Below are 110503 nucleotides of genomic sequence, written 5' to 3' on the forward strand. Positions count from 1 at the left end.
TCTCGGCGGTCTCGGGTCCGTCGTCGAGGTCGACGCGCGGGATGACCTGCGTGGCGCCGCCGTCGTCGTAGGGCCCTGCCTCTTCGGCCGAACGGCGCACGCTGCTGCCGCGCACGGCCTGCAGCAGTCTGATCGCGCCGGTGTCGTCCGGATCGGACTTCCCGCTCCAGACGACGGGCGCGCGGCGCTTGGCGGCCGCGCCCACGGCGGGGATCCGCACCGTCTCTTCGGGGAGGCCCAAGTGCCGTGAGATACGCGGGGATTGAATGCGCCCAGCGGCGGGGAGCTGCACGCGGAAGCTCGCGTGCGCGACGATGACCTGCGCCGGGTCGCTCGGCACCTTCACCATGCTCAGCGCGGGAGCTTCGTCGAAGCCTGACGAGCTTCCCCCTGTGGGTGTGCGGGGTGTTCTGGTGTCCACACTCATCTAACCGAGTGATGTGTGTTTAGGACACTGCCTTGACCACGCGGAAATGTCCGGACCGCGTCAAGAGATCCCCGTCAAGGGACCACACGGCCCGGACATCAGTACGCCCGGCAACACTTACGCGCACCGACCGGCAACGCTCACACGCGCCGGCCGGCACCACTCACGCGCGGCGCCGCGACGCCTCGTAAAGCACCACACCGGCGGCGACACCGGCGTTCAGCGACTCCGCGCCACCCGGCATCGGGATCCGCACCCGGAAGTCGCACGTCTCGCCGACGAGGCGGGACAGGCCCTTGCCCTCGCTGCCCACGACGATGACGACCGGGCCGCCGAGCGCCTCCATGTCGCCGACCTCCTGCTCGCCGTCGGCCGCGAGGCCGACGACGGTGACGCCCGCCTTCTTGTACGCCTCGAGCGTCCGCGTCAGGTTCGTGCACCGGGCGACCGGCGTACGCGCGGCCGCGCCCGCCGAGGTCTTCCAGGCACCGGCCGTCATACCGGCGGCCCGCCGCTCCGGCACGACGACGCCGTGGCCGCCGAACGCCGCCACGGAGCGGATGACCGCGCCGAGGTTGCGCGGGTCGGTCACGCCGTCGAGCGCGACGATCAGCGGGTCCTCACCGGCGTCGTACGCGGCGGCGGCGAGGTCCTCGGGGTGCGCGTACTTGTACGGCGGGACCTGGAGGACGAGGCCCTGGTGGTTGAGGCCGTTCGTCATCCGGTCCAGCTCGGGCCGCGGCGCCTCCATGAGGTGGATGCCGCCGCGCTCGGCCGCGAGCTGGAGCGCCTCGCGCACCCGCTCGTCGTTGTCGATGAACTGCTGGACGTAGAGCGTGGAGGCGGGCACGCCGTCGCGCAGCGCCTCGAAGACGGGGTTGCGGCCGACGACCATCTCGGAGGCCTGCTTGCCGCCGCGCCCCTTCTGCGCGGGGCGGCGGCCCGCGGCCTTCTTGGCCTTGGCGGCGGCGATGCGGTTCTTCACGTGCCCCTTGCGCGCCTCGGCGGGCGGCGTCGGACCCTTGCCCTCAAGGCCGCGGCGCCGATTGCCGCCGCTGCCGACCTGCGCGCCCTTCTTGCCGGACATGCGGCGGTTGTTAGCGGCCATGACCTACCTGTCTGTTGTGATGCGAGTGCGCGTACGTCCGTACGCGCGAAGGTGTACGTCTATGAAGTGTGCCGCCCAGAACGCCGGGCGGCACATCTGCGGGTGCTAACGCGGCCCGAGCGTCCAGCGCGGCCCGGCCGGGCTGTCCTCGATGACGAGGCCCGACTGGTTCAGCTGGTCGCGGATGGCGTCGGCGGTGCCCCAGTCCTTGCGGCCCCGGGCGGCCTCGCGCTGGTCGAGGACCATGCGGACGAGGGTGTCGACGACGCCGTGGAGGTCTTCGCCGCGGTCGCTCTCGCCACCGGCCCAGTGCGGGTCGAGCGGGTCGAGGCCGAGGACGCCGAGCATGGCCCGCACCTCGGCGAGGCGCTGCACGGCGGCTTCCTTGTCGTCGGCGGCCAGGGCGGAGTTGCCCTGCCGGACCGTGGTGTGCACGATGGCGAGCGCCTGCGGGACGCCCAGGTCGTCGTCCATGGCGTCGGCGAACGCGGGCGGCACCTCGGCGGCGGGCTCGACGGCCCCGCCCGCCTTCTCCACCACGCGCTGCACGAAGCCCTCGATACGGGCGAACGCGGACTCGGCCTCGCGCAGGGCCTCCTCGCTGTACTCGATCATCGAGCGGTAGTGCGGGGTGCCCAGGTAGTAGCGCAGGACGATCGGGCGCCACTGCTTGACCATCTCGCTGACGAGGACCGAGTTGCCGAGCGACTTCGACATCTTCTCGCCGCTCATGGTGACCCAGCCGTTGTGCACCCAGAAGCGCGCGAACGCGTCGCCGAAGGCCTTGGCCTGGGCGATCTCGTTCTCGTGGTGCGGGAAGATCAGGTCGATCCCGCCGCCGTGGATGTCGAACTCGCGGCCGAGGTACTTGTGGGCCATCGCCGAGCACTCCAGGTGCCAGCCGGGGCGGCCGCGGCCGAAGGGCGTCTCCCAGGCGGGCTCGCCCGGCTTGACCGCCTTCCACATGGCGAAGTCGCGGGGGTCCCGCTTGCCCGCGACGCCCTCGTCGGGCTGGCGCAGGTCGTCGATGTCCTGGTTGGACAGCTCCAGGTAGCCGGGCCAGGACCGCACGTCGAAGTAGACGCTGCCGTCGGCCTCGTAGGCGTGGCCTCGCTCGATGAGGCCGCGCATCATCTCGACCATCTCGGTGATGTGGCCGGTGGCGCGGGGCTCGTAGGTGGGCGGCAGGCAGCCCAGCGCGTCGTAACCGCTGTTGAAGGCGCGCTCGTTCTCGTACCCGATCGACCACCAGGGGCGGCCCTGCTCGGCCGACTTCTTGATGATCTTGTCGTCGATGTCGGTCACGTTCCGCACGAACGTCACGTCGTAGCCGCGGTAGGCGAACCAGCGGCGCATGATGTCGAAGTTTAGGCCGGACCTGATGTGCCCGATGTGCGGGGCCGCCTGCACCGTGGCACCGCAGAGGTAGATCGAGACACAGCCTTCGTGCAGGGGGCTGAAGTCACGGATCTGCCGGGCGCTGGTGTCGTACAGGCGAATCGTCACCACTCCAGGGTAGTGGGCGCGGGACAGTGCCCCACGCCCCCTTGGCCCACAGGGCACGGAACTGTGACGCGGGGCGCCCTCAGGCCTGCCCGCGGGCCCGCCCTCAGACCCGCCCCACGACCTTCCGCGCGGAGACCCGCACCACCACGCGCGGGGCGTCGTCCTTCGAGGCGGGGTTGAACTCGGCGTACTTCTTGCCCGTGTACTTCAGCGACAGCTCGTCGATGAGTTCCTGGCCGCCCTCGGTCGTCAGCTGTGCCGTGCCGCGGATCTCCGCGTACGTATAAGGCGCGTCGAAGGGCTGGAGCAGCACCGTCACGCGCGGATCGCGGCGCAGGTTCTTCTCCTTGCGGCGGCCGATCGTCGTGGAGAACAGCACGTCGTCGCCGTCCCGCTTCACCCAGACCGGCGACAGCTGCGGGCTGCCGTCGGGCTGGATGGTGGCGACGGTGATGAAGGACGGGGCGTCGAGGAGGGCTTTGAGCTGGTCGGACAGTGCGGCGGACATGGCTTCACTCCTTCGGGGACGATCGGCTGCGAGAGCCTCGCCGGTACGAGCCATACCCCTACCCGATATCGCCGTCAGTGCGACGTACGTACGACCAACGCGGTGGCGACCGCGGCGAGGCCGTCCCCGCGGCCGGGGAAGCCGAGGCCGTCGGTGGTGGCCCCGGAGACCGAGACCGGCGCGCCCACGGCGTCGGAGAGCACCTTCTGCGCCTCGTCGCGGCGCTTGCCGATCTTCGGGCGCGGGCCGATGACCTGCACGGCCACGTTGCCGACGGTGAAACCGGCGTCCCGCACGATGCGGGCGGCCTCGGTGAGGAGGGTCAGGCCCGAGGCGCCGGACCACTCGGGGCGGCCGGTGCCGAAGTGCGCGCCGAGGTCGCCGAGGCCGGCCGCGGAGAAGAGCGCGTTGCACGCGGCGTGCGCGACGACGTCGGCGTCGGAGTGTCCGGCGAGCCCCGGTCCCTCGTCCTCCCACTTCAGGCCCGCGCACCACAGCTCGCGGCCCTCTTCGAAGGCGTGGATGTCGGTGCCGATGCCGACGAGGGGCAGTACGGGGGCCGGCTCAGAAGCCATCGTTGGCCCTCCGGCGCGCGAGGACGGCCTCCGCGAGGAGGAGGTCGAGGGGGCGTGTCACCTTGAAGGCCTCCTCGTGGCCGGGCACGACGACGACGGGCAGACCCAGCTGCTCGACCATGCTGGCGTCGTCCGTGACGTTGTCGGTGACGCTCTCGTGGGCGCGTACGAGCGTGGCGCGGTCGAAGCCCTGCGGGGTCTGCACCGCGCGCAGCCTGGCCCGCTCGGGGGTGGCCACGACGGGCTCGGCCTCGCCGGGCGCGGCCGCGGGCTCGACCTGCTTGACGGTGTCGGTCAGCGGGAGCGCGGGCACCACGGCGGGCGCTCCTTCGCGCACGGCCGCGATGACGCCGTCGACCGTGTCGACGGGCACCAGCGGGCGGGCCGCGTCGTGCACCAGCACGATGTCGATGCCGGGCGGCAGCGCGTCCAGGCCGGCCCGCACGGACTCCTGGCGGGAGTCACCGCCGGGCACGACGAGGAAGTCGGTGCGCTCGGGCAGCGCGTGGTCGTCGAGGAGCGTCTTGACCTCGGGGGCGCCGTCGGGGGGTGCCACGACGATGACGAGGGAGACGGCGCGGGACGCCGCCATGGCGCGGACGGCGTGGATGAGTATCGGGGTGCCGTTCAGCGCGCGGAGCGCTTTGGGGGCGCCAGGGCCGAGGCGCACGCCCCGTCCTGCCGCGGGAATGACCACCGCGGTACGGGATTCGCTAGACATCGGTTCCGTTCAGGTTTGTGTGCTCGGCCGACGTGGGTATGGCCTCACCGTGTCGGGCACGACATGTCGACCGGACCCTTTCCGTGAATCCGATCGAGCCAGCTGCCCGAGCCCGGCACGCCAAACAGGGCTGAACATGCCGCAGCGCCCGGCGACTCCCCTTGAGGGTCAGCGGGCACCGCGGCATCATTGCGCCAGTGACGACGGCGTCAGGACGCGAGGACCTCGTCGAGCAGGGCCTCGGCCTTGTCCTCGTTCGTGTTCTCCGCGAGCGCCAGCTCGCTCACCAGAATCTGCCGCGCCTTGGCGAGCATGCGCTTCTCACCGGCGGACAGTCCACGCTCACGCTCCCGACGCCACAGGTCACGCACGACTTCCGCGACCTTGATGACATCGCCGGAGGCGAGCTTCTCGAGATTTGCCTTGTAGCGACGCGACCAGTTCGTGGGCTCTTCGGCGTACGGCGCGCGCAGTACCTCGAAGACCCGGTCCAGCCCGTCCTGACCGACCACATCACGCACGCCGACGAACTCCGCATTGTCCGCTGGCACACGCACCGTCAGATCGCCCTGGGCGACCTTCAGCACCAAGTAGGTCTTGTCCACGCCTTTGATCTGGCGAGTTTCGATAGCCTCGATCAGCGCGGCCCCGTGATGGGGATAGACCACGGTGTCGCCAACCTTGAACGTCATGTGACAGGTACCCCTTCCGTGGCTATCCATCCTAACACGAGAACCGCCTCTTCTGAATGGCGTTTTCGCAGGTCAGGGCATATCTCGGGGCTTGACAACAGCAACAGGAACGTGCTGCGGAGGGCTGTCGGAACGGGGTATTCGCAGGTCGGAGCGGCTCTCCGGGGAGGCGGAAACGCGGGCGTTATGCGCCCCTCAAGAGGCCCAGGAGGGGCCGAACGTCCCGGTTTGCGCGGTTCCAAGCGGTGAACTTTCGCTGCTCCGTTCGGAGGCCGGAGAGGCGTACCGCACTCCGTCGGACAGGATTCCAGAATTGATCAAGCCGCCGGATGATCAATTTCCCGGCTCCCCACGCATTCCTTACCGGAAATCCGCGAGACGTTCGGGGCGGCGCTCTTGACGGCGCTTATGTGAATGATGAACGAGGGAGCAATGAGACGGGCTCGCGGCCCCGAGGGGCGGGTCGGGTGCGGCGGTGTGGGAACGGCTCGGTAACCTAAGCGCGCTGACACACCCTTAGGGCGGCTCCACGGTCGCCTCAGGGCGGCTTCACGGCCGTCCGCCCCCTCCCGTATCGCCCACGTTCAAGGAGTAGCCGCCGCCGTGAGCCGCAGCCTTCGACGCGGCGCCATCGCCGCCACCGCCATCGCGTTCTCGCTTGCCTCGCTCGCCGCGTGCGGCGCCGGGAACAACGCTCAGACGCTGGAGGTCAAGCCGGACAACGCGGCCACCTCCGTCGGTGACATCAAGATCCAGAACGCCATGGTCATCACCCAGCCGGACCTGAAGTCCAAGGGCCCGGCCGTGGTCGCCGCGACGGTCTTCAACGCCGGCACGACCGCCCAGAGCCTGGAGTCGATCACGGTCGACGGCACCGGCAAGAAGGCCAAGATCACGCCCGCGAAGGACGACAAGACGTCCAAGCCGAACCAGCTGACCATCCCGGCCGGCGGCTCCGTCGTCATCGGCGGCAAGGACAACGCCTCGGCCGTCCTGCCCAGCAGCCGCGACGCCGTCAAGGACGGCAACGCGCAGCGGATCACCTTCGCCTTCAGCGAGACCGGGAACGTGAAGCTCAAGGCGTTCGTCGTGCCCGCCGAGGGCTACTTCAAGGAGTGGGGCCCGACCGAGGTGCCGCAGGCGCCGGGCGCCAAGCCGGGGCAGTCGGGCAAGCCGGGCCAGTCCGGTAAGCCGGGCCAGTCCGGTAAGCCCGGTCAGTCCGGTGAGCCGGGCGAGCCTTCCACGGGTGCCTCCACCGACCCGTCGGGCCACGCGTCCGGTGCCGCGAGCACGGACCCGTCGGGCTCCGCCTCGCACAGCGCGGACGCCGGTACGGGTACCGAGCACTGATCGACGTACGTATGAAGAGGGCGGGACCCCGGCCGGGGTCCCGCCCTCTTCGTCGTCAGGGGCCGCTCGCGGTTTACGGCTCGAACTTGTAGCCGAGGCCGCGGACCGTCACCAGGTAGCGCGGGGCGCCCGGGTCCGGCTCGATCTTGGCGCGCAGGCGCTTGACGTGGACGTCGAGGGTCTTGGTGTCGCCCACGTAGTCCGCGCCCCAGACGCGGTCGATGAGCTGCATCCGGGTCAGGACGCGGCCCGCGTTGCGCAGGAGCATCTCCAGGAGGTCGAACTCCTTCAGCGGCAGGTCGACCTTGGAGCCGGAGACCGTGACCACGTGGCGGTCGACGTCCATGCGGACGGGGCCCGCCTCCAGGGCCTGCGGGGTGACCTCCTCCGGCTCGCCCCGGCGGCGCAGGACCGCGCGGATGCGGGCGACCAGTTCGCGCGAGGAGAAGGGCTTGGTGACGTAGTCGTCGGCTCCTATTTCGAGGCCGACCACCTTGTCGATCTCGCTGTCCTTGGCGGTGACCATGATCACCGGGACGTTGGAGCGGCTGCGCAGCTGGCGGCAGACCTCGGTGCCGGGCAGGCCGGGCAGCATCAGGTCGAGCAGGACGAGGTCGGCGCCGTTGCGCTCGAATTCGTCGAGTCCGTCCGGGCCGGTGGCCGCGATGGCGACCTCGAAGCCCTCTTTGCGGAGCATGTAGGACAGAGCGTCGCTGAAGGATTCCTCGTCCTCGACGACGAGCACTCGGGTCACGGAAGGACCTCCGGGGCAGGAATGGGTTCGTACGTAGTGGTCGCGGCGGACGCGGGGGCGCCATCGGGGACGGCGTGCTCCGCGCTGGGTCCGCCGCCGTGACGTGATCCGCGTTCGCGGTGCGCGGCCGCCTCCGGCAGCCGCAGGGTGAAGGTGGAGCCCTGTCCCTCGGAGCTCCACACGGTGACCTCTCCGCCGTGCGAGGCGGCGACGTGCTTGACGATGGCGAGGCCGAGGCCGGTGCCGCCGGTGGCCCGGGAGCGGGCCGGGTCGACGCGGTAGAAGCGCTCGAAGATGCGCTCCTTGTCCTTGTCGGAGATGCCGATGCCCTGGTCGGTGACCGCGACCTCGATGAGGTCCCCGCCGGGTGCGGTGACCCGGCGGGCGGCTATCCCCACCCGGGTGCGGGCGGGGCTGTAGTTCACGGCGTTCTCGACGAGGTTGCCGAGGGCCGCGGCGAGCTGGCCGCGGTTGCCCCAGATCTGGAGCTCGGCGGTCCCCCCGGCGGCCAGGGTGATCTGCTTGTGGGAGGCCTGGTGGCGGCTGCGGTCGATCGCCTCCGCCACCAGTTCGTCGACGCGGACGGGCTCGGCGTCCTCCAGGGGGTCGTCGTTCTGGACGCGGGAGAGGTCGATCAGCTCCTGCACGAGGTTGGTGAGGCGGGTCGCCTCGATCTGCATGCGGCCCGCGAAGCGTTCGACCGCCTCGGGGTCGTCGGAGGCGTCCATGACGGCCTCGGAGAGGAGGCTGAGGGCGCCCACGGGGGTCTTCAGCTCGTGGGACACGTTCGCCACGAAGTCGCGGCGTACGGCCTCGATGCGGCGGGCCTCCGTGAGGTCCTCGACCAGGAGCAGCACGAGCCGGGAGCCGAGGGGGGCCACCCGGGCCGAGACCGCGAGGGCCTCGCCGCGGCCGGTGCCGCGCCGGGGGAGGTCCAGTTCGACCTGGCGTATCTCCCCGTCGCGGCGGGTGTCGCGGGCCATCTGGAGCATCGGCTCGACGGCGAGCTTGCCGCCGCGGACGAGTCCGAGCGCGTACGCCGCCGAGCTGGCCTTGACCACGCTGTCGGCCTCGTCGAGTACGACCGCGGAGGAGCGCAGCACGGAGAGGACCGTGTCCACGCCGGGTGGCAGGACGGGGTCCGTGTGCAGGGAGGTCCGGGTGGGGCGTTTCTGTTCGCGCTCGCTCCAGCGGAACGCCAGCATGGCGATGACGCCGGTGCACACCCCGGCGATCGCTGCAGCTGCGGCGACCGCCGCGTTCACGTCCATGCGTCCAGGTTATGCGCCGGGTCGGTGTCGGCCACAGCCAAACGGGTGCCGCCTCGAACACTCGTCGCTCAGAGTTCACCATGGGGACGGCACCGGTTCATTTCCCCCGGTCGGGGCGGGGCGGGCCCGTTCGGAGGTGTCGTACCGCGTCGCCCACAGTTCACCTTGATGACGGTGGCGGTTCATTCGGGGTGCCGGAAACGGACGGTTAAGGGCCGCACCGTGGGAGCGTAGGGGCCAGCCCCCTGAGACGTACCGAGAGAGGGACAGCCACATGCGGGACGCGTACCACGAGGAACTTGACTCGATCGGCGAGAGCCTGGTCGAGATGGCCCGCCTGGTCGGGTCCGCGATCGGGCGCGCCACGACGGCCATGCTCGACGCCGATCTGAAGCTGGCCGAGAGCGTGATCGCCGCCGACCAGAAGGTCGACGATCTCCAGCACGAGCTGGAGGCGCGGGCGATAGCCCTGCTCGCGCGGCAGCAGCCGGTCGCCACGGATCTGCGCATCGTCGTGACCTCGCTGCGGATGAGCGCCGACCTGGAGCGCTCGGGCGACCTCGCCCAGCACGTCGCCAAGCTGGCCCGGCTGCGCTTCCCGGACTCGGCGGTGCCGCGGGACCTGCAGGCCACGATCCTGGAGATGGGCCAGCTCGCGCAGCGCCTGATGGCGAAGGCGGCGGAGGTCATCATCACCAAGGACGTCGATCTCGCGCTCCAGCTGGAGCAGGACGACGACGAGATGGACCAGCTGCACCGCACGCTCTTCCAGCACCTGATGGACGACCGCTGGAAGCACGGCATCGAGACGGCCGTCGACGTGACGCTGCTCGGCCGCTACTACGAGCGCTTCGCGGACCACGCGGTCTCGGTCGCGAAGCGGGTCGTGTACCTGGTCACGGGCGAGCACGCGGACGAGATCCAGGCGTCGGGGCCGGGGGCGGGCTCCGCGTCGGTGGAAGGGGCCTAGGTCTTCCTCGCCGCGCGCGCGTGCCCCGCACGGGATCGATTGCCGTGCGGGGCACGTGTGTTTCTGTCGGGCGTCAGCCGCAGCCGCCGCCGCACTGGCATGAGCCGCCGGACTGACAGCCGCACGAGCAGCCGGGGCCGCAGCTGCAGTTCATCTCTATGACTACGGGCGTGGGGGACTCGGCCATGGGTCTCCTCCTCGAAGGCGTACGGAACGCACTTGCCTGCGCCCATTCCAACCCCGCCGGGCAGGGCGCATCAACGGCGCACGCGCGCTTATCTCGTTTCGGGCCCCGGTCGGCCCCGGGGGAGAGCCACCTCGTAAAACTCCCTCCGCTCCCTCCACTCCTGTCACAGACATGCCATAGCCTGCGCTGTGAACGGGGGTTCCGGGCCCGGGCACACGGCCCGGGCCTTCCATGTGGGGGGTCACATCAACGTGCGTACGCGCACCCTCTCGACCGCGACGGCGCTCGCGGTCCTCTTCAGCTCGGCGGCGCTTGTCGCCGTCGCGTCCGGTCCGGCCGCGGCCGACTCCGACAAGCTCCTGGACGTGCGGTCGGCCGGTGACGTCCTGGTCGACGGCGAACACCGGCGCGTCTACGTGTCCGACCCCAAGGGCGGCAAGATCGTCGTCACGGACTACGCGGGCACCGCCAAGGCCACCCTGGACGGGCTGCCGGACGTCGAGGGCCTCGCGCTCTCGCCCGACTCCGGCCAGGTGTACGCGGCGGTCGCGGGCCTGAACCGGATCGTCTCCGTGGAGACGGCCTCGTACTCCCAGACCGCCAGTCACGCCCTCGGCGGTGCCGAGAAGCCGCGCACGCTGGCGTGGGCGAGCGGCAAGCTCTGGTTCGGCCACGGGCGCTCCGGCGAGGGCGGCATCGGCTCGCTGGACCTCTCCGGGAGCGAGCCGGTCGTGGCGCTCGGCCAGGAGGGCGAGGCGGACTTCTACGGCGCGCCCGAGCTGGGCTCCGACCCCGATTCGGGTGTGCTCGTCGCCGGTGAGAAGGAGACCAGCAGCGACGCCCTCGCGGTGTACGACGTCTCGGGCGCGAAGCCGGAGCTGCGGGTCAACAAGTCGGTGGAGGGCAGCTTCTTCGACGACATCGCGGTCTCCCCCGACGGCACGCAGATCATCACGGCGAGCGGCGCCCCGTACTACCACCCGGTGTACTCCACGAAGGACCTGTCCCCCCTGGGCCGCTACGACTCCGGGGCCTACGGCGCGGCCGTGGACATCGCCCCCGACGGCACCGTGGCGGCGGGCACCTCCTCCTCGTACGGGCCGGACGTGCACATCTACCGGCAGGGCAAGTGGTCCAAGGTGCGGGAGTACGACTTCCCGAACACCGGGCAGACCAGCGGCGCGGACACGCTCGCCGAGGGCGGTCTTGCCTGGGCACCGGACGGCAGCCGGCTCTTCGCGGTCTCCTCGAACAGCGAGGGCGTCTTCTCGCTGCGGGTCCTGACCGACCCGGCCAAGTCGCTGCCCACGCTCACGGTCGAGGCGCCCGCGAAGGCGCCCCGGGCCAAGCCGCTCACCGTCAAGGGCAAGCTCACCGGATCCGGCCTCCCGGCCGGCACCGAGCTGACCGTGGTCCGCAAGGACGTCGAGTCCCGCGACGGCAAGGCGCTGCCCCCGGTCAAGACCAAGGCGGACGGCTCGTACTCCTTCACCGACAGCCCGCCGGCGGGCGGCAAGGTGACGTACGAGGTCGCGTACGGGGGTGACGCCACGCACGCGGCGGCCTCCGCGTCGGACACGGTGGAGGTCTCGCGCACCAAGACGACCCTGACCCTCGACAAGAACGGCAAGGTCTACGGCTACGGCGCGGACGTCTCCTTCACGGCGCACCTCGGTACGACGTACAAGAACCGCACGGTCGAGATCTGGGCGGACCCCTACGGCGCCGACAAGCCCAACAAGCTGGTCAAGAAGGGAGCCGTCGACTCGCACGGCGACCTGAGGGCCACGGTCGACATGAAGCGCGACACGAAGGTCACGGCCGTCTTCTCCGGGGACGCGCGCTCGGCCTCCGCGAAGGCGACGTCGACCGCGTACGCCAAGGTCAAGATCTCCAGCTCCGTCTCCCAGCACTACAAGACGGGCAAGATCGGCTCGACGAAGTACCACTACTTCCACAAGAACACCGATCCGGTGCTCGCCACGACGATGACGTACTACGAGGGCCGCAAGCAGCGCTTCGAACTCCAGGTCTACGGCCCGGACCGCAAGTGGCACACCACGGGCTCGGAGTACTTCAAGCTCGGCACCTCCGGCAAGTCCACGGTCCGCCTGGAGGCCCCCGGCGAGTCGGGCATCCGCGCGCGGATCCGCTCGTCGTACGTGAACGGCACGTCGGGGGACAACGTGAACTCGACGACGCACGGGGCGTGGAAGTACCTGAACTTCACGAGGTAGCGCGGCTGTTGGCGGGGCGGCGGCCTCCTGGCGTACAGGTCTCTTGGCATAGGCGGCCCGCACGTGCTGATTCGGTCGCGGATGCGCGCTTTACTGCCAAGTGAGGGGGACTGGGCGGCCGTCGCGGGGGTCTTCGGGCTACACAGGGAGGTCGGGACGTTCTCGCGCGAGGGGGTCTGGCCGATGGTGCTGACGATCAACGTGGCGGTTCTCCTGGCTGTCGTCATCATCCTTCGCCTCCGAAGACGCACCGAGGCCAGGAGCCGCAACGACGAGCAGCTGACGGTGGTCATCGTCCTCGTCTTCGGCGTACTGATCGCCCCGACGGGCTTCGGCCAGTGGATCCTGGACGTGGTCGGTGAACTGGCCCAGGGGATCTCGGACTCGGGGAGTCCGTGAGCCGGCGGCCGGAGTGCCGGCCGCCGGAACGCCGGGAAGCCCCCGGCCCGCGAGCTGGTCGCCCCCCGCCGCTAAAAACCCCCGCCCCGCGATGACTCGCGGGGCGGGGGCGTAATGGTGCGCGTTACTTCTTCTTGCCCTGGGTGTTGTCGGGGATCTTGGTGACCTGGGTTCTTGCTGGTCAGGGGTCGTGGGCTCGCGCGCTTGGTGGTCGTCGTTGGTCGTCATTGGCCACTGTCGAGCTCCCTCGGACGGCCCAGGGACGGCCCAAGTAGCTAGCCGACTCAGACCTCACTCATCCGGTATGGCTCAGGCAACGGCGACAACGGAACACCGATCACGCGGCCCAACAGGGCTCGTGCAACGGCATCGCGCTCCGAGTCCGGTTGGCCCGGTCTCATCGAAAGAAACAAGCGGTCTTGGGCGACGAAAGCAGCACCCGTGAAGCGTGGGTCGGTGATCGAAGACTGATCCAACGTGACGTCCAGCTCGGCAAGAAGCTCAGGTAGAGGGGTTTCGAGAAGGTGCTGAGGACTCAGCACCTTCTGGGCGTAGTCAGTCGTCCGCTTCGAAATCGGAGCTTCGTCGTGCCTTCTCACGGGCCCATTTCCTCGACTGGCCTTGAACGGGTCGCCGGAAGCCTCACCCAGCGACGGGCCAGAACAACATCACGCTGAACTATCCCCCCGCACCAGTGAGGGCAGAGACATCAGTGCGAGGACTACGCCGAGGTCATCAGCTTGGGAAGCTGCGATCACTTGAAGCCAGTTCGGTTGCTGACCTGGGCGAACGGCCAACTATCGGCCTCGCGGGCCACGGTTGCGTTCGCCGTGGTTCCCGCCTCATCTGGTGCGCATGTGGTGCGCACGTCTTGTGCGGGGCCCCCTTCGTCCCGAAGCAACTTGGGATGCTCCCTGCCCTTGGGTAACTAAGCATGTCACCTGCGCTAATGGTCTGCTGACGTCCACGAGCCCGGACGTTGTCAGCGGCGCGCTCTACGATTCCCGCGACGGAGTGTTGCAAGTGTCGGGTAGAGAGCATTGGGGGCGTGATGGCGCAGGGCACGGTGAAGTGGTTTAACTCGGAGAAAGGGTATGGTTTCGTTGCGGTTGATGGCGGTGCAGACCTATTTGTGCACTATAGCGTCATCGAAATGACGGGATACCGAAACCTCCAGGAGGGGCAACGAGTCGAGTTCGGAATTGAGCAAGGCGAAAAAGGGCCTCAGGCCTCTCGCGTAAAGCTTATGCAACATCCCGATGAGGATCCAGGCGAGGGAATGCCTGATAATGACGCTGACGCGCTCGGGCTTGAATTGATTGATGGGAAACTGAGGCTCGTCTCCGTCCTTCCAGACGGCCGTATCAGGATCTCTGGGACGCCCGGGCAGCTACATAGCTTCCTGCACGTTGCGTCTATGGAGTCTTCGGCGTGGAGATCGCTCGTTCAAGAGCTAGAGGACTTGATAAACTCAATGCACACGAAAGAGCGTGATCTGCAGAGCTTTTTTGAGAGGAACCCTGAATTTTTGTGCGGGGACACTTATGAGGAAGCTCGCCCTCATGTGGTGTTGAAGAGGGACAATGATGGCCCACTTATCCCCGACTTCGCCCTGAAGCCGAATAATTCCAACGCACTATGTGACTTGCTGGAGCTAAAGCTCCCGAAAACTAAGCTGCTTCGTGTGAGCAAGAATAGAGTGCGAGTGAGTTCCGCAATCATGGAAGCCTCTGCGCAACTGCGTGAGTATCAGGCATACTTCGAAGATTGCGATAAGAGGGCTGCGGTCGAGAATAGTTACGGGCTTCGATTCTTCAGACCGAGGATGATGGTCCTCATCGGGAAGCGTAGTGGTTATAGAGCGATCGACCTTCGCAACGCTGAGTCTGATCTTCCGAACCTTTCAATTGTTACTTACGATGACGTTCTTGAGCGTGCGCGGTCCCGTATCCGTAAGAATTGAGCCTATCCTGGTGTCGGGGGCTGGCCGCGACTGCAGGGGGAGTCGTGCAGCCGGTTCATAACGAAGTGAACTCCTAGGATTTCTGTTGCCTCTCGACCTTCTCAGTTTCATGAGAGGCAGTCCCCTCCGTCGGCTTCCGTCGATTCTGCCCGCCTTGAGGCCCCCACCGCCCGGGGCTGTACCATTTCTCGTTCTCAGTACTCCTTTGGGTAATCGAGAACTTCGACGCCACTTTCACGTCGAACTCCCCCACGATCTTCATCGCGCTTTCCGCAGTGCGCACATAGTCTTTCATCGTCGTCTTGTATGCAGACCCTTTGGTTAGATCTGTCTGCCCGGTGACATAGATGAAGCGTTGATCGATTACGCCCCGTTGATGGACGATTAGATTCCTGAGAGCCACGCCCTTTTTCAACTTGAGCCAATCAGTCTCTTCTTGATGCAGCTCTAGTCCGAGTCTCTTCTTGATATACTGTGCGATATCTTCGAGCCCCTTGAAGGATAGTTGCGCAACGCGCCTCTCTGCTGCCCAAGAAATAAACCCTTCAATGCTTTCGTGTTCCAACACATCCTCAAGAGTCACTTGTTCTTGAGTTCTAAGTAGCTCAGGGCGTGCAATTAGGGCGTCCGTGATGACGTCAGACACGTAACACAAGAAGTTCTCTACGCAGCGAGTCAGGCCTAGCTCGGCGCTGGCAGGCGTGATGGTTTCAACGGTTTCCCTCATGCGATCGCGGCGCTGGTGGAACTCCGGGAATAGAGCTTCGGGGCCGTCAGGGGCGATCTCTGAGAAGGCCGCGCCTAAACTTCTTAGTAAGCGCTCGTATTCTTGCAAGATCAGGCTTGCGGACGCGGCATGCTGCATGTCTCGCGCGTGCTGCTCGTAGAATCTACAAGCGGCCTCCGTTGCTTCCTTCGGGGTCCAAGTTAGAAAGTCCCGATCTTCCGTCATTTGAAACTCGCCCCTGCCTGTCCTACTTGGCGTTTAGATGCCGGTGCGGCTACTCATAGTGAGGGCTCTATCTTAAGGTGGGGCAAGCTTTTTTCGCGTGAACTTTGGCAGGAGCGCGTATGGTGAGCGGATGCGACCTAGGTCGGCGGAGCGGCTTTGGGCTGGAGCTGCTTTGGGGCGAGTGATCTTGGCCCCGTAAGCTTCCGGCGAGTCGGGCAGTCTGTGGACCTGCCCGTTAAAGCACGACGTTGGGGCCAAGATCTTAGAGGCTCGCCCCAAAGTGGCTGCGTAAAGCCGTGGAGCCGACCGCCCCAGCCACGATGTCCCGGAGGTCAGTTGGCCGCCAGCTCTTGCCGCGCGGCCTGGTGGACCGGGCCGGAGCGGGGCGGAGACAGGAGCGGCGGCCCGGGGAGCCGGGCCGCGCGCGGGGAGCGGAGCGAGCCGCCTTGAACCAGTAGAGAAAGTTGTAACTCAGTCCGATTGGTGGGGCTTGAAGTCGTGTGCACAGGCTGGAAGTTCGGCTACCTGGCGGTGGGCGAGGGGTAGGAAGACGACTGGTCGTATCGTCCAGGTGATTCGGGTGTCGGCGTGCGTCACGGAGACTCTGCACGGCTCCATGCGCAAGAGCGCTCTGCGGGTCTGGACCCGGCTCGCGTACAGCCATCCCCAGGCTTCGTCCGAAGCGTCGGCGTCCAGGGCCGGTGAGATGGTGCGGAGTGCGATCGCTACCCACCTGTCGGCCTGCGGTGCCGAGTAGGCGTCGAACGACGCTCGTAGATAGGGCCCGCCTTCGTAGCCCGTGACCGGTTCCGTCCAGCACTCGCACCAGTAGCCGCGCCGCGGCTCGCTCATCCGCATGGTTGCGCCCCTCGGCCGGCATCGGTGAAGAGCTCCGCGGTCACCGTGTGGCCCTTGTCGCTGTCGCGGACGACGACCCGGTGTGCGATCGCGCTGACCATGCCCAGCCCTCTGCCGTGTTCCGCATCCGCGTCCTTGTGCTCGACCTTCGGGGCGGTTCCGGTGCCTCCGTTGTCCGTGACCGAGAGGGCGACCATCTGCGGTGATACCTCGACGGCCAGAGAGAAGCTGCCCGACTGGCGACCGCTGGCCGTATGCAGGATTGCGTTCGCGCTCAGCTCGCTCACGATCAGTTCGGCGTCGTCCGCCAGGGGCGAGTCACGAAGGATGTCGCGCGTCCAGCGTCGGGCCCGGCTGACCTCTTCAGGGAAACCTGGGCAAGTGAGGCCCCAGACTCGGATAGTGCTCGTATACTCGTGCATACAAGTTCCTTCGTGCTGGTAGGCCGCCCTGTGCAGCGGGTTCGAGCTAGACGAGTTTGACGCCGTCGTGGGCGCGGATGGCTGGCGGGGACGTGGCGTCGAGTGCGTCCAGGACGCGGATCGCGTATGCCTCGTCGGCGAGTTCGGTGACTTCTTCGCGGGTGGCCCAGCGCAGAGCTCGGGTCTCGTCGCCGGTGGTGGGCGTGCCGTCGGCGGCCTCGCAGCGGAAGACCATGGAGACGATCAGGCCCGTCATGTTCTTGTAGATGCCGGTGAGGGTCGCGGGAAGTGCGATCTTGATGCCGGTTTCTTCGAGAACTTCGCGCTGCAAAGCCTCGGGGATGGTTTCCTCGCGTTCGAGGATGCCGCCCGGGGGTTCCCAATGGCCGTTGTCGCGGCGCTTGATCAGAAGGGCCCGGTCCTGGTCGTCGACGATGACTCCGGCGACGCTCACGGAGTGCGGACGGTCAGCGCTCACGTTCCTCGGCTCCCTCAACACCCTCTCGGATGACTAGGCTCACACCGTAGCAACGGCACTCGCCCACTTGTCTAGATATCTAAAGGAGTACGCGTGACCGCACTCCCGAGCTCGCTCGGTGCTGTCGATCCCACGAGCGACCGTGCGGTCTTCCGGCAGATCGCCGACCAGCTGCGCGAGGCCATCGACCGCGGGCGCTTCGCGGAGGGCGAGAAGCTGCCTTCCGAGGCCGAACTCGTCGAGCACTACGGGGTTTCCCGGATGACCGTGCGCAACTCCTTCTCTATGCTCCAGGGCGAGGGCCTGGTCCGCGCCGAGCACGGCAAAGGTGTTTTCGTGCGGACACGGCCGCCCGTGCGGCGACTCGCTTCCGACCGCTTCGCCCGTCGCCACCGCGAGCAGGGCAAGTCCGCGTTCCTCGTCGAGGCCGATGCCGCCGGCGGTTATCCGCAGGTGGACAGCCTGGAGGTCAAGGAGGAGAAGGCCACGCGGGACATTTCCACCCGGCTCGGCGGCTCCGTGCGGCGGGTGCTCGTCCGTCGGCGCCGGTACCTGCTCGACGGGCGGCCCGTCGAGTTCGCCACCTCCTACCTGCCGCTCGACATCGCACGCGGTACGCGGATCGCCGAACCCAACCCCGGCCCCGGCGGCATCTACGCCCGCCTCGAGGAACTCGGCCACCGCCTTGACCACTTCGACGAGGAGATCCGAGCCCGGATGCCCACCCCCACCGAGGTCAAGACGCTCCAGCTCGCCTCCGGCGTGCCGGTCATCCACCTCATCCGGACCGCGTACGACACCGAGAAGCGGGCCGTCGAAGTCTGCGACACCGTCATGGCCGCCGACGCCTACGTCCTGTCCTACCGACTTCCGGCCACCTGACCGAGTGCGAGTGATACGCCCAGGACGGCGTAGGCCCCCTGCCCGTGGTGAACCACGGGCAGGGGGCCTCTGCAGCTCGCGGTGGGGCTGCTTCCGCTTACTTCTTCTTGCCCTGGGTCTGGCGGGCCCGTTTCCCGCCCCTGGTCAGCGGGCCGCGCACCTCACCTGACCTGCCGTCGAGCCGTCGTTGTCGGTCGTTGGTGGTCGTCGTCGGTCGGCCTCGGAGGGCCCAGAGAGAGCCCAGGGAGGACCCGACGATGTCGCCTCGGGCATCACTCACGAAGAGGAGCAGCCTTCACCCGGCTTGCGGGCGCAGCTCTCCCTTCGCCCGCAGTTCCGCGTCATCACCGGCCCCTCTGTCGTCAATAGTTGCGATCCACGGCGAGGCCATGCTTGTCGTCCGTCTCTCCGTGGATCGTCACGAAGACTGCCGGCGGCTCGTCGTCGTCGCTCCGGGCCGTCTCTTCCAGAAGAGTCAGCAATTGCTCGGCCGCGTTCAGCTCGAACCACTCGCTGGCACCTGTGGCGACGGTTAACCACCCATCAGCAGTGGGCAGACCGAGAACGAAGACCTCTAGGACGAACTGTCCACCTGCGTTGTCGTCAGCTTCGCGCACGCGGGCGCTCACGATGTCCTCTCCTCGCACCCACGTGCTGGCTGCTGAGCATCGCGTGTCCAACCAGACGCGCGGCCTCTGGGCCATGAATGCGCCCTGGAGCACTGCGTATGTCACGGCCGCGAGACCCTCTCCAACTGCGTCTGTCAACTGGCCGTCGCCTGTCCGGTTCGCGGCACGCTTGGCCTGCGCTGCAGCTTTCTTCTCCCACTCCGACACGAATCGTCCCCTCCGCTGTGTGTCTGTCGGTCCTGCTCTCCCCACCACCGCGACCGACACACCTGTCGGGGGCAGCGATTCAATAGAGACCCGGTACCACGGGCGGTTTGCAAAGGCGTGCACTGCAAGCCCCAAGAAGCGCCTCTGGCCTGCCCTTTGACCCTCCTGCGGGAGCACACCCCCTTCGTGCTGGCCGCAGTTTGGCCGCCACCGGGCTCCATACTCCGCGTAGTTGACCGCTCTTGGAGCGTGACGAACCCCTGTCATGGGGGGCAGCTGACACGTATGGTCACCACATGCCGGGAGAAGATCTGCATGAGATCGGCGCCGACGGTGCCAGACGCGCGAAGGAGTGGCTGGAAGCCACCACGCGCGTCAAGGCCTCTTGGACCAACACGGACGCCAAGTGGAGCCGCCGCATGACATTCCAATGGCCGAAAGGAAAGCAGACCCAGTTCTCTCTAGATCTCGGCGGGCTGCTCTGCGGCGGTGAATTCGACAACGATATCTTCATGGCAGAATGCAAGAAATATTCGTCGCCGGGAGATCAGGGAACCCACTACCTCAGTTACCTTGCTAAATGCTATGTAATCGCGAGCAACCCGCAGTGTTTCGTTGACCACTTCATGTGGATCACATGGTGTCCATTCAATGTACAAGACTGGAACAAACTTCTTTCCAAGGAGTGGATAGAAAAAGCACTACACAAGCACAGCTCCGACGTTTTCGGCGACATTCCACCAGAGGAAGTCCAGTCACACATTGACAACGAACTTGTGGGATGGGTAGCCGACCGCCTATGGATGATCGTACTGTCTGACAAGCAAGAGCAACTCGTCATAACCCGCGAACATCGCGCACTTATTCAGAAGAATGAAGTACTGGAGGGGGTCCGGTGACCGTGACTGACTTTTCCAGTGCACTGCATGCGGCATTCGAGGCCCCGGATCCGCGTGAAGCAGTCAACCGGATCAAAAACGTCGTTGCCCATGAACTCGCGCAGACGGATACTCGCGCAACGGTCAAGAAGACTGACTTCTTTAACCATAGCTTCGCCCCAGACCTCGTACTCTCATGGCCAAATGAACGTGAACGTTTCGTTTTTCTGAAGTCTGACACACGCCCTGCGGTGCTCCGCGATGACGTCGAGACAATTCGCAAGCACGACCCGATCGTATTCGCTCTGGACCCTGTGAATGATAACCCACTGGGTATGGATGAACGGGGAGACTCGTCACGCGACGACGATACGCTTCTCGCAGATTCGCGTGGAATGGAAGTCTTGATTCAAAGCCGCTACAACGAACCGGTCGTGGGGCTCGCTTCGAGCGCGGTTCTTCAAGGAGGTCGAGGTCTCCTAACCGAGAGGGAAGCGGAGGCAATGGCTTCCAGCGTCGCGGCTGGTTTCAACGGCGCACAGAGGTTGGACTCAGGAGCGACGGCCGCCGCAGTTGCTCAGATTTCCGGTCACTTCGATAGGCGCCGGACATCAAGACTTCTTCGCTTCCTCGGTGCTGTGTGGGTGGGCTCAGGCGGAATGGCCTCCAATTTCCCTGGCGAGCAGGACATGGCAGGAGACCTCGATGGCACCGCGCTCGAATTCCTCATGGAACTACCGCCAATTGACGACTTCGAGTTTTGGCGCAGGATCGGCCGCCCTCTAACGCTCGAATCCATCTCCCGGCTGCACCTGGAAGACGATTCGGAAAACTTGCAATTTCTCGTTGGCAGTAACCTTGACGTGCTGCATGCGCGCGCCTGCCGAATCATCGAGCATCAGCAAGAGCTGGGGGAAGAAGAGAACACAGACTTCCGTTGGAAACTTGAAAGAGAGATGCTGTGCCTTCGCGGCCCTCGGTCAACTACCTATTTCGCAGGCAAGGTCGATGAGCTGAGGGTTGCAGCCCAAGAAGGGGACGGGATCTCGCTTCAAGAACTGCTGCGCCGATCAGAGGCACGCAGGATTCCGATCAGTGAACTTGAACTAGCAACTCCCACTCGCACCGTCTCTTATGCCACAGTCAATCGAGACGACGTTTCTCACGACGAAGAACTCCTAAAGCTCTCAAAAACCTTCAGCTCCACCGCATACGTACAGACAGCGGTCGCTTCGCTTTTTGGCTCTCGCCCCTTGGTTTGCGACTTCCCTAGCCGAACAGGAAAGGGAAGGACCGCAGCAAAGTTCCCGCTGGGAACATTCGCTCCGGTCGCACTGAGCCTGCTCACTTCATTGACGAGTGAAGAACGTTCGTCCCTCGACCACGTGACCCGGCACTACAGTGAAGAGCAAAGGCAGCCGGCTCTTTTCGAGGTTAATGAGATCAATGTCGCCCAATCAGCGTCTGAAATTGCGTATGGAGTCGCCGCGAGAAACGAAATCGAACCTTGATCTGACCAAGCTGCGAATGGAAGCCGTGCGGGCGCTGGCGTATGGTCCGTAAATCCATGATCTGCGGGTCGTGCGGGTCGCTGTGCAGGCCACCCGGAGACCCGTGGTCCGCCATTCACAGCGGTACCTTCCCGGACCGTACGGACGTACGTGAAGCCCTGAGTGAGGTAGTACCGCTCGGGCGACTCGTTTGTCGTCCACGCGTCCAGTCGGAGCCACCGACCACCCGCCCAGTGCGCGCGGTCACCCCCCCAATCGAGCAGCCGACCACCAAGGTTCTGCCCGGCGACTCGCGGGCGACGGTGAGCTTGTTGACGAACGTCGCCGGTTCGGTCAGTTCCTCGTCAGTCCACAGACCGTCTTCGGCGTCCGGGGTGAGCGTGATGGTGCCAGCGGTGGTGTGCCCGTCGCGAAGCATGAACACCGTGCCCACCTCGATCGTGGCCAGTAGCTTGTCTGCCGGGTACGGGCGGCTCCACTGGTCGGAGCCAAGGCCGCGTAGCTAAGCTGCGGCCTCCTCACGGAAGGCCAGCAACTTGGCTACGTCGTGCGGCTCTGCGGGGGTGATAATCACGTGTTTTCGCTCCGGGCGGCAAGGTCGCCGATCTCGCGGGCTAGAGCATCAAGGCCGTGAGCGAGTACCTCGGGCACTCCGCCCGCCGCAGGACCCGCTGCGCTGAGGTCCCACAGAGGGCCCAGGGCGTGAAAATGCCCCTGAGTCGCGCCGTATGCGCAGCTCAGGGGCATGATCGTAAAACTTACTTCTTCTTGCCCTGGTTCTTGACCGCCTCGATCGCCGCCTTCGCGGCCTCCGGGTCGAGGTAGGTGCCGCCCGGGTTCAGCGGCTTGAAGTCGGCGTCCAGTTCGTACGAGAGCGGGATGCCCGTCGGGATGTTCAGGCCCGCGATGTCCGCGTCCGAGATGCCGTCCAGGTGCTTGACCAGGGCGCGCAGGCTGTTGCCGTGGGCCGCCACCAGGACCGTCTTGCCGGTCAGGAGGTCGGGGACGATGCCGTCGAACCAGTACGGGAGCATCCGGACGACCACGTCCTTCAGGCACTCCGTCTGGGGGCGCAGCTCGGGGGGGAGCGTGGCGTAGCGCGGGTCCGCGAACTGGGAGTACTCGGCGTCGCGGTCCAGGGCGGGCGGCGGGGTGTCGTACGAGCGGCGCCACAGCATGAACTGCTCCTCGCCGAACTCGGCGAGCGTCTGGGCCTTGTCCTTGCCCTGGAGGGCGCCGTAGTGGCGCTCGTTCAGGCGCCAGCTGCGGTGCACCGGGATCCAGAGGCGGTCGGCGGACTCGAGGGCCAGCTGCGCGGTGCGGATCGCGCGCTTCTGGAGCGACGTGTGGACCACGTCGGGGAGCAGGCCGGCGTCCTTGAGCAGCTCACCGCCGCGGACCGCCTCCTTCTCGCCCTTCTCGTTGAGGTTGACGTCCACCCAGCCGGTGAACAGGTTCTTCGCGTTCCATTCGCTCTCGCCGTGGCGGAGGAGGATCAGCTTGTACGGTGCGTCGGCCATGCCTCTGAGCGTAATCGAACCCCGGCGGGCCTCGCGCGCGGGCGTGGCGGCCCCGAGAGGGGAGCGCGAGGGGCGCGTGAGAGGCGGGAGCGCGGGTGACGGTTGACGGGTCGCGTCAATCGAGTGGCGGGGGCGGATCACGGGGTCGTAATGTGTGACGGCTGCTAGAGACGCTTACATTCGGGGGGACCGCGATGTCATTCACCGCCATGAGACGTGCCGTCACCGAGAGCGTCTCAGGTCTCCCCCGCGCCTTCTGGTGGCTGTGGACGAGCACCCTGGTGAACCGGCTGGGGGCCTTCGTCGCCACCTTCATGGCGCTCTACCTGACCCTGGACCGGGGCTATTCCGCCTCGTACGCGGGGCTGGTCGCCGCCCTCCACGGGCTCGGCGGCGTCGTCTCCTCGCTGGGGGCGGGGGTGATGACCGACCGGCTCGGGCGGCGGCCCACGCTGCTGATCGCGCAGGCGTCGACGGCCGGTTCCGTGGCGCTGCTCGGCTTCATGGAGCAGCCCCTCGCGATCGCGGGCGTCGCCTTCCTGGTGGGCATGGCGAGCAACGCGTCGCGGCCCGCCGTGCAGGCGATGATGGCGGACATCGTGCGGCCGGAGGACCGCGTGAGGGCGTTCTCGCTCAACTACTGGGCCATCAACCTCGGCTTCGCCATCTCCTCGGCGGGCGCCGGGTTCATCGCCTCGTACAGCTATCGCGCCGGTTTCCTCATCGAGGCCGCCATGACGCTGGTCTGCGCGATCGTCGTCTTCGCGAAGCTTCCCGAGTCGCGGCCCGTGCGGAGTGCGCTGGAGAAGGCCGCCGAGCCCGAGGTCGGGCTCGGGACCGTCCTGCGGGACGGGCGGTTCATGGGAGTCGTGGGGCTTTCGTTCCTCGTGGCGCTGATCTTCCAGCAGGGGTCCGTGGGACTGCCGGTCGCGATGGGCGAGGCGGGGTTCACACCCGCCGACTACGGGCTCGCGATCGCCGTGAACGGCGTACTGATCGTCGTCCTCCAGATCCCCGTCACGCGCTTCATCGAACACCGGGACCCGCGGCGGCTGTTGGTGATCTCGTCGGTCGTCGCGGGGTACGGCTTCGGGCTCACCGCCTTCGCCGGGTCCGTCGGGGTCTTCGCGCTGACGGTGTGCGTGTGGACGCTCGCCGAGATCGTCAACGCGCCGACCCAGACCAGCCTGGTCGTACGCCTCTCCCCCACCCATGGCCGCGGGCGCTACCAGGGCATGTACACGATGTCCTGGTCCGTGGCCGCGCTGGTCGCGCCGCTGATGTCCGGTTTCATGATCGACCGGTTCGGGGCGGAGTGGCTGTGGGGGGCGTGTGCGGTGATCGGGACGGGGGCCGCGGTCGGGTACTGGGGGCTCATGCGGGGGCTCCCCGAGGAGAAGGAGGAGGCCGCGGCGGACGTTTCCGTGGGGGACGTCAGTGCCGCCGAGCCCGTGCGCCAGCCTCAGGCCTAGCCCGTCGCGCCCGTACCAGCTGACGCCGGGTCAGTCCTTCGGCTGGGTCAAGTGGGTGAACGCGTCGAGGTTCCGCGTCGACTCCCCCCGCGAGACCCGCCACTCGTACTCCTTGCGGATCGCCGACGCGAAGCCCAGTTCGAGGAGTGTGTTGAAGGAGTCGTCGGCGGCGGAGAGGACCGAGCCGAGGAGCCGGTCCAGCTCGGCGGCGGTGACCGCGGCGAGCGGCAGTTTGCCCGCGAGGTAGATGTCGCCGAGCGAGTCGATCGCGTAACTCACGCCGTAGAGGCGGAGGTTGCGTTCGAGGAGCCAGCGGTGCACCGCCTCGTGGTTCTCGTCGGGGTGGCGGATCACGAACGCGTTGAGGGAGAGCGAGTGCTTGCCGACCCGGAGCGAGAGCGTGGTCGAGAGCTTGCGCGTACCCGGCAGCTTCACCACGTACGCGCCGGGCTCGGGCGCCTCCCACTCCAGCTCGGCGTCGTCCAGGGTCCGCTCGATGATCGTCGTCGCGGGGTCTGCCTGCTCAGCCATGGTGCGAGCGTACGTGACGGCGAGAACTGCGGAAATCGTGCATGGCCGCGGTGTAGACGTCCGCCGTGGCGGACGCCGCCGTGTCCCAGCCGAAGGACTGCGCGTGCCGGGCCGCCGCCGCCCCCATGCGGTCCACAAGCTGTGGATGGTCGGCGAAATCGCGCAGCACGCGCGCGTAGTGGGCCGGTTCGTGGCCGGAGATCAAGAAGCCCGTCGTCTCGTCGCGTACGGCGACGGGCAGGCCGCCCACCGAGGCCGCGAGGACCGGCGTACCGGCCGCCTGTGCCTCGATGGCGACCAGACCGAAGGACTCGCTGTAGGAGGGCATCACGAGGACGGACGCCGCCCGGAACCAGTCCGCGAGCTGCTCCTGGCCCACCGGCGGCTGGAAGCGCACCACATCCGCGATCCCCAGCTTGGCGGCGAGCTTCTGGAGGCCTTCCGGCTTCGCGAGGCCGCTGCCGCTCGGGCCGCCCACGATGGGCACGACGATGTTCGAACGGAGGGCGGGCCGCTCGTCCAGGAGCACGGCGACCGCGCGGAGCAGCACGTCAGGGGCCTTCAGGGGCTGGATGCGGCCCGCGAAGAGGGGGATCAGGGCGTCCTGCGGGAGCCCCAGGCGGTGGCGGGCCGCGGCGCGCCCGTCGGCGGGGCGGAAGCGGTCGAGGTTGACGCCGGGGTGGACGACGGCGACCTTGCCGGCGTCGGCTTCGTAGTGGCGGATGAGTTCGTCGGCCTCTTCGGAGGTGTTGGCGATGAGGCGGTCGGCGGCGCGGACTATCTGCGTCTCGCCGATGACGCGGGCGGCGGGCTCCGGAGTGTCGCCCTCGGCGAGCGCGGCGTTCTTGACCTTGGCCATGGTGTGCATGGCGTGGACGAGGGGCACGCCCCAGCGCTCGGCGGCGAGCCAGCCGACGTGGCCGGAGAGCCAGTAGTGGGAGTGGACCAGGTCGTAGTAGCCGGGCCGGTGGCCAGCCCAGGCCTGCATCACGCCGTGCGTGAAGGCGCAGAGCTGGGCCGGCAGCTCTTCCTTGGCGAGGCCTTCGTAGGGCCCCGCGTCGACGTGGCGCACGAGGACGCCGGGCGCCAGCTGCACGCTCGGCGGGAGGGCGCCCGTGGTGGCCCGCGTGAAGATCTCGACCTCGATGTTGATCGCGGCGAGGCGCCTGGCCAGCTCGACGATGTAGACGTTCATGCCGCCCGCGTCGCCCGTGCCGGGCTGGTGCAGCGGCGAGGTGTGCACGCTCAGCATCGCCACGCGGCGCGGGCGCCGGTGGGTGCCGGGGATGCGGAGTCGGGAGGGTGCCGCCGGGGAGCGACGCCCGAGCCTGGACACGTACTGGCTCACGTGGCGGTCCTCCTTGCGTACGGGCATGACGACGGGGAGGGCGTACGTACCTCCAGTGGGTGAACACCGGAAGCCGTTGCTCCATTTCCGCCCCGCTCCCCCACTCTCCCTTTTTGCCAAAGTGTTACCCGGCGTCTCTCAACCGCCTCGCCCGCATACCCTCTCCCTATGGCCCCACGCACCCCTTCCCGCCCCGTGGGAACGGTGACGCGCGGGACCACGAACCCCAACCGGCTGCGCCGCATGGACCGCTGGATCGCCGCCACGCACGGCGCCGCCCTGCGCCGCTCCCCCGATCCGGTGGCCGTCGACCTCGGCTACGGCGCCTCGCCCTGGACCGCCGTAGAACTGCTGCTCCGGCTGCGTACCGTCGCTCCCCACGCGCGCGTGGTCGGCGTCGAGATCGACCCGGCGCGGGTCGCGGCGGCGAAGCCGTACGAGCGCGAGGGGCTGACCTTCCGGCACGGCGGCTTCGAGGTGCCGCTGGCGGGCAGTCCGGCCCTGATCCGCGCCGCGAACGTCCTGCGGCAGTACGACGAGGAGCAGGTCGCCGCCGTCTGGGAGCGGCTGTGCGCGCGGCTCGCCCCCGGCGGGCTGCTCGTCGAGGGCACGTGCGACGAGATCGGGCGGCGGCACGTGTGGGTCGCGCTCGGGCCCGAGGGGCCGCGCACGGTGACGTTCGCGGCGCGGCTCGGCTCCCTGGAACGCCCCTCCGACCTCGCCGAGCGGCTGCCGAAGGCGCTGATCCACCGGAACGTGCCGGGCGAGCCCGTACACGCGTTCCTACGCGACTTCGACCGGGCCTGGGCGGCCGCGGCGCCGTACGCGTCGTACGGGGCGCGGCAGCGGTGGATCAGGGCGGTACGGGACCTGGGCGCCGACTGGCCCGTCCTCGACGGGAGTTCGCGGTGGCGGCAGGGGGAAGTGACGGTGCTCTGGGAGGCGTTGGCGCCGCGGCTCGGGTGAACCCCGAGTCCATTCGGAGGACACTCGGGGTGAACCCCTACGCCACCCGAAGGCCCCACCCGGAGAGCACCCTGAGGCTCTGACCTGCGGGGAACGGACGCCGCACGCCGTTCGTCAGATGTGGCGGACGGGGGATCGGAGTTTGCTGTCGGACTCTGTCGCATTGGGCGTCGGCGTGGCACCATCCCGTGGACGACCAGATGTTACTGACGGTAAATCAGCTATGGGGGTGGCGGGGCGTGACCGGCAGGCGATACTCGACGGCGGCGACCGTGGCGCTGATCTGCGCGGCCGTGGTGATGACCGCGCCGGGAGCGGCGTACGCGAGCCCTTCTCCCCCTTCCAGCCCCGCGGCGCCGACGCCACCGTCGGATGCGTCACTTGAGAAGGTCCGCAAGGAGATCGAGAAGCTGTACCACGACGCGGGCGTGGCGACGGACGCGTACAACGCGGCCGAGGAGAAGGCCGACAAGCAGTCCGAGCAGATCGTGAAGCTGGCCAAGGACATCGCCAAGGGCGAGGCGAAGCTGAAGAAGCTCAAGGCGCGGGCGGGCGCCGCGGCCCGCGCGCAGTACCGCGGCGGCGGGCTGCCGGACGAGGCCCGGCTGATGCTCAGCGACGACCCGGGCCAGTTCCTGGACGGCGCGGGGCGCATCCGGCAGGGCGAGAAGGCCACCAAGAGCATGCTGACGGAGCTGGACAGGACCCAGGACGACCTGCGGATCTACGCCAAGGACGCCACGGCCCGCTGGAAGAAGCTGGAAGCCAACCGCAAGGCGAAGGCCGCGTCGAAGAAGAAGATCAAGAAGAAGATCGCGGACGCGGAGAAGCTCGAATCGAGACTGGAGAAGAAGGAGCGGGACCGGCTGCGGAAGCTGGAGGAGGAAGCGGCCCTCAAGAAGCAGTCGGCGTGGGTGAGTTCGGGCATCCTCGATGACATCGGCGGCAAGGCCACGCCACAGGGCAAGAAGGCGATCGAGTTCGCCACGGCCCAGATCGGCAAGCCGTACGTGTGGGGCGCAGAGGGCCCGGGTTCGTACGACTGCTCGGGGCTCACGTCGAAGGCCTGGGCGAAGGCCGGGCGCGGCATCCCGCGGACCTCGCAGGAGCAGTGGAAGCGGCTGCCGCACGTCGCCGTGGAGAACATGCGCCCCGGTGACCTGATCATCTACCACGCGGACGCGAGCCACGTCGGCATATATCTGGGCGACGGCGCGATCGTGCACGCGCCGCGGCCGGGCCGGGACGTGACGATCGCGGGGGCGGGCTCGATGAAGATCCTCGGGGTCGTACGGCCCGACAAGTAGCGGTACGGCGCGGGGGCGGGCGTCAGCGGCGGGGCGTGTGACCCAGTGCACGCCCCGGGCCCCCGCTCAACCCCCGGGGCGTGATGTTCGTCATCCGGGTGGGACCGTGCCGTGCCCAATTGCGTTCCTGGATGCGGCATATGACGGTGGCCGTGCGCCGCGCGGCATTCCACTGGAGGCTCGGCTACCGCTAAGGTCCCCGTCGGTGCCGCGTCGACCTGCGTGGTGCCATGCCCTCGGGGGGAGGGAAGGAAACCAAGCGATGCCCGTACCCATACCGCGGCAGAGAGAGATCCCGGCCGCGGAAGGCGGTCAGGCTCACGCGGCGCCCCGCCACGATCCGGGGGTGCCCGCGCACCACACGACCACCGACGGCAGCGGAGTCTCCGGCGCCTCCGGCGCGGGCGCAGGAGCTGGCGCGGGGCTTTCCGGCTCCGGCGCGGGGCGTCTCGGCTCCGGCGCGGGGCGTCTCGGCTCCGGCGCGGGCGCTGGCTCCGGCGCGGGGCGTTCCGGCTCCGGCACCAGCACCGGGCTCTCCGGCACCAGGACTGGGCACTTTGGCGCCACCACCGGTACCAGGCCCCTCGGCCCCGGCACCGGCTCCAGCCCCGCCCTCAGCCTGCTGGTGATCGAGGACGACCCCTCAGGGGCGCTCAGCGTCCCCGCGCTCCTCGACCCGGCGGGCAAGCCCATCCGTATCCGCACCGCCCGCAACCTCACCGAGGCCGAGCGGCTGCTCACGGACGACGTGCACTGCATCCTGCTCGACCTCGCCCTGACCGTCCCCGCCACCCCCGCCGCCCCCGGGCCCGCCGCCCTCGCCGCCCCCGAGGCGGACGCGGACGTGGACGAGCTGGCCGCCCTCAAGCACGTACTGCGCCTCGCGCCCCGGCACGCCGTCCTCGCGCTCACCGCCAACGACGACTCCGAGCTGGGCGCCGAGGCCGTGCGTGTCGGCGCCCAGGACTACCTCCTCCGGGACGAGCTGGACGAACGGCTCCTGAGCCGCGCCATCCGGTACGCGGTGGAGCGCAAGCGCGCCGATGTCGCCCAGCGCCAGCTGACCGAGTCACGGCTGCGCGCCCAGGAGAACGCCCGCCTGGAGCGCGGCCTGCTGCCCACGCCGCTCCTGGACGGCTCGCCGCTGCGGTTCGCCGCCCGCTATCGCCCCGGCCGCTCCCGCGCGCTGCTCGGCGGCGACTTCTACGACACCGTGCGCACGCCCGACGGCTCCGTGCACGTCATGATCGGCGACGTCTGCGGCCACGGCCCCGACGAGGCCGCGCTCGGCGTGGAGCTGCGGATCGCCTGGCGCGCGCTGACCTTCGCGGGCCTGTGCGGCGACGAACTGCTCTCCACCCTCCAGAAGGTCCTGGAGCACGAGCGCGCGGACGACGAGATCTTCGCGACGCTCTGCACGGTCGACATCGCCCCCGACGGCCGCCGCGCCGGGCTCTGCCTGGCCGGACACCCGTCGCCGCTGATCGCCCGCGAGGGCCGCCTCGCCGAACTCCTGCCCTACGAGGACGGGGGCCCGGCCCTCGGCCTGCTGCCGCGCGCCCGCTGGCCGCGTCGGCAGGTGGAGCTGGGCGGGAAGTGGAGCCTGATGCTCTACACGGACGGCCTGATCGAGGGCCGGATCGGCCAGGGCAAGGAGCGCCTGGGCCAGGAGGGCATGGTGGAGATGGTCCGCCGCCAGATCGCCTCGGGTCTCCAGGGCGACGAACTGCTCGAAGCCGCCGTGAACGAGGTGCGGGACCTCAACGGCGGCGATCTGACGGACGACGTGGCGGTCCTGCTCCTGGACCGGACACCGGGCGGCCGCGGCCAGACGTAGGGCCCGCCCACCCGGGGGGGGTCTACCGCCCGCCGTTGTACGGCCCGTAAGGCCCGTCGCTGCTGGAGCCGCCCCGGCGACCGCCGCCACCGGTGATCTGCCGGAGCGCGGGCCGCACGTCCACCATGTAGACGATGGTGGCGATGAGGCCGATGATCGGCAGGAACGACAGGATGTTGAAGATCAGGTTCACCACGAAGGCGAGCCCGAGGATGATCAGCCAGAACGGCTTGGTCTTCTTGTCCGCGGCCCGATAGGCGTCCTCGCGCCGGACGGCGGCGTCGATGAGCGCGAATCCGCTGAACACGATCAGGGCCAGCGACAGCAGCCACATGAAGTTCGCGAACCCCTGCATCAGCACAACGTCCACCACCAGTCTCGGCTCTTCATTACGCGGCCACGGTACCCCGCTACCCCGTCAACGGGGCGGACACTCCACGAGTGCCCGCCCCGAAGCCACTTGTCCCAGCAGGTACTACTGCTCGGCGGGCCGCTACTTGGCGGGCGGCGTCTTCTTGGCAGCCGTGGTCGTCGTCGATGTCGACGTCGACGTCGCCGTCTTGCGGGCCGGCGCCTTCTTGGCGACGGGCTTCTTCGCCGGGGCGGTGGTCACGCCGGTCGGCTCGGAGGCCACGACGACCTTGGGCTCCGCCGCGGTAGCGGTGGGCTTGGGGTCCGCGTCCGGCTCGACCGTCTCGGCCAGGTCGAGGATCTCCTCGGCGGCCTCGCCGCGCCAGGCCTTCACGGCCTGCTCGCCGTGCTCGGCGACCTCGTCGTACTTCTCGCGCGCCTTGACGGCCAGCTCGGCGGCGACGCCGACACCGCGCAGCGCGAGGTCCTGGGCGGTCTCACCGAGCTTCTTCAGGTCGGTGTCGATGGTGCCGAGCACCTCTGTGACCTTGGCCTGGATCGTCTCCTGCGCCTCCTTGGCGCGGGCGGCGGCCTTGTCCTGGACGTCCTTGGGGTCGGTGTTGCGCACCGCCTCGAAGCGCGACGGCGCCTCGGCGATCAGCTGCTCGACGATGCCCGGCACCTTCTTCGCCTGCTGGAAGGCGAGGTCCGCGGACCCGGCGACGAAGTATGCGGGGGTGGTGTTGGTGAGGGTCTTGCGCAGGTCATCGGTGATGGCCATGACGATGGTCCTCCCGGAATCGCGTCAGCTGGTTCAGCTTGGGGGTGTCTGCTTCGGGCCGGCATCGCTGCCGTCGGCCGTGCGCGGGCCGTCAGCGCTCTCGGTGTCCCTGTCCGCGTCCACGTACGCCGCGTCATCCGCGTACGACGCACTCTCGAAGCCGTTCTCCTTGCGGAACGACTCGTAGATCTGCAACAGCACCTGCTTCTGGCGCTCGTTGATGGAGGGGTCGGCGAGGATGACGGCGCGCGTCTCCAGCTCGTCCCGCTCCTTCTCGTCGAGGATCCCGGCCCTTACGTACAGCGTCTCGGCGGAGATCCGCAGCGCCTTGGCGACCTGCTGCAACACCTCGGCGCTCGGCTTGCGCAGGCCGCGCTCGATCTGGCTCAGATACGGATTGGACACCCCGGCGGCATCGGCGAGCTGCCTGAGCGACAGCTGCGCGTTGCGCCGCTGCTCGCGCAGGTACTCGCCGAGATTGCCGACGTTCAGTGATGCCATGCCTCGATGGTGCGCCACCCTTGCTAACTCTTGCAAGCACCTGCTTGCAAAAGTGCGCCACGCCACTCGGTGCCCGATGTTCTCCCGGGGCCACCCTCGCGCAGCCGAACAGCGGACCGGCATCACTATGGAGCGCGTCCGTGCCACTGCCGAAGCCGTTCTCCCCGCCACCGACAACGAATCCAAGTGACGTCGAACGGCCTGCTGACCTAGCGTTCCGCCCATGAGCACCCCAGACGTCGGTACTGACGACGAGACCGGCGTGACCGTCCGCTGCCAGGACAACGCGTCCGTCGGCGTGACGTTCTGCGACCGGTTCAGCTTCGACGCGGACTCCGTGCACTATGCCGTCGAACTACGGGCCCCTGGTCTGACCGCTCGCGTCAACGAGGTCGTCGCCTGGATCTGGGACAGCGGTCTCACCGTGTTCCTGGACGAACTCGCCGCCGACTACCGGGGTTGGGACGGCGAGCGGAACTGGCAGACCCTCGACCACGACCTGACGGTGTCAGCGGTCTTCCGGTCCGGCGGCCACGTGGGGCTGACCTGGGCCTTGCGGCCCTGGACGCAGGACGCAGGCGGGTGGGGCGCCTCGGTGACCACCTGGCTGGAGGCCGGCGAGCAGATGACTTCCCTGGCGGCCGATGTCCGCGCCTTCCTCACCGAGGCGCATCAGTGACATCCGGCATGCGCCTCACCTGGACGCTGACGGGAACCGGGTGGGCCGACTGCACCCTTGAAGACCACCAGGCAAAGGCCGAACTCACCGCGTCCTACATCACCAGTGCGCCCGAGGAACTCCTGACCGCGGTGGCCCGGCTCGTCGCGGGCGAGACGGAGACCCGTGCCCAGTTCGAGGCCGAGCCGACGGCCTACCGGTGGCTCTTCTACCGCGAAGGCGTGGACAGTTGGACCCGCGTGCTGGAACTGCGGCACGGCAGCGATCACGACAACAAGGGGACCGAGATCTGGTCCCGCCGGCTCGACATCGACCAGCTCGCCCGCTCTGTGATCCGTTGCTTCGACGAGGTCGCGCGGGCCTATGGCGAGAGCGGCTATCGGGGCAAGTGGGGCGAACACTTCCCACGAACCGAACTCGAAGCCCTCAGACGCCTCTGGCAGGCCCACCATCGCAGCGATGACGCATAGCCGCAGCAGCCCGATGCTCAGGTCACCGCCTCGCGATGGCCCACTTCTACCGAGACGGGACATGACAGCTCTGCCCGTTCCGTTCAAGGGCGCCCGAGGGCCCGGAAGGTCCAGCCGGCTTCGCGCCAGGAGTCGGCGTCGAGTGTGCCGCGAGGGCCCGCGCGCACGCCCGTGAGAACGACCCGAATGCCGCCTCGCGGGCCCTGAAAGCCTCCAGGGACCTACTGGGACAGGCCGGGAACGACAATCGTGAGGAGCCCGCGTGGATCGACTTCTATACGCACTCCCGGCTCTCCGCGGACGCCGCCGAGATCTTCCGCGATCCGAGAAACCCCAAGGCCGCCCTGGCCTGGAACCAGCAGGCCACCACGATGCCGACCGGGGTGTTCACCCGATCCGTCGGCATGCGGCTCGCCATCGTCGGTACCGCCCACCTCCAGGCCCGCGACCTCGACCGCGGCCTCGAACTCGGCAACCGAAGCGTCGACATCCTCGCCCGCGTGCAGTCCACCCGGGCCACGGACTACGTCCGTGAATTCAACACCGCCCTCGCCCCATGGTGCCGCGAACCGGCCGTCCGCGAGTTCGTCCGGCGAACCCGCGAGGAACTCCGGGTCGCCGCCTGAAACAGCGCCGCGGACGCTACCGTCAGCCCATGATCGTATGGCTCAACGGCACCCACGGCGCGGGCAAGACGACGACCAGTGCGCTCGTGCGGCAACTGCTGCCCGATTCACGGGTGTTCGACGCCGAGAAGGTCGGCGAGACGCTCATGGACATCACGCCGCCGCTGCCCTGGACGGGCAACTTCCAGCACTGGCCGCCGTGGCGGCCGCTCGTCGTCGAGACCGCTCGGCGCGTGCTCGACTACACCGGCGGCACGCTGGTGATGCCCATGACCGTCCTGGTCGAGGAGTACTGGCGCGAGATCAGTACCGGGCTCGGCCAACACGGCATTCCCGTACGGCACTTCGTGCTCCACGCCGACCAGGAGACCCTTCGCGGGCGCATTGAAGGGGACACCGTCCTCGGGCCCTCCGCGTTCCGTCTCGCCTACCTGGAGCCCTACGCCGAGGCGGCTTGGACGTGGCTGCACGGTGCCGCCGAAGTCGTCGACACCACGCACCTCACGCCCGCCCAGGCCGCCCAACGGATCGCCGAGGCCGTCAAGAGCTGATGTCAGGCCGCCGCCGCGCCGAACCACGTCGGCAGGTGGTCGAGCAGGTCCCGCTGGTCCTCGCCGACCCACGCCACGTGGCCGTCCGGCCGCAGCAGCACCGCGCGGACGCCCAGCTCGTCCAGCGCGTTCCGCCCACCCGGCTCGCCCGGCTCGCCCAACTCCTCGCTGACGTCCACGACATGCTCGACCCGGTCCTCCCAGCCCGCGACCGACAGCGTGCCGGTCCGGTCGAGCAGCAGGCCGCGGCCGGTGCGCATCAGTTCGTAGAGGCGGCCCTGCTTCAGCTGTACGTCCCGCAGCCGGCGGCCGAGGAGTTCGTGGCCCGCGCCGAAGTCGTAGCGGACGTCGACCGCGGTGATGATCCCGGTCATGTACCGGTTGACCTCCTCGAAGTCCATCAGCTTCGAGAACAGCTCCCGCAGCGCGGTCGCACCCGGATCCGTGCCGAGCAGCGTGATCTGCGCGCGCGTGTTGGCGAGCACGGCGGCCCCCACCGGGTGCCGTTCGGCGTGGTAGGTGTCCAGGAGCCCTTCCGGAGCCCAGCCGTTGACCGCGGCGGCCAGCTTCCAGCCGAGGTTGAACGCGTCCTGCACACCGAGGTTGAGGCCCTGCCCGCCGGTCGGCGGGTGGATGTGCGCCGCGTCGCCCGCCAGCAGCACCCGGCCCACGCGGTACCGCTCGGCCTGCCGGGTCGCGTCGCCGAACCGGGAGAGCCAGCGCGGCGAACGCGCGCCGAAGTCCGTGCCCGCCCAGGCCCGCAGCCGCTCCTTGAACTCGTCGAGCGTCGGCGCCGCGCGGTCCTCGGACACCCCGTCGGCGGGCACGATGACGCGGTACCACCCGTCCCCGAGGGGGTGGGCGCCGAACCGCAGTTGGGTCTTGTTGACCTCCGCGACGGCGGCGGCGATCGCCTCCGGCGCCTCGGTCAGCTCCATCTCGCCCAGCATCGTCTCGACCTTGGCGGGCTCCCCGGGGAAGTCGACGCCGAGCTGCTTGCGCACCGTGCTGCGGCCGCCGTCGCACCCGACGAGGTAGCGCGCGCGCAGCCGCGTGCCGTCCGCCAGCTCGACGCTCACCCCGTCCTCGTCCTGGCTCAGCCCGACCACTTCGGTGCCGCGGCGGATCTCCGTACCGACGGCGACGGCGTGCTCGTCGAGGATCCGCTCGGTGACCGGCTGCGGGGCGGCGACACCGTACGGATGCGCCGTGTCCATCCCTTCCGGCCACGGCTTGGCCACACCGCCGAAGAGGCCGCCGACCTGGAACTTCTCGCTGACGGCGAGGAAGTGCTCCAGCAGGCCGCGCTGGTCCATCAGCTCGACGCTGCGCGCGTGCAGGCCCTGCCCGCGGGACTGCCCGGTCTGCTCGGTCAGCTTCTCCAGCACGACCACCTGTACACCGTGCAGCCGCAACTCGCCGGCGAGCATCAAACCGGTCGGTCCGCCGCCGACCACGATTACGTCAATCATCACTACGCCCATTCAACGAGTTCGCCATTTATGCAGGTCCTGGCCTTGGCCGGTCATTCTGCGGCACGCCAGGGGCCTTGCCGCAAGCCCCCCTGTGCGCTATAAGTTGAGAGTGGCAAGGAGCGGGAAACCTCCTTGCCTTCGTCATGTGTGCGGCCGTGTGCGCAGGCATGCGTACAACCGTGTGTGTAGCGTTTTACGTGTGGTGTCCCTCCCCGATCTCGTCCGGCTGCGGCAGGCCCGCGACCGCATGGACCGTGACTACGCGCAGCCGCTGGACGTCCCCGCTCTCGCGCGCGACGCCCTCATGTCCCCGGGGCACTTCTCGCGCAGTTTCCGTGCCGCCTACGGCCAGACTCCGTACAGCTACCTCATGACCCGCCGCATCGAGCGGGCCAAGGCGCTGCTCCGGCGGGGCGATCTGAGCGTCACCGACGTGTGCATGGCGGTGGGCTGTACGTCACTGGGGTCCTTCAGCTCGCGGTTCACCGAGATCGTCGGGGAGAGCCCGAGCGCGTACCGGGCCCGCGATCATGGAACGGGCGCCGGGATCCCGGCCTGCCTCGCCAAGATCTACACCCGGCCGGTCAGGAACGGAGAAGCGAAACCGCCTGGCCCTGCCTAGCGTGGTGGGCATGGAAATCAACCTCGCACAGTGCTTCATCGCCGTCGACGACCACGACAAGGCGCTCGCCTTCTACCGCGACGTACTCGGCCTGGAGGTGCGCAACGACGTCGGGTTCGAGGGCATGCGCTGGGTGACCGTCGGCTCGCCCACGCAGCCCGGCGTGGAGATCGTCCTCGAACCCCCGCTCGCGGACCCGAACGCCACGGAGTCCGACCGGCAGGCGATGGCCGAGCTGATGGCCAAGGGTCATCTGCGCGGCGTCATCTTCCGGACCGATGACGTCGACGCCCTGTTCGAGCGGATCCGCGCCGCGGGCGGTGACGTCCTCCAGGAGCCGATGGACCAGCCGTACGGCGTACGGGACTGCGCCTTCCGCGACCCGGCCGGGAACATGATCCGCTTCAACCAGCCCAGTTGACCTTCACCTTGGGTGAGGCCGCAGCATCGGTGGGGCCGGGCGGACAGTCCGGCGCCGGGCAGCGTGCCCGGCACGAGGAGGGCAGGGGCGGGCAATGGGGTTGCTGACCATCGGGGCGTTCGCGAAGGCGTCCCGGCTGTCACCGAAGGCGCTGCGGCTCTACGACGAGCTGGGGCTGCTGACCCCCGCCCGCGTCGACCCGGTCACCGGCTACCGGCTCTACGTGCCCGAGCAGCTCGCGCGGGCCCGGCTCGTGGCCTGGCTGCGGCGGCTCGGCATGCCGCTGGCCCGCATCCGGCACGTCGGGACGCTGGACGCGGCGGGCGCCGCCCAGGAGATCCGCGCGTTCTGGGCCCGGGTCGAGGCCGACACCGCCGCCCGGCGGGATCTGGCCGCCTTCCTCGTCGACCACCTGTCCAGGGAGGACCCCGCCATGACCCCGATCGCCGAACCGCTGGAGATCCGTTACGCCGCGCTGTCCGACACCGGCCTGGTCCGCGAGAGCAACCAGGACACCGCCTACGCGGGCGCCCGCCTGCTCGCCGTCGCCGACGGTTACGGGCCCGGCGGGGCGCCCGCCGGGGCCGCCGCCATCGACGCGCTCAAGCGCCTCGAAACCGAGGGCATCCCGGCGGGCCAGCTCCTCAACGCCCTTGAGGACGCCGTCGAACAGGCCGCCTCGGCCGTACGCGAAGCCGCCGCCGACGGCGCCGCTTCCCGCTCCGGCTCCGATCCCGTCTCCGATACGTCATCGCTGTCGCCGTCGCCGTCGCCGCGTGAGGCCGGCACCACACTCACCGCGATGCTCTGGACCGGCTCGCGACTCGCCCTCGTCCACATCGGCGACACCCGCGCCTACCTCCTGCGGGACGGCGAACTGTTCCAGGTCACCCACGACCACACCCTGGTGCAGTCGATGGTCGACGAGGGCCGCCTCAGCCCCGAGGAGGCCGCGTCGCACCCCCAGCGGGCGCTGCTCATCCGCGCCCTCGGCACCGGTGAGACCACCGCCGACCTGCGGCTTCAGGAGGCCCGGCCCGGCGACCGCTATCTGCTCTGCTCCGACGGGCTGAGTGCCGTGGTGCCCACCGAGGAGATCCGGCAGGTGATCACGAGGGCCGGCGATCCCGATCAGGCGGTACGCGAACTCATCGCCCTGGCCAACGGCTCCGGCGGCCCCGACAACGTCAGCTGCGTGGTCGCCGACGTCGTCACGGGTGGGTAGCCACTTTTTTGTGGGTACTTGGCGTGCCGCCCTTCTCGGGCCAACCTGGTGACCACGCCGCAACGCACGGAAGGGGAGCCCGATGACGAAGCGTCAGGACGCTTGTGACAGGACGGAATCCGCCCTGGACTCGGGCTGGGACACCGGCTCCCGCCCGGCGAGCCTGTCCAGGCGGCGGTGGCCCCAGTCCGCCAGAGGGGCCAGCGCCTCGCAGAGGTCGCGGCCGAACTCCGTGAGGGAGTAGACCGTCTTCAACGGCCGTACGTCGTACACCTCCCGGTGCACGAGCCCGTCGGCCTCCATCTCGCGCAGCGCCTGAGTCAGCACCTTCTCGGTGAGCCCCGGCAGCAGCCGCAGCATCTCACCGGGACGGTGCGGGCCCTTTTCGAGCGGCCACAGCAGCGCGGTCTTCCACTTGCCGTCGATCACGGCGATCGCGGCGGTCACCCCGCACACGTTCGGGTCCTGGGCACGGCTGCGCGTCATCTCTGATCCCTCTCCATCCTCATCACTGCGCCATTCCTCCACGCCGCAGGCCGCCGGCAGCAAGCCGCTGACCGGCGGTCGCCGGCCGATTCGCCATGCCCACAAGGGAGTTGACCGATGTCTTCGTACGTCCCCCAGTCTGCCGTCACCGTTCTCGGTCTGGGACCGATGGGCCGGGCCCTCGCCACCGCTTTCCTGGCGGCCGGGGTGCGGACCACTGTCTGGAACCGTACGCCGGGGCGGGACGCCGAGCTGATCGAGCGGGGCGCGCTCGGCGCTCGTACGCTCGAAGAGGCCGTCACGGCGAGTCCGCTGACCGTCGTCTGCGTGGTCAATTACGACGCCTCGGACGCACTGCTGCGACCGGCCGCCGTCACCACCGCGCTCAAGGGACGCACCCTGGTGAACCTCAGCGCCGACACACCCGACCGCGCGCGGGACACCGGGCGCTGGGCCGCCGAGCACGGCATCCCGTACCTGGACGGGGCGATCATGACGCCGACCGACGTCATCGGCACACCGGACGGCGTCTTCCTCCACAGCGGTCCCGCCGAGCTGTACGAGCGTCATCGCCCCGTCCTCGACGCGCTGGGCGGCACGCACACCCACCTCGGTGAGGAGATCGGGCGGGCGGCGGCGTACGACATCGCGCTGCTCGACATCTTCTGGACCGCGATGACCGGGTACATGCACGCCCTGGCGCTGGCGAGGGCGGAGGGCGTCTCGGCGCGGGAGCTGGCCCCGTTCGCCAAGGGCATCGGCGCGATCCTGCCGCCGATCTTCGAGGAGGCCGCCGGGGAGGTGGACGACGGCACCTTCTCGGGCGAGGGGAACCCGATCACGTCGGCGGCCTCGACGATGGCCCACGTCATCCACGCCTCCGAGGCCCACGGCATCGAGGCGGGCGTGATGCGCGCCGCCGAGGGCCTGGCCCGCCGTGTCATCGCACGGGGCCACGGTGGCGACGGCGCGACCCGGATGGTGGAGCTGCTCGGGCTCGGCCACCGCTGAGCGGGCCCGAGGTCCGCTGACGTCAGGGAAATCCGTAGGTCTTGGCAAGGGTGGTCACCGTGGCGGCCATGGCCCGGCGCAGCTCCGGCGGGGCGATGACCTCGACGTCCGCGCCGAGTCGCAGCAGTTCGCCGCACGCGTGCTCGATGCCCTCGGTGGGGATGACCGCCTCGACCCATCCCTCGCCGTCGGGAGCGGTCGCGGTGGACTCCACCGAACGCACCACCTCCGGGGGGACGTTGTCCGGCAGGCGGCGGCGCCCTCGCGAGGACAGGCGGATGGTGGCCGTGCCGGTGTAGCGGCGGGCCTGGAAGTCGGCGAGGTACGAGGCCCAGTACGCGGCCAGGTCGAAGTCCGGCGGGCGGTCGAAGCGTTCGTCGGCGGGTGCCGCGTCCAGGATCTGGGTGACGCGGTAGGTCGCGGGTCCCTTCTCCGTGGCGGCCACGAGGTACCAGGTGCCGGACTTGAGGACCAGGCCGTAGGGGCGGAGGCGGCGGCTCACCTCCTGCGGGGCGCGCCAGCGGCGGTAGCGCACGTCCACCGCGCGCCGGGTGAGCACCGCGTCCACGAACACGGGGAGGTACGGGGTCTGTTCGGGCTCCCGGTACCAGCCGGGGGCATCCAGGTGGAAGACGGTCGCCACCCGCGCCGCCTCCTCCCGCAACCCGGTCGGCAGCGCGGCGAGCAGCTTCAGCCGGGCGGCCGTCACCTCGGACGCGAGCCCCAGGTCGGCGGCCGGACCGGGCAGCCCGGCGAAGAACAGTGCCCGCGCCTCGCCCTCGGTCATCCCGGTCAGGCGGGTGCGGTAGCCGTCGAGCAGTTGGTAGCCGCCCCCGCGGCCGGGCTCCGCGTAGACCGGGACCCCCGCGGACTGGAGCCGCACCAGGTCACGGTAGGCGGTGCGCACGGACACGTTCAGCTCGTCGGCGATGGCCCGGGCGGAGAGGCGGCCCCGCGATTGCAGCAGCAGGAGCACCGAGAGCAGGCGGCTGGCGGACATGCGGGCATTCTCCTTCGGAAACCCTGACAGCGGCTGTCACACGGCTCTCCTATCGTCGGTCCGCGCCGCCCCGCCCCGCCCCGACCGCACAGGAGCCCTTCATGCCCGTTTTCGAGCTTCGGCAGTACACCCTGCGCCCCGGCAGACGCGACGAACTCATCGAGCTGTTCGACCGGGAGCTCGTCGAGACCCAGGAAGCCGTCGGGGCGCGTGTGCTCGGCCAGTTCCGGGATCTCGACGATCCGGACCGCTTCGTCTGGTTGCGCGGGTTCCGGGACATGGAGACGCGCCACCGCGCGCTCACGGACTTCTACGGCGGACCCGTCTGGGCCGAGCACGGCCCGCGGGCCAACGACACCATGGCCGACTCCGACGACGTGCTCCTTCTGCGCGCCACGGCGACCGATCCGAGTCTTCCCGGCGCCCTCCCCGCCCGGCCCCCGGTCGGAGCCCCGGCACCCGACCGGTTCGTATCGGCCACCATCTGGTCCTTCCCGCCCGGCCGACAGGACGGCATCGCGCTGATCCGGGACGGCCTGCTCCCCGCGCTCCGGCGGACCGGGCCCGCGCCGCTCGCCCTCCTGATCACCGAGCCCGCGCCCAACACGTTCACCAGGCTGCCGGTCCGCACCGGCGAGAACGTCGCCGTACTCCTCACCCCGTACCCCGACGAGCACGCCCACCGGCAGCACCTCGCCGCCCTGGAGGCCCTCCCCCTCGTACGGGACGAGATCCTGCCGGGCCTGGAGCGGGAGCAGTCGGCGGCGGCTCACCTGCTCCGGCTGGCACCCACCGGCCGCTCACTCATCGCCTAAGCGAAGCCTGGCTGAAGAAGGACCGGCGGTACTCCCCCGGCGCCACCCCGACCTGCTTGAGGAAGTGGTGGCGGAGGTTGTTGGCCGTGCCGAGGCCGCTCAGCTCGCCCACCCTCTCCACGGGCAGGTCGGTGGACTCAAGGAGGCTCTGCGCCCGCGCCAGACGCTGGTTGAGCAGCCACCGGAGCGGGGTCGTGCCGGTGGACGCGTGGAGGCGGCGGTAGAAGGTGCGCGGGCTCATCGCGGCCCGGCGCGCCAGGTCGTCGACGGTCAGCGGCCGGTCCAGGTGCGCGCGGGCCCACTCCAGTACCGGACCGAGCCCCGCGTCGTCCGCCTCGGGCACGGACAGGTCGATGAACTGGGCCTGGCCGCCTGGCCGGTGGGCGGGCACCACCATGCGCCGCGCCAGCTGGTTGGCGACGTGCGCGCCGAGGTCGCGGCGCACCAGGTGCAGACAGAGGTCGACGCCCGCGGTCAGGCCCGCGCTGGTCAGCACGGAACCGTCGTCCACGTAGAGGACGGAGTCGTCGACGGTCACCTTCGGGTAACGGGCGGCGAGTTGGGCGGTGTGCATCCAGTGCGCGGTGGCCCTGCGGCCGTCCAGGATGCCCGCTTCGGCGAGCGCGAAGGCGCCGGTGCACAGCGAGACCATACGGGCGCCCGCCGCATGGGCCGCGCGCAACGCCTCGGTGAGGTCCGGTGCCAGCGGTGCGCCCTCCTCCACGCACGCGTCCGGCACGGAGGTCACGATGACGGTGTCCGCCCCGGCGAGGCCTTCGAGCCCGTAGGGGGTGCGCAGCGCGAGCCCGAACTCGGCGCCGCCCGCGCCCTGTTCGCCCGTCGCGCACAGGCGCAGGTCGTACCAGTGGTCGGACAGATCGGGCTGCGGCTTCCCGAAGACCGTGAAGGGGATGCTCAGTTCATACAGATCCCAGGATGGGATCCCGATCTCCTCGGCCACCACCACCGCGACGGAACCAGCGCTCATGCCTTGAGCGTACGAGGGCGGGGGCGCCCGGCGACGCGACGGCTGGCAGGAATTTGGTGATCACCGTCACCACTGTCACTGTCGAGGGCCGCCACGCCCTGCGAGCGTGATCCCCATGAACACACAGCGCCCCGGAACAAGCCCCGCCACCCTTACCCCGACCCCGACCCCGACCCCCGCTCCCGTCACCGTCGTAGGTCTCGGCCTCATGGGCTCCGCCCTCGCCGCCGCCCTCCTGGACAAGGGCCACCCCACCACCGTCTGGAACCGCTCCCCGCAGAAGGCGAAGCCCCTCGCCGACCGCGGCGCGCACGTGGCGGCGACCCCGGAGGACGCCGTCGCCGCGAGCGGAACCGACGGGTCCGGCGGGCTCGTACTCGTATGCGTACTCGACTACGACGCGCTGCACACCGTCCTCGATCCGCTGGCCGAGGCGGGCGGGCTCGCCGGGAAGTCCCTGGTCAACCTCACCTCCGGCTCCCCGGAGCAGGCCGTGGAGATGGCGGCGTGGGCCGCGTCGCACGGCGCGGGCTACCTCGACGGCGGCATCATGACGACCCCGCCGGGCGTCGGCGACCCCGCGATGATGTTCCTCTACAGCGGCTCGCAGGCCGTCTTCGAGACGCACCGCCCGGCCCTCGCCGTCCTCGGCGACCCGCTCTACCTCGGCGCGGAACCGGGTCTCGCCTCGCTGTACGACGCCGCCCTGCTCGGCCTGATGTGGGCCACGTTCACGGGCTGGCTGCACGGCACCGCCCTGGTGACCTCCGACGGGACGACGGCCACCGACTTCACCCGGGTCGCCCTGCGCTGGCTGACCGGCGCCGTCTCCGGTTTCGTCACGGCGTACGCGCCCCAGGTGGACGCCGGGCGCTATCCGGGGGACGACGCCACCATCGACGTACAGATCGCCGCGATCGACCACCTCATCCACGCCGCGCACGCGCGCGGCATCGACAACTCCCTGCCCCACGTGCTCAAGGCGACGATGGGGCGCGCCGCCGCCGCGGGCCACGGCTCCGACAGCTACGCGAGCGTGATCGAGTCGCTGCGCGCCGCCGAGCGCCGGTAGATCCCCCGGAATCCACCCCGCGCCGCGGCGGAAGCCGACAGGATGAAGGGGAAAGGTTCATTCGTCGGCACCGGGGGGAGCCACCACCCATGAACCGTCCGCTGCGGCACATAGCCCTCTTCTGCGGCATCCTCACGCTCGCCCTGCTGCTGCGGGCGACGTGGGTGCAGTTCGCGGAGAACGACGAGCTGTCGAACCACAAGAAGAACCGCCGCGTGCAGATCGAGGCCTTCTCCCACCCCCGCGGCGACATCATCGTCGGCGGCAAGTCCATCACCGGCTCGAAGAAGACGCCGGGCTCCGACTTCGCGTACAAGCGGGTCTTCAAGGAGGGCCCGATGTACGCGCCGGTGACGGGCTACTTCTCGCAGGCGCAGGGCGCCACCTTCCTGGAGGGCGTCCACAACGGCATCCTCAGCGGCAACGACGACCGCCTCTTCATCAAGCGCACCCTGGACATGCTGACCGGCAAGAAGCAGCAGGGCGGCGACGTGATCACGACCATCGACCCGAAGGCGCAGAAGGCCGCCTACGAAGGTCTGGTGAACCTCGACGCCAAGGGTGCGGTGGTCGCGCTCGACCCGCGCACCGGCAAGGTGCTCGCCCTGGCCAGCACCCCTTCGTACGACCCGTCGGTCTTCGCGGGCATCTCGCCGGAGGAGGGACGCGCCTTCGAACGGCTCGGCGAGCGCAAGGACAAGCCGCTGAGCAACCGCGCCCTGCGCGAGATCTACCCGCCCGGCTCCACCTTCAAGATCCTCACGGCGGCCGCCGCCCTGGAGCACGGCGTGGTGACGGACGTCGACAAGCCGACCGGCGCGAAGACCCCGTACAAACTCCCCCTCAGCTCCACCCGCATCGGCAACGACGTGCCCGACGCCAACTGCGACGACGTCTCGATGAAGACCGGCATGCAGTGGTCCTGCAACAACGTCTTTCTCGACATCGCGCTCAAGGTCGGCAAGGACAAGATGCGGCAGACGGCCGAGCAGTTCGGCTTCAACGAGGAGCAGTACATTCCCGTGCGCGCGGTCGCCAGCAGCTACCCCGAGAAGCTCGACAAGCCGCAGACCGCGCTGACCGGCATGGGCCAGGGCAGCCTGACCAGCACCCCGCTCCAGATGGCGATGGTCACGGCCGGCCTCGCCAACGACGGCAGGGTCATGAAGCCGTACCTCGTCGAGGAGTTGCGCGGCCCGGATCTGACGACGATCGAGAAGGCCGAGCCGCACGAGCTGAACCAGGCCGTCTCCGAGGACACCGCGAAGGCGGTGCAGGACATGATGGAGAACACCGTCGAGAACGGCACGGCGAACAAGGCGCGGATCGACGGTGTCACGGTCGGCGGCAAGACCGGCACGGCCCAGCACGGCGCGGACGTCAACGACGAGCGTCCGTACGCCTGGTTCGTGTCGTACGCCAAGAACGGCGACGGCGAGTCGCCGGTCGCGGTGGCCGTCTTCGTCGACCCCTCCAACATGGACATCCCCCGCTCGGAGATCGCGGGCGGCAAGCTGGGAGCGCCGATCGCGAAGGCGGTCATGGAGGCGGTCCTGGAGCGCTGAGCGGTGCCTTTCTACGGGGCCGCCGGTGCCTCCCCTTGAGGTGCCGCCGGTGCCTCCCACGGCAGGGGCGCGCTGTGCACCACGTCGAGCCGTGAGACGGCCCGGGTCAGCACGACGTACAGCCGGTGCGGGCCGCGCCGCTCGGCCGCCGCGATCGCGGCCGGTTCGACGGCGACGACATGGTCGTACTCCAGGCCCTTGGCGAGCGAGGCGGGCAGCACGGTCACGCGCGCGCCCAGCTCGTCGGGGCCCGCGCTCCCGATGCCGGCCGCGTCGAGGGCCGCGCGCAGCGGCTCGGTGTGCGCGTCGGCGGCGATGACACCGATCGAGCCCTCCCGCCCGAGCGCGTCCCGCACGGTTTCGGCGACGGCGGCGCGCACCGCCTCGGGCAGGCCGCGCGTACCCCCCGTATCTCGTGCGGTCCGCACATGGCGGATGCGCAGCTCGCCGTCCGCCCGCATCGACCGGGCGGGCGGTACGTCCACGTCGAGGTGGGCGAGGAGCCGGTTGGCGAGCCCGACGATCGCCTTCGGCACGCGGAACCCGGTCGTCAGCGGGGTCACCGTGGCGTCCGGCTTGCCGAGGTGGCCGAGCAGTTCGCCCCAACTTCGCGCCGCCCAAGGGGTGGTGGCCTGCGCGAGGTCGCCGAGCACGGTCAGCGAACCGAAGCCTGCGCGGCGCGCGATGGCCCGGCACTCCATCGGCGACAGGTCCTGGGCCTCGTCGACGACGATGTGCCCGTATCCCTCGGGCCGTTCGAGAAGCCCCTCGATCTCGTCCATCAGCACCAGATCGGCGGGGCTCCACTTCGCGGATTTGTACGAGCGCGGGGGCCTCGCCCACAGGATCGCCCGCCGCTCCTCGGCCGTGAGGAGGCCGTCCGACGCGGCGGCGAGCGCGTCCGGGTCGGCGAGCAGGCCCGCGAGCACCTCGTCGGCCCTGACCCTGGGCCACACCTGGTCGACCAGGGCACTCAGCGGGCGGGACCGGCCGGTCTTCTGCACCCAGGTGTTGTTCCGCGGCCCGGACCGCCGCTCGGCCTGCACCTGGACGGCCCGCACGACCCGGCTCCGCACCCGCTCGCGCCCCACCGCGTACGAGGGCTCCTCGCCCCGCACACTCTCGACGATCCGCTCCAGCTCCTCCCGCGACACCCGCCACCGGTACGACCCGTCCGGCACCGCGAGGGAGTCGGCGGGCGCCCGGACGCGGGAGTACAGCGCGCGGCGCAGCACCTCGGCCATCCGGGCGTCGTGCTTGACGAGCGCGGCGGCCTCGGCGTCCTCGGCGCGCACCGGATGCCGGCCGACCTCGTCGAGGACGGTGGACTGGCGCACGCCGGTCTCGCCGAGGGAGGGCAGCACCTCGGCGATGTAGCGCAGGAAGGTGCGGTTGGGCCCGAGGATCAGCAGCCCGGAGCGGCGTACGCGCTGGGGGTGGGTGTAGAGGAGGTACGCGGCGCGGTGCAGGCCAACTGCGGTCTTGCCGGTGCCGGGGGCGCCCTGCACACAGACGGACGCGGTGAGTTCACCGCGTACGAGGTCGTCCTGCTCGGGCTGGATGGTGGCGGCGATGTCCCGCATGGGGCCGACGCGGGGCCGCTCGATCTCCCCGGCGACGATGAGGCTGCCGGGGCCTTCTCCGGGGGCCTGCGCCTCTGCGTCCGCGCCCGCGATCAGGTGTTCGTCCTCCATGCCGGTGAGGTCGGAGGAGTCCCCCTTGCTGCCGGGGGCCCAGCCGAACCGGCGGCGGACGGCGACGCCCTGCGGGTCGCGGGTGCCGGCCTGGTAGAAGGCGCGGGAGACGGGGGCGCGCCAGTCGACGACGAGGGGCGGGGCGGAGGGGTGTTCGGTGATGCGCAGGCGCCCTATGTGATAGCGCTGCCCGCGGTGGTCGCCGGCCTCGCGCGCGTGGGGCCCGTCGGCGGCGAAGTCGAGGCGGCCGAAGAAGAGGGGCGCTTCGGGCAGCTCGCGCAGGGCCTTGGCGTGGCTGCGGAACTGGTAGCCGAGGACCTCGGCGTCGGCGCCGGAGGCGGACACGTCTGCTCCTCCGACGACTTGCTCCTGGGCGCCTTCGACCATGCCGGTCAGGGCGGCGCGGCAGGCGTCGTGGTAGCGGCGTTCAAGGGTGAGGGGTTCTGCCGTATCCATACGCCCACGATAATGTAACCGAGTTAAATTTGATACCGAGTAACGTTCTTAACCGGGTAACGGAACCCCCTACACTCATCCCGTGACCGAAGACGAGCCGACGCCCATGACGCCCTCCGAGACGATCCCCGAGCCGGGCGGCGGCCTGCGGAGCCGCAAGAAGCGGCAGCGGTACACGACGATCTCCGAGACGGCGATCGCGCTCTTCCTGGAGCGGGGCTTCGAGAAGGTGTCGGTGGCGGAGGTGGCCGCCGCGGCGGAGATCTCCAAGCCGACCCTCTTCCGGTACTTCGCGACCAAGGAGGACCTGGTCCTGCACCGGTTCGCCGACCACGAGGACGAGGCGGCCCGCGTGGTCACGGGCCGCCCGGCCAGGCGGGCCGCGCTGGACGCGCTGCAACGGCACTTCCTGGACGCCCTCGAACGCCACGACCCGGTGACGGGCCTCTGCGACGCCCCCGAGGTCCTCGCCTTCCACCAGCTCCTCTACTCGACCCCGTCACTCGTGGCCCGCCTGCACGGCTATCAGAACCGCTCCGAGGAGGCGCTGGCCGAGGCGTTGACGGCGGCGCACGAGGGCGACCGCCTGGAAGCGAGGCTGGCCGCGGGCCAGATCGTGGCCGTCCAGCGGATCCTCGCGGAGGAGAACTGGCGCCGGGTCGCCTCCGGCGAGGGTGCGGAGGAGGTCTGGCCCTCCGCGGTGGCCGCGGCGAACAGGGCATACGGGCAGCTCCGCTCGGGCCTCACCCGGTACTCGTAGGGCGCCCCCCCACCGCACCTACGCAAGAACCTTTCCCATCCACCCACCCGTTTACCCCGCACCGACCAAGCGAGGCAGGGCGGGCAGCGCGAACTGCACCCCCACCACCCGGCAGGCCGCGAACCTCAGCCCCGCCCCTCCACCAACACGGCCACCCCGTCCAGAACCCGCCCCAGACCGAACTCGAACTCCGCGTCATCCGCGTCCGGCACATCAAGCACCCCCGCCCCCAACAGCCTCCGCACCCCCGGAAACCGCCCGGGGTCAGCCGAGGTCAACGCGTCGACCGTGCGCGCGTACCGCCGCATGACCTCATCGGGCGCCACCCCCTGCGCCCGCATCGCCGCGTCGAGGTCGGCCATGAGCGAGACCTCGTTGCGGACGTAACCGCCGACCAGCATCATCACGGAGATCTTCCGGCCGTCATCGAGCCCGCTGCCGTCGAGGACCTCAAGACCCCGCTCCATCCACTCCAGCGAACCCGGCGAGGCGGGCGGCGAGGAGATGGGGATGCGCAGCAGCCACAGGTTCCGCCGGAAGACGGCCCGCTGCTCCCGCGCCCACCACTCGAGCCCGGCCCGCCACCCCGCCGCGGAGGCGGGCCGCGGCGGCGGTGCGCCCGCCGCCGCGTCCTGCATCAGGACGTACAGATCGTCCTTGGCGGAGACGTACCGGTAGAGGGACATGGTCGAGACGCCGAGTTCCTTGGCGACCCGCCCCATGGAGACCGCGTCGATCCCCTCGGCGGCCGCGATCCGGATACCCGTATCGACGATGCGGTCCAGGCTGAGCCCGGGCCTCGGCCCCTTGGACGGCCGCTCCCGCAACCCCCAGGCAGTTTCGAGACCGGCGGAAAGCCCCGTGCCCGCGTCGCCGCCCGCGCCCTCGCCCTTGCCGGCAGCCACGCGCCAACCCCTCTCCGCTCACCCGCTCACCCGGTCTTGACGCACATCGTAGTTCTGCGTAACCCTTACACGGTAGTGCGTATGCCCTACGCAGTAACCGAGGAGCGACCATGCCCAGCCCTCCCGCCATCCAGGCCACCGCCCTCTACAAGTCCTACGGATCCCTCCCCGTCCTCCGGGGAATCGACCTGCACGTGCCACCCGGCACGGTCTTCGCGCTGCTCGGCCCGAACGGCGCGGGCAAGACCACGGCCGTCCGCATCCTCGCCACGCTCACCGCACCCGACGCCGGGACCGCGCTGATCGCCGGCCATGACATCCGCACGCACCGCCGCGAAGCACGCCGGTGCCTCAGCCTGACCGGCCAGTACGCGGCGGTGGACGAGAAACAGACCGGCGCAGAGAACCTCCGCATGATGGGCCGGCTCGCGGGCCTCTCCCGCCGCGAGGCCCGCGCACGGGCCGCCGCCCTGCTGGCCCGCTTCGACCTCACGGACGCCGCCGACCGCCAGGTCGGCACGTACTCGGGAGGCATGCGCCGCCGCGTGGACCTGGCCGCGGGCCTGGTCCGCGACCCAGAGGTGATCTTCCTGGACGAGCCGACGACGGGCCTGGACCCGCGCAGCCGCAAGGAGATGTGGGACGTGGTCCGCGAACTGACGGCACGCGGCACGACGGTCTTCCTCACCACGCAGTACCTGGAGGAGGCCGACCGACTGGCCGACCGCATCGCCGTCCTGCACGAGGGCCGCGTGGTCGCCGAGGGCACGGCGGCGATGCTCAAGTCCCGTGTGGCGGGGCACCGCCTGGACCTCACGGTCACGTCCCGAGAGGCCTACCTGCGCCTCACGTCCTCACTCCCGGCGACGGCGACAGCGACAGCGACAGCGGCCACCCACCGCTCCCCCGAAACCCTCACCCTCGGCATCCCCACCGACGGGTCCGCCCACCACGTACGCACCCTCCTCGACGAACTGGACCCCCACCACACGGAGATCGAAAGCTTCGTCCTGCGCGGCGCGACGCTCGACGACGTCTTCCTGACCCTGACCCGGCCGGCGAACTCACCCCAGGACCCCACCCATGCACATGTCTGACGCCCTCACCATGGCGGACCGCTCCCTGCGCCTGAGCCGCCGCAACACCGACGCGCTGATCACGGCTCTCGTCCTGCCGGTGATGCTGCTCCTGATCTTCGTGTACTTCTTCGGCGGCGCGATCGACACGGGCACGCGGTACGTGACGTACGTCGTCCCCGGAGTACTGATCCTCTGCGCCGGCTTCGGCTCCTCGAACACGGCCACCGCCGTGACCGAGGACCTCAAGGGCGGCATCATCGACCGGTTCCGCTCGATGGACATCGGCGGTGCGCCCATCCTGGCGGGTCACGTCCTCGCCTCCACGGCCCGCAACCTCATCGCGACGACGCTCGTCCTCGGTGTGGCCTTCGCCATCGGCTTCCGCCCGGCGGCGACCCTGCCGGGCTGGCTGGCCGCGCTCGCCGTGCTCCTCGCCTTCATCCTGGCGCTGTCCTGGCTCTCGGCGACGGTGGGCCTGCTGGCCAACTCCCCCGAGGCGGCGGGCGGCTTCACCTTCTTCGTGAGCTTCCTGCCCTATCCCAGCAGCTCCTTCGTCCCCACCGACACGATGCCTACCTGGCTCCGCGCCTTCGCCGACCACCAGCCGATCACCCCGGTCATCGAATCCCTCCGCGGCCTCCTCCTCGGCCAGCCGGTGGGGAACACCCCGTGGCTGGCCCTGACCTGGTGCGCGGCGATCCTCACCCTCTCGGCGACCCTCTCGGGCGCCCTCTTCGCGAGGCGTACGAGCCGGTGAGCGAGGCCGGTCAGCCGAGGCGCCGCCGCCGCTGGTCCGCGCGCGTCCAGTCCCTCAGCGCCTCCACGATCCGCCGGTGGGTCGGCACGGCGCTCAGCCCGAGGACGGTACGGGCCCGGGTGAGGACCTCCTCGATCTTCCGTCCCCCGCGCAGGAGCGGCCACCACGCGAACGCCGGCCTCGTGTCGAGGGTGAGCGCGGTGCGGATGACGTCGGTGAACACCGACTGCGCCCTCTTGTAGTCGAGGAGGCGCGGAAGGTCGTGCTCCCATCCCAGGGAGCTGCCCGGCCTCGCGTCCTCGACCGCCTCACGCCACCGCGACTTCACCTGCTCCTCCTGATCCGGCCGGTACCGCATCAGATAGAGGTGGGTGGCCAAGTCGTAGAGAGGGTCCCCCACCATGGCCAACTCCCAGTCGATGCACCAGAGCTGACCGGCCGGGTCGACGATGAAGTTCTCCCTGTGCAGATCACCGTGGAGAAGCCCGAACGGCCTCGGGGTCATGCTCAGGACGTTCTCCCGCAGCTCCCCGAAACACCGGCGGTCGATGCCGAGCGAGTGGAAAAGCTCCCCGAACCGCTGCTCGTTCCGCAGATAGACCTGCTCCTCGGTGAAGCAGATCAGCCGCTCCAGGAATGCGGTGGTGTCACCGTCGGGCGGCCGGTCCTCCGAGACACACCGGCGTTCCACCACCAGCTTGTCCGGGTCGACTCCGGCCAACTGCCCGAAGAGTTCGATGATCTGGGCGATCAGCGGCTCGGGAATGGGGTCGGTGAATTTGTGGCGCGAGCCGAGCGTCCGCCCCTCGATGAATCTCTGAAGGCCGAACTCGCCCACGTCGATGACGTCCGGAATCCGGGTGATGTGCCCGGCCAGCGCCCGCACCAGCTCCTCTTCCGAGTGGAAACAGCGCCGGTCGAACCAGAGCAGGTCCTTGCGCGGCTCCCGGCACTTCCACCGGGCCCCGCCTCCGCCCTCCGACTCCCCCGGCAACGGAAATACGTAGGTCTCGTGGTGGTACCCCTTGAGCGGGCCGACGAGAACCCGCTCACTGCCACTCACCCGAGCGGCATGCTGCCGGGCCGCAGAAGTCGCTTCGGATGGCATCGCTGTTCTTTCGGCCTGGGCGGACGGCGTGGAGCACGTTACCCCTGTGCCGCAGGGGCTCACGCCCGTTCTCGCCCGAGCGACGGATTCACGCCACCCATGAGCTAATTCGCGCTCGTCCGTACGAGGACGCCTTCTCACGAACGGGCCGCCGCCATACCCCCGCCATTCCCCCGCCACCCCCCGGTCATCGTCTGGCCGAACAACGACCCGTGGTCCACACTTGCTGAGATGACTTCCCAGAGGCCCTCGGCCGACGGCTCTCCCGACCGGGACGTCCTGTCCCGTCTCCTCACTTCGGCCGCCGCGCTGCTCTTCGATTTCGACGGACCTGTCACCCGGTTCTTCCACCACTACGACACGAGACCGATCGCCCGGGAGATCAAGGCCCTGCTCCTGGAGCGCGGTGTGTCACTGCCCGCCCACGTACAGGCCTCGGAGGACTCGCACGGCCTTCTCCACCTCCTCAGAAGCGAGGTGTTCACGGCGGACGATCCGGGTCCCGAGGAACAGAAGACGCTGGAGTTGGCCGAGGGAATCGTGACCCGCCACGAGTACCAGGCCGCTCTCGGCGCCGTCCCGGACGAGCACGTCGGAGCCCTGGCGACCGAGCTGTCCCGGCTGGGAAAACGCCTGGCGATCGTCAGCAACAACGCCGAGGGCCCCGTGCGGGCCTACCTGGAACGCGTGGGCCTGGACGGAATGTTCACGCCCGTACTCGGCCGCGACCCGTACGAGCTGCGCCACATGAAACCCGACCCCCATCGCGTCAGGACCGCCGTGCACCACCTGGGCCTCAAGGCGGCGGACTGCCTTCTCGTGGGAGACCAGCCCACGGACCTGGAAGCGGCCCGCACCGCGGGAACCCCCTTCCTCGGCTACGCCAGGAGCGAGGCGGTGGCAGACCAAATGCGAAGGGAGGGCGCCATTTGGGCCGACATCTCCCTGCTCCCCCTCCTGCGCGCGGCGAGTCAGCTTACGGGCCCCAACTAAACTCTGTTGGGCCCGACTTGCGTGCTCGCGCGGCGGAGACGACCGCTCTCAGTACCGGTTCCAGGGATGAGACCAGATGCCCGGCGCCCGCGTCGTGCAGCAGGCCGGCCTTGCGGTCGTTGCGTGCGTAGCCCAGGAAGCCCACCCCCGCCCGCCGGGCCGCCAGGAAGTCCGAGGGTGCGTCGCCGATCAGCAAGGTGGACTTCGGGTCGGCGCCCATGGCGGTCAGGGCTCGCCGTACGCAGTGCGGGTCGGGCTTGAGCAGGGCGAGGTTCCGGGTGCAGCGGCCGTAGATGTGCGGGGCGAAGCAGTCCATGAGGCCGCGCGAGGCGAGGTAGCGGCTGACGGCCTCGGGCGCGTTGTTGCTCGTGATGGCCAGTCGCGCCCCGACGGCGGTCCAGGTGCGGATCAGCGGATCGGCGTACGGGGTGGGCCAGGCCGATGCCACGGCGCTCACCTCGTGCCGGGTGAGCATCGCCTCCAGTTCGGCCGACAGATCGCTCCCGGGCAGGCGGCGGTCGACCGCGCGGAGTACGACGAAGGGGTCCGGGTCCTCCCGCAGGTCGGCGGTGAGCAGACCGCGCAGCCCCCGGCTCTCCAGCCACCGCACCTGAGCCTTCGCCACGCCCTCGGCGGAGCGACCGGCGAAGAGACGACAGAGGGGACCGTCGAAGTCGAAGAGCACGAAACGAACAGACCCGATCAGACCATGAAGCCTCTCGGTCTTGTCATCGAGCATCCCGGGCCACATCGCATCAGATTGCGTCGAGTCAGAGGTCACCTAAGAGAGTGTCAGGTCAGTCGTGATGGTTGCCCAGAGCGCGTCGAACCACTTCTGCGATTCGTCGACGAACTGGGCGTCGCGCACGCTCTGGCCGGGCTTGCCGAAGGAGAAGAGGAGCGCCTTGACGCCCAGGACGTCGTAGAGGTCGACGTTGTCGCTGCCCCCGGCGTCGTTCAGCTCCAACTGCTGCGGGCCCAGGGTGTAGTACGCGAGCAGCGCCTCCTCCCCGTTCAGCAGATACAGCTTGACCGGCGTCGTGAACGGCAGCGCGCGGAACTGCACCGACACGTCGATCCCGTGCGAGGCCCGCAGCGCCCGCAGATTGTGCCGCAGCACCTGCCCCTGCGCGTTCCGCTGGGTGAGCCAGCGCTGGTGGAGGCGTTCGCGGCTCTCCGCGTCGCCCGCGATCGGGACCGGGAACGCCAGCTTGATGTCGCTGCTCGGCAGCAGGATCCGTACCGTGATCGACTCGGGGCGGATGCGGCCCTCGTGGATCAGGCGCACCGGCTCACCGAGGGCGATCATCAGCGTCTCCGCGGTGTACGAGACCACGTCGATCCGCACCTCCTTCGCCGCGAACGCCTCCGCGAGGCGGGGGGCGAGGGCGACCATGGACGGCTGCGGGCCCGGGGCCGCGGGGACCGCCGGGCCCGACTCGGCGACGCGGGGCGGGCTGCCCTTGCTGACGTTGGACAGGAGGCCTTCGCTCTGGAGCTTCTTCATCGCCTGGCGCACGGCCCCGCGCTCCACGCCGAACTCCTCGGCGAGTTCGGCCTGGGTCGGCAGGCGGTCGCCCGCCTTGAGCGCACCGGCCCGGATGCGGTCGCGTACGGCGTCGGCGATGTCCTGGGGTGAGAGCTTTCTGCTGCCGTTCACTGCAACGTTCTCCTGGGTCACAACCAAACGATACAACTGGCCGCCATCTCGCGGCAGTTGACGGGAAGTTGTTTATTTAGTCATGCCAAGCGGGGACAACTAAAGCAGAGTTGGTTGCCAACTTGGTCAAGATGGCAGAAGGGGGAACCACCGTCATGCCCGTCATAGCCCTCCTCGCAGCCGTGGTCGCCGTCACCGTCGAACAGCTCGTCCAGTGGAAGTACGGCCCCATGGGCATCGCCGGCCTTCTCCTGCTGACCGTCGGCCTCAAGGCGAAGAACCACACGTGCAGCTCCATCGGCGCCGCGGTCCTCGCCCTGATGGTGACCGGCCCGGCGATCTGAACGGACAGGCCGTCCGACCCGGCGGGCGGCGGGAGGCAGTGCTCAGCCCGCCGCCAGCCTCAGGTCCTGACTGATCGTGTTCCACAGGGCGTTGAACCACAGATGCGACTGCTCCACGAAGGTCGTGTCCCGCAACCCCTCCCCCTGGTGGAACGGGAAGAGCATCGACTGCGCGCCCTGCGCGTCGTACATCTTCAGGGACTCCTGGCCGACGCCGGTCTCCTCGTCCCGCTTGGTGAGCGTGTAGTAGGCGAAGAGCGCCTCCGAGCCGTTGATCAGGTAGAGCTTCACCGGTGGCGTGAACGGCAGCGCGCGGAACTGCACCGACACGTCGATCCCGTGCGAGGCCCGCAGCGCGAGGAGGTTGTGCCGCAGCACCTGCCCCTGCGCGTTGCGCTGGTCCAGCCAGCGGCGGTGCACCCAGCCGCCCTCGTCGTCACCGCCGTCGACCGGCGCGGGGAACGCCAGATCGATGTCCCGGCTCGGCAGCAGCACCCGGACGTCGACCTTGGCCGGTTTGCGCTGTCCGGCGTGGATCTGCCGCAGCGGTTCGCCGATCGCCATCGTGAGGGAGACGGAGGTCAGGCAGAGCGCGTCTATCTCCACGTGCGGGGCCTCGAAGGCCGACGCGATACGGGGCGCGAGACCGACCATCGTGGGCTGCGGACGCACCGACCCCGCCCCGAGGGGCGCGCGCTCGGGGACTTCCGCGACCGTGGCGGGGCTGCCCTTGGACACGTTGGACAGAAGGTGCTCACGGTGCAGGACGCGCAGCGCCTCGCGCACGGCCCCGCGCTCCACGCCGAACTCGTCGGCCAGCTCTGCCTGCGTGGGCATGCGCTGGCCCGGCCGCAGCGATCCGGACCTGATCCGGTCACGCAGCACGTCGGCCACCTCGCGGTGGGAACGCCGTCGTCGGCTTCCGTTGACGGGGGCGCGTTCCGTGCTCACAACCAAACAGTACAACTTCGCGCCATCTTAGGGGAGTTGCGGGAAAGATGGTTATGAGTCGACTCCCAGCGGAGATAAGTCAGTTGAAGTTGGTAGCCAACTTGGGCGACATGGTCGGACCCCTCCGGGGTTGGCCACCACCCATCGGGGCCGAGGCGGAGTTCCCACCCGGCCGGCCAGTTGGTCACCGGCCGAACGGGGTCCGCCACCCCGATCCCGAAGGAGGGAACGTCATGCCGCTCATCGCCATCGTCGTCGCCGCCCTCGCCATCGGTTTCGAACAGCTCATCCAGTGGAAGTACGGCCCACTGGGCATCGTCGCCTTCGTCCTGCTCACCGTGGGGATCAAGGCCAAGAGCACCAAGATCAGCGGGGTCGGGGCAGCCCTTCTCGTCCTGCTCCTCGCGCAGTCGGGCTGACCGGTCCGGCTGAACAGACCCGGCTGGCCGGGCTCCCATCCGGAGGGGAGCCGGGAGTCCGGCCGACGGGCGACAACCGAGCCCCGGCTCCCGGCTACGGGGGAGCCGGGGCTCACTCACGCGCTCACACCAGCAGGTCGTCCACCTGCGCCTCGCCCTCCCGGTACCGCCGGGCGATCTCCCCGCTGCAGTCGTCCGCGGTGCGCTGGAGCAGCTGCCTGCGCCGCGAGACCTGCTGTTCGTAGCGGACCAGGCGGCCCATGGCCGCGTCCAGCTCCTCGTCCGTGCGGGCCGCCAGGTCGGAGAGCTCGACCTCGGCCAGCATCTCCGTGGCCAGGAGGCGGTACTCCTCGCTGTGCGGGGTGCCGAGCGTGACGTGCCGGGCCGATGAACGGTGCCGGGCCGGGGCGTCCGCGAGGATCTCCGAGAGCCGGTCGACGACGGCCGCCTCCGGCGTGGGCGCCACCGGCTGGTCCCTGCGGCGCGCGATCTCGGCCCGCAGGATGTCGATGCGCCCTTGCAGCAGCCGCCGCACATAGCTGAGGTCGGCCTCGTCCTGCTGGGCCGCCCGGCGCAGCTCCCGCAGCTCGGGCAGCCGCCGCGCGGCCAGGTCGTGCTCGGGCACCTCGGGCAGCAGCGGGCTGCCGGTGCGCTGCGCGGGCGGCCGCGGGACCGCCGTACGCCGAAGCGAGACGCGGCCGGACGGCTGCCCCGTACTTGGTGTGCTCATGTGGCTCTACCGTCCCCTCGACCGGCCGACGCGGGTGCACCGCGTGTGTGCATGGTGCCACTCCCGGTGGCCGCTATGTGAATGAGTGCCCGGAATCAGCCCCGGATGGGGGGATCTGGAGCCTCCGATCGGCACGGCATGATGGCCCCATGCGAGCAGTGGTGCAGAGAGTCGACGGCGCGAGCGTGGTCGTCGAGGGCGAGGACGGCCCCGAGACGGTGGGCGAGATCAGCGGCGAGGGCCTGTGCGTCCTGGTGGGCGTCACGCACGACGACACCAAGGAGAAGGCGGCCCAGCTGGCCCGCAAGCTCTGGACGCTGCGCATGCTGGCCGACGAGAAGGCATGCAGCGACATTGACGCGCCGCTGCTCGTCATCAGCCAGTTCACGCTCTACGGAGACGCCCGCAAGGGCCGCCGCCCCACCTGGAACGCGGCCGCCCCCGGCCCCGTGGCCGAACCCCTCGTCGACGAGGTGGTCGCCCAGCTGCGCGCACTGGGCGCGACGGTGGCGACGGGCCGGTTCGGGGCGCGCATGCGGGTGGGCCTGACGAACGACGGCCCGTTCACGGTGCTGCTGGAGATGTGACCTAGGGCTGGACGACCACTTCCTGAGCCGCGGCGATGCCCCCGGCGATGAGTTCCGCGTCCACCGGCACATTCCGCTTGATGAGCCCGAGGGCGATGGGCCCCAGCTCGTGATGGCGCACGGCGGTCGTGACGAACCCCAGCTTCCGCCCCTCGGCCCCCTCCGAGGCGAGCTGAAGCGGCGTACCGGCCGCCGGCAGGTGCACCTCGCTCCCGTCCAGGTGGAGGAAGACCAGGCGGCGCGGCGGCTTCCCCAGGTTCTGGACGCGGGCGACCGTCTCCTGACCGCGGTAGCAGCCCTTCTGGAGGTGCACGGCCGTGGCGAGCCAGCCCAGCTCGTGGGGGATCGTGCGGTGGTCGGTCTCGAAGCCCAGGCGCGGCCGGTGGGCCTCCACCCGCAGCGCCTCGTACGCGAGGAGCCCGGCCGCGGGGCCGTGCTCGGCGGCGTACGCCTCCAGGTCCGTACGCGGCAGGAACAGATCGCGGCCGTGTGCCGTCTCGCGTACGACGACGCCCTCGGGGACCGGGGTGATCGAACCGGCGGGCAGATGGACGACGGCGAACTCGTCGCTCCGGTCGGCGACTTCCACGCGGTAGAAGAACTTCATGCTCTCCAGGTACGCGATGAGCGCGCCCTGCGTGCCGGGCTCGACGTGCGCCCAGATGGTCTCGCCGTCGTCCACGAGGTAGAGCGCGTGCTCGATGTGGCCGTGGGCGGAGAGGATCAGCGCTTCGGTGGCCTGGCCGGCCGGCAGCTCGCTGACGTGCTGGGTCAGCAGCAGATGCAGCCAGCTCAGCCGGTCGGAGCCGGTGACGGTGACCACCCCGCGGTGCGAGAGGTCGACGAAACCGGTGCCGTCGGCGAGGGCGCGCTGCTCACGGAACAGTTCGCCGTAGTGGGCGGCGACGCCTTCGTCCACGCCCTCGGCGGGGACGGCGCCGGGCAGGGACAACAGGGGGCTCTTCATGTTCACAAAGAGTACGACCAGCGGGCTCGGGCTTTTATTTCTGCCCGGCACTTCTCGCGGGCCCCGCTACTTCTGGCGGCACTTCTCGCACTGCCCGAAGATCGCGAAGTGCTTCAGGTCGGTGTCGAAGCCGAAGGTGTCCCGCAGCTTTGCGGTGAACTCCGCCGCCACCGACGTATCGGCCTCGATGACGCCCGTGCAGTCCCGGCAGACCAGGTGGATGTGGTGGTGCCGGTCCGCCAGGTGGTAGGTGGGCGCGCCGTGCCCGAGGTGGGCGTGCGAGACGAGGCCCAGCTCCTCCAGGAGCTCCAGCGTGCGGTAGACCGTGGAGATGTTGACCCCCGACGCCGTCTTGCGCACTTCGCAGAGGATGTCGTCGGGGGTCGCGTGCTCAAGGGTGTCGACGGCTTCGAGGACAAGCTGGCGCTGCGGCGTCAGCCGGTAGCCGCGCTGCCGCAGGTCGCTCTTCCAGTCGGAGCCGGTGCTCCTGGAGTCGGTGCTCGCCACACCAGAGAGTCTAGGTCTACTTGAAGAAAGCGATGCCGTCGTCGGGGAGATCTCCGAGGTTGCGCGCCATGGCGGCGACCTCCTCGGGCGTGACGACCTTCTTCAGCTGCGCCGACATGTACGGGCGCAGCGGCACCTCGGGGGTCTGCTTCTCGCCGACCCACATCAGGTCGCCCTTCACATAGCCGTAGAGCCGCTTGCCGCCGGTATAGGGCCCGGCGGCCGCGGTGCGCGCGACGGCGTCCGTGACCAGGTCGATCTGCGGCTTCTTGTCGGCCAGCTCGCCGTACCAGACCTCGACGACGCCGTCGTCGCGGACCATCACGACCTCGACCTTGCGGTCCTTGTCGATGCGCCAGAAGCCGGACTCCGACTCCAGCGGCTTGACCTTGTTGCCCTCGGCGTCGAGCACCCAGGTGTACGAGCGGTACTCGATGAAGTCGCGCCCGTCGTGCGTGAAGGAGACCTCCTGGCCGAAATTCGCCTTCTCGGCGCCGGGGAAGTCGGTGACGCCCGCGCCCGCCCAGTTGCCGAGGAGGAAGGCGAGGGGGACGAGGTCGGGGTTCAGGTCGGACGGAATCTCGATCATGGGAAGCTCAGGCGATCTGTGGAGGTCGGGAAGTGACGGGGGTCAGCGCTGGCCCTGGTACAGCTTCTTCACGGTCAGCCCGGCGAAGGCGAGCACGCCGATGCAGACGATGACCAGCAGGGCGGAGAAGAAGGCCTCAAGCACGGGGTGCTCCTCGGTGAGCTGTGGGGGCAGATATCAGAGCCGGTCCCACTGTAGTCGGGCGGCGCCCGCCTCTGCCTGCGAGGGGCCTTACGATGCGGCCATGGCGAAGAAGCTCGTGATCAAGGTGACCGCCGGGGCCGACGCCCCCGAGCGCTGCTCCCAGGCCTTCACGGTGGCGGCCGTGGCCGTGGCCAGCGGGGTGGAGGTGTCGCTCTGGCTGACCGGAGAGTCGTCGTGGTTCGCGCTCCCGGGGCGCGCGGCGGAATTCGACCTTCCGCACGCGGCGCCGCTGCCGGATCTGATCGACTCGATCATGGCGGCGGGCCGGATCACGCTCTGCACGCAGTGCGCGGCGCGCCGCGACATCTCGGAGCAGGACGTCATCCCCGGGGTGCGGATCGCGGGCGCGCAGGTCTTCGTCCAGGAGGCGACGACGGACGGCGTCCAGGCGCTCGTGTACTGAGTGGCCTACTGGCGGTGCCGCTTGCCGTCCAGCTCGTCCCACCACTCGTCGGAGGCCGGATCGCCCGAGGGGTCGTCCCACCACCGGTCCTCGGGACCACGCCGGTTGGCGACCATGGCGGCGACGGGCGGGATCACCATCGCCACGACGCACATGCCGACGGCGACCGGGACCGACCACAGCCGCACGACGCCCCAGGCCAGGACGAACAGGGCGATACAGCTGCCCATCATGACGAAGTACGTATGACGTCGTCGTGCGTACATACGTCCAGCGTAGGCCCGTACGAGCCGAAGGGCCGCACCCCGTTCCAGTGGCGTCCAACCCCCTGGGGTGCGGCCCTTCAGCCGTTCATGGTGCGGCGCGGGTCAGACCGCGATCGCCACCTCCGCGAGGCCGCCCGTCTGGGCGACGACCGTGCGGTCGGCCGTGCCGCCGGGGACCAGCGCCCGGACGGTCCACGTGCCCTCGGCGGCGTAGAAGCGGAACTGTCCGGTCGCCGAGGTGGGGACCTCGGCGGTGAACTCGCCGGTCGAGTCGAGCAGGCGCACGTAACCGGTGACGGGCTCGCCGTCGCGGGTCACCTGGCCCTGGATCGTGGTCTCACCGGGCTTGATCGTCGAAGCGTCGGGGCCGCCGGCCTTTGCTCCACACATGGGTACTCCTGAGGGGGAAGGGAGGTCGGGGAGGGATTACTTGTTGGCGCCGAGCTCGATCGGCACGCCGACGAGCGAGCCGTACTCGGTCCAGGAGCCGTCGTAGTTCTTGACGTTGGTCTGGCCGAGCAGCTCGTGCAGGACGAACCAGGTCAGGGCCGAGCGCTCACCGATGCGGCAGTAGGCGATGGTGTCCTTCTCCAGGTCCACCTGCTCGGCCTCGTAGAGCGCCTTCAGCTCGTCGTCGGACTTGAACGTGCCGTCGTCGTTGGCGTTCTTCGACCACGGGATGTTGCGGGCGCTCGGCACGTGGCCGGGGCGCTGCGACTGCTCCTGCGGGAGGTGGGCGGGGGCGAGCAGCTTGCCGCTGAACTCGTCGGGCGAGCGCACGTCGACCAGGTTCTTGGAGCCGATGGCCGCCACGACGTCGTCGCGGAAGGCGCGGATCGAGGTGTCCTGGGCCTTGGCCTTGTAGTCGGTGGCGGGACGCTGGGGGACCTCGGCGCCGTCGACCAGGTCGCGGGAGTCCAACTCCCACTTCTTGCGGCCGCCGTCGAGGAGCTTCACGTCCTGGTGGCCGTAGAGCTTGAAGTACCAGAAGGCGTACGAGGCGAACCAGTTGTTGTTGCCGCCGTAGAGGACGACGGTGGAGTCGTTCGCGATGCCCTTCGCCGACAGGAGCTTCTCGAAGCCCTCCTGGTCGATGAAGTCACGGCGGACCGGGTCCTGGAGGTCCTTGGTCCAGTCGATGCGGATCGCGTTCTTGATGTGGTTCTTGTCGTACGCGGAGGTGTCCTCGTCGACCTCGACGATGACCACCTTCGGGTCGTCGATGTGGGCCTCGACCCAGTCGGCGTCTACCAGGACGTCGCTGCGGCTCATGCTTCTCTCCTCCGGGGCAGTTACGGCGGTACGGCTGTGCGAGGGGACGTGCGGGTACGACGGACAAGCGCGGGGAGGCGCGGCGTACGTGGCACGGGGGGGGCGGCCCTGACCGGAATCGTCAACGGGCCGGGGGAATGCGGGAGTTACGGCTCCCGCTAGAAGGTGCGACAGAGCATGGCGGCGACGCGGCACAGGTCTACTGCCCGCCGCTTCGTGAGGTCCGCCTGTCGGTTCATGGTGCCGATCGTAGGGATGCGGAGGCGGCTGTGTCACCGGCACTCCGCATACTGAGACGCGATCGTCCACTATCTGGGAATGATTGAAGCCCGCGGCCGCCCCGGCGGGGCCGCGGGCTCCCTGTAGTCCTGGTCACATCCGCCCGCCGGACGGCCTTGTCTCGCACTGCGGACAGAGCCTTCCCGCGGCGGGGCTCACGGCGGGGATCAGCCGGTCAGGCTCACGTCCGAGCCCGTCACGGACATGTCCACGCCGTCCGGCGCGGCCTCGACCTTCTGGAGCTTTATCCCGGCCGGCAGGTCGTCGACCTTCTGCTTGAAGTCGGTGACGTCGCGGACCATGCCCTCGGGCAGCGGGATGGCGACGCCGAGGACCTCGAGCTTCTTCGGGATCTCGTCGGCGTGGACCACGATGCTGTCGCCCTCGACCCGCACCGAGCTGAGCACGTGGACGGGCTTGGGCAGCGTCGTGCCGCCCTTGCTGACCTCGACCTCGACCTTGATCTTGCCGTTGCCGCCGTCGGAGAGGCCGACGACCTTGCCGGTGGCGCCGAGCGGCAGCTCCACCGGCTCGGACTTGCCGGCCTTCAGGAGTTCGTCGTACGAGACGCGGGCCGTGCCCGTGGCGGTCGCGGCGGTCGCCGAGCTGTAGTCGCCGGAGAACTTCACGCCCTTCATGTGGGCCGTCAGATCGGCGATGCGGATCGAGTCGGAGCCGGACCGGGCGTCGTAGTCCTTGATGCCCACCTCGACCTCGTCCAGCTCGCCGCCCGCGACCTGGGTCAGGAAGGGGAACCCCTTGATGGAGACGTCGGGCGTCTCGCTCAGCCCCTCGTTGGTGCGCAGCTTCTCCGCCGCCTCGCTCTCGGCGAAGTTCACGGCGAGCCGGTCGGCCGCCACGAAGAGACCTGCGAGGACCACCACGACGACCAGAAGTATCCGTATGGCGCGCTTGCTCATGTCCGGTGTTCCCCCACTTGTCCCCCGCCTCGACTGTCGTTTCCGCGAGCCTAAAGGACAGGTCCCCGGCCGGTGGGACCGGCCGGGGACCTGTCGATCAGCTGTGACGATGCACGGCTGTCGGCTGTGGGGACGTACGGCTGTCAGCCGATGGCGCGCCCCAGGACGTAGACGGCCGGTGCGGCCGCCGCGAGCGGCAGCGCGACGCCCGCCGTCATGTGCACGAAGCGCGACGGGTAGTCGTAGCTCGCCACGCGGTGCCCGATCAGCGCGCAGACCCCGGCGCCGAGGGCGAGCAGCGCGCCCTTGCTCCCCAGGTCGGTCATCCCGCCGACGGCGACCCCGGCCCCGGCGGCCGCGAGCAGCGCGACGACGACGGAGACGGGCGTGGGCAGCGGCAGCGCGCGGGCGAGGATCGCGACGGCGACCGCGATACAGCCCACCGTGACGGCGTCGGAGGCGGCCGCGAGGTGCCCGGAGGCGATGATCGCGAGCGCGGCGGAGACGACGGTGGCCATGAGCCCGTACATCCGCTCGTCGGCACCGGCGCGGCTGCGCAGCTGGAGGACGAGCACCAGCAGCACCCACACGCCGAGCGTGCCGAGGATGGCGGCGGGCGCGTTCTCCTTGCCGACGCCGAGCAGGACGGCGTCGGCGACGACACCGCCGAGGAAGGCGAGCGCGATGCCCTGCCGGGCCGGCCACATGCCGTTGAGCCGGAACCATCCGGCGGCGGTCACGGCCTGCAGGATCACCAGCGGTACGAGCAGCGCGTACTGCCCGACGGCGGCGCCCGCGGCGAGCAGCAGTCCGAGGACGGCGGTCAGGGCCGCGGGCTGCATCCCCGGCTCGATGATGGGCGAGCGTCCCTCGGCGCGGGCGCGCTGGGCGTCCGTGACGCGGGCGTTGCCGGTGGTGGTGGCGTGCCCGTAGGTGGGCCCGGCACCGGCGCTCTCGGGCTCCGCTCCCGCCGGTTCCGCCATGGCCGGGCGCTCCTCCCGCGGGGGCGTGGGCGGGTGGTACGTGTCGCCCTGTGCGGGCAGGTACGCGGTCTCCGTCACGTCCACCGCGGCGACGTGCGGCCGCGCCTGCGTCTCCCAGGTCTGCCCCTCCCACTGCTGGGTGTACTGGTCCTGGGCGTAGGCCTGCGGGTAATGCTGCTGGTCCGGGTACGGCTGATCCGCGTACTGCTGGTCCGGGTACTGCTGCTGTTCCGGATACGGCTGGGCGTACGGCTGCTGGTCCGCGTACGGCTGCTGGGCGTACTGCTGCTGGTACTGCTGCTGATCCTCGTAGGACTGCTGCTGGTACTGGTGCTGCTGGTGCTGTTGCTGCTGGTCCCGGTACGGGTCCGCGGGGTACTGCTGCTGGCCGGAGTACGGGTCGTGCCCCTCGTACCCCTCGTACCCCTCGTACCCCTCGTACGGCTGATTGGACATGGCGCTCATCCTCCTGCGAACGGCGGGAGCACCTCGACCGTGCCGCCCTCGGCCAGCCGTACGGTCTCATGCCCGCGGGTACCGACGGGGTCGCCGTCGATCAGGAAGGAGCAGCGCTGGAGGACCCGGACCAGCTCTCCCGGGTGCCGCTCGCGTGCGGCGTCCAGCGCTTCGGCGAGCGTCGCCGCCGCGTACGGCTCCTCGGCGACGCCCGCGGCCGCCTTGGCAGCGGCCCAGTAACGAATGGTGCCGTTCACCATGCGACTCCCCTTTCGGTCGGCGGTTGCCGATGTCCATGATGCCGTGGCCCACGCGGCGATCCGGTCGGCCAGCCCGTCCGAGGCCGCGTGCTCGGCGTGCCCCATGCCGTCCTCCAGCCACAGTTCGGCCCCCTGCGGCGCGGCGGCGGCCAGCGCCTTGGGGTGGTCGACGGGGAAGTACGGATCCCGGGTGCCGTGCACGACGAGCAGCGGCGTCGCGCCCATGAGGGGGACGGACTCGACCGGCGAAAGGGGGACGGGGTCCCACTCGTGCGGGTGGATTCGCGTACGGAGTCCGAAGCGGCCCACGACGCGCCCCGCGGGCCGCGTGACGACCCAGTGCAGCCTGCGCATCGGCGCGGTCCCCCGGTAGTACCAGCGGGCCGGTGCGCTCACCGCGACCACCGCGTCGGTGCGCGCTTCCGTGCGCCCCCTGTGCGACGCGGCGTGACGGAGGACGACGGAACCGCCCATCGAGAAACCGACGGTCACCACGCGCGCGTGGCCCAGCGAACGCGCCCACTCCACCGCCGCCGCGAGATCGAGCACCTCGCGGTCGCCCACCGTGGAGTGCCCGCCGGAGGCCCCGTGCCCGCGGAAGGAGAAGGTGACCACGGCCGCACGCTGGGCGAACACGGCCGCGATACGGCGCACGTGCGGGCGCCCGAGGCCGCCGGTGAAGCCGTGCGCGACGACGATCGCGACACCGCCGCCGGGCCCGGGACCGGGCTCGTACGCGGCCTCGATCGCGACCCCGTCCTGTGTACGGAGCGTTGCGCGCCGTTGAACACCGGACGGACCGCGAGTGATCGGCCGCACAGAAGATCGCGCCGCTTGACCTGCCGGACCGGAACTCATGTGGGCTATTCTGCTGGGCAGAGGATCCGGGCAGCGAAGCCCCCGGGTCCTTTTGTGCTTTCAGACGCGTCGTGTACGACGGCGCGCGGGGTCGCGGGCGCGGGCCCTTGGGAACACAGGCAGCATCCGTACGAAGCAGTGCCGTAAACGTCCTCGCAGGGACCGAGGAGGAACCGACGTTATGGGCGAGCGAAACGTGCACGACAGGACGACCCGGGCAGGTGGGGCGCGATGAGCTCTCTGCTGCTCCTGACCAATGCCCTCCAGCCGTCGACGGAGGTGCTCCCCGCCCTCGGCCTGCTCCTCCACAACGTGCGCGTCGCCCCGGCGGAGGGGCCCGCTCTCGTCGACACCCCCGGTGCCGACGTCATCCTCATCGACGGGCGCCGCGACCTGCCCCAGGTGCGCAGCCTCTGCCAGCTGCTGCGCTCCACGGGCCCCGGCTGTCCACTCGTCCTCGTCGTGACGGAGGGCGGCCTCGCGGCCGTCACCGCGGACTGGGGCATCGACGACGTACTCCTCGACACGGCGGGTCCGGCAGAGGTCGAGGCGCGGCTGCGGCTCGCGATGGGCCGCCAGCAGATCACCTCCGACGACTCCCCCATGGAGATCCGCAACGGCGATCTCTCCGTGGACGAGGCGACGTACAGCGCGAAGCTCAAGGGCCGGGTCCTCGACCTGACCTTCAAGGAGTTCGAACTGCTCAAGTACCTGGCGCAGCACCCGGGCCGGGTCTTCACGCGCGCCCAGCTGCTCCAGGAGGTCTGGGGCTACGACTACTTCGGCGGCACGCGCACGGTCGACGTCCATGTGCGGCGGCTGCGGGCGAAGCTCGGCGTCGAGCACGAGTCGCTCATCGGCACGGTCCGCAATGTCGGTTACCGCTTCGTCACCCCGGAGAAGGTCGAGCGGGCGGCCGACGAGGAGAAGGCGAAGGCGGCGGCGGTGCGCGCCGGGTCCGCCAAGGAGCGGGCCGCGTCCGTCGAGGAGCGCGTCGAGCCCGCCAAGGAGGAAGCGGCCGTACGCCCTACGGGGCAGTAGGTCCATCCGCGTAGACTGCGCGCGTGGCCAAGGTGACGCGGGACGATGTGGCGCGACTGGCGGGTACTTCGACCGCAGTCGTCAGTTATGTCATCAACAACGGACCCCGGCCGGTCGCCCCGGCCACGCGCGAGCGCGTACTCGCCGCGATCAAGGAGCTGGGCTACCGCCCGGACCGGGTCGCGCAGGCCATGGCGTCCCGGCGCACGGACCTCATAGGCATGATCGTGCCGGACGCGCGTCAGCCGTTCTTCGCGGAGATGACGCACGCCGTCGAACAGGCGGCGTCCGAGCGCGGGAAGATGGTCCTCGTCGGCAACTCCGACTACGTGGAGGAGCGCGAGACGCACTACCTCCGCGCCTTCCTCGGCATGCGGGTCTCCGGCCTCATCCTCGTCAGCCACGGCCTGACCGACCAGGCCGCCGCCGAGATAGACGCGTGGGACGCGCGCGTGGTGCTGCTGCACGAGCGGCCCGAGGCCATCGACGACGTCGCGGTCGTCACGGACGACGTCGGCGGCGCGCAGCTCGCCACGCGGCATCTCCTCGAACACGGTCACGAGTACGTGGCCTGCCTCGGCGGCATGGCCGAGACCCCGACCGTCGGTGACCCCGTCTCCGACCACGTCGAGGGGTGGCGGCGCGCGATGCGGGAGGCCGGGCGCTCGGTGGAGGGGCGGCTCTTCGAGGCGCCGTACAACCGCTACGACGCCTACCAGGTGGGCCTGGAACTGCTCGCCGGGCCGCACCGGCCCACGGCCATCTTCTGCTCCACGGACGACCAGGCGATCGGTGTGCTCCGGGCGGCGCGGGAACTGCGCATCGACGTGCCGGGGGAGCTGGCCGTGGCCGGCTTCGACGACGTCAAGGAGGCGGGCCTGACGGATCCCCCGCTGACGACGGTGGCCTCGGACCGCCCCGCGATGGCTCGCGCGGCGGTGGACCTGGTCCTGGACGACGGCCTCCGCGTCGCCGGCTCGCGCCGGGAGCGGCTGAAGCTGTTTCCCTCGCGGTTGGTGGTGCGGCGGTCCTGCGGCTGCGAGTAGCTGGCCTCTGGCCTTGAGCGGGGGCCCCTGCGGGGCGGGCCTTCGAGCGCGGCCCGCCTGGGGCGGGGTCGGCGCTTTTCAGGTTCTGGCCGGGGCGGGTCTGCGGGTGCGGGTTGAATCGTCGCTCCGCGAGGGAGTTCCCCACCCACCCGCCCGTTCACCCCGGGCTGGGCCTGCGGGTGCGGGTTGAGTGACCGCTTCGTGGTCTCCGCCCACCCGTTTGCCCAGGCTGGGCGAGTCTGCGGGTGCGGGTTGAGGCGCCGCTTCGCGGGGTTCTCCCACCCACCCACCCGTTCGCCCCGAGCCGAGCGGGCGACGAACAAGATCTGCCGCGAAGCGGCGGGACAGGGCTTGGTGCCGGGCAAACGGGTGGGTGGGTGGGGGGCTTCCGGCGCGGAGCGGCGGGGCAGGGCATAGCGCCGGGTGAACGGGCGGGTGGGTGGGGGGGCTTCCGGCGCGGAGCGGCGGGGCAGGGCAGGGCAGGGCATGGTGCCCCGGGGGGCGCGGGCACAGCCCCCCCGCTCTTATAAGGGGCATACGCACTTCTGCCGGGCTTCTCAGGACGTACTCAGCCCGCTCTCATTTACGCCGGTCAATCTCAGTGACATGACCGAGACCTTCCGCCCAAGCGGCGAGTACCCCCCGCAGCAGTCGTCCGCGCCTGTGCACCACGGCGGTACGCAGGGCGCCTGGCCGCCCCCGCCCGCCTACGCGCCGGAGGCATCCCGGACCGGGCCCGCGCCGAGGCGCCGCCGGGCCAAGGGCCCCGTCGCCCTCCTCGCCGCCGTCGCCATCGCGGCCGCGGCGGTCGGCGGCGGAACCGCGTACGCGGTCCAGACCCTCACCGACCAGGGCGCCACCACCTCCGCCACCAGCACGGATGCCGTGCCCACCAGCAAGAAGGGCACCGTCTCCGGTGTCGCCGAGGCGGTCAGCCCCAGCATCGTCGAGATCAGCGCCACCACCCCCCAGGGCAAGTCCACCGGCTCCGGCGTGATCACCAAGAGCGACGGCGAGATCGTCACGAACAACCACGTCATCGCCGGCGCCACCTCGATCAAGGTGCGCACGCACGACGGCAAGACGTACGACGCCGAGGTCGTCGGCACCGACAGCAAGAAGGACCTCGCGCTCATCCAGCTCAAGGACGCCTCCGGGCTCAAGGCGGCCACCCTCGGCGACTCCGACAACGTCAAGGTCGGCGACGAGGTCGTCGCCATCGGCTCCCCCGAGGGCCTGACCGGCACCGTCACCAGCGGCATCGTCTCCGCGCTCGAACGGGACGTCACCGTCTCCACCGGCGAGGGCCAGGAGCAGCCGCAGAGCCCGCAGGGCGGCTGGCCCTTCGAGTTCGGCGGGCAGGAGTTCAACGGCGACACCGGCTCGTCGAAGACCACGTACAAGGCGCTCCAGACCGACGCCTCGCTCAACCCGGGCAACTCCGGCGGCGCCCTCATCGACATGAACGGCAACATCATCGGGATCAACTCCGCGATGTACTCCCCCAGTTCGACGCAGGCGGGTGCCGATTCGGGATCCGGCAGCGTCGGCCTCGGCTTCGCCATCCCCATCAACACCGTCAAGGACGACCTCGGCAAGCTCCGGTCCGGCTCGAAGACCTGACCCGCGCCGCCCGCGCCCGCGTGCGAGGCTGATACCGGCCCCGTTTCCGCCCCTTACCGAGGAAGTCCGAAGCCCATGAGCCCCGCCGAAGGCGACCGCGCCGGTGACCGTGAGCAGCTGCGCATCCTGATCGTGGACGACGAGCCCGCCGTCCGGGAGGCGCTGCGCCGCAGCCTCGCCTTCGAGGGATACGGCACCGAGGTCGCCGTCGACGGCGCCGACGCGCTGGAGAAGGCCGCCGCCTACCGCCCCGACCTCGTGGTGCTCGACATCCAGATGCCCCGCATGGACGGCCTCACCGCCGCCCGCAGGCTCCGCGCCACCGGTTCGACCACGCCGATCCTGATGCTGACCGCGCGCGACACGGTCGGCGACCGCGTCACGGGGCTCGACGCGGGCGCCGACGACTACCTGGTCAAGCCGTTCGAGCTGGACGAGCTGTTCGCCCGTATCCGGGCCCTGCTCAGGCGCAGCTCGTACGCGGCCGCGGCGGGCCAGGCGCAGGAGGGCGACACGCTCGCCTTCGCCGACCTGCGGATGGACCTGTCGACGCGCGAGGTCACGCGGGGCGGGCGCACGGTCGAGCTGACCCGCACGGAATTCACCCTCCTGGAGATGTTCCTCGCCCACCCCCGCCAGGTCCTGACGCGCGAGCAGATCCTCAAGGCCGTCTGGGGCTTCGACTTCGAGCCGACCTCCAACTCCCTCGACGTGTACGTGATGTATCTGCGCCGCAAGACGGAAGCGGGCGGCGAGCCGCGGCTCGTGCACACGGTGCGGGGTGTCGGGTACGTGCTGAGGGGCGGCGAGTGAGCGGCCCCGTACGCCGTTTCCGCCGCCTTCCCTTGCGGTCCCGCCTGGCGCTCCTCGTCACCGTGGCGGTAGCCCTGGCGGTCGCGGCGGTCGCGGTGTCCTGCTGGGTGCTCACGCGCACGCAGTTGCGGGACCAGATGGACGAATCACTGCGCAGCCTCAATGTGGGCCGCGGCTACCTGGACCTGACGGCCGCCGACTGCAGCGACGGCCGCACCACCCCGAACGCCGAGACGTCGCCCGGAACCACCACCGTCTTCGTCCAGATCGTCCAGCCGGACGGCTCGCGCTGCGTGGGCCGCGGCTCCACACCCGTGGTGGTGCAGGACTCCGACGTGGAAGTGGCCCGGCGCCTGCGGGACCAGACCCTGCACGACGGTACGACGGAGAGCGGTGCCTCCGTGCGCGTACTGACGCAGGTGGACAGGGACACCGGGTACGCGGTCTCCCTGGCCCGCCCGCTCTCGGAGATCGACGAACCCCTCAACAGACTCGCCCTGCTCCTCACCGCCGTAGGCGGCATCGGCATTCTCGGCGCCGGCGCCGCCGGGCTCTGGGTGGCCCGCACCGGGCTGCGGCCCGTGGACCGGCTCACCGAGGCCGTGGAGCACGTGGCCCGCACCGAGGACCTTGACCTCCGCATCCCCGTGGACGGGGACGACGAGATCGCCCGTCTCTCCGCGTCCTTCAACTCCATGACCGCCTCCCTGGCCTCCTCCCGCGACCTCCAGCAGCAACTGATCGCCGACGCCGGTCACGAACTGCGCACCCCGCTCACCTCCCTGCGTACGAACATCGAGCTGCTGGCCCGCAGCGAGGACACCGGCCGCGCCATCCCGCCCGACGACCGCAGGGCCCTGCTCGCCTCCGTCAAGGCGCAGATGACCGAACTCGCCGCGCTCATCGGCGACTTGCAGGAGCTGTCCCGCCCCGACGCGGCGCACGGAGGCGCCAAGGTGCAGGTCATCGCCCTGCACGACATCGTGGAGGCGGCGCTGGAACGGGCCAGGCTGCGCGGCCCGGAGCTGACCTTCACCGCCGACCTGGCCCCCTGGTACGTCCGCGCGGAGCCCGCGCCGCTGGAGCGTGCCGTGGTCAACATCCTGGACAACGCCGTGAAGTTCGGCCCGCCCGGCTCCACGATCGAGGTCGCCCTGAAGGAGGGCGAGCTGACCGTGCGCGACCACGGCCCCGGCATCCCCGCGGAGGAACTCCCGCACGTCTTCGACCGCTTCTGGCGCTCCCCCTCGGCCCGGAGCCTGCCGGGTTCGGGCCTCGGCCTCTCCATCGTGGCCCGCACGGTGGGCCAGTCCGGCGGCGAGGTCTCCCTGAGCGCGGCGGACGGCGGCGGCACGGTGGCCTCCGTACGGTTGCCGGGCGCGTCGACTCCCCCGCCGGGCATGCCGAGCTGATGACCGGTGATCGAGCGGCGACTGACCTGCATCTGACCGGCGATCGACCGGCAATTGACCGGGCTTTTCTGCTCGCAACTGCACCCTTCCCGGGGCCAATTGGCGGCATAGAGTCGTACTCACAAGGCCGCGGGGGAACCCCGGTCACCGCACCTGAGCAGGGAGAACAACCATGAACGCCGACATGCTCAAGCCCGTCCTGACCCGCGCCGCCACCGCCGAGACCACCAGTGACCCCAGCAGCGTCATGACCCTGCTCGCCGACTGCGGGACCGACGGCAGCTCGGTCACCAGCTACCGGTCCACCTTCGCCGAGGGAGCCGTCGGCGCCCCCGCCCACTTCCACACCAGGGCCTCGGAGCTGTTCTTCGTCATCGGCGGAGCCCTCCAGGTGCTCGTCGACGACGAGGTCGAGGTCCTGGAGCAGGGCGACTTCCTGCTCGTGCCGCCGCACACCCCGCACGCCTTCGCCGCCGCCCCCGGCCACGAGGCCGACGTCCTGTTCGTCTTCACGCCGGGCATGCCCCGCTTCGACTACCTCCGGCTGCTCGGCCGCGTGATGCGGGGCGAGGCGAGCCCGCAGGAGATCAAGGACTCCTCCGAGCAGTACGACAACCACTACGTGGACAGCCCGGCGTGGCGCGCCGCCCTCGAAGCGGCCAAGTGACCGGGCCCGCCGGTCGCGGCTCAGCGGGCCTACTGGCCGAAGCCGAGCCCCGCCCCCGCCAGCCGCACCCGGATGCCCTCCTTCTCCACCGTCACGTCCCGCAGCGCCACCGTCCCCGTCGCCTTCCCCGGCAGCTCAGGCAGCTGGAAGGCGAGGGTGAGGCGGTCGGCCAGGGCGGGGCGGGTGAGCCGGGCGAGGCCCTTGAGCAGGGCGGGATCGAGGCCGAGCTTCTTGAGCAGCGCGGGGTGGCCCATCGCCACGTCGATGAGGTTCAGGCCCATCACGTCGTCGACGAAACGCGGTGAACCGGTGAGGTCGTTGAGTTTGGCGTCGCTCTTCAGCGCCTCGCGCACCACCGACTCCGGAACACCGAGCCGCTTCACGATCGCCGGGACGGACAGCAGCGCCTTCGCCTTCGCCGTCTCCTTGGCCACCCGGTCGGCCGAGCTGCGCGACAGGTGCAGGCCCTCCTTCTCGCGCGTGCCCGGGCGGTACGTGGCCAGGTCGCCCAGTTGCAGGCTCATGCCGCCGATGTCGGTGGAGATGCCGCGCTCGCCGTTGCGCTGGATGCGGGCGTCGGCCCGTACCTTCAGATCGTGCCCGGCGACGGGCAGCGTGCCGCGTGCGAGGACCTGGTCGCCCCCGCGACCCGTGAACGTGACCTGGGAGGCGCCGAGTTCGCGGTTGAGGTCCTCGAAGGAGAGCAGTACTTCGCCGGTCATCGAGCCGATGCGGGCGCCCTTGATGGACGTGGGCCCCTCGCCGAGGATGGTGATGTCCGTGGCGGTCGCGGAGACCTTGGCGAGCGAGACGCGGTCAGCCGCGACGTCCGGGACGGTCACCTTCACCTGCTCCAGGCGCTTGTCGAGCACCTGGGTGAGGAACGGGAACCCCTCGATCTCGACCTCGGGCGCCGCGCTCAGGTTCATCTGCTCCTTGAGCTTCTCCGCGGCCTCGTGCTCGGCGTAGAGCAGAGCCCAGCGGTCGCCGAGGGCGAGGAAGGCGGCGGCGACCAGGAGTGCGACCAGGGCCTTCGCGGCGAGCGGCAGCCCGGCGAAACGGCGGCGGGCACGGCCCCTGCCGCGGCCCCGGCTCCGACCGCGGCGGCGGCTGCCGCGGCGGTGGTTGGGCGGCTCCCAGGGGGCCTCGGTGTCATCGAACACGTCGGCCTGACCGGCCTGACCGGGTCCGTCGGGCTTGTCCTCGTGGAGGAACTCCTCCAGAGGGTTCGGCGCGAGGGCCGCCAGCTCGTCGTACGGGTTGTTGTAGGGCTTGTCCGGGGGCGGTTCCGTGGTTATGCGGTGGGGGGAACGCATCAGATGATCTCACCATACGTTCACACCCCACCCCAAGCCTTACCTCCAGTAGGCGCTGAAGTGAGCGCTACTTCACGATCGTGATCCGGTCCGCCTTCGGCGGCGCGATCGGCTTGTCCGCCGAGGAGTTGGCGGTCAGATAGTCGTTGAACGCCTTCAGGTCGTCGGCGCCGACGAGCGGCTTCGTGCCCTTGCCCAGCTCGGGCAGGCCGTCGCCGCCGCCCGCGAGGAAGGAGTTCAGGGCGACGCGGTAGGTGACCGCCGGGTCGAGCGCCTTGCCGTTCAGCTTGATGGAGTCGGTGACGACACGGTCCGCGCCGGTCTTCGTCATGTCGAGCGTGTACGTCAGGCCCGCCGACACCTGAAGGATCTTCGGGGAGGCCTCGTTGGCCCCGCTGACCTGCTGCTTCAGGGCAGTGAGGAGCTGGGCGCCGGTCAGGTCGACGAGGTTGACGGTGTTGCTGAAGGGCTGCACGGTGAACGCCTCGCCGTACGTGACAACGCCGTCGCCCTCGCTGCCGCTCGCCTTGTGGACGAGGTCGGAGCGGATGCCGCCCGGGTTCATCAGCGCCAGGTCGGCCTCGGGGTCGAGCGACTTGGCGTGCGCGAGCTGCGCGTCCGCGATGAGGTCGCCGAGCGGGGACTCGGGCACTCCGGCGCCGCGGCCGGGGATGTCCCCGGAGATGTAACCGACGGGCCTGTTGGCGATGGGCGCGGCCAGCTTGTCCCAGCGGTTGATGAGCGAGGTCATGTCGGGGGCCTTGGCCTGCTCCCTGCTGACCACGTGGTTCGCGGACTTCACGCTCGTACGCACGATGTCCTTGGTCTTGCGGTCGTACGTGAGCGTGGTGTCGGTGTAGAGCTTCCCGTAGGAGGAGGCCGAGGTCACCATGCGGGGCTTGCCCGCGGGGTCGGGGATCGTGCAGACGTACGCGGCGTGCGTGTGGCCGGTGACGAGCGCGTCGACCTTGGGCGTGATGCCCTTGGCTATCTCGGTGATGGGCCCGGATATGCCGTCGCCCGCGCCCGGGGAGTCGCAGTCGTAGTTGTACGCCTGGCCGGCGGGGGCGCCGCCCTCGTGGATGAGCGTGACGATGGACTTCACGCCCTGCTTGTCGAGGATCTTGGCGTACTTGTTGACCGTCTCGATCTCGTCGTGGAACTTCAGGCCCTTGATGCCCTCGGCGGAGACGATGTCCGGGGTGCCTTCGAGGGTGACGCCGATGAAGCCGACCTTCACGCCCTTGTGCTTCCACACCCAGTAGGGCTTGAGGATGGGCTTGCCGGTCTTCTCGTCCGTGACATTCGCGGCGAGGTAGGGGTAGTCGGCGCCCTCGAACTGCTTCGGCTTGCCCTTCGCGTCCTTCTCGAAGCAGCCGTCCTTGGGGTGGCAGCCGCCGTTCTGTATGCGGGCCAGCTCCTTGGCGCCCTCGTCGAACTCGTGGTTGCCGACGCTGCTGACGTCCAGGTCCAGCTTGTTCATCGCCTGGATCGTGGGCTCGTCGTGGAAGAGGCCGGAGAGCAGCGGGCTGGCGCCTATCAGGTCACCGGCGGCGGCCGTGACGCTGTAGGGGTGGGCCTTGCGGGCGGTGCGCAGCGAGGTGGCGAGGTACTCGACGCCACCGGCGTCGATCTTCTTCTCGGTCCCGTCGTGCTGCTTCTCCGTCACCTGCCCGGAGGAGCCGGCGGGCGGCTGGAGGTTCCCGTGGAAGTCATTGAACGACAGCAGCTGCACGTCCACCGTGCGCTTCTTGCCGCCCTTGCCCCCGGCCGCGTGGTCCTGCCCCGCGCTCGCGGGAAGCGCGGCGGCCAGCGCGCCGAGGGTGGCGAGCGAGGCGGCAGCGGCGAGCACGCGCGTGGCGCGGCGTCCGGGCCTGCGTGGATGGGGTGTGGCTGACACGTGTCCCCCTGGGGGTGGTGTGAGACGACTGAAAGGGCGATTCCGCCGAGCGCAGCCTAAAGTCAACGCGCGTAGCGCGACAGGGGGTTGCGGGTTACGAGGTGGTTGCCATCGGGAGCGATACGGGCACTTCATCCCATGTCGGGTTGGGGCGCTGGCTGGTCGGGGGTTCCGGCCCGGGCGGACGGGGGTACGGCCGGCGGCCGCCTTGTTCCGGTAGCGGGCGGGTTCCGTAACGACCGTCGGCCGCCGCGCTCCGGTAGCGGTTTCCGTATACGCGGCGTTCTGCGGCGATGAGGGGCGGTGTCTGGCTTGTTCTGCCGCCTTGTTCCCTTTGATGTCGTTGCATACCTTCGGCCTCACCGAACGCACTCAAGTGCGGACGTTCCGTGTCCGATCCGGAGGTCTTGCCATGCCTGAAAACATCGAGCCCATCGAGCCGTCCTCGTTCATCACCGAGGCGAACCGCGCGGTGGGGGACGCGCTGCCCTTCAGTGACTCGTCCGACTTCGAGGACGCATCCCGGCACCAAGTGGCGGTGCCACGCCAGGGCGCCATCTATTCGCGCACCGAGCGCGACCGCGTGGTGTGGAGCTTCGCCGACTACGAGTTCCTCGACCCGTCGCTGCGGATGGAGTTCCCGACGGTCAACCCGAGCCTGTTACGACAGAGCCAGCTCACCAGCATCGCCGGTCTGTTCCTGGTCACGGAAGGTGTCTACCAGGTTCGCGGCTACGACCTGTCGAACATGACGATCATCAAGGGGCAGGCGGGGCTCGTCATCATCGACCCCCTCGCCTCCCGCGAGACGGCCCACGCCGCACTCCAGCTGTACCGGGACGCCCAGGAAGACCAGAGTCCGGTCAGCGCGGTGATCTACACGCACAGCCACGTCGACCACTTCGGCGGCGTGCGCGGCCTGTTCGGCCTCGAAGGGGACAGCGTCCCGGAGATCCCGTTCATCGCTCCCGACGGATTCCTGGAACACGCGGTCAGCGAGAACATCTACGCGGGCCCGGCGATGGCCCGCCGCGCTTCCTTCATGTACGCGGCCGCGCTGGAGAAGTCCCCCTTCGCGCAGGTCGGTTCGGGCCTCGGCCTGACCGTCTCCACCGGCGAGGTCACCCTCATCCCGCCGAACCAGACCATCAGCCAGGAGACCGCCGTCCCGCGCGAGCAGTGGCAGGCAGAGGACGTCATCCCCTGGCGTTCCGGCCTCACCCGTATCGTCGTGGACGGTGTCCGGCTCATCTTCCAGCTCACGCCCGGCACCGAGGCCCCGGCGGAGATGAACATCTACCTCCCCGAGCAGCGGGCCCTGTGCATGGCGGAGAACGCCACGCATACCCTGCACAACCTGCTGACCCTGCGCGGCGCCCAGGTACGCGACCCGCACGCCTGGTCGAAGTACCTCACCGAGGCGATCCAGGCCTTCGCCGAGCACACCGACGTGGCCTTCGCCTCCCACCACTGGCCCACCTGGGGCAACGAGAAGGTCACCGACTTCCTCAGCAACCAGCGGGACCTGTACGCCTACCTCAACGACCAGACGCTGCGGCTGATCAACACCGGCTCCACCGGCATCGAGGCCGCCGAGGACTTCGAACTGCCCGCCACGCTCGCCGCCCACTGGTACAACCGCGGTTACTACGGCTCGGTCAACCACGATGTCAAGGCCGTCTACCAGCGCTACATCGGCTGGTTCGACGGCAACCCCGCGCACCTGTGGACCTACCCGCCCACCGAGGCCGGACGGCGCTACGTCGAGGCCCTCGGCGGGGTGGACAACCTCCTCGCCAAGGCACAGCAGGCATACGACGACGGCGACTACCGCTGGACGGCAGAGCTGGTCAACCACGCCATCTTCGCCCCCGCGATCCCCGACGAGCAGGCCGACAGGGCCAAACAGCTCCAGGCCCAGGCCCTGACCCAGCTCGGCTACGGCGCCGAGAACGGCACCTGGCGCAACTTCTTCCTCACCGGCGCCAGGGAAGTCCTCGACGGCCCCGGCGGCACCCCGAGCCAGGCGGGGCTCGACCTGATCCAGAGCCTCAGCCTGGACCAGATCTTCGACACCCTGGCCCAGAGCATCGACGGCCCGAAGGCCGGCCGGGAACAACGCGAACCGATCTCCCTGCAATGGCTGATCACAGAGCCCCAGCAGCAGGGGGCCACCACCACGCTGCGCAACGGGGCCCTCATCCACGTACCCGGCAAGGACCTCCTGGTCGCCAAGCCCCAGGCCACCCTCACCCTGACCCGGAGCACGCTCAACAAGGTGCTGATCAAAGCGGCGGCCCCCGGCGGCTCCCTGCGCGCCGCGTTCCAAGCCGCCGTGGACGACGGAGAGATCACGGTGTCCGGCGACGACCCCACGGCCCCCGCGACCGTGTTCGGCTACGTGACCAAGCCCGACACCAACTTCGCCATCGTCACCCCGTGACCGAACGACTCCAGAGCCCCATCAGCTGAGGCGGGGCGACCTCGACCGGCCCGGGAGCCGCGCCGCCGCTCCGGCCGACCGGGGACGCGCGGGGGCCGTCGCCGTACCCTCGTGCCATGACTGACGACCGGCCCGCCGAGGCTCCCGCGCCGCCCCTCCGGAAGATCGATACCCTCGCCGTCCTCTCCCCCGCGCAGGCCGACGCCGTGCTCGCGCTCCTCGCGGAGGCCGCCCGCGCCGACGGGCAGCAGGCGGTCTCCGAGCAGGGGCGGCTCCAGCTCCGCGGCGGGGCCCGTGAGGGAGTGCGGCACCTGCTGCTCAGCGTCGGCGACCAGCTCGCGGGGTACGCGCAGCTGGAGGACACCGACCCCGTGGAGGCCCCCGCCGCCGAGCTGGTCGTGCACCCCGCGCACCGCGGACGCGGCCACGGCAGGGCGCTCGGCTCGGCGCTGCTCGGCGAGTCCGGGCGGCGCCTTCGCGTATGGGCGCACGGCGGGCACTCCGCCGCCCGGCACCTGGCGCAGGTGCTCGGCCTCGCCCTCTTCCGCGAACTGCGCCAGATGCGGCGCCCGTTGACGGACCTGCAGCTGCCCGAGCCGGTCCTCCCCGAAGGCGTATCCGTACGTACCTTCGTGCCCGGACAGGACGACGCGGCCTGGCTCGCGGTGAACGCCGAGGCCTTCGCCCACCACCCCGAGCAAGGCTCCCTCACCCAGCGCGACCTGGACGACCGCAAGGCGGAGCCGTGGTTCGACCCGGCCGGTTTCTTCCTCGCCGAGAAGGGCGGGGAACTGGTCGGCTTCCACTGGACGAAGGTGCACGCGCAGGAGAACCTCGGCGAGGTGTACGTCGTCGGGGTCCGCCCCGGTGCCCAGGGCGGCGGCCTCGGCAAGGCCCTGACCACGACGGGCCTGCGCCACCTCGCGCAGGCGGGCCTGCCGACCGCGATGCTCTACGTGGACGCGGACAACAAGGCGGCCGTGAGCGTCTACGAGCGGCTCGGCTTCGTGACGCACGAGACGGACCTGATGTACCGCACGGAGTCCTGAGCGCGGCAGCTCACGACAGCGCGGCGGCTCGCAACAGCACGGCGGCTCACGACAGCACGGCGGCTGACGACAGCGCGGAGGGCGCGGTTCTCCCCGGGGAGAACCGCGCCCTCACGCATGCGCCCGCCGCCTACTTCGCCGCGACCTCCGTAAGACACATCGAGAACTGCACCCGGCCCCGCCGGGTCTGCTCGTAACGGGACTGCCCCGGCTCGCACTCGGTCTCGCCAAGACCCGCGACCTCGTACTCGGCCTTCGCGCTCCCGCAGTCGATGACCTCCATGTCCGGGCTGCCCTCCGACCCCTTGTTCCGGACGCAGTCCCCGACCTCGGCCGACGCGGGCCGCTTCGCGCTCTCGCTGTCGGAGCCGCTGGAGTCGCCCCGGCTCGTGTACATCCACACGCCCGCGACGACCGCGAGCCGCAGACGTTACTTGACAGCACCCGGGGCCCTACACCACCCTTTCACTACTCAATTAGTGAAAGGGTGGTGCAAGGCAGTGGTCGAATACCGCATCGACCGGCGCAGCGGCGTCGCCACCTACCTCCAGATCGTCCAGCAGACCCAACAGGCCCTGCGCCTGGGCCTGCTGGCACCCGGCGACAAGCTGCCCACGGCACGCGAGGTCGTCGAGGCCACCGCCATCAACCCGAACACCGTGCTCAAGGCCTACCGCGAACTGGAGCGCGAGGGCCTCGTGGAGGCCCGCCGAGGCCTCGGCACCTTCGTACGCAAGTCACTGGGCAGCGCCCCGGCCGACTCACCGCTCCGGGGGGAGCTTGCCGAGTGGGCCGCGCGGGCCCGGGCGGCGGGCCTGGAGAAGGACGACGTGGCGGCGCTCTTCAACGCCGTACTCGAAGAACAGTTCGCACCACCGCAAGCGCCGCCGGCCACCCGCACACCGGCCGCTTCGCCCGCACCGACCAGGGGGGACTCCGCATGACCGACACCGCCATCGAGGCGCGCGCCCTGACCAAACGCCACGGCCGCCGCCGCGCCCTGCACGACTGCTCGTTCCGCCTGCCCGTCGGGCGGATCTGCGCGGTCGTCGGCCCCAACGGCGCCGGCAAATCCACCCTGCTCGCCCTCGCGGCCGGCCTCGACCGCCCCACCGAGGGCACCCTGACCGTCCTCGGCACCGGCCCCGCGCAGGCCCGCGCCCGCGTGGCGTACGTCGCCCAGGACAAGCCCCTCCACCCACGGCTGACCATCGCCGAGACCCTGCGCCTGGGCGCCGAACTCAACCCGGGCCGATGGGACATGGCCGTCGCCGAGCGCGTCGTCGGCGGCTCCGGCCTCGACCCGCGCGCCCGCGTCCGCACGCTCTCCGGCGGCCAGCGCACCCGCGTCGCCCTCGCCCTCGCGCTCGGCAAGCGGGCCGAACTCCTGCTCCTGGACGAGCCGATGGCCGACCTCGACCCGCTCGCCCGCCATCAGCTGATGGGCACGCTCATGGCGGAGGCCGCCGAACACGGCACCACCGTCGTCATGTCCTCCCACATCGTCGGCGAACTCGCCGACTCCTGCGACCACTTGCTCCTCGTGTCCGGCGGGCGGATCCGGCTCGGCGGCGGCATCGACGACCTCGTCGCCGCGCACGCCCTGGTGACCGGCGCGCGCCCGCCCGCCGACCTCGCCCCGCACACGGTCATCGAGTCCCGCGCCACCGGCCGCGGGGTGACCGCCCTGATCCGCCCCGAGGGCCCACCCGGCGACGGCTGGGAGGTCGAGGAACCTTCCCTGGAGGAACTGTTGCTGGCCCATCTCCGATCACCGGACGCGCCACCGCTGCTGACGCCGGGCACGACGGCATCGGGCCGGTCGGGGGTGGCGGCATGACCATGCCGACCCTGCGGGGACCGCACCGGGCAGACCTCCGGCTGCACCGCACCGCACTGTGGACGGGAGGCGCCGTCCTCGCCCTCACGCTGGCCTACATCGGCTGGCTGCGCTGGGCGGCCCACGCCTACCCGGAATCCGAGGGCGACTGCTCCGCGGCCGAACCCTGCGACACCTTCCTCGGCTTCAGCAGCGCCCGCGGCCTGCTCTACCTCAGCCTGGAGCGAGGCGCCGTGCTCCTGCTCCTGCTGCCCCTGCTCATCGGTGTCTTCGTCGCGGGCCCGATGGTCGCCCGCGAGATGGAGAGCGGGGTGTACAAGCTCTCCTGGAGCCAGTCCGTCTCTCCCGCGCGCTGGCTCGCCGCCAAGCTGACGACGGCCGCCGCCTTGGCCGTGGGCGGCACGCTCTTCCTCATGGCCGTGCTCCGGCTCGGCGGTTCCGACGTGATCGGCGTCCGCTGGAACCTCCACTGGGCCGACCGCGGCGTCTACGAGGCCACCGGCCCCGCCCTCGTCGCGTACGCCCTGTTCGCCGTGGCCCTCGGCACGCTCATCGGATTCGCCGTGCGCCGCACACTGGTCGCGATGGCCGCCACCGGCCTCGTCACCGGCGTCGTCCTGTGGGGCATGGGCAACCTCCGCTGGCACCTGGTACCCGTGAAGACCGTCGGCGGCCCCGCCAGCGACAAGGACCACTTCCCTCCCTTCCGGCTCGACTCCTTCTCCATGGACCAGGGCGTCACCAACGCCACCGGGGAGCGCTTCTACGCATGGCAGTGCGTCCCGAAGCCACAGTCCGGCTTCTCCTGCCCCACCGACACCAAGATCACCACCTGGTACATGGACTACCACCCCCGATCCCACTTCTGGTACACCCAGTTGATCGAGACCGGCATCGTCCTCGCCCTCGCGGCCGCCGCGACGTACGCCGCGTTCCGCCTCCTCCGCCGCCGTACCCCCTGAAACGCACGTTCGCCGAGACCCCCGGCACCACGGACCCCCGGGGGTCTCCCGTCGATGTCCCGCACGTCATGTCGCCGTAACCGCTGATTCAGACTGCCTTGCGACGCTCGGCCAATGCAGCCCGCCGTGCCCGACCCGCCCCCGGAGAACGGGAAGCTCCGCCTCACTCCCGCGCTCTCCGACGCGCCCATCGGCGTGACCACGCGGAAGAATGGCTCCATGAGCCAGCAGAACACGCATGGACAGGTACAGCACGCCCAGCCTTCCGTCGGTTCCATCGCCGCGCACAGGCCGCACACCATCGCCGCGACCATCTCCGACCTCGCGCCCGACATCGACGCCGACCTGGACGCGTACGACGAGGACGCCCAGGTGGGGCACGACGGCGTCGAGCTGCCGCAGGGGCGGTTCCTGGACCGGGAGCGCAGTTGGCTCGCGTTCAACGAACGAGTGCTCGAACTGGCCGAGGATCCGCAGACCCCCCTCCTCGAACGGGCTAATTTCCTCGCGATCTTCGCCTCGAACCTGGACGAGTTCTTCATGGTCCGCGTGGCCGGACTCAAGCGCCGCATCGCGACCGGCGTCGCCACCCGCTCGGCGTCGGGCCTCCAGCCCCGCGAGGTCCTCGAACTCATCTGGAACCGCTCCCGCGAGCTGATGGCGCGGCACGCCGCCTGCTACCAGGACGACGTCGCCCCCGGCCTCGCCGAAGAGGGCATCCAGCTGGTGCGCTGGCACGACCTGACCGAGAAGGAGCAGTCCCGGCTCTTCACGCTCTTCCGGCAGCAGATCTTCCCCGTCCTGACCCCGCTGGCCGTCGACCCCGCGCACCCCTTCCCGTACATCTCGGGACTCTCCCTCAACCTCGCCGTGGTCGTACGCAACCCGGTCTCAGGACACCAGCACTTCGCACGCGTGAAGGTCCCGCCGCTGCTCTCCCGCTTCCTGGAGGCCTCCCCCCAGCGGTACGTCCCCATAGAGGACGTCATCGCCGCTCCCGCGCACCTCCAGGAGCTGTTCCCGGGCATGGAGATCCAGGAGCACCACATGTTCCGGCTCACCAGGAACGAGGACCTGGAGGTCGAGGAGGACGACGCCGAGAACCTCCTCCAGGCCCTGGAGAAGGAGCTGATGCGGCGCCGCTTCGGGCCCCCGGTGCGGCTGGAGGTCGAGGAGACCATCGCCCCGAACGTGCTCAGCCTCCTGGTGCGCGAGCTGAAGATCAGCGAGGCCGAGGTCTACCCGCTGCCCGGCCCGCTCGACCTCACCGGCCTCTTCAGCATCGCCAAGCTGGACCGGCCCGAGCTGAAGTACCCCAAGTTCGTGGCGGGCACCCACCGCGACCTGGCCGAGGTGGAGTCGGCGTCGGCGCCCGACATCTTCGCGGCCCTTCGCGAACGCGACGTACTCCTGCACCACCCGTACGACTCCTTCTCCACCTCCGTACAGGCGTTCCTGGAGCAGGCGGCGGCCGACCCGGACGTCCTCGCGATCAAGCAGACGCTGTACCGCACCTCGGGCGACTCCCCCATAGTCGACGCCCTGATCGACGCCGCCGAGTCGGGCAAGCAGGTCCTGGTCCTCGTCGAGATCAAGGCCCGCTTCGACGAGCAGGCCAACATCAAGTGGGCGCGCAAGCTGGAGGAGGCGGGCTGCCATGTCGTCTACGGCATCGTCGGCCTGAAGACGCACTGCAAGCTCTCCCTCGTCGTACGCCAGGAGGGCGAGGCCCTGGTCCGCTACTCGCACGTGGGCACCGGCAACTACCACCCCAAGACCGCCCGCCTCTACGAGGACCTCGGCCTGCTCACCTCGAACGCGGAGGTCGGCGCGGACCTCTCCGACCTCTTCAACCGCCTCTCCGGCTACTCCCGCAGGGAGACCTTCCGCCGCCTGCTCGTGGCCCCCAAGTCCCTGCGCGACGGCCTCGTCTCCCGCATCAACAAGGAGATACAGCACCACCGCGCGGGCCGCCCCGCCTACGTCCGCATCAAGGTCAACTCGATGGTCGACGAGGCGATCGTCGACTCGCTGTACCGCGCGTCGCAGGCGGGCGTCGAGGTGGACGTGTGGGTGCGCGGCATCTGCGCGGTGCGGCCGGGCGTCGCGGGGCTCTCGGAGAACATCCGCGTACGTTCCGTCCTCGGCCGCTTCCTGGAGCACTCCCGCGTCTTCGCCTTCGGCAACGGCGGCGAACCGGAGGTGTGGATCGGCAGCGCCGACATGATGCACCGCAATCTCGACCGCCGTATCGAGGCGCTGGTCAGGGTCCAGGACCCGGCGCACCGGTCGGCCCTCAGCCGGCTCCTGGAGACCGGCATGTCGGACACCACCGCCTCCTGGCACCTGGGCGCGGACGGCAACTGGACCCGCCACTCGGTGGACCCGGAAGGCCAGCCCCTGCGGAACGTCCAGGAGATGCTCATAGACGCCCGGAGGCGCCGGCGTGGCACAGCAACACCATGAGACGACGGGTATGACGGGTATGACGGGCACGGCGGGCGAGATCCTCGCGGCCCATCTCCAGCACCAGGCCACGGAGTTCCTCCGCTCGCTGCGGCTGCACCGCGAGTCCACGACGGACGCGCAGGGCGCGGAGGAGTCCCTGGCGGCGGCCCGCGCCCTGCGCCGCGCGGCCCGCCGCATCGGCGCCACGCTGCACACGTACCGCCCGCTCCTGGACACGGAGTGGGCGGCGTCCCTGCGCCCCGAACTGGCGTGGCTCTCGGGCACGCTGGCCCAGGAACACGCGTACGCCACCCGCCTCGACCGCCTCCTGAACGCCCTCCACCGCCTCTCGGGCCCACCCCCGGTACCGGCGCCTGCTGTGGGCAGTCGTTCCGCAGGGGCGGGCCCCGCCCTGGACGCTCCCGCTGTGGGCAGTCGTTCCGCAGGGCGGAACGGGTGGGCACAGCCCCAAGCGCAGGGTGCCGAGGAAAGAGGCGGCACCCCCCGCGGCCTGACGGTAGGCGCAGCCAAGGCCGCAGCCCTGCTGGAACGCCAGCTGACCCTGGCAAGGACGAGGGCCCACTCCACAGCCCTGCAAGCCTTCGGCTCCTCCCGCTTCCACGCGGTGGCGGACAACGTGGCCGTACTGGCCAGCGAGGTCCCCCTGCGCGACAGCGCGGACGACCTGAAGCCGCTGGCCGCCAAGGCCGAGGCGGAGCTGGCCGAAGCCGTCACCGTGCTCCCCCTCGGCCAGGCCGGCCACCCGTACAACGCCGAGGCCCTGCTCCACGGCCTCGCGGCCGAAACGGCCCCGGACGCCCAGGACGCCCCCTGGCTGAAGGTCCGCTCCCTGCTGCGCCTGCACCGGTACGCCCAGGAGGTCCTGGGCCACGTACCCCCCGAGCCCCGCCTTGCGGACGCGAGCCACGCCCTGAACGTCCACCGCGAGGCCGCCGCCGCCGCGCAAGCCGCCGCACAGGCCGCCCGCACCCCCCGCATCGCCCCCGCCACGGCGTACGCCCTCGGCGTGCTCCACGCCGACCAGCGCCACGAGGTGGAGGCGGCCAGGTTCGCCTTCCAGCAGGCCTGGCAGCACGAGACGGTAGGGACATGACCGAGGACACCATCCTGGCCGCCGGCTGCGTCCTGTGGCGCCCCTCCTCCGCCGGCGGCACCCCGGAGATCTGCCTCGTCCATCGGCCCAAGTACGACGACTGGTCGCACCCCAAAGGCAAGCTGAAGCCCTCCGAGACCCCCCTGGCCGCCGCCCTGCGCGAGGTCGAGGAGGAGACCGGGCACCGCTGCGCGCCCGGCGCCCGCCTGCCCACCGTCCACTACTCCGTGCAGGGCCGCCCCAAGCGGGTCGACTACTGGGCGGCACGGGCCGGCACCGGTCACTTCACGCCCCATCGCGAGGTCGACCGCATCATCTGGCTCCCCCCGGCGGCGGCCCGCGACCGTCTCACCCAGGCGCGTGACCGGGGGCTTGTCGACGCTCTACTCAGGGTACTTAACGGGGCGTAGCCGACCCACTACTTTCCGTGGAGTGATGTCTAACCAGGCCGACCGCCGAGGTTCACCCGCCGTTCACTCCGGCCGCTCGGTGGCTTCACCTGTCCTGCCTAATTTCGGCCTTACCAAGACAGACATCGCACGCCGCCAGCAAAGGGCCGGCGGCTCCCGGAAGGAAAACCCGAAAGTGAAGCTTCAGCGCAAGAACCGGCTCCGCGCCCTCTCCCTCGGCGCCCTCGCCGTCTCCGGCGCCCTGGCCCTCACGGCGTGCGGCTCCGACGACACCAGCGGCTCGGGCGACGGCGGCAAGGAGACCAACGCCAACGCCAACATCAAGTGCGACGACGCCAAGGGCCAGCTCGCGGCCTCCGGCTCGTCCGCGCAGAAGAACGCGATCGACGCCTGGCGGAAGGTCTACACGACCAACTGCAAGGACGTGCAGCTGAACTACAACCCGACGGGTTCGGGCGCCGGCATCACCGCGTTCCTCCAGGGCCAGACGGCGTTCGCCGGTTCCGACTCGGCGCTGAAGCCCGACGAGATCGAGAAGTCGAAGAAGGTCTGCAAGGACAGCCAGGCCATCGACCTGCCGATGGTCGGCGGCCCGATCGCCATCGGTTACAACGTCCCCGGCGTCGACAAGCTGACCCTGGACGCCAAGACCCTGGCCGACATCTTCAACGACAAGATCAAGACCTGGGACGACAAGGCGATCGCGAAGCTCAACCCCGACGCCAAGCTGCCCAAGACCAAGGTCCAGGCCTTCCACCGCTCCGACGAGTCCGGCACCACGGACAACTTCACCAAGTACCTGAAGGGCGCCGCCCCCAGCGCCTGGCCCTACGAGCCGGGCAAGTCGTGGGAGCCCAAGGGCGGCCAGTCCGCGAACGGCTCCGCCGGTGTCGCGGGCCAGGTCAAGCAGACCCCGGGCGCCATCTCCTACTTCGAGCTCTCCTACGCGGGCGACGGCATCAAGACCGTCGACCTGAAGACGGAGGCCAAGGAGCCGGTGAAGGCCACCGTCGACAACGCCTCCGAGGCGATCTCCGAGGCCAAGGTCGTCGGCAAGGGCAAGGACCTCGCCCTGGAGCTGAACTACAAGCCCACCGCCGAGGGCGCCTACCCGATCACCCTGGTGACGTACGAGGTCGTCTGCGAGAAGGGCAACAAGGCCGACACGCTCGCCGCCACCAAGTCCTTCCTGACCTACATCGCCAGCGAGGACGGCCAGAACGTCCTCAAGGAGAACGACTACGCGCCGATCCCGGCCGAGATCATCACCAAGGTCCGCTCCACCGTCGCGGGCCTGAGCTAGCTGAACCGAGTGCGGCCGGCCCCGCAGAACCGGGCCGGCCGCACCGTCCGGTGCACCGCCGCCACGGAGCGCCCGCAGCACACGCGAGGCAGCTCCGCAGACCGGAGAACCCCATGGACATAGCAAGCAACACGACTTCACCCCCACCAGTCGACGACGCGAAGCCCGCCGCCCCCGTGGACAAGGCCGCCGCCCGCGGCGCCACCCGCCCCGGCGACAAGATCTTCCTCGGGTTCTCCCGGGGATCCGGCATCGCGCTCCTCGCGATCATGGCCGCCATCGCGGTGTTCCTCACCTACCGCACGGCCCTCGCGCTCGCCGACAACACGGGCAACTTCCTCACCACCTTCGAGTGGGACCCGGCCGGTGCCTCCACCGGCGGCAAGCCGTACTTCGGCATCGCGGTCCTGGTCTTCGGCACGGTGGTCAGCTCGCTGATCGCCCTGGTGATCGCGGTCCCCGTCGCCATCGGCATCGCGCTCTTCATCTCGCACTACGCGCCGCGCAAGCTGGCCACCCCCATCGCGTACGTGATCGACCTGCTGGCCGCCGTGCCCTCGATCGTGTACGGCCTGTGGGGCGCCCTCGTGGTCGCGCCCAACCTCACCGGCCTCTACAGCTGGCTCGACGACTACTTCGGCTGGACCGGGATCTTCGAGTACAACGGCGGCGCCCCGCGCTCCCTGATGACCGTGGGCATCCTCCTCGCGATCATGATCCTGCCGATCATCACGAACGTGAGCCGCGAGGTCTTCCTCCAGGTCCCGAAGATGCACGAGGAGGCCGCGCTGGCCCTCGGCGCCACGCGCTGGGAGGTCATCCGCATGTCGGTGCTCCCCTTCGGCCGCTCCGGCATCATCTCCGCCTCGATGCTGGGCCTCGGCCGCGCGCTCGGCGAGACGATCGCCGTCGCCACCGTGCTCTCCCCGTCCTTCCTGATCAACGCGTCCGTGCTCGACTACGGCGGCGGCACCTTCGCCCAGAACATCGCCAGCAAGTTCAACGAGGCCAGTGAGTACGGCCAGGACGCGCTCATCGCCTCCGGCCTGATCCTGTTCATCATCACGCTGCTGGTCAACGGCGCGGCCCGCCTGATCATCGCGCGCCGCAAGGAGTACTCGGGGGCCAACGCATGAGCACCACGACACCCACCCCGACCGGGCCGCTCACCAAGCGCCCCTCGACGCTCAAGGCGGCCAGCCTCCCGCGCTGGTCCCCCCTCGCCGTCGCCGCCGCCTCGGCCGCCGTCGCCATCGGCATCGGCGCGGGCGCGGGACTGCACAGCCGCATCCAGTGGGGCCTGATAGCCGCGATCCTCTTCATCGCCGGCTCGTACGCCCTCGCGGTCACCGTCGAGGGCACCCGCCAGGCCAGGGACCGCCTCGCCACCTCGCTGGTGTGGGTGATGTTCCTGATGGCCGTCGTCCCGCTGGCCTCGCTGATCTACGAGACCGTCCAGCGCGGCATCAAGGTCTTCGACGTCTACTTCCTGACCCACTCCATGGGCGTCCTCTCCGACGACGAGACCGGCGGCGGCATCTACCACGCCCTCATCGGCACCCTCCAGCAGGTGCTCCTCGCGTCGGCCATCGCCGTGCCGATCGGCCTGCTCACCGCGATCTACCTCGTCGAGTACGGGCGGGGGAAGCTCTCCAAGGTCATCACGTTCTTCGTGGACGTCATGACCGGCATCCCCTCGATCGTCGCGGGCCTGTTCGTCCTCAGCTTCTGGATCCTGATCCTCGGCTTCGGCTACTCCGGCTGGGCCGGTGCGATGGCGCTGGCGATCCTGATGATGCCGGTGATCGTCCGCTCCACCGAGGAGATGCTCAAGCTCGTCCCGAACGAGCTGCGCGAGGCCTCGCTCGCCCTCGGTGTGCCGAAGTGGCGGACCATTCTGAAGGTCGTCCTGCCCACCGCGATCGGCGGCATCACCACGGGCGTCATGCTCTCGGTGGCCCGCATCGCCGGTGAGACCGCGCCGGTCCTGCTCCTGGTCTGGGTGAACCCCCTGATCAACACGAACCCCTTCGAGGGCTCGCAGGCCTCGCTGCCGCTGTACGTCTACCAGCAGTACGCGGCAGGCACCGACGCGTCGTACGACCGTGCCTGGGCGGCGGCGCTCGCCCTCATCGGCTTCATCATGATCCTCAACCTGGCGGCCCGCGGCGTAGCGCGCTGGAAGGCCCCCAAGACGGGCCGCTGAGCGGCCAATCAGCGACCCTCTCGCACTCCCCCTCGAAAGAAGCAGTGATCCCCATGGCCAAGCGAATCGACGTATCGGGCCTGACCGCCTACTACGGCTCCCACAAGGCGATCGACGACATCTCGATGACCGTGGAGCCCCGCTCGGTGACCGCCTTCATCGGCCCGTCCGGCTGCGGCAAGTCCACGTTCCTGCGCACCCTGAACCGTATGCACGAGGTCACCCCGGGCGGCCGCGTCGAGGGCAAGGTGCTCCTGGACGACGAGGATCTCTACGGCAGCGGCGTGGACCCGGTGGCCGTGCGCCGCACGATCGGCATGGTCTTCCAGCGCCCGAACCCCTTCCCCACCATGTCGATCTTCGACAACGTGGCGGCGGGCCTGCGGCTCAACGGCTCGTACAAGAAGTCCGAGCTGAACGACGTCGTGGAGAAGTCCCTCAAGGGCGCGAACCTCTGGAACGAGGTCAAGGACCGCCTGAACAAGCCCGGCTCGGGCCTCTCCGGCGGTCAGCAGCAGCGGCTGTGCATCGCGCGGGCGATCGCGGTCGAGCCGCAGGTCCTCCTGATGGACGAGCCGTGCTCGGCCCTGGACCCGATCTCGACCCTCGCCATCGAGGACCTGATCGGCGAGCTGAAGGAGCGCTTCACGATCGTCATCGTGACGCACAACATGCAGCAGGCGGCCCGCGTCTCGGACCGCACGGCCTTCTTCAACCTCTCCGCGGTCGGCCAGCCCGGCAAGCTCATCGAGATCGACGACACGGAGCGGATCTTCTCCAACCCGTCCGTGCAGGCCACCGAGGACTACATCTCGGGCCGCTTCGGCTAGGCCACCCCCCGACTCCCCGCGGTGCTGCATGGCGGTGCCACCGCAGGGACAACAAAGAAAGGCCCGCCCCTGGCTCCCGGGGGCGGGCCTTTCCGATGTGCGGGGGGGTGCGCGCCCCTCAGGAGGAGCGCCCCGAAGGGGCGCGGGGAACTGCGCGACCAGCCACAGCGAGCCCGCAGCCGAAGACCTACAGGAACGCGAGGTTAACGATCCAGAAGCTAACAGCCGCCACCAAGGCAGCCGCAGGCATCGTGATGAACCAGCCCAGAATGATGTTCTTGGCCACCCCCCACCGCACCGCGTTCACACGCTTCGTCGCGCCCACACCCATGATCGCGGAAGTGATGACGTGAGTCGTCGAGATCGGCGCGTGGAACATGAACGCGGTGGTGAACATGATGCCCGCCCCCGTCGTCTCGGCGGCGAACCCTTGCGGCGGATCCAGCTCGATGATCTTGCGCCCGAGCGTCCGCATGATGCGCCAGCCGCCCGCGTACGTACCCGCCGACAGCATCAGCGCACAGGCGACCTTCACCCAGATCGGAATCGGCGCGTCCGCGCTCTGCACATCGGAGATGACCAGGGCCATCACCACGATGCCCATCGTCTTCTGGGCGTCCTGGAGACCGTGCCCGAGCGCCATGCCGGCCGCGGACACCGTCTGCGCGATACGGAAGCCGCGCTTGGCCTTGTGCGGGTTGGACCTGCGGAACATCCACATGATCGCGCACATCACCAGGTAACCGGCCACGAGGCCGACCACCGGGGAGACGAACATGGGGATGACGATCTTGTCGAGGACCCCGGACCAGATGACCCCGATCCCCCCGGCGAGCGCCGCTCCGACCATGCCGCCGAAGAGCGCGTGCGAGGAGGACGAGGGAAGTCCGAAGTACCAGGTGATGAGGTTCCACACGATCGCGCCGATGAGCGCCGCGAAGAGGATCCACATCCCCTTGTCGCCGTGCGGGGTCTCGATGATCCCCTCGCTGACGGTCTTGGCGACACCGCTGCCCATGAAGGCACCGGCGAGGTTCATCACCGCGGCCATGGCGAGCGCCGCGCGGGGCGTCAGCGCCCGCGTGGAGACGGAGGTGGCGATGGCGTTCGCGGAGTCGTGAAAGCCGTTCGTGTACGTGAAGCCGAGCGCGACGCCGATGGTCACGACCAAAGCAAAGGTGTCCATGGAGGGGTCAGGACTCCTTGACCGCGATGGTCTCCACGGTGTTCGCCACATGCTCGAAGGCGTCGGCGGCCTCTTCGAGGACGTCCACGATCTGCTTGAGCTTCAGCACCTCCATGGCGTCGTACTTGCCGTTGAAGAGCTGGGCCAGGAGCTTGCGGTGGATCTGGTCGGCCTGGTTCTCCAGACGGTTGACCTCGATCCAGTACTCGGTGAGGTTCTCCATGGTCCGCAGGTTCGGCATGGCCTCGGCCGTCAGCTCGGCGGCCCGGGAGAGGACCTCGATCTGCTGCTCGACGCCCTTGGGGAGTTCCTCGACCTGGTAGAGGACGACCAGGTCGACGGCCTCCTCCATGAAGTCCATGATGTCGTCCAGGGACGACGCGAGGTTGTAGATGTCCTCGCGGTCGAACGGCGTGATGAACGAGGAGTTCAGCTGGTGGAAGATCGCATGCGTCGCGTCGTCTCCCGCGTGTTCCGCGGCCCGCATACGCTCTGCGATCTCGGCCCGCGCGGAAGAGTCCGCTCCGAGCAGTTCCATGAGGAGCTTCGAGCCCGTGACGATGTTGTCCGCGGATGCGGCGAACATGTCGTAGAAGCTCGTCTCCCTGGGGGTCAGACGAAAGCGCACGTGGGGTCCTCGGGGTGCTCTGGATGCGGTCAGGCTGATGCTAGGCGCATCATCCGGCCACGGCTAACCGGCCGCTCCCCAGTGTCGCCCATCAGGCACAGTGATCAGCACACCCCCCGAGAAATCGGCTAAGATATACCCACCAGGGGTATATGGATCAGCGAAAATGCCCCATGCCCCTTTCAGGAGGAGGACGCGATGACGACCACCGACGCGGCAGCGGTGACCCCGGAGACGCCCGAAGCGCCCTCCGAGCACGGTGACCACGCTCACGGCGTGCACGGGTACCACAAGCAGAAGGACGAACACCTCAAGCGCCTGCGCCGCATCGAGGGCCAGATCCGGGGCCTGCAGCGCATGGTTGAGGAGGACGTCTACTGCATCGACATACTCACGCAGGTCTCGGCGAGCACGAAGGCACTCCAGTCCTTCGCGCTCCAGCTCCTGGAGGAACACCTGCGGCACTGCGTGGCCGACGCGGCGGTCAAGGGGGGCGCGGAGATCGACGCGAAGGTGGAAGAGGCGACGAAGGCGATCGCGCGGATGCTCCGCACGTAACACTCCCGCGAGGAAAAGCACCCCGAACCCCCGGCGCGGGCGGCGCGCCCCGCGCCGCAGGGCCCCTACGTTCGCCGCTCGGTGCGGGGTGAACGGGTGGGTGGGTGGGAGGGATCGCCGCGGAGCGGCGGATAGGTCGGAGGGGCAGGCCCGGGCCGGCTGACGCAGCCCGCAGGGCCAGGGGGCAAGGGGCAACGCCCGCCCAGGGGGCGGACCGAGCCCCGGGGGTCAAGCGGCGCCGCAGGCCGAGGCAGGCCCCGCTCAAGGCGCCCCGCCAGCCCTAGCTCAGGTCGCCCGACAAGGGCCCCGCCTCATCGGACACCCGCAGAACCTCGTCGATCCGGTCAAAGCTGAGCCGCTCGGCCGCCGCACTCGCCGCAATGATGAGTTCGCCGCAGAGCTCGATCTCGGCGAGGGCGACGTGGTCCTGAACCGCCGTACCGCCACGCATAGGAGCCACGTTCATCACCTCTTCCTGACCAGCACCGGAAACCAGAGCGGGAAACCGGAGCCGGAGACCCGAGCCGGGGAAGAGAACCCGAACCCCGCGCCCGGCACCGGCACCGCCACCCGGCCCCCCGCACCGACTTTCGTACCGACTTCCTAGAGTAGGGAGTGGTCTACACACCGCGCATGGCACGGACGGACCATTTCCTCCAGCCGTAGGCGACTACGGACCCGCGATTTTCCCGGCGAAGATGTCCTTCTCGGCCGGAAGTCGCACCCCGACGGCGACCCCGAAACCGTAGAGCAGCGTGGTCGACGCCACCTCCGCGTTGGCCACGGTGAACTGCTGGCGCAGCTTCCGCACCCGCCCCCGCTCGTCGAGATAGACGTCGAAGGGCACCCGCCCCTTGCTGAACCCTTTCGCCGCGGCAGCACCCAGCGCCCCGCGCTGACCTGCGGAGGAAGCCTTCGCCGCGGCCCGCAGACCGGCGACCCCGCGGTAGTGCCGCACCTCGGCGCCACCGACCCGCTCCTCCCCCACGTACGTCACTTTCCGCGCCCCGCGCAGCAGTTCCGCCGCCGCGAGGGGATCCGTGGCGCCGCCGGTGACGAGGTTGCCGTCGGAGAGCGAACGTGTCTCGATCCGCACCCACTTGTCGGCGGGCACCCCGGCCCCCCGGTTCTTCATGTAGAGCGCGCCGCCCGTCATCAGCTCGGTGATCGGACGCCGCGCACGCCCCCCGGCGGGATCCTGCGGGAGCACCACCTCGAACTCCCCGAGCTGGCGCCGGAAGTCGTACACACCCTCACCCCGGATGGTCACGCGCGTCCCGCCGCTGGCCATCTCCATGGACGTACGCGCCTTGGCGCTGCCCGCCCGCACCAGGAAGTCGGCGGAGCGCCGCACCACCTCGCGGGGTTCGCCGGGGGCCCCGGCACCGCCGCCGCCCGCGGCGGCGCCGCCCGAGCAGCCGGTGGCGACGGCCATCAGCCCCACCGCCACGACCGCGGTGACCGCTCGGCCCGTGCGCCTGTGCTGCTGCCCCATCGCCTGTGTACCCCCAAGCGTTTCCCCGCTTGTCGATCCCCCCGTCGTACCGGTTAACGACCGGTACGTTGACCCGTCACGCCGCGGCGGACCGGTCGAGGCCCGTTCACCCGGGGTCGGTACGGTGACGGCGTGGCCGATCAGGAAGTCTCCGCACCCCACCGCACGACGACGGTCGAGAAGGGCCGGTTCATCGCCGCCCACTGCACCTGCGGCTGGCGCGGCCCGGCCCGCAGGGCCCGCAGCAAGGCCCGCACGGACGCGGCCGAGCACGAGCAGTCCCCCTAGGGCCGAACACGAGGAGCCCCCGAGGGAACCCGTCCGCCCCACGCACCGTCTCGTTCTCCGGGAAGCAAGGGGAGGCGTCATGGAACGACGTACGTTCATCGGTACAACGGCCGCCACGCTGGCCGCGGCCACCGTCGCGGGCTGCACGAGCGGCGGCGCGGACGCGGGCACGGGCGCGGGCACGGCATCACGCTCCACCGGAACCGCCGCCGGCACCGGCACCGGCACCAGTACGCCCCTCAGGACCTCCAGCGCCGCCGCCAGCGCGCCCGCGACCCTCAAGGCCCTCGCCAAGGACCTCGACGGCACCCTCGTGCGGCCCGGCGAGGCCAAGTGGGCGGCGGCCCGCCAGCTGTACAACACCCGCTTCGACGACCTGAAGCCCACCGCCGTCGCCTACGTCGCCCACCCCGAGGACATCCGCACCGCCCTGGCGTACGCCCGCGCCCACCGCACCCCGGTGGCGATCCGCAACGGCGGCCACTCGTACGCGGGTTGGTCCTCCGGCACCGGCCGGCTGATCATCGACGTATCGAAGTTGAGCAAGATACGGGCGAGCGGGACGACGGCCACGATCGGCGGCGGCGCCAAGCTGATCGACGTCTACCGCGCGCTCGCCGCGAAGGGCGTGACGATCCCCGCGGGCTCCTGCCCGACCGTCGGCATATCGGGGCTCACCCTCGGCGGCGGCCACGGCGTGGTCTCCCGCGCCTACGGCCTGACCTGCGACAGCCTCACCTCCGCCACCCTCATCACGGCGGACGGCAAGCAGCTCACCGCCTCCAAGTCCGAGAACAAGGAGCTGTTCTGGGCGCTGCGCGGCGCGGGCAACGGCCAGTTCGGCGTCGTCACCGAGCTGACGTACCGCACGCACACCGCGCCCCGGGCGGTCTCCGCGTACATGACCTGGCCCTGGTCGAAGGCGGCCGCCGTCATCAAGGCGTGGCAGGAGTGGGGCCCGGACCAGCCGGACGAGATCTGGTCGTCCGCGCACCTGGCGAACACCCCGGGCGGCACCCCGACCGTCTCCGTCGCCTGTTTCTCGCTGGGCACGTACGGCGAACTGCAGAACGCCGTCGACCGCCTCGCCGACAAGATCGGCGCCCCCGCGCGCAGCGTCTCCCTGAAGCGGCGTACGTACGAGGAGGCGATGGAGGTGTACGCGGGCTGCTCGTCGTTCGCCACGGACGCCCAGTGCCATCTGCCCGGTTCGACGCCGGGCCGCACTCCGCAGGGCGCCCTGAAGCGCGAGACGTACGCGGCGGCCTCCGACTTCTTCGACCGCTCGCTGTCGGCCGCCGGCATCCGCGCGCTGCTGTCGCAGATCGAGAACGTGACGGGCGCGAGCGCGGGCAGCATCGCGCTCACCGCGCTCGGCGGCGCGATCAACCGCGTCGACCCGACGGCGACGGCGTTCGTGCACCGCCGCTCGCGGATGCTGGCGCAGTACATCGCGTCGTGGCGGGCGGGGACCTCGGGCTCACCGGCGCGGGCGTGGCTGAAAACGGCGCACGGGGCGATGGGACGGTACGCGTCGGGCGCGGCGTACCAGAACTACACGGACTCGACGCTGACGAACTGGCGCGAGGCGTACTACGGGGCGGCGGCGCCGCGCCTGAAGAAGCTCAAGAAGCAGTACGACCCGAACCGCTTCTTCGACTTCCCGCAGGCGCTCTGAGCCTGCCGCCCTCCGCGCGCCTCCTAGGCCGCGAGGTCCCGCTCGTCGGGGTCCTGGGCGGCTTCGGAGGGTGCGGCCGTCTCGCTCAGCGGGGTGGCGGAGACCGGCCCGACCTCGCGGTCCCACACCAGCCAACCCCCGTACCGCGAGCGGCCGATCGCCTTGGCGAGCGGGGTGAGCAGCGCCATGGCGAGCGGGGAGAGGAGCAGGGCGACGGCCGTGCCGAGCGCGAAGCCGCCGATGACGTCCGTCGGGTAGTGCACGCCCATGAAGACGCGGCAGAAGCCCTCCAGGGCGGCGAGCGCGAGGCCTGCGAACCCGAACTTGCGGTGGGCGACGAAGAGTCCGGCGCCGATGGCCATGGCGAGCGTGGCGTGGTCGCTGACGAAGGAGAAGTCGTCCTTGCCGTCGACCAGGACGTGGATGCCGCTGTGGTCACGGAAGGGGCGGGGGCGCTCGACGAAACCTCTGATGGGTACGTTGACGAGGACCGCGATCGCGGCGGCGAGCGGCGCCCAGACGACGGCGGCGACCGACGAGGCGGCGTCATCGAGGGCGCCCCGCTTCCGCTGGCCCCACCAGCACCACACCACGAGCAGTACGAGGGCGAGCAGCAGGCCGTACTCACCGACGAACGCCATGGCGCGGTCGAGCCAGTGCGGGGTCTCCCGCGTCAGGCCGTTGATGTCGTAGAGCAGGCCGACGTCGGGGTTCGACCCGGATTCCTCGAGTCCAGCCATGGCGCTGCGGCCCCTTGTCTCCTAGCCCATGGGCGCACTTTCCGTGCGCCCTCCATCAACCCCCGCGGTCGGTCCAGTCAAGGGAACGCCTGGTCCCCACCCCTACGTTCCACTCTCCACCGAAAGATCACTCAGACGTTACCGAAGAGAGACACATCACCGCAGCTCAGGGGAGTGTTTTAACGGAGAGTTCCAGCCACGTCACACCCTGCGTGCGCCCTCCGCACGCCCCTGCCCGCGCCCCCCTCAGACCGCTGTGGGCTTGACCGGGGCCGCCTTGGCGCCCTCATCGGTGACACGAGTCGCGCCAAAATAGTCCGGCGTGTCGATCGGGTCGAAGCGGATCACGGCTCCGGCGCGCGGGGCGTTGATCATGTAGCCCCCGCCGACGTAGATGCCGACGTGCCGGATGGCGCGCGAGTTGGTGAGGTCGTCGGAGAAGAAGACCAGGTCACCGGGGAGCAGCTCGCTCCGCTTCGGGTGCGGCCCCGCGTTGTACTGGTCGTTGGCGACGCGCGGCAGCGTGACGCCGACGGTGCGGTAGGCGGCGAGGGTGAGGCCGGAGCAGTCGAAGCGGCCGTTCTGCTCGGGCGTGCCGTTGCCGCCCCACAGGTAGGGGGTGCCGAGCTTCTTCTGCGCGAAGGCGATCGCCCCGGCCGCCTGCTGCGAGGGCTGCACACGGCCGACGGGCCGGGCGAAGCTCTTCTGGAGGGTGGTGATGGTCTTCACGTAGTTCTGCGTCTCGCGGTACGGCGGCACGCCCCCGTACTTGAGGACGGCGTACGCGCCCGCGTTGTACGCGGCGAGCATGTTCTTCGTGGGGTCGCCCGGGGCGTCCTTCACATAGCCCGCGAGCTTGCAGTCGTACGAGGCCGCGGAGGGGATGGCGTCCTTGGGGTCCCAGACGTCGCGGTCGCCGTCGCCGTCACCGTCGAGCCCGTGCGTGGCCCAGGTGCCGGGGATGAACTGCGCTATCCCCTGCGCCTTCGCCGGGCTCGTCGCGCGCGGGTTGAACCCGCTCTCCTGGTAGAGCTGGGCGGCGAGCAGGGCGGGGTTGATGGCCTTGCAGAGGTTGCCCCACTTCTGGACGAGGGACTGATAGCTCGCGGGCACGGCGCCCTTGGCGAGCCCGACGGAGCCCCCGCTCGCACCACTGGCGATGCTCCCCGCGGCCATGTACGTCCCGACGACGAGCAGCGCGATGAAACTGAGAGCACCCGTGGACCCGACGGCCGCGAGCAGCCACGCCTTACGCACCGTCAACCACCCCTCGCCTGCCGGGAGTCCGTCGGCGCTCAGTGTAGAGGCTCCGTACGACAGGGAGGCGGTCCCGGAGGTGGCCCCCGGGGGCGCGCGCCCTTTGCGCACTGGGCAGCGGGCAGCGGCCACCGGCCACCGGCCACCGGCCACCGGCGAGAAAATCCCGGGCCGCCCCTGGGGCAGCCGCTGCTACGTTCCCCCCATGTCTGAGCCCACCACACCCTCCGAGGCCCCCGCGCCCGCCACCACTCCCGTCGTCCCGGCCCCCGTCACCGCCGACGACGTCACCCGCGCGGTCCGCCTCGCCGTCGCCGCCCTCCGCGGAGCCCCCGCCGACGCCGACTGGAACGCTAAGGCAGGCGGCCTGGAGTGGGACTGCTGGGAGACGGGGGAGCACCTCGCGGACGACCTCTTCGCGTACGCCGCCCAACTCGGCCCGGAACACCCCCCTTTGGACGGCGTCGTCCCCTTCCACTGGGTCAGCCGTACCCCCGGCGGCCCCGCCAACGTCACCCTCGCCGACCCCGCCGCAGGACCGGCCGGGCTGCTCATGGTCGTGGAGGCGTGCGGCGCCCTGCTGACGGCCATGGTCGCCACCACCCCGCCGTCCGTCCGCGCCCACCACGGCTTCGGCGCCTCGGACCCCGAGGGCTTCGCCGCGATGGGAGTCGTGGAAACCCTCGTCCATACGTACGACATCGCGAACGGCCTCGGCATCGGCGCCGCCTGGACCCCGCCCGCCGACCTCTGCGCCCGGGTCCTGCACCGCCTCTTCCCCGACGCCCCCACGGACACGCTTCCCTGGCCCACCCTCCTGTGGGCAACGGGCCGCGGCGAACTCCCGGGCCGCGCACGGCTGACCAAGTGGCGCTGGTACGGGGAACCCAGGGTCTGAGACCGGCCGGCGCCCGCCACGCGTGCGTGCCGATGCCCGCCCCCGTCCCAGCACGGCATTCCACACAGAGGGCATCTACGCAGTTCAGACCCCCTGGAAGCGTTCCAGCATCCCTGATCGTCCGGCGGTTCTTCCCCCGCCCGCCGGGGACGGCTTCGCTGGTGGTCAGGCCGGGGAGCCCGGCCTCGTACCGACACCAGTTCGCACCTCACGGGGGAACCCCACCATGAAGCTCACGCATGCCTCGAAGACGCTGCTCGCCGGAGTCGCGCTCCTCGGCACGCTCTCGCTCACCGCCTGCGACAACGACGACACCGCGAAGGCGGGGGACTCACCGTCCGGCGCGAAGCCGACCGCGTCCGCCGATGCCGGGCAGGGCGGCGGCGCCAGCGGGGGCGGGAGCGGCGGGTCCGGTTCGGCGGGCGAGGGCTCCGGGAAGAGCGGCACCGGCGAGGACGACGGCGGAGTCGACACGTGCCGCAGCGACGCGCTGGAGGTGACCGCCGCCGACAACACCACCGACAAGACGGAAGGCGTCATCACCGTCCAGTTCAAGAACGGCGGCGGCCGCGACTGCTCCCTCAACGGCTACGCGGGCGTCGACCTCAAGACGGCCACCGGCGACACCCTCTCCGTCGACCGCAACGGCGACCAGGCCCACCCCGCCGTCCTCAAGGACGGCGAGTCCGCCGCCTTCAACCTCACCTTCCCGCTCAACACCACCGGCGGCTCCGGCGTCCGCGTCGCCCACATCCTGGTGACCCCGCCGAACGAGACGAAGACGGTGACGATCGCCTGGCCCGCCGGTTCCCTCCCGGTGAGCGGCGAGGACACCTCGGCCAACAACCCGAAGCCGGCCATCGGCCCCGTCGGCAAGGTCAGCGACTCCCCGGCGGGCTGACCCGGGACATGGCGGGAATCCCGCCAAAGCCCCGCCCGCCGCCTGCCGCTGAGGCCAGGATGAACATCGAGTCCGGGACGGCAGGCGACCAACCGAAGGCGGAGCAGCGATGGCCGAGAAGCTCAGAGTCGACGCGGTCGAGCTGGAACAGTTCATGAAGCTGCTCGACGGGTCCGTCACGTCCTTGAAGGGCCTGCGCGGCGCCCTGGCCGACGCGACCGTCGGCGGCCTGGGGACGGACGACCTCGACAAGGCCTGCGAGGACTTCCAGGAGGACTGGAAGTACGGGGCGGAGCAGATCGGTGAGCAGACCGAGGACCTGTCCAAGATCATCGAGCAGAACAAGAACGCCTTCATGGAGGTCGAAGCGGCGCTGACGAAAGCCATGGACAAGGCCGGAAAGACCAAGGACGACGTGGTGGAGATCCCGAAGTGACGAGCGCCGCCACCTACCCGGACCTCGGCTTCGATCCCGCTCCCGGAGACTGCGACACCGTAAAAGACCTGCACAAGAAGTTGGACAGCTGCGTCACCGTCCTCCGCGACACCCGCAAGGTGGTCACCAAGCTGATGGACGGCAGCTACTGGGAAGGTGACGCGGCCGTGGCCTTCCGCGAGGCCGTCGAAGAAGGCCCGCTCTCCTTGAACCTCAAGAACGCCGCACGCTCCATCGAAAAGGCCGCCAAGCAGCTGGAGCGCTGGGAACGCGACCTGGACGACTTCCAGCGCCGGGCGCGGGAGCTGAACGGGAAGGCCAAGGACGCCCGAGAGGCGCTGAAGGCGGCGAAGGGGCACGCCGATACGGTCGGCGGCGACTCCGATCTGGACAAGAAGGGCAAGAAGCAGGACGAGGCGAAGAAGGCCCTGAAGCTGGCCGACGGAAAGGTCGAGGACGCCCAGGCGGAGCTGGACCGAATCCTGGGCAGGGCGCGGAGCCTGCGGCGCGAGCACGAGGAGAGGTCCAAGTACCGCGCGGAAAAGATCCGCGACGCGACGGACAAGCTGGCACCGCACGAGCCCGGCTGGTTCGACAAGGCGTGTGAGTGGGTCAAGGAGAACCTGCCGGACATTCTCAGCGCGGTGGCCGGGGTGCTCGCGTTGGCAGCCCTGATCTTCACCGGGCCTATCGCGCTTCCCGTTCTCCTGGTGGGCGCAGGGCTTCTCAGCGCAGGGGCGCTGGCGACCCGTATGTCGGACCCTACGGTTCGGGCGTCCCTGTGGGACGGGGTCACCAAGGGTGAGTTCGACGCCGACTTCTTCGGCAACCTGGTGTCGGTGGGTGCCGACACCCTGGGCATGGTGCCTGGGCTCGGAGCCGCCGCCAGGGGAGGCATCGAAGCCACGCAGACGATCCGCGGTGGCAGTGAAGTCCTGACGCTCGGGCAGAAAATGGCCAAGTACGGCACAGCGGTCTCGGAGAAGGCCGACGAGGTCAGCAACCTCGGCAATCCCTTGCTCCAACGCGTGTTCAGCTGGTCGGGGAATCCGCCGGTGTGGACCGACAGCGTGGCGAAGGCTTCCAGCGGCATCGGCCTTGTGACTGCCGGATACGGCTTGTTCGACGACGACGAGCGCAGGGGCGAGGTCGGGACCGGAATCGATGGCACACGGCTCGGAATCGACATCCCCGGGTTCCCGGCTACCGCGCGCTACCTCTTCTCCTGACTTTCCACTGCAGAAAGAGCGACTCTGTGAACCCTGCCGACTTCCCCACCGCGTGGGACCATCCGCCGACGCGCCGTGCCTGGAACCTGCTCGTATTCAAAGACGTGGCCGGACTGATCGGTTGGATCGGCGTCTGGATCGCTCTCCTGGGAATCTCACTCGAGACACCCGACTGGGCCGTATGGATCTTCATGCCGTACTGGATCTACAGTCCATGGCGCATGCTCGTCCAGTCGAGCTACATCCCTACGGCTCTGCGCATGCGGCGCATCCTGCAGAACTACCCGTGGCAGCTACTCCGAGACGTCCCGAACGGCCTGACAAAGAGACCTGAGATCCAAGGCAATCAGTTCGGATGGTTCGAGTTCCCCAACCCCGCCCGACCAGAACAACAACTGCCGCTGGTCTTCGCCAAACACCCCCGCGTGACCTGGTGGCACCGCCGGATGGCGCCCCGCGCCAAGCCTCAACTGGAGGCTCAGATCGCGACAGTCTGGTTCGCCGGGGACCCTCGCATGATCGGCCTCATCGCCGCACCCGCTCCAAGCGGCGCGTCGCCCCGCCGCATGATGATCCTCAGCCAGCGCCTGGGGAAGGGCCACGACATCGCCTATTCGGATTGGGGCGTCTCCCCCTCGGACCTCGAACAGGCTCGGCGTGCCGGATTCGTCCCGGCTGCAGACCCGCTCCGCAAGAGGGAGACACCCCGATGAATACCCCTGGGTTCATCCTCGACGACTCCGTCAACGCGCCCGGCGCCCACTTCTGGTTCGCCGAACCTGCGGGGTTCACCCCACTTCCTGTCGACGCGCTGCTGGCCCCGCCCGGCTCTACCGGCGCCGACGAATTGCGCACAGCTCTCGAGCCGCTCCTGGATTCCGCCCCCAATGACATCGTCCGCCAGCGGTTTCTGGGACAACTCGCACTCGCCCAGCAACTGCTGGCCGTACTGGTCGAGGCCACCACCGTGCACTGCGCGATCGGCCTGCACCGCGACGACGTATCCCCAAGCGCCAAGGGCGAGCCCACCGGCGGGCTCCTGTTCTCCCTCTTCACCGTCTCCTGGCGCGAAATCTCCGCGGCCGCCCCCGCCGTAACCGCCGCCCGAGCCATCGCGGGCGCCGAGGGTCACGCGAACATCGCGTACCTCGAACTGCCCTGCGGCCCCGCATCCTTCAGCGAGACCGTACGTACCCCGAATGCCGACTCCGGCCTCCCCCAAGACCCGGTGCTCCAGATCTTCGCCCACCTCCCGCATCCCGACGGCAGACACCTGGTGGTGCTGACGCTCGGCACCACCGTCGTGGACCGGCGCGCGGAGTACCGGAGCCTGCTGCAGCAGATCGCCGAGAACGTCAGCTTCGAAGACCCCCTCCTCGAACTCCAGGCACTCACCGGAACCGACGCCCGCAGCCGGCCCCCGCGCGGTTGACGGGTGCCCAACCCTCCCCGATCGTGGGGGAATTGGGCGCCATACATCGCCCTGCGTGCCCGGCTGGGGGGAGCCGAAGATGCGACCTGGGGACAAGTACGACGCGGTGCCTGGCGGCGGAGCGGGCGGAGGGAATGGAGCCCCGCAAGGGGGGCAGAGCGGAGCACCTCCGGGAGGACCGTTCGGGCCGCCGCCCAACGTCCCGCCGCCGCCCAACGTCCCGCCACGTCCCGCAGGCCCGCCCACCCTCAGCCCACTCCCCGATCCCCTCCGCGCCCTCTCCGCCGCCCTTCTCAACCTCAGCGGCCTCGGCCTCGGCTACGTCCTGCTGAAGCGATGGGCGCCGGCCGCGCTCTGCTGGGCCGCGACCGCCGGGCTGCTGGTCCTGGCGCTGCCCGCCGACGTGGACGGCGTCCCCGGGGGCGTGGTCATCGCGTACGCCGTCTTCCTGGTTCTCGTGGCCGTCGACGGAGCCCGGCGTGCCCTGCGCGCCGGTTACCGCCCACCACTGCGCACGCCCCTCGCCATCGGGCTCGGCGTCGTCCTTCTCGCCGTACCCGCCGGAGGCGCCTTCGCGTACGAGGGCGCGCGGGACGAGGCCGTCCAGCAGATGCTCCTCGACCGCCTCGACAAGGCCGACCGCATCGTCGCCGCCCTCGACGCCCAGCCCTTCGAAGGCCTCGCCGAGACCAAGTACAAGAAGGCCCTCCGCATCTACCGCGACCTCGCCGACGACCACCCCGGCTCCCGGGCCGCCGACCGCCTGCCCGACAGCCTCACCGCCTACTACGAGTCCGTCGCCGCCCCCTACACCGCCAAGCGGTACTGCGAAGCCGTCCCCCCGCTCACCCACCTGCGCACCATCCCGGGCTCCCTCGGCAAGGACCACCTCGGCTCCCTCGCCACCTGGCCCGACGACCGCCTCGCCACCTCGCTCTACGAATGCGGCGTCGAAGGGCTCGGCCGCACGACCGCCGACGCCCCGCTCACGGAACTCCTGCGCACCTTCCCCGCCTCGGCCCAGGCCAAGAAGGTCGAGGGCGCCCTGCGCGACGCCATCGGCGCCCGCACCTCCGCCTTCAAGGGCCCCGCCCCCTGCCCCGCCCTGGACGAACTGCGCACGCTCGGCGCCACCGCCGCGGCCCTGCCCGGCGACACGGTCGATGCCCGGGCCCTGCGCGGCGACACCGACCGGGCCATGGAGAGCGGCGTCTACGCCTGCGGCATGGACGAGTTCGAGGACGCCCACTTCGCCAAGGCCGCCGCGACCCTGAACGGCTTCGCCAAGTCCTACCCCGCCAGCAAGAAGCGCGACCGCGCCAAGGACGTCGCCATCGCCGCCGAGATCGCCGAGGAGCGCCCGAGCGCGGGCCGCCGCCTGCCCCCGTCCGGCACCCCCGGCGGCGGCAAGGTCGGCTTCGTCCTCGCCAACCTCGGCCCCGGCGACCTGGAGGTCCTCTACACCGGCCCCACCACCGGCAGCGTCAAGCTCAAGGACTGCGCGTCCTGCCGGATCTTCGCCACCAAGTCCCAGGGCGACAAGGCCTGCCGGGCCGGCGTCTCGAAGTACCCGAGGACCACCCTCAGCCTGCCCGCCGGCGAGTACCACTTCCTCTACAAGCGGGCGACCGTACGCGATCGAGCCGACGGCGCGCGGCTGAGCCCCGCCTACCGTTACACCGACTGCTCCTTCGTCACCCGCGCGACCGCCGGCCCCGGACTCACTTGAGTCCTGGTCAGAAGTCCAGGTCAGAGGCACGCCGGGCCGTCATTGCCCGGCGTCCTACCGCGTGATACACAGAGTGACCAGACCTCACGTACGAGGAACCGTACGAAGTCGGCCAACGAATGGCGCCAAGGCGACATCCGCGGGCCCGATTGTCGGCGAGAATGAGCTGTCCTCTGCACCGAGTCAGGCAGAGGCGGCGGAACAACCCACTAGGGGCGGTGAGTTACACATGCTTATGGCAGCCGAAAAGGGCGACATCACCACCATCATCGGCGGGATCGCCCCCGACTGGGGACCCTTCGGGAACCTGGGCAACGAGGCGCGCGTCATGATCGAGGTCGTGATGGCGGTCGCCATTCTGCTGTGCCTGGGCATTGCGATCTGGGGCGCGGCGAAGCAGCGCATCGGCGCGACGGCGCTGCGCGACACCTTCAGCGCGGAGCAGGGCAAGGGCCTGATCATCGCGGGCCTGACCGGAGTCTTCATCATCGGTTCGCTCGGCACACTCTTCACGATCGTGTACGGCATGGCGGTCTAGCGTCCACGGCATGGCGGTCCAGCGGCCCCTCCCAGGCCGCCACGACCACGTCCCTCCCTCCATGCCCCCTCTCCCCACGTCCCCTCCCCAGGTCCCCCTCCCTGTCCCCTCCCTCTCCCCACCCGTCCGTCGTGCCCACCGGCTGAGGTTGCAACTCCCTGATGTCGAGTCACCACACCGCGCCCGCGCGGGAACCAGCACGGCTACCGTCATACGTGTCCTGCGTGACGGTTCGGCGAGATGTTGAGGGGGCGGTCGCGGCATGAGTCCCGACGACGAGCGGAACGACGGCCTCTTCGGCGGCTCGGGAGAGACCAGGACGCGGCTTCCCGAGGGGGAGGGCGGGGGCGACGACGTCTACGGCGGCGCGCGCAGATCCGCCCGGTCCGGGCGGACGTCCTCCCGCAGCCTGGTGACGGTGGTCGGCGTCGTGGTCCTGCTGATCGCGGCGATCGCCTTCGCCAACAGGGGGGAGGACGGGAGTCCGGCGGGGGGCGGCGACGCCAAGACGCCTGACGCGGCGGCGACGGCCCCTTCGGGGGAGAAGCCGGTGAGCGGCAAGACCGCGGGGATCCCTTCGGGGTTCGCCCATGACGAGCAGGGGGCGCAGAGCGCGGCGGCGAACTACGCGGTCGCGCTCGGCTCCGCCGAGATGTTCAACAAGGACCAGCGACACGGCATCGTGACCGCCGTGTACACCCCTGACGAAGCGGCGAAGCGTCAGGAGGAGCTGGACAAGGTGTACTCGGGGGAGAAGTTCCTGACCAGCATCGGCCTGAACCCTGACGGTTCGGCGCCGAAGGACACCAAGTTCGTGTCCCGGATCATCCCGGTGGGCACCCAGGTCAAGAAGTTCAGCGCCGACAGCGCGAGCGTCGAGATCTGGTACTCGTCACTCTTCGGGCTGGCGGGCGAGGAGACGAAGAACCCGGTGTCCGAGAGCTGGTTCACCAACACGTACGAGCTGCGATGGGTCGACGGCGACTGGAAGGTCGCCGACTTCCGGCAGAAGGACGGCCCTGTTCCGGTCGGGCGCGACCAGAGGGCGTCCACGGCCGATGACATGGCGAAGGCAGTGGAGCAGTTCGGAGGGTTCACCTATGCCCGGTAGCACCCGTCGCCGTACCCTCACGCTCGCCGCTGCCCTCACCGCAGTGCAGACGGCGACCGTGCTGCTGGCCACCCGCGCCTTCGCGGCCCCGGACCCGCAGCCCTCCGACGACTCCTGCGACCTGATCCGCGGCCCCGCCAAAAAATACTGCGAAAAAGGCGAAGAAGCCGACCGCTCCGGCGGAAGCGGCGGGGATTACCCCACCGACGCCCCCCTCGACGGCACCGCCGACCCCCTCGGCTCCCTGGCCAAGGGCTGCGCCGAAGCCGCCTCCTGGACCGTGGACAAGCTGTCCGACGCCGTCAAGGAGACGGCGAGCGTCGACTTCACCAACCCCAAGTTCCTCCAGCAGTACGCCGTCGTCTTCGCCGCGTCCACCATCCTCACCCTCCTCCTGTGGCTGCTCGCCGTGGCGAAGCGGGCCGTGCGCGGCGTGCCGCTGACCACCGCCATCTCCGAGGCCATCGGCTTCCTGTGGCTCACCGTGCTCGCCTCCGCCTTCACGCCCCTGATCCTCTACACCGTCGTCTCGGCCACCGACGGCGTCTCGGACGTCATCGCGAAGGCGACGGGCGGTCAGACGGACCAGTTCTTCGGGACGTTCTCCGGCGCCCTGAAGAAGGGCGAGGACATCGGCGGCGGCCCGATCATGCTGATCGTCGTCTCGCTCGTGTCGATCCTCGCCGCCGGCGTCCTCTGGCTGGAACTGGTGATCAGGGCGGCGCTCCTGTACGTAGGAGCGCTCCTCGGCACCGTCGTCTACGCCGGTCTCGTCGACAAGAACCTCTGGTCGCACGTCCGCCGCTGGGCGGGCATCATGATCGCCGTCATCCTCGTCAAACCGATCATCGTCATCGTGCTCGGCCTCGCCGGGGCGCTCTCCGCCGACGACGGGCCCGACGCGTTCTCCGCCGTCGTCTCCGGGCTCTCGATCATCCTGCTCGCCATCTTCGCGAGCGCCATGATCTACCGCTTCGTCCCCGGCTTCGGCGACGAGATCGCCGGCTCCCGCAACAACCGCATCATGCGCGGCGCCGAGAACAAGGCCGCCGCCGTGATCAGCTCCCCCGCCTCCCTCGTCTCCCAGGGCATCAAGACCCACAGTGCCCGGGGCAACGGCGGAGGCGCGGGCGGCGCGAGCAGCCAGCCGCGCCCCGCCAACCCCGCCAGCGGCGGCGTCGCCGCGCACAGCGGCCGCACCTCCCCCGGCGGCTCCTCGAACGGCGGCGGATCTGTCCCCTCCGCCGCACCCCCGCCGCGCAGCAGCGCGACGAACACGCCGCACGCGGGCAACCGCGCCGGCTCCCGCAACAGCAGTACCAACCGCACGGGAGGTGAAGGGCGTTGACGACCCAGTCCCACGTGTCCCAACCGGTCGCGCCCCGCCGTACATATCTGATCGGCCGCGCGCGGCCGAACGCGATCATCGGCAAGAACCGCGAGACCGGCGAGATCGCCCTCATCATCGTGGGGGCGTTCCTCGGCATGATGTGCGGGCTCCTCGTCCCCGTCCTCTCCCTGCGCATCGTGCTGCTCACCGGCCTGCCGATGCTCGCCATCGCGGCGGTGTACGTCCCGTACAAGGGCCGGACGTTCTACAAGTGGTTCGAGATCAACCGCAGTTACAAGCGCTCCCTCAAGCGCGGCACCGCCTACCGCTCCGCCGCCCCCGAGGCCGGGGTACGGATCGACGGCCGCGAGGTCGAGGTCGGGCCGCCCCCCGGCATCGGCCGCATCAGCTGGCTCGCCGCGCCCTTCGGCCCGGACGAGATCGCCGTACTGCTCCACGCGGACCGGCGGACCGTCACCGCCGCCATCGAGATCGAGGGCCCGGGCGTCGGCCTGCGCGACAGCGAGGACCAGGAGGCGCTCGTCGACCGCTTCGGGACGCTCCTGAAGCACGTGGCCAACGGGGACGGCTTCGTCACCCGCCTCCAGATGCTCGCCCGCACCCTGCCCGCCGACCCCGACGCCCACGCCAAGGACGTCGCCCAGCGCGGCGACGACCGCGCGCTGCCGTGGCTCCAGGAGTCGTACGACCAGCTCCAGTCGATGGTGTCGACCAGCAGCGAGCAGCACCGCGCCTACCTCGTCGCCTGCATGCACTACTCCCGCGACCTGGCCGCCGAGGCGCAGGCCATGGCCCGCGCGGCCCGCCCGCACGGCGGCCGCAAGCTCGACAAGGACTCCGGTCTCGCCGTCGTCATGGCCCGTGAGCTGACCGACATCTGCTCGCGGCTCCAGGAGGCCGACATCCGCGTACGGCAGCCGCTCGGGCAGGGCCGCCTCGCCTCCCTGGTCCACTCCATGTACGACCCGGACCACCCCATCGACCACATCCAGGCGATGACCAAGCGCAACGCCTGGCCCGCCGAGCTGGACGCCATGGAGCCCACCTACCTCCAGGCCAAGACCCGCGAGTCCTCCACCCGCGCCCCCTGGTGCCACGCCACGGCCTGGGTGAAGGAGTGGCCGATGACGCCCGTCGGCGTCAACTTCCTCGCCCCGCTGCTCGTCCACACCCCGGACGTGATCCGCACGGTCGCCGTGACGATGGACCTCGAACCCACCGAGGTCGCCATCGAGCGGATGCTCACCGAGAAGACGAACGACGAGGCGGAGGCGAGCCGCCAGGCCAAGATGAACCGCACGGTCGACCCCCGCGACATCGCCTCGCACTCCCGCCTCGACCAGCGCGGCGAGGACCTGGCGAGCGGCGCGGCGGGCGTCAACCTCGTCGGCTACATCACGGTCTCGTCCCGTTCCCCGGAGGCCCTGGCGCGCGACAAGCGCACCATCCGCGCCTCCGCCGGCAAGTCGTATCTGAAGCTGGAGTGGTGCGACCGCGAGCACCACAGGGCCTTCGTCAACACGCTGCCGTTCGCGACCGGCATCCGACGCTAGACGTATCGACGTAGAGGCAGGCTGTTGCGATGCGGGATCCGCTGACCGTCCTCACGGACGCCTTCACCTCCTTCCTCTTCGGGAAGGTCGAGACGACCAGGCTTCCGGTGCGTACGTCGACGGGGCAGGCCCAGGCGGTCTACCTCCCGACGGCCGCGCCGGGCCTCGGCGACTCGGGCGTGATCATCGGGCGCGAGGTGTACTCCGGCAAGGGGTACATCTACGACCCCTTCCAGCTGTACGGGCAGCAGCTGCCCGCCCCGCACTGGCTGGTGCTCGGCGAGTCCGGCAACGGCAAGTCGGCGCTGGAGAAGACGTACGTACTGCGTCAGCTGCGCTTCAAGGACCGCCAGGTCGTCGTCCTGGACGCGCAGGGCGAGGACGGGGTGGGCGAGTGGAACCTCATCGCCCAGGAGCTGGGGATAACTCCCATCCGGCTCGACCCGACGGCCGCCCTGGACATGGGCATCCGCCTCAACCCGCTGGACCCGGCGATCACGACGACGGGCCAGCTGGCGCTGCTCCGGACCATCATCGAGGTCGCGATGGGCCACGGCCTGGACGAGCGCTCGGGCTTCGCGCTGAAGGTCGCGCACGCGTACGTGAACGAGACGATCGTGGAGCGCCAGCCGGTCCTGACCGACATCGTCGAGCAGCTGCGCCACCCCGAGCCGGAGTCGGCCGAGGCGATGAACGTGGCCATAGACGACGTACGGGCGTGGGGCCTGGACGTGGCACTGGTCCTGGACCGTCTGGTCGACGGCGACCTGCGGGGCATGTTCGACGGCCCCACGACGGTCGGCATCGACCTGGACGCCCCGTTGATCGTCTTCGACCTCTCCCACATCGACCGCAACTCCATCGCCATGCCGATCCTGATGGCGATCGTCGGCGTCTGGCTGGAGCACACGTGGATCCGGCCCGACCGCAAGAAGCGCATCTTCCTGGTGGAGGAGGCGTGGCACATCATCAACTCCCCGTTCGTGGCGCAGCTCTTCCAGCGGCTGCTGAAGTTCGGGCGGCGGCTCGGTCTGTCGTTCGTGGCGGTGGTCCACCACCTGAGTGACGTGGTGGACGGGGCGGCGGCGAAGGAGGCGGCCGCGATCCTGAAGATGGCGTCGACGAGGACGATCTACGCGCAGAAGGCCGATGAGGCGAGGGCGACGGGACGGGTGCTCGGGCTGCCCAGGTGGGCGGTGGAGATCATCCCCACCCTCACCCCCGGCATCGCGGTGTGGGACGTGAACGGCAACGTCCAGGTGGTCAAGCACCTCATCACGGAGACGGAACGCCCGCTGGTCTTCACGGACCGCGCCATGACGGAGACCTCGGCCGAGCTGGCGGAATCCGACGCGCACGTCGACGACGCGATCCGGGCGGCCGAGCTGGAGGCGGAGGCACGGGCGGCGTACATGGAGCAGCATGCGGGATGACTGGGAGCGGGGCGGCCCGGCGTATGGGCGCGGCCCCGAACGGAGTGCGCGCGGCGCGGGCGCCGAGCGGGGCGTGCCGGACGGGTTGCTGCTGAGTTTCCTCGGCTTCCTGCTGGGCTCGACGGTC

Annotated in this window: 115 protein-coding genes and 3 pseudogenes (2 of these 118 only partly in view); 66 read left to right on the forward strand and 52 right to left on the reverse strand. The window is 70.0% G+C overall.

Annotated elements, in window-relative coordinates; all coding sequences use genetic code 11:
* The 7 genes from DMA15_RS16670 to DMA15_RS16700 form a co-directional block, all read right to left on the reverse strand.
* Positions 1-427, reverse strand: the 5' end (the start) of a protein-coding gene (locus DMA15_RS16670) for a DoxX family protein (RefSeq protein ID WP_240659828.1). 1262 nt of this gene lie to the left of the window's left edge; the window shows 427 of its 1689 coding nt (coding positions 1-427); the start codon lies at positions 425-427; its stop codon lies beyond the left edge, outside the window.
* A 163-nt stretch (positions 428-590) separates the two neighbouring features.
* Positions 591-1535, reverse strand: a complete 945-nt coding sequence (gene rlmB, locus DMA15_RS16675) for a 23S rRNA (guanosine(2251)-2'-O)-methyltransferase RlmB (protein ID WP_125513605.1) — start codon at positions 1533-1535, stop codon at positions 591-593.
* 105 nt (positions 1536-1640) lie between these two features.
* Positions 1641-3041 carry a cysteine--tRNA ligase gene (cysS, locus tag DMA15_RS16680; protein ID WP_125513607.1) on the reverse strand — a complete coding sequence of 467 codons (1401 nt, stop codon included), beginning with the start codon at positions 3039-3041 and terminating at the stop codon, positions 1641-1643.
* A 103-nt stretch (positions 3042-3144) separates the two neighbouring features.
* A complete protein-coding gene (locus DMA15_RS16685) occupies positions 3145-3549 on the reverse strand; it encodes a PPOX class F420-dependent oxidoreductase (RefSeq protein ID WP_125513608.1) in 405 nt (134 codons plus the stop codon).
* A 74-nt stretch (positions 3550-3623) separates the two neighbouring features.
* Entirely contained in the window at positions 3624-4124 is a 501-nt protein-coding gene (gene ispF / locus DMA15_RS16690; RefSeq protein WP_125513610.1) for a 2-C-methyl-D-erythritol 2,4-cyclodiphosphate synthase, read from the reverse strand.
* Positions 4114-4845 (reverse strand): 2-C-methyl-D-erythritol 4-phosphate cytidylyltransferase, encoded by a 732-nt coding sequence (gene ispD, locus DMA15_RS16695; protein ID WP_125513612.1) that lies wholly within the window; start codon positions 4843-4845, stop codon positions 4114-4116. The genes ispF and ispD overlap by 11 nt, the downstream gene beginning before the upstream one ends.
* A gap of 209 nt (positions 4846-5054) precedes the next feature.
* Positions 5055-5537 (reverse strand): CarD family transcriptional regulator, encoded by a 483-nt coding sequence (locus DMA15_RS16700; protein ID WP_003953493.1) that lies wholly within the window; start codon positions 5535-5537, stop codon positions 5055-5057.
* Positions 5538-6140: 603 nt separating this feature from the next.
* Between DMA15_RS16700 and DMA15_RS16710 the strand changes: the two genes are divergently transcribed.
* Positions 6141-6887: a DUF461 domain-containing protein gene (locus DMA15_RS16710; protein WP_125513614.1), complete on the forward strand. Its 747-nt coding sequence runs from the start codon at positions 6141-6143 to the stop codon at positions 6885-6887.
* Between the two features lie 73 nt (positions 6888-6960).
* Here DMA15_RS16710 and DMA15_RS16715 read toward each other — a convergent pair whose 3' ends face one another.
* Complete coding sequence (locus DMA15_RS16715) at positions 6961-7641, reverse strand: response regulator transcription factor (protein ID WP_030682312.1); 681 nt, start codon at positions 7639-7641, stop codon at positions 6961-6963.
* Complete coding sequence (locus DMA15_RS16720) at positions 7638-8912, reverse strand: ATP-binding protein (RefSeq protein WP_125513615.1); 1275 nt, start codon at positions 8910-8912, stop codon at positions 7638-7640. Before DMA15_RS16720 ends, DMA15_RS16715 begins: the two co-directional genes overlap by 4 nt.
* Positions 8913-9186: 274 nt before the next feature.
* On the opposite strand from DMA15_RS16720, the gene phoU reads away from it, so the two are divergent.
* The 3 genes from phoU to DMA15_RS16735 all read left to right on the forward strand — a co-directional run bounded on the left by phoU (position 9187) and on the right by DMA15_RS16735 (position 12705).
* Positions 9187-9882, forward strand: a complete 696-nt coding sequence (gene phoU / locus DMA15_RS16725; RefSeq protein ID WP_125513617.1) for a phosphate signaling complex protein PhoU — start codon at positions 9187-9189, stop codon at positions 9880-9882.
* Positions 9883-10320: 438 nt separating this feature from the next.
* Complete coding sequence (locus DMA15_RS16730) at positions 10321-12306, forward strand: WD40 repeat domain-containing protein (protein WP_125513619.1); 1986 nt, start codon at positions 10321-10323, stop codon at positions 12304-12306.
* A 183-nt stretch (positions 12307-12489) separates the two neighbouring features.
* Positions 12490-12705 (forward strand): hypothetical protein, encoded by a 216-nt coding sequence (locus tag DMA15_RS16735; protein ID WP_125513620.1) that lies wholly within the window; start codon positions 12490-12492, stop codon positions 12703-12705.
* A gap of 284 nt (positions 12706-12989) precedes the next feature.
* Here DMA15_RS16735 and DMA15_RS16740 read toward each other — a convergent pair whose 3' ends face one another.
* Complete coding sequence (locus DMA15_RS16740) at positions 12990-13304, reverse strand: hypothetical protein (protein WP_125513622.1); 315 nt, start codon at positions 13302-13304, stop codon at positions 12990-12992.
* 452 nt (positions 13305-13756) lie between these two features.
* Between DMA15_RS16740 and DMA15_RS37480 the strand changes: the two are divergent.
* Both DMA15_RS37480 and DMA15_RS37485 read left to right on the forward strand, forming a co-directional pair.
* A pseudogene (locus DMA15_RS37480) lies at positions 13757-13951 on the forward strand (cold shock domain-containing protein); the annotation flags it as partial.
* A gap of 33 nt (positions 13952-13984) precedes the next feature.
* Entirely contained in the window at positions 13985-14668 is a 684-nt protein-coding gene (locus DMA15_RS37485) for a Shedu anti-phage system protein SduA domain-containing protein (RefSeq protein WP_346428947.1), read from the forward strand.
* 73 nt (positions 14669-14741) lie between these two features.
* Here DMA15_RS37485 and DMA15_RS16750 read toward each other — a convergent pair whose 3' ends face one another.
* The 4 genes from DMA15_RS16750 to DMA15_RS16765 form a co-directional block, all read right to left on the reverse strand.
* A complete protein-coding gene (locus tag DMA15_RS16750; RefSeq protein WP_125513624.1) occupies positions 14742-15533 on the reverse strand; it encodes a hypothetical protein in 792 nt (263 codons plus the stop codon).
* Between the two features lie 558 nt (positions 15534-16091).
* The gene (locus tag DMA15_RS37490) at positions 16092-16478 is read right to left on the reverse strand and encodes a hypothetical protein (protein WP_125513626.1); all 387 of its coding nucleotides are present in this window, start codon (positions 16476-16478) and stop codon (positions 16092-16094) included.
* The gene (locus DMA15_RS16760; protein ID WP_125513627.1) at positions 16469-16900 is read right to left on the reverse strand and encodes an ATP-binding protein; all 432 of its coding nucleotides are present in this window, start codon (positions 16898-16900) and stop codon (positions 16469-16471) included. Before DMA15_RS16760 ends, DMA15_RS37490 begins: the two co-directional genes overlap by 10 nt.
* 46 nt (positions 16901-16946) lie before the next feature.
* On the reverse strand, positions 16947-17354 hold the full coding sequence (locus DMA15_RS16765; protein ID WP_125517832.1) for an NUDIX hydrolase: 408 nt from the start codon (positions 17352-17354) through the stop codon (positions 16947-16949).
* 117 nt (positions 17355-17471) lie between these two features.
* On the opposite strand from DMA15_RS16765, the gene DMA15_RS16770 reads away from it, so the two are divergent.
* Entirely contained in the window at positions 17472-18260 is a 789-nt protein-coding gene (locus tag DMA15_RS16770) for a GntR family transcriptional regulator (protein ID WP_125513629.1), read from the forward strand.
* 362 nt (positions 18261-18622) lie between these two features.
* Here the strand turns inward: DMA15_RS16770 and DMA15_RS16775 are convergent, their stop codons facing one another.
* A complete protein-coding gene (locus DMA15_RS16775) occupies positions 18623-19096 on the reverse strand; it encodes a hypothetical protein (RefSeq protein ID WP_125513631.1) in 474 nt (157 codons plus the stop codon).
* A gap of 296 nt (positions 19097-19392) precedes the next feature.
* On the opposite strand from DMA15_RS16775, the gene DMA15_RS16780 reads away from it, so the two are divergent.
* Entirely contained in the window at positions 19393-19995 is a 603-nt protein-coding gene (locus DMA15_RS16780) for a hypothetical protein (protein WP_125513633.1), read from the forward strand.
* The gene (locus DMA15_RS16785; protein WP_125513635.1) at positions 19992-21485 is read left to right on the forward strand and encodes a hypothetical protein; all 1494 of its coding nucleotides are present in this window, start codon (positions 19992-19994) and stop codon (positions 21483-21485) included. The genes DMA15_RS16780 and DMA15_RS16785 overlap by 4 nt, the downstream gene beginning before the upstream one ends.
* 29 nt (positions 21486-21514) lie before the next feature.
* On the opposite strand, the pseudogene DMA15_RS37495 reads toward DMA15_RS16785, so the two are convergent.
* Both DMA15_RS37495 and DMA15_RS16795 read right to left on the reverse strand, forming a co-directional pair.
* Positions 21515-22059, reverse strand: a pseudogene (locus DMA15_RS37495) (GNAT family N-acetyltransferase); the annotation flags it as partial.
* A gap of 184 nt (positions 22060-22243) precedes the next feature.
* Positions 22244-23005, reverse strand: coding sequence for a phosphoglyceromutase (locus DMA15_RS16795; RefSeq protein ID WP_125513636.1), 762 nt, complete (start codon positions 23003-23005; stop codon positions 22244-22246).
* Between the two features lie 194 nt (positions 23006-23199).
* On the opposite strand from DMA15_RS16795, the gene DMA15_RS16800 reads away from it, so the two are divergent.
* A complete protein-coding gene (locus DMA15_RS16800; protein ID WP_125513638.1) occupies positions 23200-24477 on the forward strand; it encodes an MFS transporter in 1278 nt (425 codons plus the stop codon).
* A 30-nt stretch (positions 24478-24507) separates the two neighbouring features.
* Here DMA15_RS16800 and DMA15_RS16805 read toward each other — a convergent pair whose 3' ends face one another.
* Positions 24508-25008, reverse strand: coding sequence for a YbjN domain-containing protein (locus DMA15_RS16805; protein WP_125513640.1), 501 nt, complete (start codon positions 25006-25008; stop codon positions 24508-24510).
* On the reverse strand, positions 25001-26356 hold the full coding sequence (gene mshA, locus DMA15_RS16810; RefSeq protein WP_125513642.1) for a D-inositol-3-phosphate glycosyltransferase: 1356 nt from the start codon (positions 26354-26356) through the stop codon (positions 25001-25003). Before mshA ends, DMA15_RS16805 begins: the two co-directional genes overlap by 8 nt.
* Positions 26357-26524: 168 nt before the next feature.
* Here mshA and DMA15_RS16815 point away from each other — a divergent pair, with 168 nt between their 5' ends.
* From DMA15_RS16815 to DMA15_RS16825, 3 genes are all read left to right on the forward strand, one after another.
* Positions 26525-27322, forward strand: a complete 798-nt coding sequence (locus DMA15_RS16815) for a class I SAM-dependent methyltransferase (RefSeq protein ID WP_125513644.1) — start codon at positions 26525-26527, stop codon at positions 27320-27322.
* Between the two features lie 200 nt (positions 27323-27522).
* Positions 27523-28629, forward strand: coding sequence for a C40 family peptidase (locus tag DMA15_RS16820; RefSeq protein ID WP_125513645.1), 1107 nt, complete (start codon positions 27523-27525; stop codon positions 28627-28629).
* A 262-nt stretch (positions 28630-28891) separates the two neighbouring features.
* Positions 28892-30466, forward strand: coding sequence for a fused response regulator/phosphatase (locus DMA15_RS16825; RefSeq protein ID WP_125517833.1), 1575 nt, complete (start codon positions 28892-28894; stop codon positions 30464-30466).
* A gap of 22 nt (positions 30467-30488) precedes the next feature.
* Here DMA15_RS16825 and DMA15_RS16830 read toward each other — a convergent pair whose 3' ends face one another.
* The 3 genes from DMA15_RS16830 to DMA15_RS16840 form a co-directional block, all read right to left on the reverse strand.
* Positions 30489-30821 (reverse strand): DUF2516 family protein, encoded by a 333-nt coding sequence (locus DMA15_RS16830; RefSeq protein WP_206302746.1) that lies wholly within the window; start codon positions 30819-30821, stop codon positions 30489-30491.
* A gap of 138 nt (positions 30822-30959) precedes the next feature.
* Positions 30960-31598, reverse strand: coding sequence for a hypothetical protein (locus DMA15_RS16835; protein ID WP_125513646.1), 639 nt, complete (start codon positions 31596-31598; stop codon positions 30960-30962).
* A 33-nt stretch (positions 31599-31631) separates the two neighbouring features.
* The gene (locus DMA15_RS16840) at positions 31632-32099 is read right to left on the reverse strand and encodes a helix-turn-helix transcriptional regulator (protein WP_125513647.1); all 468 of its coding nucleotides are present in this window, start codon (positions 32097-32099) and stop codon (positions 31632-31634) included.
* Positions 32100-32322: 223 nt separating this feature from the next.
* Here DMA15_RS16840 and DMA15_RS16845 point away from each other — a divergent pair, with 223 nt between their 5' ends.
* The 4 genes from DMA15_RS16845 to DMA15_RS16860 all read left to right on the forward strand — a co-directional run bounded on the left by DMA15_RS16845 (position 32323) and on the right by DMA15_RS16860 (position 34425).
* Positions 32323-32778: a DUF6228 family protein gene (locus DMA15_RS16845; protein WP_164551772.1), complete on the forward strand. Its 456-nt coding sequence runs from the start codon at positions 32323-32325 to the stop codon at positions 32776-32778.
* Entirely contained in the window at positions 32775-33248 is a 474-nt protein-coding gene (locus DMA15_RS16850; RefSeq protein WP_206302748.1) for a hypothetical protein, read from the forward strand. Before DMA15_RS16845 ends, DMA15_RS16850 begins: the two co-directional genes overlap by 4 nt.
* A gap of 383 nt (positions 33249-33631) precedes the next feature.
* Positions 33632-33874: a hypothetical protein gene (locus DMA15_RS37500; RefSeq protein WP_240659829.1), complete on the forward strand. Its 243-nt coding sequence runs from the start codon at positions 33632-33634 to the stop codon at positions 33872-33874.
* A gap of 29 nt (positions 33875-33903) precedes the next feature.
* Positions 33904-34425 (forward strand): ATP-binding protein, encoded by a 522-nt coding sequence (locus DMA15_RS16860; protein ID WP_125513648.1) that lies wholly within the window; start codon positions 33904-33906, stop codon positions 34423-34425.
* A 2-nt stretch (positions 34426-34427) separates the two neighbouring features.
* Here DMA15_RS16860 and rox read toward each other — a convergent pair whose 3' ends face one another.
* On the reverse strand, positions 34428-35897 hold the full coding sequence (gene rox, locus DMA15_RS16865) for a rifampin monooxygenase (protein WP_125517837.1): 1470 nt from the start codon (positions 35895-35897) through the stop codon (positions 34428-34430).
* A 205-nt stretch (positions 35898-36102) separates the two neighbouring features.
* Between rox and DMA15_RS16870 the strand changes: the two genes are divergently transcribed.
* The 3 genes from DMA15_RS16870 to DMA15_RS16880 all read left to right on the forward strand — a co-directional run bounded on the left by DMA15_RS16870 (position 36103) and on the right by DMA15_RS16880 (position 38168).
* Positions 36103-36522 (forward strand): helix-turn-helix transcriptional regulator, encoded by a 420-nt coding sequence (locus DMA15_RS16870; RefSeq protein WP_206302937.1) that lies wholly within the window; start codon positions 36103-36105, stop codon positions 36520-36522.
* A 10-nt stretch (positions 36523-36532) separates the two neighbouring features.
* On the forward strand, positions 36533-36943 hold the full coding sequence (locus tag DMA15_RS16875; protein WP_125513649.1) for a VOC family protein: 411 nt from the start codon (positions 36533-36535) through the stop codon (positions 36941-36943).
* A 94-nt stretch (positions 36944-37037) separates the two neighbouring features.
* The gene (locus DMA15_RS16880; RefSeq protein ID WP_125513650.1) at positions 37038-38168 is read left to right on the forward strand and encodes a MerR family transcriptional regulator; all 1131 of its coding nucleotides are present in this window, start codon (positions 37038-37040) and stop codon (positions 38166-38168) included.
* A 93-nt stretch (positions 38169-38261) separates the two neighbouring features.
* Here DMA15_RS16880 and DMA15_RS16885 read toward each other — a convergent pair whose 3' ends face one another.
* Positions 38262-38654 carry a helix-turn-helix domain-containing protein gene (locus tag DMA15_RS16885; RefSeq protein WP_125513651.1) on the reverse strand — a complete coding sequence of 131 codons (393 nt, stop codon included), beginning with the start codon at positions 38652-38654 and terminating at the stop codon, positions 38262-38264.
* Between the two features lie 117 nt (positions 38655-38771).
* Here DMA15_RS16885 and DMA15_RS16890 point away from each other — a divergent pair, with 117 nt between their 5' ends.
* Positions 38772-39665: an NAD(P)-binding domain-containing protein gene (locus tag DMA15_RS16890; RefSeq protein WP_125513652.1), complete on the forward strand. Its 894-nt coding sequence runs from the start codon at positions 38772-38774 to the stop codon at positions 39663-39665.
* A 22-nt stretch (positions 39666-39687) separates the two neighbouring features.
* On the opposite strand, the gene DMA15_RS16895 is transcribed toward DMA15_RS16890, so the two are convergent.
* Positions 39688-40665, reverse strand: coding sequence for a WYL domain-containing protein (locus tag DMA15_RS16895; RefSeq protein WP_125513653.1), 978 nt, complete (start codon positions 40663-40665; stop codon positions 39688-39690).
* A 101-nt stretch (positions 40666-40766) separates the two neighbouring features.
* On the opposite strand from DMA15_RS16895, the gene DMA15_RS16900 reads away from it, so the two are divergent.
* Complete coding sequence (locus DMA15_RS16900) at positions 40767-41480, forward strand: NIPSNAP family protein (protein WP_125513654.1); 714 nt, start codon at positions 40767-40769, stop codon at positions 41478-41480.
* Here the strand turns inward: DMA15_RS16900 and DMA15_RS16905 are convergent.
* Positions 41470-42468: a helix-turn-helix domain-containing protein gene (locus tag DMA15_RS16905; protein WP_125513655.1), complete on the reverse strand. Its 999-nt coding sequence runs from the start codon at positions 42466-42468 to the stop codon at positions 41470-41472. The genes DMA15_RS16900 and DMA15_RS16905 overlap by 11 nt on opposite strands.
* Positions 42469-42583: 115 nt before the next feature.
* On the opposite strand from DMA15_RS16905, the gene DMA15_RS16910 reads away from it, so the two are divergent.
* Positions 42584-43540, forward strand: a complete 957-nt coding sequence (locus DMA15_RS16910; protein WP_125513656.1) for an NAD(P)-binding domain-containing protein — start codon at positions 42584-42586, stop codon at positions 43538-43540.
* 89 nt (positions 43541-43629) lie between these two features.
* Positions 43630-45105, forward strand: coding sequence for a penicillin-binding protein 2 (locus DMA15_RS16915; protein ID WP_125513657.1), 1476 nt, complete (start codon positions 43630-43632; stop codon positions 45103-45105).
* A gap of 11 nt (positions 45106-45116) precedes the next feature.
* Here DMA15_RS16915 and DMA15_RS16920 read toward each other — a convergent pair whose 3' ends face one another.
* On the reverse strand, positions 45117-47255 hold the full coding sequence (locus DMA15_RS16920) for an AAA family ATPase (protein WP_125513658.1): 2139 nt from the start codon (positions 47253-47255) through the stop codon (positions 45117-45119).
* Between the two features lie 106 nt (positions 47256-47361).
* Between DMA15_RS16920 and DMA15_RS16925 the strand changes: the two genes are divergently transcribed.
* Positions 47362-48015 carry a TetR/AcrR family transcriptional regulator gene (locus tag DMA15_RS16925; protein WP_125517839.1) on the forward strand — a complete coding sequence of 218 codons (654 nt, stop codon included), beginning with the start codon at positions 47362-47364 and terminating at the stop codon, positions 48013-48015.
* 125 nt (positions 48016-48140) lie between these two features.
* Here DMA15_RS16925 and DMA15_RS16930 read toward each other — a convergent pair whose 3' ends face one another.
* A complete protein-coding gene (locus DMA15_RS16930) occupies positions 48141-48920 on the reverse strand; it encodes a TetR/AcrR family transcriptional regulator (RefSeq protein WP_125513659.1) in 780 nt (259 codons plus the stop codon).
* Positions 48921-49030: 110 nt separating this feature from the next.
* Between DMA15_RS16930 and DMA15_RS16935 the strand changes: the two genes are divergently transcribed.
* Positions 49031-50017: an ATP-binding cassette domain-containing protein gene (locus DMA15_RS16935; RefSeq protein ID WP_125513660.1), complete on the forward strand. Its 987-nt coding sequence runs from the start codon at positions 49031-49033 to the stop codon at positions 50015-50017.
* Positions 50010-50756 (forward strand): ABC transporter permease, encoded by a 747-nt coding sequence (locus DMA15_RS16940; protein ID WP_240660222.1) that lies wholly within the window; start codon positions 50010-50012, stop codon positions 50754-50756. The genes DMA15_RS16935 and DMA15_RS16940 overlap by 8 nt, the downstream gene beginning before the upstream one ends.
* Positions 50757-50766: 10 nt before the next feature.
* On the opposite strand, the gene DMA15_RS16945 is transcribed toward DMA15_RS16940, so the two are convergent.
* A complete protein-coding gene (locus DMA15_RS16945; protein ID WP_240659830.1) occupies positions 50767-51819 on the reverse strand; it encodes an aminoglycoside phosphotransferase family protein in 1053 nt (350 codons plus the stop codon).
* 276 nt (positions 51820-52095) lie between these two features.
* Between DMA15_RS16945 and DMA15_RS16950 the strand changes: the two genes are divergently transcribed.
* Positions 52096-52857: an HAD family phosphatase gene (locus DMA15_RS16950; RefSeq protein ID WP_125513662.1), complete on the forward strand. Its 762-nt coding sequence runs from the start codon at positions 52096-52098 to the stop codon at positions 52855-52857.
* On the opposite strand, the gene DMA15_RS16955 is transcribed toward DMA15_RS16950, so the two are convergent.
* Together DMA15_RS16955 and DMA15_RS16960 are read right to left on the reverse strand one after the other, a co-directional pair.
* Complete coding sequence (locus DMA15_RS16955) at positions 52841-53638, reverse strand: HAD family hydrolase (RefSeq protein ID WP_240659831.1); 798 nt, start codon at positions 53636-53638, stop codon at positions 52841-52843. The two genes, DMA15_RS16950 and DMA15_RS16955, sit on opposite strands and share 17 nt — an antisense overlap.
* Positions 53639-54544, reverse strand: coding sequence for a GntR family transcriptional regulator (locus DMA15_RS16960; RefSeq protein ID WP_125513664.1), 906 nt, complete (start codon positions 54542-54544; stop codon positions 53639-53641).
* Positions 54545-54672: 128 nt separating this feature from the next.
* Between DMA15_RS16960 and DMA15_RS16965 the strand changes: the two genes are divergently transcribed.
* On the forward strand, positions 54673-54861 hold the full coding sequence (locus DMA15_RS16965; protein WP_125517841.1) for a hypothetical protein: 189 nt from the start codon (positions 54673-54675) through the stop codon (positions 54859-54861).
* Between the two features lie 42 nt (positions 54862-54903).
* On the opposite strand, the gene DMA15_RS16970 is transcribed toward DMA15_RS16965, so the two are convergent.
* Complete coding sequence (locus DMA15_RS16970; RefSeq protein ID WP_240659832.1) at positions 54904-55812, reverse strand: GntR family transcriptional regulator; 909 nt, start codon at positions 55810-55812, stop codon at positions 54904-54906.
* 233 nt (positions 55813-56045) lie between these two features.
* On the opposite strand from DMA15_RS16970, the gene DMA15_RS16975 reads away from it, so the two are divergent.
* A complete protein-coding gene (locus DMA15_RS16975; RefSeq protein WP_125513666.1) occupies positions 56046-56231 on the forward strand; it encodes a hypothetical protein in 186 nt (61 codons plus the stop codon).
* 124 nt (positions 56232-56355) lie between these two features.
* On the opposite strand, the gene DMA15_RS16980 is transcribed toward DMA15_RS16975, so the two are convergent.
* Positions 56356-56961, reverse strand: a complete 606-nt coding sequence (locus DMA15_RS16980; RefSeq protein ID WP_125513667.1) for an ABC transporter substrate-binding protein — start codon at positions 56959-56961, stop codon at positions 56356-56358.
* A gap of 149 nt (positions 56962-57110) precedes the next feature.
* Here DMA15_RS16980 and dtd point away from each other — a divergent pair, with 149 nt between their 5' ends.
* Entirely contained in the window at positions 57111-57548 is a 438-nt protein-coding gene (gene dtd, locus DMA15_RS16985) for a D-aminoacyl-tRNA deacylase (RefSeq protein WP_125513668.1), read from the forward strand.
* 1 nt (position 57549) lies between these two features.
* On the opposite strand, the gene DMA15_RS16990 is transcribed toward dtd, so the two are convergent.
* The 3 genes from DMA15_RS16990 to DMA15_RS17000 form a co-directional block, all read right to left on the reverse strand.
* Positions 57550-58515: a folate-binding protein YgfZ gene (locus DMA15_RS16990; RefSeq protein WP_125513669.1), complete on the reverse strand. Its 966-nt coding sequence runs from the start codon at positions 58513-58515 to the stop codon at positions 57550-57552.
* 66 nt (positions 58516-58581) lie between these two features.
* A complete protein-coding gene (locus DMA15_RS16995; RefSeq protein WP_125513670.1) occupies positions 58582-59022 on the reverse strand; it encodes a transcriptional repressor in 441 nt (146 codons plus the stop codon).
* Positions 59023-59038: 16 nt separating this feature from the next.
* Positions 59039-59611, reverse strand: a complete 573-nt coding sequence (locus DMA15_RS17000; protein WP_125513671.1) for an FABP family protein — start codon at positions 59609-59611, stop codon at positions 59039-59041.
* A gap of 244 nt (positions 59612-59855) precedes the next feature.
* Here DMA15_RS17000 and DMA15_RS17010 point away from each other — a divergent pair, with 244 nt between their 5' ends.
* Complete coding sequence (locus tag DMA15_RS17010; RefSeq protein WP_125513673.1) at positions 59856-60218, forward strand: DsrE family protein; 363 nt, start codon at positions 59856-59858, stop codon at positions 60216-60218.
* Between the two features lie 5 nt (positions 60219-60223).
* Here DMA15_RS17010 and DMA15_RS17015 read toward each other — a convergent pair whose 3' ends face one another.
* The 7 genes and pseudogenes from DMA15_RS17015 to DMA15_RS17050 all read right to left on the reverse strand — a co-directional run.
* Positions 60224-60484, reverse strand: coding sequence for a DUF3099 domain-containing protein (locus DMA15_RS17015; RefSeq protein ID WP_125513674.1), 261 nt, complete (start codon positions 60482-60484; stop codon positions 60224-60226).
* Positions 60485-60586: 102 nt separating this feature from the next.
* On the reverse strand, positions 60587-60874 hold the full coding sequence (locus DMA15_RS17020; RefSeq protein WP_054232391.1) for a DUF1416 domain-containing protein: 288 nt from the start codon (positions 60872-60874) through the stop codon (positions 60587-60589).
* 36 nt (positions 60875-60910) lie between these two features.
* On the reverse strand, positions 60911-61756 hold the full coding sequence (locus DMA15_RS17025; RefSeq protein WP_125513675.1) for a sulfurtransferase: 846 nt from the start codon (positions 61754-61756) through the stop codon (positions 60911-60913).
* A 446-nt stretch (positions 61757-62202) separates the two neighbouring features.
* Positions 62203-62955: a DUF2993 domain-containing protein gene (locus DMA15_RS17035; protein ID WP_125513676.1), complete on the reverse strand. Its 753-nt coding sequence runs from the start codon at positions 62953-62955 to the stop codon at positions 62203-62205.
* A gap of 143 nt (positions 62956-63098) precedes the next feature.
* Positions 63099-64394 (reverse strand): hypothetical protein, encoded by a 1296-nt coding sequence (locus DMA15_RS17040; RefSeq protein ID WP_125513677.1) that lies wholly within the window; start codon positions 64392-64394, stop codon positions 63099-63101.
* 5 nt (positions 64395-64399) lie between these two features.
* Entirely contained in the window at positions 64400-64654 is a 255-nt protein-coding gene (locus DMA15_RS37505; protein WP_055533908.1) for a MoaD/ThiS family protein, read from the reverse strand.
* A 39-nt stretch (positions 64655-64693) separates the two neighbouring features.
* Positions 64694-65512 (reverse strand): annotated as a pseudogene (locus DMA15_RS17050) (alpha/beta fold hydrolase); the annotation flags it as partial.
* Between the two features lie 231 nt (positions 65513-65743).
* Between DMA15_RS17050 and DMA15_RS17055 the strand changes: the two are divergent.
* From DMA15_RS17055 to DMA15_RS17080, 6 genes are all read left to right on the forward strand, one after another.
* Positions 65744-66553 carry a response regulator transcription factor gene (locus tag DMA15_RS17055; protein ID WP_125513678.1) on the forward strand — a complete coding sequence of 270 codons (810 nt, stop codon included), beginning with the start codon at positions 65744-65746 and terminating at the stop codon, positions 66551-66553.
* Positions 66554-66576: 23 nt separating this feature from the next.
* The gene (locus DMA15_RS17060; RefSeq protein ID WP_125513679.1) at positions 66577-67599 is read left to right on the forward strand and encodes a LacI family DNA-binding transcriptional regulator; all 1023 of its coding nucleotides are present in this window, start codon (positions 66577-66579) and stop codon (positions 67597-67599) included.
* 606 nt (positions 67600-68205) lie between these two features.
* Positions 68206-69222 (forward strand): trypsin-like peptidase domain-containing protein, encoded by a 1017-nt coding sequence (locus DMA15_RS17065; RefSeq protein WP_125513680.1) that lies wholly within the window; start codon positions 68206-68208, stop codon positions 69220-69222.
* Positions 69223-69297: 75 nt separating this feature from the next.
* Positions 69298-70035, forward strand: a complete 738-nt coding sequence (locus tag DMA15_RS17070; protein ID WP_125513681.1) for a response regulator transcription factor — start codon at positions 69298-69300, stop codon at positions 70033-70035.
* Positions 70032-71447 (forward strand): HAMP domain-containing sensor histidine kinase, encoded by a 1416-nt coding sequence (locus tag DMA15_RS17075; RefSeq protein ID WP_125513682.1) that lies wholly within the window; start codon positions 70032-70034, stop codon positions 71445-71447. Before DMA15_RS17070 ends, DMA15_RS17075 begins: the two co-directional genes overlap by 4 nt.
* A 172-nt stretch (positions 71448-71619) precedes the next feature.
* Positions 71620-72114 carry a cupin domain-containing protein gene (locus tag DMA15_RS17080; RefSeq protein ID WP_125513683.1) on the forward strand — a complete coding sequence of 165 codons (495 nt, stop codon included), beginning with the start codon at positions 71620-71622 and terminating at the stop codon, positions 72112-72114.
* Positions 72115-72143: 29 nt separating this feature from the next.
* Here the strand turns inward: DMA15_RS17080 and DMA15_RS17085 are convergent, their stop codons facing one another.
* Together DMA15_RS17085 and DMA15_RS17090 are read right to left on the reverse strand one after the other, a co-directional pair.
* Positions 72144-73430 carry a DUF2993 domain-containing protein gene (locus tag DMA15_RS17085; RefSeq protein ID WP_125513684.1) on the reverse strand — a complete coding sequence of 429 codons (1287 nt, stop codon included), beginning with the start codon at positions 73428-73430 and terminating at the stop codon, positions 72144-72146.
* A gap of 67 nt (positions 73431-73497) precedes the next feature.
* A complete protein-coding gene (locus tag DMA15_RS17090; protein WP_125513685.1) occupies positions 73498-75330 on the reverse strand; it encodes a bifunctional metallophosphatase/5'-nucleotidase in 1833 nt (610 codons plus the stop codon).
* A 412-nt stretch (positions 75331-75742) separates the two neighbouring features.
* On the opposite strand from DMA15_RS17090, the gene DMA15_RS17095 reads away from it, so the two are divergent.
* Positions 75743-77773: an alkyl sulfatase dimerization domain-containing protein gene (locus DMA15_RS17095; RefSeq protein ID WP_125513686.1), complete on the forward strand. Its 2031-nt coding sequence runs from the start codon at positions 75743-75745 to the stop codon at positions 77771-77773.
* Between the two features lie 116 nt (positions 77774-77889).
* The gene (gene mshD, locus DMA15_RS17100) at positions 77890-78822 is read left to right on the forward strand and encodes a mycothiol synthase (protein WP_125513687.1); all 933 of its coding nucleotides are present in this window, start codon (positions 77890-77892) and stop codon (positions 78820-78822) included.
* Between the two features lie 130 nt (positions 78823-78952).
* On the opposite strand, the gene DMA15_RS17105 is transcribed toward mshD, so the two are convergent.
* On the reverse strand, positions 78953-79219 hold the full coding sequence (locus tag DMA15_RS17105; protein WP_125513688.1) for a hypothetical protein: 267 nt from the start codon (positions 79217-79219) through the stop codon (positions 78953-78955).
* 103 nt (positions 79220-79322) lie between these two features.
* Here DMA15_RS17105 and DMA15_RS17110 point away from each other — a divergent pair, with 103 nt between their 5' ends.
* The 10 genes from DMA15_RS17110 (at position 79323) to pstB (ending at position 89935) form a co-directional block, all read left to right on the forward strand.
* On the forward strand, positions 79323-79766 hold the full coding sequence (locus DMA15_RS17110; protein WP_125513689.1) for a GntR family transcriptional regulator: 444 nt from the start codon (positions 79323-79325) through the stop codon (positions 79764-79766).
* A complete protein-coding gene (locus DMA15_RS17115) occupies positions 79763-80662 on the forward strand; it encodes an ABC transporter ATP-binding protein (protein WP_125513690.1) in 900 nt (299 codons plus the stop codon). Before DMA15_RS17110 ends, DMA15_RS17115 begins: the two co-directional genes overlap by 4 nt.
* Positions 80659-81624, forward strand: a complete 966-nt coding sequence (locus DMA15_RS17120; RefSeq protein ID WP_125513691.1) for an ABC transporter permease — start codon at positions 80659-80661, stop codon at positions 81622-81624. Before DMA15_RS17115 ends, DMA15_RS17120 begins: the two co-directional genes overlap by 4 nt.
* A 114-nt stretch (positions 81625-81738) precedes the next feature.
* Positions 81739-84090, forward strand: a complete 2352-nt coding sequence (locus tag DMA15_RS17125) for an RNA degradosome polyphosphate kinase (protein ID WP_206302752.1) — start codon at positions 81739-81741, stop codon at positions 84088-84090.
* Between the two features lie 19 nt (positions 84091-84109).
* Positions 84110-85186 carry a CHAD domain-containing protein gene (locus tag DMA15_RS17130; RefSeq protein WP_206302938.1) on the forward strand — a complete coding sequence of 359 codons (1077 nt, stop codon included), beginning with the start codon at positions 84110-84112 and terminating at the stop codon, positions 85184-85186.
* Complete coding sequence (locus tag DMA15_RS17135) at positions 85183-85596, forward strand: NUDIX hydrolase (protein ID WP_125513693.1); 414 nt, start codon at positions 85183-85185, stop codon at positions 85594-85596. The genes DMA15_RS17130 and DMA15_RS17135 overlap by 4 nt, the downstream gene beginning before the upstream one ends.
* A 175-nt stretch (positions 85597-85771) precedes the next feature.
* Positions 85772-86899, forward strand: a complete 1128-nt coding sequence (gene pstS / locus DMA15_RS17140; protein ID WP_206302753.1) for a phosphate ABC transporter substrate-binding protein PstS — start codon at positions 85772-85774, stop codon at positions 86897-86899.
* A gap of 113 nt (positions 86900-87012) precedes the next feature.
* A complete protein-coding gene (gene pstC, locus DMA15_RS17145) occupies positions 87013-88035 on the forward strand; it encodes a phosphate ABC transporter permease subunit PstC (protein ID WP_125513695.1) in 1023 nt (340 codons plus the stop codon).
* Entirely contained in the window at positions 88032-89105 is a 1074-nt protein-coding gene (gene pstA, locus DMA15_RS17150) for a phosphate ABC transporter permease PstA (protein WP_125513696.1), read from the forward strand. The genes pstC and pstA overlap by 4 nt, the downstream gene beginning before the upstream one ends.
* A gap of 53 nt (positions 89106-89158) precedes the next feature.
* Complete coding sequence (gene pstB, locus DMA15_RS17155; RefSeq protein ID WP_125513697.1) at positions 89159-89935, forward strand: phosphate ABC transporter ATP-binding protein PstB; 777 nt, start codon at positions 89159-89161, stop codon at positions 89933-89935.
* A 187-nt stretch (positions 89936-90122) separates the two neighbouring features.
* On the opposite strand, the gene DMA15_RS17160 is transcribed toward pstB, so the two are convergent.
* Both DMA15_RS17160 and DMA15_RS17165 read right to left on the reverse strand, forming a co-directional pair.
* Positions 90123-91121 carry an inorganic phosphate transporter gene (locus tag DMA15_RS17160; RefSeq protein ID WP_125513698.1) on the reverse strand — a complete coding sequence of 333 codons (999 nt, stop codon included), beginning with the start codon at positions 91119-91121 and terminating at the stop codon, positions 90123-90125.
* A 7-nt stretch (positions 91122-91128) separates the two neighbouring features.
* Entirely contained in the window at positions 91129-91749 is a 621-nt protein-coding gene (locus tag DMA15_RS17165; protein WP_125513699.1) for a DUF47 family protein, read from the reverse strand.
* Between the two features lie 198 nt (positions 91750-91947).
* Here DMA15_RS17165 and DMA15_RS17170 point away from each other — a divergent pair, with 198 nt between their 5' ends.
* Entirely contained in the window at positions 91948-92307 is a 360-nt protein-coding gene (locus DMA15_RS17170; RefSeq protein ID WP_125513700.1) for a metal-sensitive transcriptional regulator, read from the forward strand.
* Positions 92308-92587: 280 nt separating this feature from the next.
* Here the strand turns inward: DMA15_RS17170 and DMA15_RS17175 are convergent, their stop codons facing one another.
* The gene (locus DMA15_RS17175) at positions 92588-92773 is read right to left on the reverse strand and encodes a hypothetical protein (RefSeq protein WP_125513701.1); all 186 of its coding nucleotides are present in this window, start codon (positions 92771-92773) and stop codon (positions 92588-92590) included.
* Positions 92774-92977: 204 nt separating this feature from the next.
* A complete protein-coding gene (locus DMA15_RS17180) occupies positions 92978-93802 on the reverse strand; it encodes a hypothetical protein (RefSeq protein WP_125513702.1) in 825 nt (274 codons plus the stop codon).
* Between the two features lie 132 nt (positions 93803-93934).
* On the opposite strand from DMA15_RS17180, the gene DMA15_RS36680 reads away from it, so the two are divergent.
* Both DMA15_RS36680 and DMA15_RS17185 read left to right on the forward strand, forming a co-directional pair.
* Positions 93935-94090: a hypothetical protein gene (locus tag DMA15_RS36680; RefSeq protein WP_164551774.1), complete on the forward strand. Its 156-nt coding sequence runs from the start codon at positions 93935-93937 to the stop codon at positions 94088-94090.
* Positions 94091-94169: 79 nt separating this feature from the next.
* Complete coding sequence (locus DMA15_RS17185; RefSeq protein WP_125513703.1) at positions 94170-95768, forward strand: FAD-binding oxidoreductase; 1599 nt, start codon at positions 94170-94172, stop codon at positions 95766-95768.
* Positions 95769-95791: 23 nt separating this feature from the next.
* On the opposite strand, the gene DMA15_RS17190 is transcribed toward DMA15_RS17185, so the two are convergent.
* Both DMA15_RS17190 and DMA15_RS17195 read right to left on the reverse strand, forming a co-directional pair.
* Positions 95792-96508: a phosphatase PAP2 family protein gene (locus DMA15_RS17190; protein ID WP_125513704.1), complete on the reverse strand. Its 717-nt coding sequence runs from the start codon at positions 96506-96508 to the stop codon at positions 95792-95794.
* Between the two features lie 246 nt (positions 96509-96754).
* A complete protein-coding gene (locus DMA15_RS17195; RefSeq protein ID WP_125517843.1) occupies positions 96755-97765 on the reverse strand; it encodes a bifunctional lytic transglycosylase/C40 family peptidase in 1011 nt (336 codons plus the stop codon).
* 205 nt (positions 97766-97970) lie between these two features.
* Here DMA15_RS17195 and DMA15_RS17200 point away from each other — a divergent pair, with 205 nt between their 5' ends.
* The 13 genes from DMA15_RS17200 to DMA15_RS17260 all read left to right on the forward strand — a co-directional run.
* Positions 97971-98663, forward strand: coding sequence for a hypothetical protein (locus DMA15_RS17200; protein WP_125513705.1), 693 nt, complete (start codon positions 97971-97973; stop codon positions 98661-98663).
* A 226-nt stretch (positions 98664-98889) separates the two neighbouring features.
* The gene (locus DMA15_RS17205; protein WP_125513706.1) at positions 98890-99564 is read left to right on the forward strand and encodes a DUF4232 domain-containing protein; all 675 of its coding nucleotides are present in this window, start codon (positions 98890-98892) and stop codon (positions 99562-99564) included.
* Between the two features lie 109 nt (positions 99565-99673).
* On the forward strand, positions 99674-100000 hold the full coding sequence (locus DMA15_RS17210; RefSeq protein WP_125513707.1) for a hypothetical protein: 327 nt from the start codon (positions 99674-99676) through the stop codon (positions 99998-100000).
* Entirely contained in the window at positions 99997-101229 is a 1233-nt protein-coding gene (locus DMA15_RS17215) for a putative T7SS-secreted protein (protein ID WP_125513708.1), read from the forward strand. Before DMA15_RS17210 ends, DMA15_RS17215 begins: the two co-directional genes overlap by 4 nt.
* A gap of 26 nt (positions 101230-101255) precedes the next feature.
* Positions 101256-101942 carry a hypothetical protein gene (locus DMA15_RS17220; protein WP_125513709.1) on the forward strand — a complete coding sequence of 229 codons (687 nt, stop codon included), beginning with the start codon at positions 101256-101258 and terminating at the stop codon, positions 101940-101942.
* Positions 101939-102661 carry a hypothetical protein gene (locus DMA15_RS17225; protein ID WP_125513710.1) on the forward strand — a complete coding sequence of 241 codons (723 nt, stop codon included), beginning with the start codon at positions 101939-101941 and terminating at the stop codon, positions 102659-102661. Before DMA15_RS17220 ends, DMA15_RS17225 begins: the two co-directional genes overlap by 4 nt.
* Before the next feature lie 79 nt (positions 102662-102740).
* Positions 102741-104390, forward strand: coding sequence for a hypothetical protein (locus DMA15_RS17230; RefSeq protein WP_206302755.1), 1650 nt, complete (start codon positions 102741-102743; stop codon positions 104388-104390).
* 229 nt (positions 104391-104619) lie between these two features.
* Positions 104620-104928: a hypothetical protein gene (locus DMA15_RS17235; protein WP_030795286.1), complete on the forward strand. Its 309-nt coding sequence runs from the start codon at positions 104620-104622 to the stop codon at positions 104926-104928.
* A 262-nt stretch (positions 104929-105190) separates the two neighbouring features.
* Positions 105191-106039, forward strand: coding sequence for a hypothetical protein (locus DMA15_RS17240; protein ID WP_125513711.1), 849 nt, complete (start codon positions 105191-105193; stop codon positions 106037-106039).
* Positions 106029-107387, forward strand: coding sequence for a hypothetical protein (locus DMA15_RS17245; RefSeq protein ID WP_125513712.1), 1359 nt, complete (start codon positions 106029-106031; stop codon positions 107385-107387). The genes DMA15_RS17240 and DMA15_RS17245 overlap by 11 nt, the downstream gene beginning before the upstream one ends.
* A complete protein-coding gene (locus DMA15_RS17250; protein ID WP_164551775.1) occupies positions 107384-108943 on the forward strand; it encodes an SCO6880 family protein in 1560 nt (519 codons plus the stop codon). The genes DMA15_RS17245 and DMA15_RS17250 overlap by 4 nt, the downstream gene beginning before the upstream one ends.
* Positions 108944-108972: 29 nt before the next feature.
* Positions 108973-110376, forward strand: a complete 1404-nt coding sequence (locus DMA15_RS17255) for an ATP-binding protein (RefSeq protein WP_125513713.1) — start codon at positions 108973-108975, stop codon at positions 110374-110376.
* Positions 110366-110503, forward strand: the 5' end (the start) of a protein-coding gene (locus tag DMA15_RS17260) for a type IV secretory system conjugative DNA transfer family protein (RefSeq protein WP_240659833.1). It continues 1458 nt past the right edge of the window; 138 of the gene's 1596 nt are visible here — the first part of the coding sequence; its start codon is at positions 110366-110368; its stop codon lies off the right edge, out of view. The genes DMA15_RS17255 and DMA15_RS17260 overlap by 11 nt, the downstream gene beginning before the upstream one ends.

It is taken from the genome of Streptomyces sp. WAC 01529 (assembly GCF_003945545.1).
Taxonomy (GTDB): domain Bacteria; phylum Actinomycetota; class Actinomycetes; order Streptomycetales; family Streptomycetaceae; genus Streptomyces; species Streptomyces anatolicus.

Excerpts from the sequence above, each read along its gene's own strand:
- rlmB (WP_125513605.1), bottom strand. The coding sequence starts at position 1,535 with ATGGCCGCTAACAACCGCCGCATGTCCGGCAAGAAGGGCGCGCAGGTC.
- DMA15_RS16685 (WP_125513608.1), bottom strand. The coding sequence starts at position 3,549 with ATGTCCGCCGCACTGTCCGACCAGCTCAAAGCCCTCCTCGACGCCCCG.
- ispF (WP_125513610.1), bottom strand. The coding sequence starts at position 4,124 with ATGGCTTCTGAGCCGGCCCCCGTACTGCCCCTCGTCGGCATCGGCACC.
- ispD (WP_125513612.1), bottom strand. The coding sequence starts at position 4,845 with ATGTCTAGCGAATCCCGTACCGCGGTGGTCATTCCCGCGGCAGGACGG.
- DMA15_RS16700 (WP_003953493.1), bottom strand. The coding sequence starts at position 5,537 with ATGACGTTCAAGGTTGGCGACACCGTGGTCTATCCCCATCACGGGGCC.
- DMA15_RS16720 (WP_125513615.1), bottom strand. The coding sequence starts at position 8,912 with ATGGACGTGAACGCGGCGGTCGCCGCAGCTGCAGCGATCGCCGGGGTG.
- phoU (WP_125513617.1), top strand. The coding sequence starts at position 9,187 with ATGCGGGACGCGTACCACGAGGAACTTGACTCGATCGGCGAGAGCCTG.
- DMA15_RS16735 (WP_125513620.1), top strand. The coding sequence starts at position 12,490 with ATGGTGCTGACGATCAACGTGGCGGTTCTCCTGGCTGTCGTCATCATC.
- DMA15_RS37485 (WP_346428947.1), top strand. The coding sequence starts at position 13,985 with ATGCCTGATAATGACGCTGACGCGCTCGGGCTTGAATTGATTGATGGG.
- DMA15_RS16750 (WP_125513624.1), bottom strand. The coding sequence starts at position 15,533 with ATGCAGCATGCCGCGTCCGCAAGCCTGATCTTGCAAGAATACGAGCGC.
- DMA15_RS37490 (WP_125513626.1), bottom strand. The coding sequence starts at position 16,478 with ATGCGGATGAGCGAGCCGCGGCGCGGCTACTGGTGCGAGTGCTGGACG.
- DMA15_RS16760 (WP_125513627.1), bottom strand. The coding sequence starts at position 16,900 with ATGCACGAGTATACGAGCACTATCCGAGTCTGGGGCCTCACTTGCCCA.
- DMA15_RS16780 (WP_125513633.1), top strand. The coding sequence starts at position 19,393 with ATGCCGGGAGAAGATCTGCATGAGATCGGCGCCGACGGTGCCAGACGC.
- DMA15_RS16795 (WP_125513636.1), bottom strand. The coding sequence starts at position 23,005 with ATGGCCGACGCACCGTACAAGCTGATCCTCCTCCGCCACGGCGAGAGC.
- DMA15_RS16800 (WP_125513638.1), top strand. The coding sequence starts at position 23,200 with ATGTCATTCACCGCCATGAGACGTGCCGTCACCGAGAGCGTCTCAGGT.
- DMA15_RS16805 (WP_125513640.1), bottom strand. The coding sequence starts at position 25,008 with ATGGCTGAGCAGGCAGACCCCGCGACGACGATCATCGAGCGGACCCTG.
- DMA15_RS16815 (WP_125513644.1), top strand. The coding sequence starts at position 26,525 with ATGGCCCCACGCACCCCTTCCCGCCCCGTGGGAACGGTGACGCGCGGG.
- DMA15_RS16820 (WP_125513645.1), top strand. The coding sequence starts at position 27,523 with ATGTTACTGACGGTAAATCAGCTATGGGGGTGGCGGGGCGTGACCGGC.
- DMA15_RS16825 (WP_125517833.1), top strand. The coding sequence starts at position 28,892 with ATGCCCGTACCCATACCGCGGCAGAGAGAGATCCCGGCCGCGGAAGGC.
- DMA15_RS16830 (WP_206302746.1), bottom strand. The coding sequence starts at position 30,821 with ATGCAGGGGTTCGCGAACTTCATGTGGCTGCTGTCGCTGGCCCTGATC.
- DMA15_RS16835 (WP_125513646.1), bottom strand. The coding sequence starts at position 31,598 with ATGGCCATCACCGATGACCTGCGCAAGACCCTCACCAACACCACCCCC.
- DMA15_RS16840 (WP_125513647.1), bottom strand. The coding sequence starts at position 32,099 with ATGGCATCACTGAACGTCGGCAATCTCGGCGAGTACCTGCGCGAGCAG.
- DMA15_RS16845 (WP_164551772.1), top strand. The coding sequence starts at position 32,323 with ATGAGCACCCCAGACGTCGGTACTGACGACGAGACCGGCGTGACCGTC.
- DMA15_RS16860 (WP_125513648.1), top strand. The coding sequence starts at position 33,904 with ATGATCGTATGGCTCAACGGCACCCACGGCGCGGGCAAGACGACGACC.
- rox (WP_125517837.1), bottom strand. The coding sequence starts at position 35,897 with ATGATTGACGTAATCGTGGTCGGCGGCGGACCGACCGGTTTGATGCTC.
- DMA15_RS16875 (WP_125513649.1), top strand. The coding sequence starts at position 36,533 with ATGGAAATCAACCTCGCACAGTGCTTCATCGCCGTCGACGACCACGAC.
- DMA15_RS16880 (WP_125513650.1), top strand. The coding sequence starts at position 37,038 with ATGGGGTTGCTGACCATCGGGGCGTTCGCGAAGGCGTCCCGGCTGTCA.
- DMA15_RS16885 (WP_125513651.1), bottom strand. The coding sequence starts at position 38,654 with ATGACGCGCAGCCGTGCCCAGGACCCGAACGTGTGCGGGGTGACCGCC.
- DMA15_RS16890 (WP_125513652.1), top strand. The coding sequence starts at position 38,772 with ATGTCTTCGTACGTCCCCCAGTCTGCCGTCACCGTTCTCGGTCTGGGA.
- DMA15_RS16895 (WP_125513653.1), bottom strand. The coding sequence starts at position 40,665 with ATGTCCGCCAGCCGCCTGCTCTCGGTGCTCCTGCTGCTGCAATCGCGG.
- DMA15_RS16900 (WP_125513654.1), top strand. The coding sequence starts at position 40,767 with ATGCCCGTTTTCGAGCTTCGGCAGTACACCCTGCGCCCCGGCAGACGC.
- DMA15_RS16905 (WP_125513655.1), bottom strand. The coding sequence starts at position 42,468 with ATGAGCGCTGGTTCCGTCGCGGTGGTGGTGGCCGAGGAGATCGGGATC.
- DMA15_RS16910 (WP_125513656.1), top strand. The coding sequence starts at position 42,584 with ATGAACACACAGCGCCCCGGAACAAGCCCCGCCACCCTTACCCCGACC.
- DMA15_RS16915 (WP_125513657.1), top strand. The coding sequence starts at position 43,630 with ATGAACCGTCCGCTGCGGCACATAGCCCTCTTCTGCGGCATCCTCACG.
- DMA15_RS16920 (WP_125513658.1), bottom strand. The coding sequence starts at position 47,255 with ATGGATACGGCAGAACCCCTCACCCTTGAACGCCGCTACCACGACGCC.
- DMA15_RS16925 (WP_125517839.1), top strand. The coding sequence starts at position 47,362 with ATGACGCCCTCCGAGACGATCCCCGAGCCGGGCGGCGGCCTGCGGAGC.
- DMA15_RS16935 (WP_125513660.1), top strand. The coding sequence starts at position 49,031 with ATGCCCAGCCCTCCCGCCATCCAGGCCACCGCCCTCTACAAGTCCTAC.
- DMA15_RS16940 (WP_240660222.1), top strand. The coding sequence starts at position 50,010 with ATGTCTGACGCCCTCACCATGGCGGACCGCTCCCTGCGCCTGAGCCGC.
- DMA15_RS16950 (WP_125513662.1), top strand. The coding sequence starts at position 52,096 with ATGACTTCCCAGAGGCCCTCGGCCGACGGCTCTCCCGACCGGGACGTC.
- DMA15_RS16965 (WP_125517841.1), top strand. The coding sequence starts at position 54,673 with ATGCCCGTCATAGCCCTCCTCGCAGCCGTGGTCGCCGTCACCGTCGAA.
- DMA15_RS16975 (WP_125513666.1), top strand. The coding sequence starts at position 56,046 with ATGCCGCTCATCGCCATCGTCGTCGCCGCCCTCGCCATCGGTTTCGAA.
- DMA15_RS16980 (WP_125513667.1), bottom strand. The coding sequence starts at position 56,961 with ATGAGCACACCAAGTACGGGGCAGCCGTCCGGCCGCGTCTCGCTTCGG.
- dtd (WP_125513668.1), top strand. The coding sequence starts at position 57,111 with ATGCGAGCAGTGGTGCAGAGAGTCGACGGCGCGAGCGTGGTCGTCGAG.
- DMA15_RS16990 (WP_125513669.1), bottom strand. The coding sequence starts at position 58,515 with ATGAAGAGCCCCCTGTTGTCCCTGCCCGGCGCCGTCCCCGCCGAGGGC.
- DMA15_RS17000 (WP_125513671.1), bottom strand. The coding sequence starts at position 59,611 with ATGATCGAGATTCCGTCCGACCTGAACCCCGACCTCGTCCCCCTCGCC.
- DMA15_RS17010 (WP_125513673.1), top strand. The coding sequence starts at position 59,856 with ATGGCGAAGAAGCTCGTGATCAAGGTGACCGCCGGGGCCGACGCCCCC.
- DMA15_RS17015 (WP_125513674.1), bottom strand. The coding sequence starts at position 60,484 with ATGTACGCACGACGACGTCATACGTACTTCGTCATGATGGGCAGCTGT.
- DMA15_RS17020 (WP_054232391.1), bottom strand. The coding sequence starts at position 60,874 with ATGTGTGGAGCAAAGGCCGGCGGCCCCGACGCTTCGACGATCAAGCCC.
- DMA15_RS17025 (WP_125513675.1), bottom strand. The coding sequence starts at position 61,756 with ATGAGCCGCAGCGACGTCCTGGTAGACGCCGACTGGGTCGAGGCCCAC.
- DMA15_RS17035 (WP_125513676.1), bottom strand. The coding sequence starts at position 62,955 with ATGAGCAAGCGCGCCATACGGATACTTCTGGTCGTCGTGGTGGTCCTC.
- DMA15_RS17040 (WP_125513677.1), bottom strand. The coding sequence starts at position 64,394 with ATGTCCAATCAGCCGTACGAGGGGTACGAGGGGTACGAGGGGTACGAG.
- DMA15_RS37505 (WP_055533908.1), bottom strand. The coding sequence starts at position 64,654 with ATGGTGAACGGCACCATTCGTTACTGGGCCGCTGCCAAGGCGGCCGCG.
- DMA15_RS17055 (WP_125513678.1), top strand. The coding sequence starts at position 65,744 with ATGAGCTCTCTGCTGCTCCTGACCAATGCCCTCCAGCCGTCGACGGAG.
- DMA15_RS17065 (WP_125513680.1), top strand. The coding sequence starts at position 68,206 with ATGACCGAGACCTTCCGCCCAAGCGGCGAGTACCCCCCGCAGCAGTCG.
- DMA15_RS17070 (WP_125513681.1), top strand. The coding sequence starts at position 69,298 with ATGAGCCCCGCCGAAGGCGACCGCGCCGGTGACCGTGAGCAGCTGCGC.
- DMA15_RS17080 (WP_125513683.1), top strand. The coding sequence starts at position 71,620 with ATGAACGCCGACATGCTCAAGCCCGTCCTGACCCGCGCCGCCACCGCC.
- DMA15_RS17085 (WP_125513684.1), bottom strand. The coding sequence starts at position 73,430 with ATGCGTTCCCCCCACCGCATAACCACGGAACCGCCCCCGGACAAGCCC.
- DMA15_RS17095 (WP_125513686.1), top strand. The coding sequence starts at position 75,743 with ATGCCTGAAAACATCGAGCCCATCGAGCCGTCCTCGTTCATCACCGAG.
- mshD (WP_125513687.1), top strand. The coding sequence starts at position 77,890 with ATGACTGACGACCGGCCCGCCGAGGCTCCCGCGCCGCCCCTCCGGAAG.
- DMA15_RS17105 (WP_125513688.1), bottom strand. The coding sequence starts at position 79,219 with ATGTACACGAGCCGGGGCGACTCCAGCGGCTCCGACAGCGAGAGCGCG.
- DMA15_RS17115 (WP_125513690.1), top strand. The coding sequence starts at position 79,763 with ATGACCGACACCGCCATCGAGGCGCGCGCCCTGACCAAACGCCACGGC.
- DMA15_RS17120 (WP_125513691.1), top strand. The coding sequence starts at position 80,659 with ATGACCATGCCGACCCTGCGGGGACCGCACCGGGCAGACCTCCGGCTG.
- DMA15_RS17125 (WP_206302752.1), top strand. The coding sequence starts at position 81,739 with ATGCAGCCCGCCGTGCCCGACCCGCCCCCGGAGAACGGGAAGCTCCGC.
- DMA15_RS17130 (WP_206302938.1), top strand. The coding sequence starts at position 84,110 with ATGACGGGCACGGCGGGCGAGATCCTCGCGGCCCATCTCCAGCACCAG.
- DMA15_RS17135 (WP_125513693.1), top strand. The coding sequence starts at position 85,183 with ATGACCGAGGACACCATCCTGGCCGCCGGCTGCGTCCTGTGGCGCCCC.
- pstC (WP_125513695.1), top strand. The coding sequence starts at position 87,013 with ATGGACATAGCAAGCAACACGACTTCACCCCCACCAGTCGACGACGCG.
- pstA (WP_125513696.1), top strand. The coding sequence starts at position 88,032 with ATGAGCACCACGACACCCACCCCGACCGGGCCGCTCACCAAGCGCCCC.
- pstB (WP_125513697.1), top strand. The coding sequence starts at position 89,159 with ATGGCCAAGCGAATCGACGTATCGGGCCTGACCGCCTACTACGGCTCC.
- DMA15_RS17160 (WP_125513698.1), bottom strand. The coding sequence starts at position 91,121 with ATGGACACCTTTGCTTTGGTCGTGACCATCGGCGTCGCGCTCGGCTTC.
- DMA15_RS17170 (WP_125513700.1), top strand. The coding sequence starts at position 91,948 with ATGACGACCACCGACGCGGCAGCGGTGACCCCGGAGACGCCCGAAGCG.
- DMA15_RS17175 (WP_125513701.1), bottom strand. The coding sequence starts at position 92,773 with ATGAACGTGGCTCCTATGCGTGGCGGTACGGCGGTTCAGGACCACGTC.
- DMA15_RS17180 (WP_125513702.1), bottom strand. The coding sequence starts at position 93,802 with ATGGGGCAGCAGCACAGGCGCACGGGCCGAGCGGTCACCGCGGTCGTG.
- DMA15_RS17185 (WP_125513703.1), top strand. The coding sequence starts at position 94,170 with ATGGAACGACGTACGTTCATCGGTACAACGGCCGCCACGCTGGCCGCG.
- DMA15_RS17190 (WP_125513704.1), bottom strand. The coding sequence starts at position 96,508 with ATGGCTGGACTCGAGGAATCCGGGTCGAACCCCGACGTCGGCCTGCTC.
- DMA15_RS17200 (WP_125513705.1), top strand. The coding sequence starts at position 97,971 with ATGTCTGAGCCCACCACACCCTCCGAGGCCCCCGCGCCCGCCACCACT.
- DMA15_RS17205 (WP_125513706.1), top strand. The coding sequence starts at position 98,890 with ATGAAGCTCACGCATGCCTCGAAGACGCTGCTCGCCGGAGTCGCGCTC.
- DMA15_RS17210 (WP_125513707.1), top strand. The coding sequence starts at position 99,674 with ATGGCCGAGAAGCTCAGAGTCGACGCGGTCGAGCTGGAACAGTTCATG.
- DMA15_RS17225 (WP_125513710.1), top strand. The coding sequence starts at position 101,939 with ATGAATACCCCTGGGTTCATCCTCGACGACTCCGTCAACGCGCCCGGC.
- DMA15_RS17230 (WP_206302755.1), top strand. The coding sequence starts at position 102,741 with ATGCGACCTGGGGACAAGTACGACGCGGTGCCTGGCGGCGGAGCGGGC.
- DMA15_RS17235 (WP_030795286.1), top strand. The coding sequence starts at position 104,620 with ATGCTTATGGCAGCCGAAAAGGGCGACATCACCACCATCATCGGCGGG.
- DMA15_RS17240 (WP_125513711.1), top strand. The coding sequence starts at position 105,191 with ATGAGTCCCGACGACGAGCGGAACGACGGCCTCTTCGGCGGCTCGGGA.
- DMA15_RS17245 (WP_125513712.1), top strand. The coding sequence starts at position 106,029 with ATGCCCGGTAGCACCCGTCGCCGTACCCTCACGCTCGCCGCTGCCCTC.
- DMA15_RS17255 (WP_125513713.1), top strand. The coding sequence starts at position 108,973 with ATGCGGGATCCGCTGACCGTCCTCACGGACGCCTTCACCTCCTTCCTC.